General features: G+C 60.1%; 88 protein-coding genes (1 of these 88 running past the window's edge). 11 read left to right on the plus strand and 77 right to left on the minus strand.

Going from position 1 to position 115343, the window contains the following annotated elements; genetic code table 11:
• Nucleotides 1–348 precede the first annotated feature (348 nt).
• The 11 genes from ACFPB1_RS14330 to ACFPB1_RS14380 form a co-directional block, all read right to left on the minus strand.
• Nucleotides 349–1581 carry a benzoate/H(+) symporter BenE family transporter gene (locus ACFPB1_RS14330; RefSeq protein WP_379226553.1) on the minus strand — a complete coding sequence of 411 codons (1233 nt, stop codon included), beginning with the start codon at nucleotides 1579–1581 and terminating at the stop codon, nucleotides 349–351.
• A 342-nt stretch (nucleotides 1582–1923) separates the two neighbouring features.
• Nucleotides 1924–2790 carry an SDR family oxidoreductase gene (locus ACFPB1_RS14335; RefSeq protein ID WP_379226377.1) on the minus strand — a complete coding sequence of 289 codons (867 nt, stop codon included), beginning with the start codon at nucleotides 2788–2790 and terminating at the stop codon, nucleotides 1924–1926.
• Nucleotides 2791–2891: 101 nt separating this feature from the next.
• Complete coding sequence (locus ACFPB1_RS14340) at nucleotides 2892–3074, minus strand: DUF6954 family protein (protein ID WP_379226379.1); 183 nt, start codon at nucleotides 3072–3074, stop codon at nucleotides 2892–2894.
• Between the two features lie 134 nt (nucleotides 3075–3208).
• A complete protein-coding gene (locus tag ACFPB1_RS14345; RefSeq protein ID WP_379226381.1) occupies nucleotides 3209–3541 on the minus strand; it encodes a hypothetical protein in 333 nt (110 codons plus the stop codon).
• Complete coding sequence (locus ACFPB1_RS14350; RefSeq protein WP_379226383.1) at nucleotides 3538–4206, minus strand: phosphotransferase enzyme family protein; 669 nt, start codon at nucleotides 4204–4206, stop codon at nucleotides 3538–3540. The genes ACFPB1_RS14345 and ACFPB1_RS14350 overlap by 4 nt, the downstream gene beginning before the upstream one ends.
• Nucleotides 4207–4253: 47 nt before the next feature.
• Nucleotides 4254–4835, minus strand: a complete 582-nt coding sequence (locus ACFPB1_RS14355; RefSeq protein WP_379226385.1) for a DUF5044 domain-containing protein — start codon at nucleotides 4833–4835, stop codon at nucleotides 4254–4256.
• Complete coding sequence (locus ACFPB1_RS14360; protein ID WP_379226387.1) at nucleotides 4832–5332, minus strand: hypothetical protein; 501 nt, start codon at nucleotides 5330–5332, stop codon at nucleotides 4832–4834. Before ACFPB1_RS14360 ends, ACFPB1_RS14355 begins: the two co-directional genes overlap by 4 nt.
• A 168-nt stretch (nucleotides 5333–5500) precedes the next feature.
• A complete protein-coding gene (locus ACFPB1_RS14365) occupies nucleotides 5501–6097 on the minus strand; it encodes a hypothetical protein (RefSeq protein WP_379226389.1) in 597 nt (198 codons plus the stop codon).
• 49 nt (nucleotides 6098–6146) lie between these two features.
• Nucleotides 6147–7337, minus strand: coding sequence for a GNAT family N-acetyltransferase (locus tag ACFPB1_RS14370; RefSeq protein WP_379226391.1), 1191 nt, complete (start codon nucleotides 7335–7337; stop codon nucleotides 6147–6149).
• A 195-nt stretch (nucleotides 7338–7532) separates the two neighbouring features.
• Nucleotides 7533–8315 (minus strand): alpha/beta fold hydrolase, encoded by a 783-nt coding sequence (locus ACFPB1_RS14375; protein ID WP_379226393.1) that lies wholly within the window; start codon nucleotides 8313–8315, stop codon nucleotides 7533–7535.
• Nucleotides 8316–8452: 137 nt separating this feature from the next.
• Nucleotides 8453–9706 (minus strand): ATP-binding protein, encoded by a 1254-nt coding sequence (locus ACFPB1_RS14380; protein WP_379226395.1) that lies wholly within the window; start codon nucleotides 9704–9706, stop codon nucleotides 8453–8455.
• Nucleotides 9707–9914: 208 nt separating this feature from the next.
• On the opposite strand from ACFPB1_RS14380, the gene ACFPB1_RS14385 reads away from it, so the two are divergent.
• A complete protein-coding gene (locus tag ACFPB1_RS14385) occupies nucleotides 9915–10322 on the plus strand; it encodes a hypothetical protein (RefSeq protein ID WP_379226397.1) in 408 nt (135 codons plus the stop codon).
• 96 nt (nucleotides 10323–10418) lie between these two features.
• On the opposite strand, the gene ACFPB1_RS14390 is transcribed toward ACFPB1_RS14385, so the two are convergent.
• From ACFPB1_RS14390 to ACFPB1_RS14470, 17 genes are all read right to left on the minus strand, one after another.
• Nucleotides 10419–11249: a phytanoyl-CoA dioxygenase family protein gene (locus ACFPB1_RS14390; RefSeq protein ID WP_379226399.1), complete on the minus strand. Its 831-nt coding sequence runs from the start codon at nucleotides 11247–11249 to the stop codon at nucleotides 10419–10421.
• A 67-nt stretch (nucleotides 11250–11316) separates the two neighbouring features.
• Nucleotides 11317–14676, minus strand: a complete 3360-nt coding sequence (locus tag ACFPB1_RS14395) for a GH36-type glycosyl hydrolase domain-containing protein (RefSeq protein WP_379226401.1) — start codon at nucleotides 14674–14676, stop codon at nucleotides 11317–11319.
• Nucleotides 14677–14714: 38 nt separating this feature from the next.
• Nucleotides 14715–15956: a glucoamylase family protein gene (locus ACFPB1_RS14400; protein ID WP_379226403.1), complete on the minus strand. Its 1242-nt coding sequence runs from the start codon at nucleotides 15954–15956 to the stop codon at nucleotides 14715–14717.
• Nucleotides 15957–15988: 32 nt separating this feature from the next.
• Nucleotides 15989–18406 carry a beta-galactosidase gene (locus ACFPB1_RS14405; RefSeq protein ID WP_379226405.1) on the minus strand — a complete coding sequence of 806 codons (2418 nt, stop codon included), beginning with the start codon at nucleotides 18404–18406 and terminating at the stop codon, nucleotides 15989–15991.
• Between the two features lie 54 nt (nucleotides 18407–18460).
• Nucleotides 18461–19447, minus strand: coding sequence for a carbohydrate ABC transporter permease (locus ACFPB1_RS14410; RefSeq protein ID WP_379226407.1), 987 nt, complete (start codon nucleotides 19445–19447; stop codon nucleotides 18461–18463).
• A 60-nt stretch (nucleotides 19448–19507) separates the two neighbouring features.
• Nucleotides 19508–20383 (minus strand): carbohydrate ABC transporter permease, encoded by an 876-nt coding sequence (locus ACFPB1_RS14415; protein WP_379226409.1) that lies wholly within the window; start codon nucleotides 20381–20383, stop codon nucleotides 19508–19510.
• A gap of 2 nt (nucleotides 20384–20385) precedes the next feature.
• Nucleotides 20386–22710 (minus strand): DUF5696 domain-containing protein, encoded by a 2325-nt coding sequence (locus tag ACFPB1_RS14420; RefSeq protein ID WP_379226411.1) that lies wholly within the window; start codon nucleotides 22708–22710, stop codon nucleotides 20386–20388.
• Nucleotides 22703–24775: a YIP1 family protein gene (locus ACFPB1_RS14425; protein WP_379226413.1), complete on the minus strand. Its 2073-nt coding sequence runs from the start codon at nucleotides 24773–24775 to the stop codon at nucleotides 22703–22705. The genes ACFPB1_RS14420 and ACFPB1_RS14425 overlap by 8 nt, the downstream gene beginning before the upstream one ends.
• An 18-nt stretch (nucleotides 24776–24793) precedes the next feature.
• Nucleotides 24794–25669, minus strand: coding sequence for a carbohydrate ABC transporter permease (locus ACFPB1_RS14430; RefSeq protein WP_379226414.1), 876 nt, complete (start codon nucleotides 25667–25669; stop codon nucleotides 24794–24796).
• A 48-nt stretch (nucleotides 25670–25717) separates the two neighbouring features.
• Nucleotides 25718–26611 carry a carbohydrate ABC transporter permease gene (locus tag ACFPB1_RS14435; protein ID WP_379226555.1) on the minus strand — a complete coding sequence of 298 codons (894 nt, stop codon included), beginning with the start codon at nucleotides 26609–26611 and terminating at the stop codon, nucleotides 25718–25720.
• A 62-nt stretch (nucleotides 26612–26673) separates the two neighbouring features.
• Nucleotides 26674–29775, minus strand: coding sequence for an extracellular solute-binding protein (locus tag ACFPB1_RS14440; protein ID WP_379226417.1), 3102 nt, complete (start codon nucleotides 29773–29775; stop codon nucleotides 26674–26676).
• Nucleotides 29776–29852: 77 nt separating this feature from the next.
• A complete protein-coding gene (locus ACFPB1_RS14445; RefSeq protein ID WP_379226419.1) occupies nucleotides 29853–31343 on the minus strand; it encodes an extracellular solute-binding protein in 1491 nt (496 codons plus the stop codon).
• A 157-nt stretch (nucleotides 31344–31500) separates the two neighbouring features.
• The gene (locus ACFPB1_RS14450) at nucleotides 31501–32505 is read right to left on the minus strand and encodes a LacI family DNA-binding transcriptional regulator (RefSeq protein WP_379226421.1); all 1005 of its coding nucleotides are present in this window, start codon (nucleotides 32503–32505) and stop codon (nucleotides 31501–31503) included.
• 413 nt (nucleotides 32506–32918) lie between these two features.
• Nucleotides 32919–34001, minus strand: coding sequence for a Gfo/Idh/MocA family protein (locus tag ACFPB1_RS14455; protein WP_379226424.1), 1083 nt, complete (start codon nucleotides 33999–34001; stop codon nucleotides 32919–32921).
• A gap of 165 nt (nucleotides 34002–34166) precedes the next feature.
• Complete coding sequence (locus tag ACFPB1_RS14460) at nucleotides 34167–35369, minus strand: enolase C-terminal domain-like protein (RefSeq protein WP_379226426.1); 1203 nt, start codon at nucleotides 35367–35369, stop codon at nucleotides 34167–34169.
• A 39-nt stretch (nucleotides 35370–35408) separates the two neighbouring features.
• Nucleotides 35409–36203 carry an SDR family NAD(P)-dependent oxidoreductase gene (locus tag ACFPB1_RS14465; RefSeq protein ID WP_379226428.1) on the minus strand — a complete coding sequence of 265 codons (795 nt, stop codon included), beginning with the start codon at nucleotides 36201–36203 and terminating at the stop codon, nucleotides 35409–35411.
• Between the two features lie 353 nt (nucleotides 36204–36556).
• On the minus strand, nucleotides 36557–37426 hold the full coding sequence (locus ACFPB1_RS14470; protein ID WP_379226430.1) for a hypothetical protein: 870 nt from the start codon (nucleotides 37424–37426) through the stop codon (nucleotides 36557–36559).
• Between the two features lie 242 nt (nucleotides 37427–37668).
• Between ACFPB1_RS14470 and ACFPB1_RS14475 the strand changes: the two genes are divergently transcribed.
• From ACFPB1_RS14475 to ACFPB1_RS14485, 3 genes are all read left to right on the plus strand, one after another.
• Nucleotides 37669–38328, plus strand: a complete 660-nt coding sequence (locus ACFPB1_RS14475; RefSeq protein ID WP_379226432.1) for a response regulator transcription factor — start codon at nucleotides 37669–37671, stop codon at nucleotides 38326–38328.
• Nucleotides 38325–39761: a sensor histidine kinase gene (locus ACFPB1_RS14480; RefSeq protein WP_379226434.1), complete on the plus strand. Its 1437-nt coding sequence runs from the start codon at nucleotides 38325–38327 to the stop codon at nucleotides 39759–39761. The genes ACFPB1_RS14475 and ACFPB1_RS14480 overlap by 4 nt, the downstream gene beginning before the upstream one ends.
• Before the next feature lie 108 nt (nucleotides 39762–39869).
• Complete coding sequence (locus ACFPB1_RS14485) at nucleotides 39870–40676, plus strand: hypothetical protein (protein WP_379226436.1); 807 nt, start codon at nucleotides 39870–39872, stop codon at nucleotides 40674–40676.
• A gap of 201 nt (nucleotides 40677–40877) precedes the next feature.
• Here the strand turns inward: ACFPB1_RS14485 and ACFPB1_RS14490 are convergent, their stop codons facing one another.
• From ACFPB1_RS14490 to ACFPB1_RS14525, 8 genes are all read right to left on the minus strand, one after another.
• On the minus strand, nucleotides 40878–41918 hold the full coding sequence (locus tag ACFPB1_RS14490; RefSeq protein WP_379226439.1) for a Gfo/Idh/MocA family protein: 1041 nt from the start codon (nucleotides 41916–41918) through the stop codon (nucleotides 40878–40880).
• A complete protein-coding gene (locus tag ACFPB1_RS14495) occupies nucleotides 41915–42079 on the minus strand; it encodes a hypothetical protein (RefSeq protein ID WP_379226441.1) in 165 nt (54 codons plus the stop codon). The genes ACFPB1_RS14490 and ACFPB1_RS14495 overlap by 4 nt, the downstream gene beginning before the upstream one ends.
• Nucleotides 42080–42787: 708 nt before the next feature.
• Complete coding sequence (locus tag ACFPB1_RS14500; protein ID WP_379226443.1) at nucleotides 42788–43552, minus strand: SDR family NAD(P)-dependent oxidoreductase; 765 nt, start codon at nucleotides 43550–43552, stop codon at nucleotides 42788–42790.
• Nucleotides 43553–43743: 191 nt separating this feature from the next.
• Nucleotides 43744–44532, minus strand: coding sequence for an enoyl-CoA hydratase-related protein (locus ACFPB1_RS14505; RefSeq protein WP_379226445.1), 789 nt, complete (start codon nucleotides 44530–44532; stop codon nucleotides 43744–43746).
• Nucleotides 44533–44548: 16 nt separating this feature from the next.
• A complete protein-coding gene (locus ACFPB1_RS14510; protein WP_379226447.1) occupies nucleotides 44549–46093 on the minus strand; it encodes an acyl-CoA carboxylase subunit beta in 1545 nt (514 codons plus the stop codon).
• A gap of 16 nt (nucleotides 46094–46109) precedes the next feature.
• Complete coding sequence (locus ACFPB1_RS14515) at nucleotides 46110–47255, minus strand: acyl-CoA dehydrogenase family protein (RefSeq protein WP_379226449.1); 1146 nt, start codon at nucleotides 47253–47255, stop codon at nucleotides 46110–46112.
• Nucleotides 47252–47611 (minus strand): hypothetical protein, encoded by a 360-nt coding sequence (locus ACFPB1_RS14520; protein WP_379226451.1) that lies wholly within the window; start codon nucleotides 47609–47611, stop codon nucleotides 47252–47254. Before ACFPB1_RS14520 ends, ACFPB1_RS14515 begins: the two co-directional genes overlap by 4 nt.
• Nucleotides 47608–48978 (minus strand): acyclic terpene utilization AtuA family protein, encoded by a 1371-nt coding sequence (locus tag ACFPB1_RS14525; protein WP_379226453.1) that lies wholly within the window; start codon nucleotides 48976–48978, stop codon nucleotides 47608–47610. The genes ACFPB1_RS14520 and ACFPB1_RS14525 overlap by 4 nt, the downstream gene beginning before the upstream one ends.
• 377 nt (nucleotides 48979–49355) lie before the next feature.
• On the opposite strand from ACFPB1_RS14525, the gene ACFPB1_RS14530 reads away from it, so the two are divergent.
• Nucleotides 49356–51029, plus strand: a complete 1674-nt coding sequence (locus ACFPB1_RS14530) for a ribonuclease J (protein ID WP_379226455.1) — start codon at nucleotides 49356–49358, stop codon at nucleotides 51027–51029.
• A gap of 100 nt (nucleotides 51030–51129) precedes the next feature.
• Here the strand turns inward: ACFPB1_RS14530 and ACFPB1_RS14535 are convergent, their stop codons facing one another.
• From ACFPB1_RS14535 to hutH, 17 genes are all read right to left on the minus strand, one after another.
• A complete protein-coding gene (locus ACFPB1_RS14535; RefSeq protein ID WP_379226457.1) occupies nucleotides 51130–52212 on the minus strand; it encodes a Gfo/Idh/MocA family protein in 1083 nt (360 codons plus the stop codon).
• A 356-nt stretch (nucleotides 52213–52568) separates the two neighbouring features.
• Nucleotides 52569–54617, minus strand: a complete 2049-nt coding sequence (locus tag ACFPB1_RS14540; protein ID WP_379226557.1) for a glutaminase family protein — start codon at nucleotides 54615–54617, stop codon at nucleotides 52569–52571.
• 562 nt (nucleotides 54618–55179) lie between these two features.
• The gene (locus ACFPB1_RS14545) at nucleotides 55180–56889 is read right to left on the minus strand and encodes an adenine deaminase C-terminal domain-containing protein (protein ID WP_379226459.1); all 1710 of its coding nucleotides are present in this window, start codon (nucleotides 56887–56889) and stop codon (nucleotides 55180–55182) included.
• A gap of 19 nt (nucleotides 56890–56908) precedes the next feature.
• A complete protein-coding gene (locus ACFPB1_RS14550; RefSeq protein WP_379226461.1) occupies nucleotides 56909–57970 on the minus strand; it encodes an ABC transporter ATP-binding protein in 1062 nt (353 codons plus the stop codon).
• A 15-nt stretch (nucleotides 57971–57985) separates the two neighbouring features.
• The gene (locus ACFPB1_RS14555) at nucleotides 57986–58774 is read right to left on the minus strand and encodes an ABC transporter permease (RefSeq protein ID WP_379226463.1); all 789 of its coding nucleotides are present in this window, start codon (nucleotides 58772–58774) and stop codon (nucleotides 57986–57988) included.
• A 4-nt stretch (nucleotides 58775–58778) separates the two neighbouring features.
• Nucleotides 58779–59600 carry an ABC transporter permease gene (locus ACFPB1_RS14560; protein ID WP_379226465.1) on the minus strand — a complete coding sequence of 274 codons (822 nt, stop codon included), beginning with the start codon at nucleotides 59598–59600 and terminating at the stop codon, nucleotides 58779–58781.
• A gap of 27 nt (nucleotides 59601–59627) precedes the next feature.
• A complete protein-coding gene (locus ACFPB1_RS14565) occupies nucleotides 59628–60563 on the minus strand; it encodes a nucleoside hydrolase (protein ID WP_379226467.1) in 936 nt (311 codons plus the stop codon).
• Nucleotides 60564–60667: 104 nt separating this feature from the next.
• Nucleotides 60668–61765 carry an ABC transporter substrate-binding protein gene (locus ACFPB1_RS14570; RefSeq protein WP_379226560.1) on the minus strand — a complete coding sequence of 366 codons (1098 nt, stop codon included), beginning with the start codon at nucleotides 61763–61765 and terminating at the stop codon, nucleotides 60668–60670.
• A 201-nt stretch (nucleotides 61766–61966) separates the two neighbouring features.
• Entirely contained in the window at nucleotides 61967–62314 is a 348-nt protein-coding gene (locus tag ACFPB1_RS14575) for a DUF2294 domain-containing protein (RefSeq protein ID WP_379226469.1), read from the minus strand.
• Nucleotides 62315–62771: 457 nt separating this feature from the next.
• Nucleotides 62772–65060: a 5-methyltetrahydropteroyltriglutamate--homocysteine S-methyltransferase gene (metE, locus tag ACFPB1_RS14580; RefSeq protein ID WP_379226471.1), complete on the minus strand. Its 2289-nt coding sequence runs from the start codon at nucleotides 65058–65060 to the stop codon at nucleotides 62772–62774.
• 140 nt (nucleotides 65061–65200) lie between these two features.
• Nucleotides 65201–66106 carry a LysR family transcriptional regulator gene (locus tag ACFPB1_RS14585; protein WP_379226473.1) on the minus strand — a complete coding sequence of 302 codons (906 nt, stop codon included), beginning with the start codon at nucleotides 66104–66106 and terminating at the stop codon, nucleotides 65201–65203.
• Between the two features lie 195 nt (nucleotides 66107–66301).
• On the minus strand, nucleotides 66302–68440 hold the full coding sequence (locus ACFPB1_RS14590) for a transglycosylase domain-containing protein (RefSeq protein WP_379226475.1): 2139 nt from the start codon (nucleotides 68438–68440) through the stop codon (nucleotides 66302–66304).
• A gap of 376 nt (nucleotides 68441–68816) precedes the next feature.
• Entirely contained in the window at nucleotides 68817–69182 is a 366-nt protein-coding gene (locus ACFPB1_RS14595) for a zf-TFIIB domain-containing protein (protein WP_379226477.1), read from the minus strand.
• Nucleotides 69183–69401: 219 nt separating this feature from the next.
• Nucleotides 69402–70385 (minus strand): formimidoylglutamase, encoded by a 984-nt coding sequence (hutG, locus tag ACFPB1_RS14600; RefSeq protein WP_379226479.1) that lies wholly within the window; start codon nucleotides 70383–70385, stop codon nucleotides 69402–69404.
• Nucleotides 70386–70388: 3 nt separating this feature from the next.
• Nucleotides 70389–71687, minus strand: coding sequence for an imidazolonepropionase (hutI, locus tag ACFPB1_RS14605; RefSeq protein ID WP_379226481.1), 1299 nt, complete (start codon nucleotides 71685–71687; stop codon nucleotides 70389–70391).
• Between the two features lie 55 nt (nucleotides 71688–71742).
• Complete coding sequence (gene hutU, locus ACFPB1_RS14610; protein WP_379226483.1) at nucleotides 71743–73416, minus strand: urocanate hydratase; 1674 nt, start codon at nucleotides 73414–73416, stop codon at nucleotides 71743–71745.
• A gap of 52 nt (nucleotides 73417–73468) precedes the next feature.
• Entirely contained in the window at nucleotides 73469–74998 is a 1530-nt protein-coding gene (gene hutH, locus ACFPB1_RS14615) for a histidine ammonia-lyase (protein ID WP_379226485.1), read from the minus strand.
• Nucleotides 74999–75395: 397 nt separating this feature from the next.
• Here hutH and ACFPB1_RS14620 point away from each other — a divergent pair, with 397 nt between their 5' ends.
• The gene (locus ACFPB1_RS14620) at nucleotides 75396–75845 is read left to right on the plus strand and encodes a GlcG/HbpS family heme-binding protein (RefSeq protein ID WP_379226487.1); all 450 of its coding nucleotides are present in this window, start codon (nucleotides 75396–75398) and stop codon (nucleotides 75843–75845) included.
• A gap of 38 nt (nucleotides 75846–75883) precedes the next feature.
• Here ACFPB1_RS14620 and ACFPB1_RS14625 read toward each other — a convergent pair whose 3' ends face one another.
• From ACFPB1_RS14625 to ACFPB1_RS14645, 5 genes are all read right to left on the minus strand, one after another.
• Nucleotides 75884–76672 carry a GNAT family N-acetyltransferase gene (locus ACFPB1_RS14625; RefSeq protein ID WP_379226489.1) on the minus strand — a complete coding sequence of 263 codons (789 nt, stop codon included), beginning with the start codon at nucleotides 76670–76672 and terminating at the stop codon, nucleotides 75884–75886.
• A 248-nt stretch (nucleotides 76673–76920) separates the two neighbouring features.
• Nucleotides 76921–78009 (minus strand): GerAB/ArcD/ProY family transporter, encoded by a 1089-nt coding sequence (locus ACFPB1_RS14630; protein WP_379226491.1) that lies wholly within the window; start codon nucleotides 78007–78009, stop codon nucleotides 76921–76923.
• Nucleotides 78006–79223: a Ger(x)C family spore germination protein gene (locus ACFPB1_RS14635; RefSeq protein ID WP_379226493.1), complete on the minus strand. Its 1218-nt coding sequence runs from the start codon at nucleotides 79221–79223 to the stop codon at nucleotides 78006–78008. The genes ACFPB1_RS14630 and ACFPB1_RS14635 overlap by 4 nt, the downstream gene beginning before the upstream one ends.
• Nucleotides 79163–80560 (minus strand): spore germination protein, encoded by a 1398-nt coding sequence (locus ACFPB1_RS14640; RefSeq protein WP_379226495.1) that lies wholly within the window; start codon nucleotides 80558–80560, stop codon nucleotides 79163–79165. Before ACFPB1_RS14640 ends, ACFPB1_RS14635 begins: the two co-directional genes overlap by 61 nt.
• 230 nt (nucleotides 80561–80790) lie before the next feature.
• On the minus strand, nucleotides 80791–83229 hold the full coding sequence (locus ACFPB1_RS14645; RefSeq protein ID WP_379226497.1) for a fibronectin type III domain-containing protein: 2439 nt from the start codon (nucleotides 83227–83229) through the stop codon (nucleotides 80791–80793).
• Nucleotides 83230–83383: 154 nt separating this feature from the next.
• Between ACFPB1_RS14645 and ACFPB1_RS14650 the strand changes: the two genes are divergently transcribed.
• On the plus strand, nucleotides 83384–84019 hold the full coding sequence (locus ACFPB1_RS14650; protein WP_379226499.1) for a peptide-methionine (S)-S-oxide reductase MsrA: 636 nt from the start codon (nucleotides 83384–83386) through the stop codon (nucleotides 84017–84019).
• Between the two features lie 17 nt (nucleotides 84020–84036).
• On the opposite strand, the gene ACFPB1_RS14655 is transcribed toward ACFPB1_RS14650, so the two are convergent.
• Nucleotides 84037–84378 carry an MmcQ/YjbR family DNA-binding protein gene (locus ACFPB1_RS14655; RefSeq protein ID WP_379226502.1) on the minus strand — a complete coding sequence of 114 codons (342 nt, stop codon included), beginning with the start codon at nucleotides 84376–84378 and terminating at the stop codon, nucleotides 84037–84039.
• A gap of 40 nt (nucleotides 84379–84418) precedes the next feature.
• Nucleotides 84419–85105, minus strand: a complete 687-nt coding sequence (locus ACFPB1_RS14660; RefSeq protein ID WP_379226504.1) for a Crp/Fnr family transcriptional regulator — start codon at nucleotides 85103–85105, stop codon at nucleotides 84419–84421.
• Nucleotides 85106–85268: 163 nt separating this feature from the next.
• On the opposite strand from ACFPB1_RS14660, the gene ACFPB1_RS14665 reads away from it, so the two are divergent.
• Complete coding sequence (locus ACFPB1_RS14665) at nucleotides 85269–86687, plus strand: PLP-dependent aminotransferase family protein (RefSeq protein WP_379226506.1); 1419 nt, start codon at nucleotides 85269–85271, stop codon at nucleotides 86685–86687.
• Between the two features lie 182 nt (nucleotides 86688–86869).
• Here the strand turns inward: ACFPB1_RS14665 and ACFPB1_RS14670 are convergent, their stop codons facing one another.
• The 8 genes from ACFPB1_RS14670 to ACFPB1_RS14705 all read right to left on the minus strand — a co-directional run bounded on the left by ACFPB1_RS14670 (nucleotide 86870) and on the right by ACFPB1_RS14705 (nucleotide 98304).
• Entirely contained in the window at nucleotides 86870–87532 is a 663-nt protein-coding gene (locus tag ACFPB1_RS14670; RefSeq protein ID WP_379226508.1) for an NAD(P)H-dependent oxidoreductase, read from the minus strand.
• A gap of 41 nt (nucleotides 87533–87573) precedes the next feature.
• Complete coding sequence (locus ACFPB1_RS14675; protein ID WP_379226510.1) at nucleotides 87574–88224, minus strand: peroxiredoxin-like family protein; 651 nt, start codon at nucleotides 88222–88224, stop codon at nucleotides 87574–87576.
• 154 nt (nucleotides 88225–88378) lie between these two features.
• Nucleotides 88379–89269, minus strand: a complete 891-nt coding sequence (locus tag ACFPB1_RS14680; RefSeq protein ID WP_379226512.1) for a carbohydrate ABC transporter permease — start codon at nucleotides 89267–89269, stop codon at nucleotides 88379–88381.
• A 19-nt stretch (nucleotides 89270–89288) separates the two neighbouring features.
• Nucleotides 89289–90188 carry an ABC transporter permease gene (locus tag ACFPB1_RS14685; protein WP_379226514.1) on the minus strand — a complete coding sequence of 300 codons (900 nt, stop codon included), beginning with the start codon at nucleotides 90186–90188 and terminating at the stop codon, nucleotides 89289–89291.
• A gap of 87 nt (nucleotides 90189–90275) precedes the next feature.
• Entirely contained in the window at nucleotides 90276–92024 is a 1749-nt protein-coding gene (locus tag ACFPB1_RS14690) for a hypothetical protein (RefSeq protein WP_379226516.1), read from the minus strand.
• A 158-nt stretch (nucleotides 92025–92182) separates the two neighbouring features.
• A complete protein-coding gene (locus ACFPB1_RS14695; protein ID WP_379226518.1) occupies nucleotides 92183–93559 on the minus strand; it encodes a response regulator in 1377 nt (458 codons plus the stop codon).
• Nucleotides 93556–95310: a cache domain-containing sensor histidine kinase gene (locus ACFPB1_RS14700; RefSeq protein WP_379226520.1), complete on the minus strand. Its 1755-nt coding sequence runs from the start codon at nucleotides 95308–95310 to the stop codon at nucleotides 93556–93558. Before ACFPB1_RS14700 ends, ACFPB1_RS14695 begins: the two co-directional genes overlap by 4 nt.
• A 102-nt stretch (nucleotides 95311–95412) precedes the next feature.
• Nucleotides 95413–98304 (minus strand): S-layer homology domain-containing protein, encoded by a 2892-nt coding sequence (locus ACFPB1_RS14705; protein ID WP_379226522.1) that lies wholly within the window; start codon nucleotides 98302–98304, stop codon nucleotides 95413–95415.
• 260 nt (nucleotides 98305–98564) lie between these two features.
• Here ACFPB1_RS14705 and ACFPB1_RS14710 point away from each other — a divergent pair, with 260 nt between their 5' ends.
• A complete protein-coding gene (locus tag ACFPB1_RS14710) occupies nucleotides 98565–99443 on the plus strand; it encodes an AraC family transcriptional regulator (protein ID WP_379226524.1) in 879 nt (292 codons plus the stop codon).
• Between the two features lie 203 nt (nucleotides 99444–99646).
• On the opposite strand, the gene ACFPB1_RS14715 is transcribed toward ACFPB1_RS14710, so the two are convergent.
• From ACFPB1_RS14715 to ACFPB1_RS14725, 3 genes are all read right to left on the minus strand, one after another.
• Nucleotides 99647–101491: a hypothetical protein gene (locus tag ACFPB1_RS14715; RefSeq protein WP_379226526.1), complete on the minus strand. Its 1845-nt coding sequence runs from the start codon at nucleotides 101489–101491 to the stop codon at nucleotides 99647–99649.
• A gap of 83 nt (nucleotides 101492–101574) precedes the next feature.
• On the minus strand, nucleotides 101575–102453 hold the full coding sequence (locus ACFPB1_RS14720; RefSeq protein ID WP_379226528.1) for a carbohydrate ABC transporter permease: 879 nt from the start codon (nucleotides 102451–102453) through the stop codon (nucleotides 101575–101577).
• 44 nt (nucleotides 102454–102497) lie between these two features.
• Nucleotides 102498–103460: an ABC transporter permease gene (locus tag ACFPB1_RS14725; protein ID WP_379226530.1), complete on the minus strand. Its 963-nt coding sequence runs from the start codon at nucleotides 103458–103460 to the stop codon at nucleotides 102498–102500.
• 399 nt (nucleotides 103461–103859) lie between these two features.
• Here ACFPB1_RS14725 and ACFPB1_RS14730 point away from each other — a divergent pair, with 399 nt between their 5' ends.
• Together ACFPB1_RS14730 and ACFPB1_RS14735 are read left to right on the plus strand one after the other, a co-directional pair.
• Entirely contained in the window at nucleotides 103860–105497 is a 1638-nt protein-coding gene (locus tag ACFPB1_RS14730; RefSeq protein WP_379226532.1) for a response regulator, read from the plus strand.
• A complete protein-coding gene (locus tag ACFPB1_RS14735) occupies nucleotides 105498–107309 on the plus strand; it encodes a sensor histidine kinase (protein ID WP_379226534.1) in 1812 nt (603 codons plus the stop codon).
• 92 nt (nucleotides 107310–107401) lie between these two features.
• On the opposite strand, the gene ACFPB1_RS14740 is transcribed toward ACFPB1_RS14735, so the two are convergent.
• The 6 genes from ACFPB1_RS14740 to ACFPB1_RS14765 form a co-directional block, all read right to left on the minus strand.
• Nucleotides 107402–109021: a glycoside hydrolase family 13 protein gene (locus ACFPB1_RS14740; RefSeq protein WP_379226536.1), complete on the minus strand. Its 1620-nt coding sequence runs from the start codon at nucleotides 109019–109021 to the stop codon at nucleotides 107402–107404.
• Nucleotides 109022–109033: 12 nt separating this feature from the next.
• Nucleotides 109034–111121 (minus strand): glycogen debranching N-terminal domain-containing protein, encoded by a 2088-nt coding sequence (locus ACFPB1_RS14745; protein ID WP_379226538.1) that lies wholly within the window; start codon nucleotides 111119–111121, stop codon nucleotides 109034–109036.
• Nucleotides 111122–111187: 66 nt separating this feature from the next.
• Nucleotides 111188–112012, minus strand: coding sequence for a carbohydrate ABC transporter permease (locus tag ACFPB1_RS14750; protein ID WP_379226540.1), 825 nt, complete (start codon nucleotides 112010–112012; stop codon nucleotides 111188–111190).
• A gap of 4 nt (nucleotides 112013–112016) precedes the next feature.
• On the minus strand, nucleotides 112017–112964 hold the full coding sequence (locus tag ACFPB1_RS14755) for a carbohydrate ABC transporter permease (protein WP_379226542.1): 948 nt from the start codon (nucleotides 112962–112964) through the stop codon (nucleotides 112017–112019).
• A 90-nt stretch (nucleotides 112965–113054) separates the two neighbouring features.
• Nucleotides 113055–114302: an ABC transporter substrate-binding protein gene (locus tag ACFPB1_RS14760; RefSeq protein ID WP_379226545.1), complete on the minus strand. Its 1248-nt coding sequence runs from the start codon at nucleotides 114300–114302 to the stop codon at nucleotides 113055–113057.
• Between the two features lie 174 nt (nucleotides 114303–114476).
• Nucleotides 114477–115343, minus strand: the 3' portion of a protein-coding gene (locus ACFPB1_RS14765; RefSeq protein WP_379226547.1) for a response regulator transcription factor. The gene runs 672 nt beyond the window's last position; the window shows 867 of its 1539 coding nt (coding positions 673–1539); its start codon lies off the right edge, out of view — the gene reads right to left on this strand; its stop codon occupies nucleotides 114477–114479.

Below are 115343 nucleotides of genomic sequence, written 5' to 3' on the forward strand. Positions count from 1 at the left end.
TCCCGCATACCCAAGACCAAGCCCACCAGTTGAACTTCTTACTTTCCTTCAGATTCTCCTGAAGCCAAGGTGATGAAATCCTGCGAATGAGTGAGTATATGTGAGATAAACTCTTAAAACCGAGGGAGGGACGGGAGACGATACTTCAATAACGCAGCCTGCCGGAATGATCCAACAGGCTGTTGAGCTAACTGGGCAAAATATCAATTTGTAGTATTATCAGGAGGCGTAATCGAGTATTAAATAACCGAACCGCCTTATCACTAAGTCGGTTTGCTTATGCGCATAGCGTCGCCATCCAGTTCAATCCAAATGTAAACCAACTCTGCGGAAGTCATGATGAACGACTTAATCGCGGTTCTCGTCGTGATTACGTATTGATTTTCCGGTCCTAATTGGAATCAGGAATGTCCTTAACTTTAATAAAATAAGCCCGCTCCCCAACGCCCATACAGGGGTCGACAAACCGAGACCATCGATATGAAAGGCCGCAATTAAAAATGTGAACAGTGCAGGTATTCTTCCAGCGCTGTTTGAAAATGCGTTTTTCAGTCCCTTCACAAATAAACCTAATAACGCAAATCCAGCGATGATCGTTACAAAAGGAGTCGGCAATACAGCTAGCAGATCGACGATTCTCCATGCAAAACAACCGTAACCTATTACAAGGATGCTCGAAACGACCGCTGCCCAATACCTTTTTTCCTGAGGGCCAGCTTCCGGACTGCTGCATAGGGCGCTCATCATCCCTCCTACATTTGCGGCATTCCCTCCGCATAAGCCGGTAATGATGCTTGCTATGCCTGAACCCATGAATACTTTATTTACAGGAGGTTCAAACTGATGGCTTTTGACTGCTGCTAAAGCTACGGCGAGATCGTTGCTTAGAATCAGGAGGGCCATCGGAACTGAAATCATCCAAAATCCCGACCATGTGAATTGCGGAATAACCGGTAATGGCGCAATGAATGCTGCAGATCCGATTGGCGGTATTCGGATTTCTAGACTTAGTCCAATAACACCCAGTAGCAGTGCCCATAATGAAGGCGGCAATACGCGAATTACCCTAGGAATGATAAAGTAACCAATCAGAGCCATAATGAAGGCTAAAGGTAGTTTCATGCCTGCAGCACCCATATTGTAGACGTAGGGAAGGAGCAGCCCCGCGAGTAAAGCATCGATTAAGCTCTTAGGCAGATGCCCCAACATTTTCGTAAACAAGCCCGTACATCCTGCGAGCAAGAGCAATACTCCGGATAAAACAAACGCTCCCGCTAATTCAGGGAATGAAAAGTGAGCAGATATTGTACATAGAAACCCGGTCGCCGTAATAGAATGTGCTCCGGCAAAAGGTATTTTATATGTTAAGGTTAAGAGCAAGTTCAAAAAACCACCAACCATGTAGGCGGCCGTAAGCCAGGAAACAAGCTCTGCACGCGATAAATCAAAAACATACCCCGCCCGGACAACCATGACAGCCCCGCTGGTACAAGCCAATAAGGCAGACATCATACCCGCTGTTAACGATTTCGTCCCCGTGATGACCCCTCCAAACAGATTAAGCTTAAGAAATTTATGCAGACTCTATAGTAATAAAAAGGCTTCAACAATGAATCCTCCAATTCGAACGAAGTCTACCCATCCAAATCTCTTCGAACCGACGGAGCAGCCGGCGAGGACGCCCGCGCCCAGCGCGGCCGCGAGGGTACAGCCTGCCCATTCTCGCTTTATGAATCCTCCCTTGGAGCGCACGGCGAAATCTTGTGCCATATGGATCTGCCGCTTTAAAAACGAAAAAACGTTCGCGGAGGCGAACGTTTCGTCTTGTCGAGCGGGATAGGACTTTATGGGCGCATGGATGCGCGGAGGGCGATCAGCCGGAAGCATCCGCCGGTCAGCCGGTTCGCCGGAACCGCGCGCCGCTTAGCCGTTCAGCTCGGCGGCCAGCTGCCGAAGCGCTTGATCGATCGGCGTGACCGGACGGCCGAGCACTTTCTCGAAATCGCTGTTCGCGATCTCGAGCGAACCTTCGCGGATGCCGCGCTGAATCTCGACGAGAATGGGCACGACGAAGTCCGGCACGCCGGCGTCCAGCATCGCGGCTTCGTAAGCGGCGTCGTCGACGTGCGTCACGGGCACGTTCTTGCCCAGGGCCGCGCCGACGGCGGATGCCAGCTCATCCTGCGTGAGGAGCGGGCCGGACAGCTCGTAGACCGCGTTCTCGTGCCCTTCGCCCGTCAATACGGCCGCCGCCGCTTCGGCGTAATCCTGCCGCGCCGCCCAGCCCGTCCTGCCGGAGCCCGCGGCCGTCAGCCACGGCGCGCCGGCCTTCGCGGCGCGGATGCTGCCAAGCTCGTTCTCGAGGTACCAATTGTTGCGCAGAATCGCGTACGGAATGCCGGTCGCGAGAATCGCCTTCTCCGCCGCTTGATGCGGCGGCGCGAGGAAGAGCGCGCTGTCCCGCGCGTTCGCCAGGCTGGTGTAGGCGATGAACTTCACGCCCGCGCGCGCGGCTGCTTCGACCGCGTTCGTGTGCTGGCGAATGCGCGTTTCGTTATCCCCGTCGGCGGAAATGATCAAGATGCGGTCGATGCCCGCGAACGCCGCGTCCAACGTCTCCGAACGTTCGAAATCGCCCTGCCGGACGTCGACGCCGCGCGCACGAAAGCGCTCCGCCTTCTCCGGATTCCGCACGCTGACGGCCACGTTCGCCGCCGGTACAGTCTCGAGCAGTGCCTCCACGACTTTCGCGCCCAGCTTGCCGGTCGCACCCGTAACCAATAACTTCATATGAGATACCCTCCAAACGAATGAATTGACCTTATGTAGGCCTTACGTTGTAATCATTATAGTTACAACTCGAATCGGCTGTCAACCCTATCCGGCCGCGCTTATTGCTTTCGGCGAAATACCCCGTACGCGGCAATGGCGAGCAGCGCGTACGCGGCAACGACCGCGCCGAGCGTCAGCAGCCGCTCTTGCCGGGTCCCGTCGGCGAACAGGACAGGCCCGAGACCGAAGAACGTCACGCAGGCGAACAAAACGAACAATACGATGCCGACCACCGTTTTCATGGACATCCCTCCCGATGATAGCGCGCTTCGAGACCGCCGGGCTCGGCGCATCAGCCGCATGACGAGCCGCGCTGCGCTTATGGCCTTCTTCTTCAGACATTAAGACCTCACGCACGGGATACCGGCGGCTCCGTTCAGAGGCCGTCCAATTGCTCCGCGAGCGTATCCCAATTCGCCTCCAGCCAGTGCATCTCCGCGATGAACCGGGCCAGCAGCCTTCGCAGCTCGCCGTCGCGGCGCACCTCCGTACGGAGCCACCAGCCGGACTCGATCACGTACAGCAGGCGCATCGAGCGGCTGAGCATCCCGCGCGGCGCTGCCGCCTGCTCGCGGTACCCCTCCAGGAATGCCCGGGCTTCCTCCGTGCGCATCCGGCCGTCCCGCAGCGCGCCCGACAGGAGCGCGCGGGCGACGTCGATCTCGGGATAGGCGGCGTCCATCCGGTCGAAATCCACGATGCCGGTCACGCCGCCCGCTGCAGCAGCATGTTGTCGACCCACAGGTCCCAGTGCAGCCAGCCCGTCCGGCTCGCCGCGAACAGCCGAAAATCCAGCGCGTCTATGATCTTCCGCGAACGCTCCAGCCAGGACAGCACCGTCGCGTCGTCCGCCGCCTCCGCGGCGTTCCAATTACGCTGCCATTCCCGCAGGTATGCCTCCTTGCCCGGCGTCCAAACGGGTACGGCAGCCGCCGCGCCGCCGTTCAGCCGGCGGTGCATGCTGCCGACCGCCGATCCGAGCGCGTGCAGCTGCGCGGCATTCATCCACCCGGCTGCGGCCGACTCCCCCTCCACCCAATCCAGCACGGCGAAGGGCGAGCCGGATGGCGTATCCTGCAAATAATGCCCGCCATACGCATGGACGCCCGGGCACGGAACGCCCGCGGCGCTCAACTCATGCTGCAGCCGGAGGTTCCGCTCGATCCTCTTGCGCCGTTCCGGGTTCGCGTGGAGCTTGTAGCGCTCCGGATGATAATATTTGACGAACAGCGGCCCTCGGTCCGTGGCCATGCGCCACTTGACGTTAAGCCAGCCCCGGTCGATCGTGCCGGCTTCATGCACGGTCAGCCCGAAGCGGCGCTTGAGCTCTCCGGCGATTTCCTGCGCCAGCCTTTCGTTGTCGTTGGCGCTCATCGGCCGCCCTCCTCCTTTCCATGCGTCCCGCGAACCGGTCGCGGCCGCTACCTCAGCTTCGCCTCGTACACGAGCTTCCCGCTTGCGTCGAGCCCGCGAACGGATTGCCACTCGGCGTTGCTGCCATTATCGGCCTCCCACAGAAACAAAAACATCCGGTCTTCGCCGATCGGCTCGTGCATCGACACCATGCTGCCCGACTTTCGATCGGTCATGACCAGTTCGATCGCGGCAATCCGGGCGTCGGACACGTAGCCGTAAAATTTGAACGTCATGAGGTTATCGTGCGTGCCCGAGCCGCTCCAGCTGTAGGTAAAGGGTTTGGAACGGTCGATTTCGACGCCGCCCACGCCGTCGCCCGGCACCCAGCCGCCGGTTTGGCGCTTCACGGTATCCGCGGAAAACCAGTCCTTGTACGTCCCGAGGAATACGACCTGATCCTTGTCGAAAGGCGCCACGACTTTGCGCGCGACCACGGTCGGCCCATAATGGAAGCTCTTCTCGGAGAGGCGGTGCGCTTCCTCCGGCGTGCGGCTGCCGGCGGCGGCGGGGAGCGTCTGGACGAACAGCCATGCGAGCAGCAGAACGGCCGCCCACTCGGCGGCCGCGATAATCGCGCGCCTGCTCATGCCTCCCCGCCTCCTTCGGCGAGCGGAATCTCCAGCTCAGCGCGGCGGTCGTACTGCTCGTAGACCAGCTTCGCGCGTGTTGCGGGCATCTTCGGAGCGTCGTACCATAAGTAGCCCCGCTCGCCTCCCGGATAGCCGCTCGAGCCGGCATCATGATTCTCCAGCACTTGGCCGTCCGGCAGCCGGAGCTTGAACATCGTCGTCGGCAGCGACCAGCTGTTGCGCGTGATGCTCGAGCGGTACGTATACGTGATCAGAATATGCTCGTCATTAACGTAGACCTCGTCGACGGTAAACGTATCCTCATCGATCGCCATCGGCTTTCCCAGCGGGATTTCGATAAAGGTGCCGTCCGCGCGCACGACTTCGTTCGGGTCATTGATGCCGCGGCTGCGCTCTTGCGTCCAGCGCTCGATATAATACGGCAGCAGCAGCAAGGCCAGGACGACAAGGAGCGTTCGTCGGACGATCGCGAGGATCCGCCGGGTTCGTTTCATTCGGCCCACCGCTTTCCTAATTTTACCTGAATCGACTTATATGACGCGATAAGCCCGGAAAGGTTGCGGCCGAAAACGTTGACGCGCGAAAAAGACAGCCGGTCCCGGCTGTCTTCAAGCATTCCGTGATTAACGCGCTCCTCTTCTGCTTCGTTCCGCTCACGGGCTTCAGATCCGCGAGCGGACCCAGTCCCGGATCAGGCCGGCCGTCTGTTCGGGTGTCCGGTCGGTCGTATCGACCGTCACCAAGGGCGGGTCGAACGCGGTCTCGCCGTTGTCGAGCAGCCAGCGCGCGAACTTCTTATGATCCTCGACAAACGCGTCCGTCGTGCCCCGCCACGCGGGACGTCCACGCAGGCGGGCTTCCCGCGCCGCGTCATCGCAATGCAGATTGAGGTAATTCACCTCCCGGAAGAACCGGTAGTGATCGCAGCGCTCGATGTCCCTAGGCATCTGGGTGCCGCACAGCACCGTGTGCCGGCCGCTCTGGCCGATTTGATACGCGACCTTCAGCCAGTTGGACCGGGCTTGGTCCCAGTCCGCCGCGTGCATCTCGTCGGTATCGAAGACGTCGCAGTCCGGCAGCGCCTTTCGCAGATGCTTCGCGACCGTCGTCTTGCCCGCCCCGCTCGTGCCCGTCACGATGAACAGCGGCACCATGCGGATCGGCTCCGCATAATCGCATTCGGGACAGATGCGCGTTCGCTCGTCCCGATTCACCGTCGTCTCTACATACCCGCCGCATCCGTCGCATACGATCGGCATCCGGCAACGCCCCTTTCGGATGGAAGTCTCACCATTATTGGAAGTCGAATCAGAAGAAATCCAGCAGGAACGTCGTGCGCCGCGGAAGCGCCGCTTCGAGCCGGGCAACCAGCTCCGGCGAGCCTTGGAGCCGGCCGATGCCGGCCATGAAGCTTGGCGTCTGATAGCCGAGGAAGAGCGCCGCCAGCGTTTGGATCGAGCAGCTCAGCAGCCCTTCCTCGTCCGGCGCTTCCAGCCCGGCCAGCCGCGCGGCCTGCGCGCTCGTGCCGCCGCCGGCGAACTGCAGGCGGAAGATGCCCTGGTTCCATTCCGCGTGCGGATCCGTGATCCGCAGGTGCAGCGGCTCGGCGTCCGGCCGCGGCGCGTAGGCATACTGCGCCAGGAACGCCTCGGCGTCCACGATGCGCGCCATGAAGTACGCGAGCTTCTCCTGCTTGATCGTCGGATCGTGCAGCAGGAACGGCAGCTGGTCGTCGCTCGGCGCCTTGACGACGATCTTGGCGATCATCGAGTCGTGGTCCGCGATGAATTTCCACAGGCCCCTTCTCGCTTCCTCGTCGAGGCAGACGAGCTCGTGAATCGTCGCCGTCCGCTCTTTCACCTGGTAATGCACGTATCCCCGCCGCTCGCCCCGCGCGTTCTCGTAGACGGCGACGGTGCCCTTCTTGGATTTGAAGTGGCGCTTCGTCCACCAGTCCTCGTCCCGCACCAGCATGCCGTTATAGCGCTGCGCGTATTCGGCGTACAGCGGATTCAGCTGCTCCCAATCGGGCGCGATGCGGCGGACCGTGCCGCCTGCCGGCGCCTCGAACTTCGGCAGCTTGTCGGCGGGAATCTCGTAGCGCATGTAATCGACGTACGTCTCCCAGCCGTACCTGCGGTAAAACTCGAATTTGAACGGCGCGAGGAACGACAGCGTCTGCCCCTGCTCCCGCATCGTCTGCAGCGTCTGCCCGAGCAGCCGGGCGACCATGCCGTTGCGCCGGTATTCCGGCCACGTCGCCACGCCGGCGATGCCGCCCATCGCGAAGCGGCGTCCGTTCAGCCAGGTATGGAAGTTCAAAAGCTGCAGCTTGGCCGCGAGCCGGCCTTCCTCGAAGAAGCCCCAATGCTCGTCGGGATTCATCCGACCGACCTGCTCTTCTCTCTCCGCGTCGGAGAGCTCGTACTGAAACGCGAACTCGGACAGCGTTACGCTTTCCGAGAGTTCCTCCCGGCGTAATTTGCGAATTTCGCTCATGCGATCACCTCATAATGGCAGAATACCGTCTTACTTCGCCGCCGCTCGCCGAAAGACCTGCACGCCGCCCGTAATCGCTTACGGGCGGTCGCATTGCCGCGCGCGCTTTCGAAGGAAGCGGGGGATTCGAGGCCGGTCGCAGCCCGTACGCGCACGCGAAACAGGCAGCCGGCTTCGCGCCGTCTGCCTGCCGTGTTACCCAACGAATTCCCGCAGCAGCAGGTTGAACTTGTCGCGTTCGTCGTAGAACGAGCCGTGACCGCTGTACATGAACGGCACGAGCTGCGAATGGGGGATTTTCCGGTGCATCTCCTCCGCCTGGGCGTACGGAATGACCTGATCATGGATGCCGTGCACGATCAGCGTCGGCATGTGAATGCGCGACAGATCGGCGCTTAGATTAAAATCCCGCAGCATGACGATGACCGCGGCCGTCGACCAGCCGGCGGCCTGCATACCCATCCGGTTGAACCAATCCGAGAACGGCTTCGTGACGTACCGGAAGAAGAAGATATCCGTCACGCCGAGCATCATATTCGCCCGGTCGTTCAGCGACTGCTTCAGCAGCCGGGCCGCCGTCTCCTGCGTAAATCCCGTCGGGGCTGCCGCGTCGATCAGCACGAGCTTCGACGCGCCGCCGCCATTGTAGCGCGCGACGTACTTGATCGCGATCGCCCCGCCCGTGGAATGTCCGGCGAGCACGAAATCCTTCAGCTGCAGCGCTTCGACGACGGCGCGGATGTCGTCCGCGAGCCGCTCTAGATTGTAGCCGCCATAGGGCCGGTCCGACTTGCCGAAGCCCCGCCAGTCGATGCCGATGCAGCGGTAGCCCATGCCGGGCAGCACGTCGAATTGGTATTCAAACTGGTCATGACTGAGCGGCCAGCCATGCAGAAACACGATCGTCTTGCTTCCTGCCGGGTTGATGTCCTCCACGTAGAGCTTCACGCCCGGCTCCACCGTAACGTAATATCCCACTGCCGATGCCTCCGTGTACTCATATCCGTTCCCGATAGAATACGCGCCCAGCGCCCAAACGTGAATGACGCAAGGCACAGCGGCCGGCGAACGGAGGCGGCGTCACTTACGGCGGCGGCGAAACGACGCCCTCTGCGCTAAATGCTCGGAAGGCTCGCGACGACCTCGGTCCCCTTGTTCTTCTCGCTGAAGACGCGCAGCGTGCCGCCGAACGACCGGATGATCTGGAAGCTGACCATCATCCCGAGCCCCGTCCCGCTCTTCTTGAGCGAATAGTACGGCGAGCCGAGCCGCTCGACCTCCTCCTTCGTCATGCCCACGCCCTCGTCGAGGACGCGGATCTCGATGCGGGACTCGTCGACAGCGATGCAGGACGCCCGCACGGTGCCCCCGTCCGGCATCGCTTCGACCGCGTTCTTCATGATATTGATCAGGAATTGGTTGAGCCGCTGCACGTTGCCGCTGATCACGCAGTCCGGTTCGATCGTCGTCTCGATCGTGACGTTCTTGCCGAGCGCGTAGTTCTCGATCAGGCTCGCGGTTCGCCGCAGCTGCCGGCCGACGTCGACTTCCTCCAAATTGTCCGACACCGGCTTGCCGAGCTGCAGAAATTCGCGGATGATCTCGTTCGCCCGGTCCAATTCCTCGATCGACAGCCGGATGTACTGCGTCTTGGAAGCCGGCGGCAGCTCGGGCGCGTCCAGCAGCTGGAGGAACCCGCGGACGACCTGCATCGGATTGCGGATCTCGTGCGCGAAGACGCCCGTCAGGTCACCGATCAGCCGCAGCCGCTCCGAATCCTGCAGCTCCTTGCGCATCGTGTGGATTTCGGCCATGGTCTCGATGAGCCCGGTCATTGTCCAGACGATGCCGACGACGAGGCAGAGGTGGACGAGCTGCACGACGAGGGACTGCGCCGTAACGCCTTGAATCAAGCAGGAGAAGAAGGACCCCGTGACGCAATAGAAGACCGCGAGCAGGACCGCGATGCGCAGCCGCTTGGCTTTGGCGGCTTGCTCGAACATCCGCTGGGCGTACAATACCAAGGAGAAGCCGACCAGCAGCGCCAGCGCGGACGTCCAGAAGCCGGGTCCGGCGCCGACGGCGTAGAAGCGGTAGAGCAGCACGAACAGGCCCAGGCAAAGGCCCGCCCTGCGGCCGGCGTAGATCGCGCCCATCAGGAGCGGAACGATGCGGAGGTCGATGTGGCTGCCGCCGCCGTAGGCGACGGGAAACGACATGCAAAGCGCGATCGAGCTCCCCCACAGGACGGCGAAGAGCAGCGTTTGTTGTTTGATCGGGCCGATATGGCCGAGCACGAAAGCGAGATAGATGCCGAGAGGGAATCCGACCAGCGAAAGTTGAAGCAGGAAATCTTTTGTGATGTTCAAACGCCGCAGCCGCCTTTCACAATAATCCGATGGGATTCGATCTACTTGAACGTATTCGTCGAATGAACGGAACTCTCCTGCCGCCGCGCGGGGCGTAGGCCGATTCAAAAGATTCGGAGCCGGCCTGGCATAGCTTCCCTATGAACGGGCGATACTAGATCATAGAATGAATCACTTTAATAGACGAAATCCGAGGGGGATGGAAACGATGAACGGACGCGGACCGGTCGATATGCAGGAGCTGTTCAGTTTTCTGGGAAGGGCGGGCGAGCAGGAGCCGCTGGCCGAGCTGGGTACGGCGAGCGAGCGGCTGCGGCGCGCGTTCGCCGAACACGAGGAGCGGCGAGAGGCGCTGGAAGCGGAGCTGCAGGAGGCGTCCGTGAACGCGCTCGTCGCGATCCGGCGGCGGTACAGCGCGCGGGTGCAGGCGCTGCAGGAGGAACGCGACGCGATCTGGCGCGAGATCAAGGACTCGCTCGGGCTGCCGCGCGACATGAAGCTCGCGCTGGATCCGGACACCGGCCGGGTCGCGGGCCGGGTCGCCGGCCAGGACGGACGGCGGACGGGCGTTCCGGCCGAGGTGATCCCGTTCCCGGGCCAGCCCGGGCGGTCTTGACGGACATGCGCAAAGAAGCTGCCGGCGATGCCGGCAGCTTCTTTGCGCATTCTAGAGATCATGAACCGATGGAGCGTGCGGGCGCTCCGCTTGCCATCAACGCGGCCGCGCGGCGGGGAATCCGATCTTCTCCTTGCGCAGCAGACGCTTCGCTTTGCCGGAAAGCCCGACGTACGTCTCCTGCGGAATGGCGATGCTCCCTTCGCTCGGGCCATTGGCCGACGCGGTGTAGATCAGCGCCATATTCGTCCGCGGCCGGTCCGACCGGTTCGGGGTGCCGCGGTGCCACATCCGGTCGTCGCGGATCAGGATGGAGCCAGCAGGCATCGTCGCCTTGAACGAGAGCATATGCTCGGCGAGCCGCGACTTATCGTGCGCGTTCGGGCCGTACCACCGGTCCGGATGCAGGTGCGTGCCGCCCGGCCAGGCCTCCATCGGTCCGTTCTCCTCCGTCACGTCGACGAACGGATAATTGACGACGAGATGGGTGATCGGCAGATTGGCATTGCAGCGGTCGCCGAATCTCGCGCCCATGTCGGCATGTACGTGCTGGGCCTTCGTCCCGCCCGGCATGGACGTGTTCGAGGCGAAATACGTGAGCAGGCAGTCCTCGCCCAAGATGCGGTCGACCACGTCGGTGACGAACGGATGGGCGATCAGCGATTCGTCGCAAAACGGCTGCTCGAAGGGCAGATGCAGGCCGATATGGTTCGTCCCGTCATGGAACCCGTCGCGCAGGCTGAACCCGCGCTCCTCCATGAAGTCCTGCAGCAGCCCCTCCATACGCGCGTACAGCGCGTCCATCCGCGCGCGGGGCAGCACCCCCTCGAACAGCACGAAGCCGTTCACTTCGATGAGCCGCACCGCCAATTCGAGCGTTGCCGGCGACAATCGGCCGGCGGCCAATTCCTCCGCAGTTACTTTCATCCGCTTCCCCGCCTTTTCCGATAGATTTCGATACGATTGCGGCGCAGCGCGGCGATGGCCGGCTGAGCTACATCCAGAGCTCAATGACGTTGCCTTCTGCGTTCAGCGCGCGGGCCAGCAGCTCCCGGGCGACCCGCAGCCCGCCGCGACGATAGCGGTTCGCCGTCGGCGCGGCAGGCACCTCGGTCCCGTTCACGGCGATCTTCCGCTCGCCGGCGTTCCCGAGACGATAGACGAACTCCACCGGCCGGTCCATGAACCGGTACGCGAATCGCAGACCGTTCATGGCGTCCGGCAGGACGGGATCGACGACCAGGTCTCCGTGCTCCTCTCGAATGCCCAGGCAATGCGAGATCAGCTGGTTCAGGTAGATGCCCGGGCCGCTGGAGTAGATGCGCCAGCCGCCCTTGACCGGCACCCGGCCGTCCCGGAGTCCCTCGAATCCTTCCTGCGCCGCGTAGCGGTCGTTGAACTTTCCGTCCGAGCTGCTGAAGTATGCGTTGCGCTGCCGCGGCTCCGCGTTCGGCACGACGCCGGACAGGCCGACCGGGTTGATCATCTGCAGCGCCCGCCAGACTTCGTCGCCGTAGCCGAGCTTGGCCGACGCTTCGATGAAGCGGATATGCGCGTGGACGTACTGCAGCCCGATCTCGCGGCCGAAGTTCGCCGCTTGCTCCGCCCGCTTGAATCGCGTGCTGACGCCGCCCGCGTAGCGCGCCGGACGATCCATCAGCCGGACGCCGTCCGGAAAATACAGCTTCTCCTTGATCAGGGCGTAGTGCGCCTCCGCCTGCTCCTTCGTCAGCAGCTCCCCGATCATGCTGCGCGTCATCGGCAGCAGACGGTACCGGATGCCCGTCGCCGTATCCTCCGGGTGAAGCATAGGTTCCGGCACGCTCGGATCTTCCATGTACAGGAAGCCCGGAATGACGTCTGTAGCGAGCATATACCGGTTAAAGTCCGTCCGGATGCCGTCCGCCAGCGCTTGCAGCTCGGCCGACATGCCGGCGTCATGCGGCTGAAGCGCCGCCGCGAGGCCGCCGATCGCCTGATAGGTGAGGGCGACCGTCCAGCTGCTCACCATGTAGCGCTTCAGCATGGCGTTCGCCGGCTGCAGCGTGTCGTCCCAATCGCCGTCTCCATACGCCGACAGATGTGTGCCGTGCACGAAGTGGCCGCGAATATAGGCGATTTGCTTCCGGACATGCGCGAGCAGGCTCTCGCGCGCCTCCGTGAACGCGAACGGTCCGCGCGCCATATAGGGAACCGGCTCCGCCAATATGCCGAAGTCCCCCGTCGCCCGCAAATAATCGCCCAGCACCTTGAGCGGCCAGACGACGATATCGCCGTGGCTCTCGTCCGCTTGAATGCCGACGTACCGGTCGAACATGAACCATTGCGGCCAATGGCCCGTATACTCGTATTGCTGCGCATATACGCGCAGCAGAATGTCCCGGACCGTGCCGTAGCGGTGCGCCGCCAGGAAATATTCGACCGGCCCCTGGCAGACGTCCCGCGTTCCCCAGGCGGCGCCGCCGTACTGCTCCAGCCCGTGCGGCGCGGAGAAGTGGACCAGCATATTGTGGGCGTACCACCAGGCCAGCGTGTTCATGTGCTCCGCTTCGGCGGAGGCGCCGCCGTCCGCGGACAATCGGAACCCGTTCAGCATCCCGCCGAGAAACGTCCGGTAACGCGCCTTCTCCTCGTCCGCCGACCGTTCCGCGAACGGCAGCGGCTGCCCGTGCAGCATGCCTTGGACGGTCAGGCTCCAGGACGGGCTCGCGGACAGCGCCAGCACGACGAGCGATGCCTCGCCCGGCTGCGCGCCGTCGGCCAGCAGCCGCTCGTCGCCGGCCTGCATGCCGGCGCCTGTCACCCGCAGGCGATAGCGCAGCTCCGGGTACGCGGAAGCGCTGAGCGCGCCCGGCGCGGCCCGGAATGTCAGCGTGTCGCCATCCTGCGCGGCCATCGCGGGCAGCTCGTATTCGTTCGCGTTCATGATGACTTGGTTCGTGACGAGACAACGGTAGGCGATGCCGCGCTCCGATTCGAATTGCAGGCTAACCTCCGGCGCATCCGCGCACGCGAAGCACGTCACGACGATGACGTCGTCCGCCAGCTTGTACCGCCAGCGGGCGTAGTTGAAGCCCATCTCGAACAGCGAAGGCAGCGCGAGCAGCCGGTACCGGCCCTCGAGCTCGACGTAGATGCGCTGCCCCGACGCCTTCATGACGTTCAGGGCGCTGCGGGTATTGGACAGCAGCTTGTGGAACGTCGTGTTCCCGACGGCGAGCTGCGAGTTGAATACGCCGTACATGTACACGGTCGTCGACAGCACCTCTTCGCGCAGCCGGTCGTTGCCGCCGTTCATCAGGATGTGGCCGTGCGGCCGCTCCACGCGCAGCTCCTTGTCCTTCAGCACGACATGCTCGCGTCCCGGCGTGAAGAACGACATGAGCTTATCGCCGTCGTATTCTTCCTGCAGCCGCTCGGGATACAAGCGGCCGAGCTCCGCGTCCGTCAAAGGCAGCGCGCGCAGCGGCGAGGCGATCGACGGCTTCCGCTTCGCCGCCGCCACGTCCTCTCCCGGCCCGAGCGGACGGCCGCCGGCCTCCCGCCACGCCTCGGCCACGTCCGCACCGAACGCCAGCGCGTCCGCCGGCTCCGGATGATCGGCTCTCAGCAAGCCGTAGAAGACGACCCGGGCTTCGCCGTGCAGCCGGATCCGCTCGGATTGCAGGGCAACGTAGGCGAATTCGTATTGGTAAATTTCGTTGGCCAGCGACGGCATCGCCAGCCGGGCGGGCACGTCGGTCTCCTTATACGAGAGGCCGAAGAACTGGAAGCCGTCGGTCGAGAACCCTGCCGCGCCGGTTAGCGCTCCCTGCTGCAAATAAGGAAACTTGCCGCCCTGCGGCTGATTTTGGCGCGAGCAGACGACATAGCCCTTGGCGGGATCGCGGAAGACGGAATGCCCGATGTATTGCGACACGTACGCTTCGTTGGAGCGGACCGCACCGCGGTCGGCCAAGCCGACGTCCTGGCCGTAGATCACGTCAAGCTCGAGGCCGGCGCCGCCGGACAAGGCGACGTCCCAGAACCACGCGCCCTGCTCCGTCAGCCGGAACGTCACGGTGTAGGAGACGCCCCACGCTTCGCCTACCCACGCGAGCGCCCGCGCATGCCGGCGCAGGCGGCTGGCGGAACGAGCGCCGAGCAGCGGCACGGCCTCGATCCCGTCCGCCGCGAACCGGCGGAGGAACAAGTTGTTCAAGGCGCCGTCGATCGGGTTGGCCTGCAGCTGGTTAATGAGCGTATGTTCGCCGTAAGCGGCCTCGAACAGGTCGCCGCTCCGCAGAAACGTAAACCGCAGCGGCCCTTCTTGCAAGTGAAGCTTCGAATCCGTCGTCTGAAGTATGATGCTCACCCTGCTCTCCTTTTTTTACGATCTCTCTCTGTCGCTTCTTACGCGATCGAACCGGCGCCGGCGCCCGCATCCGCTGCCGTTCCCAGGCACAGATCCATGCCGAGGCGGGCCGGCAAAGCTTGCATGAATTGGCGCCACACGAAGCCGGTGCGGTAATTCTCGATCATGAGCAGCGTGATGCCCTTGTCGATGCCGATGACGTCCTCGGCGTACCATGCCGGCGTCTCGTCCAGGTTGAACGCGTCCTGAAAGCCGTAAGGTCCCCACAGCAGCGAGTGGTTCTCGTAATAGTGGCGCAGCGCGGCGATCGATTCCCGCGGCGTGAAGACGATCGAGCCCGCGGCCCCGCAAGGCGGAATCGTGCCGTCCGCGTAGTCCCGCTTCGTCGTGTTCGGATCGGCGCCGTAGCCGCCGCTGTACCCGCGCGGGCCGTCGCAGGCGGTAAGCCCCCATGCGTTCGGGCCGAACGTCTTCGAACGGTCGGCGCGGTCGATGCAGAACTGCCGGTTCGCGAGCGTCGCCCGCACCGAATTCTCGTACCAGTCCACCCCGTAGCGGTCGCGCCGGCCGCGGAAGTCGAACCAGGCATGCGAGAATTGATAGACGAACAGCGCCCCGCCCGTGCTGTGGATGATCGGCCCGTGCCCGCCGTAATAGCCCACGTACCGCACGAAATCGTCGAACATCGACGCCGGCACGGGATGCGTCGGCGACGCCGCGCCGAGGAAGTACATCATGAACTGCTCCGCGTAATGGTCCCATGTGCCGAAGTGCTCGCCCTTCTCGTCGTTGTACCCCATATAGAACTGATTGGTCTCCGGGTTGCGGTACCAATTCCACTCGACGCGCTCATAGATGGCCTGCGCCAGCCGTTTGGCTTCGCCGCCGAAATATTCGCCGGCCGTCAGCGCGCCGCAGACGCAGATGGCCGTATCGATCACGGATACTTCACAGCGGCGGTATTGCTTGGCGGTGTCCATGTCGAGGAAGTGGAAGAAGAAGCCGTGCCGATGCTCGGCGTGGTTCCAGCAGGTCCGAAGGGTACCGACCGCGCGCGCATAGGCGTCCTCGCGCGAGATCCATTCCCGCTCGGCGCCGATCGCAAGCGCGGTCAGGCCGTAGCCGACGGAGGCGATGCTCGCCATCTCCGGCCGGCCGGGCGCCCGGTCGCGGATCAGCCCGTAGCCGGGACTGACGGGATCCGCGTTCGCCTGTTCCCAGAAAAATTGAAAGCTGCGTTTGCTCTCCAGTTCGAGCAAGGTATCGTCCGATAATGCCACGTTCGTCATCTCCCCTCTCGCTTAAGCTCGCGTTATGTCTCGAATCGGACGATCAGCTCGTCTTGGATCTTCGCGTGCCGCAGCGATACGATTCGCTGTACCTCGCCGCTGCGCTCGACCGTGTAGGCCTCGTTCGGCGCGATCCGGCGCGCCGTCTCGAGCGCGATCCAATCCTGCGCCTGCGTCAGCCGGAACGCGAGGTGCGCCTCGCCGATCTCCATGATCTCCGCCGTCGAAGCCAGGATCGTCGCGCCCGCGGCCTTGACGCCGGCCGGCAGCATGACGCCGTCCTTGGCGGCGATCGTCAGCTCGCGGCCTTCGAACAGCGCCTCGCCCCGATCGTACAGGCGCAGCGTCTTGTCGAAGCCGTCCAGGTTCAGCAGATGAATGAACCGCTCGCCGTCCGCCGACCGCGTCGAGGTCAGGAACAAGCCGTGCTGCGGGCAGTCATGCGTCAAGCCCGCCTTCGCCCCCAGCCGCTCGAGCGCGTCCCGGAACAAGCCGATATCGGTCCGGTAGCGCGCCGTCATGACGATCGCGCGCCCGCGGCCGACCGCGCATTCGAACCCGCACGCCTGCCCGCTGCCCCGCAGGCGGAAGAACGGCTCCGCGCCGCGCACGGCCTCGAAGGTCTGGGCGAAGTGCGTGCGCACCTCCGGCCGCGGCGCGGCCCAGCCTTCGGCGATGACGGACGGGTAATACCCCGGCGAATCGCGATGCTCCTCCGCGAAGCGCAGGCCGAGGCAGTCCGACAGAATCGTGCATGGCCGTGCCTCCATGTCATACTGCGGCACCTCACCGTACAGCAGCACATTCCCGCCCTCCATGAGATAGTCCGCCAGCTTGCGCTGCAGCGCCTCGTCCATGTAGCTGGCGGACAGCAGCGCCAGCACGGGCACTTCGGCGGCGCGGAGCGGCTTGTTCTGGATATCCGCGGCGCCGAAGCGGTAGCCCGCGAGCAGCATGGCGCGGGCCATCGTCTCCCAGCCCCAGTGCGCCCGGTTCGCTTCGAGGTTCGCGTACATCCTCCGCATCGCTTCGCTGCCCGCGTACCGGTATTCCGTCATGTAATAATCGGGGATGAACGCGAACGCGACCGCGTCGCGCTCCTCGCGCATGACGGCGACTTTGTCCGCGACCGCCATCATCGCCCGTATGCCGCGCGCCATCCGCGGGAACGTATAATTCGGCTCCCCTTCCGGGCCGATCGGGGCGGCAAAGCCGTGGCGCTCGCCCGTGAAGGCGACCCGGCCGTTGCCGTCGTCGCGCCCATGCTCGAGCAAGCCGTTGCGGCCGCCGCAGAACAAATAATAATTGATGAGCCGGTTGCCTTGAGCCACGCACATGCGCAGTTTGAAATCCGCGGCCGACACGTCGTAGCGCGCGCCGAGCGTCTCGCCGAAATTGCCGTCGCCGCAGTTGAATTCCACCGACGTCAGCGGCTGATGCTCGCCGTGCACCGCGTCCATGAAGCCGTTGATCAGGTACAAGTCCTGGAACGTGTTCATGTCCAGATCGCCGAAATAAATGTCGGAGCCGGACAGGAACCCCGGTTTCCCTTCGTACGACTCGTACAGCTGGCTGATGCCGATAGGGAACGTGAACCCGCGGCCTCCGCCGGTGCCGTGAATGTTGACCACGAACGGCACGCCGCGCGCGCCGAATTCCTCGGCGAATCCGCGCAGCGCGTCCACGTACCGGGCGAATCGGCCGCGCATGTAATGGCCCAGGTCCAGGTGCAGCGCCGGCGCGTACGCCTCTTGAGGCGAGCGGATGGCCGCGGCCCGGACGGACGGATCTCCCAGGTCGAACGGGTATCGCGCCGCCAATGCCTCGGCCGGATAGACGTCCGCCAGCCACCGCGCGAAGTCGTCCAGCACGAGCGGCGTCAGATCCGGGCCGTTGCTCACCCAGGACAGCATGCCGATCTCGTTGTCCAGCTGAATTGCGATGACGTTCCCCCCGCTTGGCTGCAGCCGGGGAACGGCGACCGCCATGACCGCTTCGTACCAGCGGCGGGCCGCCTTCAGGAAGTCCGGCGCCAAGTAATCGACCGTCTTCGTCGTCGCCGGCCGGCCGTCCCAGCCGACCGGCACGATGTGCGGATACCGCTCGTACAGCCAATAAGGCAGCCCCTCGTTCTTCATCTCCGCCATGATGAACGGCCCGGGGCGCAGGAAGAAATAGAGTCCGTTGTCCCGGCACAGGTCGATGAAGCCCGCCAAATCGTATTCGGGACGCTTCGCGCCGAGCAGGTCGATCTCCCCTTCGCGCTCTTCGTGGCAGAGCCACGGCACGTAGGACGCGACCGCGTTGCAGCCGGCCTGCTTCAGCTTGTCGAGGCGGTCCTGCCATTCGTCCCGCCGCAGCCGGTAATAATGAATTTCCCCGCACAGAATCAGCTCCGGCCGGCCGTCGATCCGGATTTCCTTATCGATGATTTCGATCACTCTCGCACACTCCCCCGTCATATCATGGCTCCGCCGCATGCCTCGGCCAAGCCGCTATTCACCGGTCAAGCCCGTCTTGTCGACGACCTGGGTGAAATACTTCTGTGCGAACAGATACAGCGCCAGCAGCGGCAGCACGATCAGCAGCGTGCCGGCCATCCGAATCGCTTCGTTGACGTCCGTCACCTTCGCGCCGCCGGTATACATCGCCTTGAAGGCATCGTTGAACGTCTTCAATTCCTGCGGCAGCGTCGTCATGGCGTTGCCCAGATAGAGCGAAGCCAAGTACGTCTCGTTCCAGTGCCACACCATCGAGAACAGGTACGTCACCACGATCGCCGGCGCCGATATCGGCAGGATGATGCGGACGAACGTCTTGAACGCGCCCGCGCCGTCGATGGCCGCCGCCTCCTCCAGCGCGGCGGGGATCGTGCGGAAGAACTGCACGTAGATCAAGATGAACAAAGCTCCGCGAAGCCCTTGGGCGAACAGGCCCGGCACGATGAACGGCAGCGGCGTCTCGAGCATGTGATACTGCTTGAACAGCAGGAACATCGGAATCATGATGACCTGCTTCGGCACGACGAACGTGATGAGCATAAGCGCGAACAGCACCGGCTTGCCGGGAAATCTATACTTGGCGAAGCCGTAGCCCACGATGGCGCAGGAGACCGTCTGCGCGACGGCCGGCAGCACCGAGTTGAGCAGCGAGACGCCGAGTGCCTTCAGGTAATGCAGCACGTGCCATGCTTGAACGTAGTTGTCCCATTCGAACTGCCGCGGGATCCAGCCGACCGTCGGGTCGAGCAGATCCTCGAGGCTTTTGAAGCTTTGCGAGATCATGAACAGCAGCGGATAGACATAGACGAATCCGACGATGACCAGCAGCGCGTACACGACGGTCTTGAGCAGCAGCCCGTCGTTGCCCTGCCTGCCCCACAGCAGATGCGTCGTCTTGTCCGACCAGCGGCGGAGCGTCGTCCGCCAGTTCGCCGCCCCGCGCGTCTCCCGCGCGAGCGGCTCTGCGGCTGCGTCTCTCATAGTCGTTCTCCCCCTCGCTTGATGGCTTTCGGTGTGCTTAACGTTCCGTTTGCCGCCCTGTTAGCGGGCCGCTCGGCCTTCCCGGTTGCGGAAGAACCACGCGACGATCAGCAGCACGGCCAGAATGACGGCGAAGAAGATCCACGCCAGCGCGCTGGAGTACCCGAAGCCCGTGTCCACTTGGAACATGTTTTGCTGAATGAGCGCAATGACGTCGCCGAACGTATTCGTGAACAGGTCGACCGTCGTATAGATGAGGTTGACCAGAATAAACGGCTTCACCTCCGGCAGCGTCACCTTCCAGAAGCTGACCCACGGCGATGCGCCGTCGATGGCGGCCGCCTCGTACACCTGGGGGTTCACCTTCTGCAGCGCCGCGAGGAAGATCAGAATCTGAACCCCGGAATACCACAGGATCAGGATGAATTTGTCGATGACCGCGATAAGCGGATTGCTCCACGCACCGGGCAGCGACGTCTTCAAGTAGTCGATGACGCCGGACTGGTCCATCAGCGGAATCGTCGCCGCGCCTTGCGAGAACAGCTCCTGGACCACTTCGCCGCTCGTGATGACGACCGGCAGGAAGAAGATCGCGCGGAACAGCTGCCGTCCGCGAATCGGCTGGTTGATCAGCAGCGCCACGAACAGGGAGAACACGATGACGATCGGAATCATCAGTACGGTGGACTTGACGAAGAGCAGCAGCTGCTGGATGAATTCCGGGTCCGTCAGGAACGCTTCCTTGTAGTTGGCCCCGCCCACGTACGTCGTCTTGATGCCGTCCGGGGTGACGGCGACCTTATTGAAGCTCATGAAGAGCGAGAAATAGAGCGGATACGCCATGAACAGCAGGAATCCGGCGATCCACGGCAGCACGAGCGCATAGCCGATCATGGCCTCGCGCCTCGCTTTGGGCATTCTCGATTTCGCTCCCATCCTCATGGCTCGCCTCCTCCCGTCACCGTATATCCGCGCGCCTTGACCGTGACCGCGCCGCTGCGGTAATCCCGCCCGGTATAGTTCACCCAGATCGTTGCGCCACTCGAATAGCTCACTTTCACGATGCCGTACTCGGGCACCTCGCGTCCGGTCATGTACGCGCCCTGTACCGGCTTCAGCGCTTCGTTCGCCAAATCGTACCGGCGCTTGATCTCCGGCGCCCAATCGTCGTACGCGGTGGAGAATTGGTCGCTAGACGGCGTATTCTGCAGCTTCCAGGACGGCTCCTTCGTGATGACGAAGGACGGATACGCCCCGTATTCGATCATCCGGAGCACGTCCTCCTCCGGGTCCGCCTGATGGTTGGCGTCGCTCGCGTAGTAATCGACGACGCCGTGAAGCACCATCTCGACGAACGGCACCGTGTCGGTCGCGTACATGAACTGCGACGATTCCAGCGGCATGCCGAGGTACGCGGACGTTCCTTTCAGCATGTAGTCGTTCGGGCGGTTCACCAGGAGCCGAAGCGACTGCTTGTCCGCTTCTTCCAGCAGCTTGCCGTACGTTCCCATTGCGCCGGTGCGGGTCAGCGGCGTCTTGCCGCCGTAATCCGAGAACAGCGTGGAGCCGGTGCCGTTCAGCGCCAGGCTCGTCAGTCCGTCCCCGCGGAAGGCGCCGAAGTCGTCCTTCGCGAGGCGCAGCGCGGATTGCGGGCGCAAGTAGTAGCCGGTCAAGTCCTTGTACAGGCTGCTGACGAACTTGCTCACGAACGGATACTCCAGCAGCCGGTCGGTGATCATCCGGGTCGCGTCCGAGCGGACGTCGGTCCGCGGGCTGCCCTTCAGCAGGTCGGTATAGTCGGTTTCCAGGCTGAGCGCAATGCCCTGCGCCGCGGCGTAGTCGCGAAGCGCCTCGAAGCCGGAGCGGCCGCCGAGCTCGCTTGCGAACACAGGTTTGGCGGGACGCGCGCCGTTCAGGCCGCCGCTGTTCCACCCTTTCAGCACCGCCGTCACGCGGGTAACCCCCTGCTTGCGCAAGTCCTCGAGAATCGCCTTCGCCTCTTCGAAGGACGTCAGCTTCAGCACATGTCGCCCGATCAGGCCGGGCTCGATGTCGCCGCCGAGAAAATCGATCTCCACCGGCACGTCCCGGCTTTCATCGGAGGCCGCAGGCTTCGGCTGCTCCGGCAGCAGGCCGCCGCGCTGCAGGTAGGCGCGATATGCCGCGGCCATGCCGGCATAATCCGCTTCGCGGCCGCTCAGGAACACGTAGCGCGTCGATTTGTCGCCTTCGGTCCGGGCTTTCGTGAACGTATTGATCCCGCCCATCGATTGGCTCGTCGGCTGGAAATACGCGGACCGGATTTTGAAGCGCGGCGACACCCAGTAATAGTTCGTGTTGACGCCGCTCGGGTACGCGACGATTTCCGCGTTCGCCTTCCCCTGCTCGACGATGCCCATCAGCGCGTTTTGCCCCGCGCCGTGCACGATGCCGAACACCGGATACGAGACGGCGTTCGCGAAGTCGAAGCCGGTCGTCGCGGCGTCGCTGCCGTAGATCTCGCCGACGTACGGTTCGTCGAACCTCGACTGCTGGTCGCGGAACCGGATCAGCGCGCCGCTGCCGTCGGGAATGAACAGATAGCCCGGTACGTCCGCCTGACGGACGGAGCCGAGGAACGGATAGAGCTGAACGGCGGCCAGCCGCCCGCTCCCCTTCTCCGCGATCGCGTCGTCCGGCACGGAGACGACGAGCCCTTGCTCGTCGAGGAGCGTGCGGACGGTAAACGTGATGCCGAGGTCCGGCAGCGCGTAGGTGACGTCCATCCCGCCCTGAACCGGCTTGGCCGACAGGGCCTTGCCGTGCTGGGAACGGTAATTGCTCGATGCCGGCGTTGCGTCGTCCCCCTGAAAGTAATCGAACAGGAACGGCGATTGCATGGCGTTCAGCCAATCCTCATTCAATTCCTCGCCGCCCATCGTCTTCGGATCGGGCAGCGAGGACCACACGTAGCCGGTCGCCTTGTTCTTGACCGCGATGGCGCAGGTGGCCATGTTCATATACAGTTCCAATCCGGCATTCTCGCCGATCCGCGTGTATCCTTGGCCGACGGCCGTCTTCGGCACGTCCGCGCGCGCAGGCTCCGGCATCGTGAACCGGTTGGACCGGAAGAAGGCCTGTTCTTCCCGGTCGCCCAGGGACGCGCCGGGCGCCGGGCCGCCCCCGGTATCCGGGGTCTCTCCGAAGGCGTGCGCGATGGAGCCCGCGAGCGCGATCGCAGCCAGGCCGAGACCGATCCGAACGGCTTGCTTTCGTTTAGCCACGGTATTTCACCTCTTCCGCGATGCTCCGCACAAAGTCCCACACCTGACTGGACAAGCCGAAGAAAATAAAGGCGATGACCGCCATAATGACCATGCCGGACACCGTGATCGCGATGTTTTTGAACGTTTCCTTGAATTCGTAGCCGTGGATTTCCTTCACCATCAAGATGAACAGCACGACGCACCACCCCACGATCAAGATGCGGCCGTAATCGTAGACGACCGACTCCATCAAGGTCAGCCCCTTGGACAGGACGGTCAGCGGCGCGCCGAACAGCAGGTACGGGCTGAGCGCGTAGACCGAGCCCTTGAGGACGTCCCGGAATTTGCCCTCGCCGTCGTTGATGACGCTGACCATGTAATTGCAGACGATCCACGCGAACAGCGGCACGAGCAGCTTGAGCAGCTCGGTCGGGATGCTCACTCGCAGCGGATCGACGCCGCTGAAGATGAAGCTCGTCTGAAACACCTCGTAGAGCCGAACCGCCGCGAACAGCACGAGCAGAATGAAGGCGGATAATACGGACGCCTTCCCGTTCGTCAGCTCCTCGAACCCGTCGATCGGATGCCGCAGCATGCGGAAGACGTGGAGCAGCTGGCCGACGAGCGGGACGCGGCCCGTTCGTCTCGCCGCGTTCACGACGGGCGCCCCGAAGCCGAACCGGCGATGCAGCCGCTTCAGGATCATCCACGCAGCGGCGATTCCGGCGAGCAGCAGCATCACCGTCGACGCGTGCTTCATCAGCCATTCCCGCCGCAGCTCCCAATACGTGTTGGAGTATTCGCCCGCATTCTTGGCGAACTTCAGCTCGTCGAACGCTTCGTCGAAGCGCCCCTGCTTGTAGTAGGCAAGGCCGAGGCCGAGATGGGCCAGGTCGAACAGGCTGTCGAGCCGCAGTACCTCGCGCCACGGCTCCAGGCTGTCGACGTACTTGCCGTCGAGGTAGAGCGACACCGCCTTGTTCACGAGCGTCGCGAACGGCGTCGGCTTGAAGATCTGAACGTTGCCGCGCTCCTTGTCGAGCACGTACAGCAAGCCGCTGCCGCTCACCGCGATGCCCGAAGGCGACGTGAAGTAACCGAGGCTCTGATAGCCCGCGTCCATGCCGCCGAAACCGAAGAGGAGGCTGCCGTCCTTGTCATAGACGTAGATGAAGCCCTCCACGGCGTCCGCGGCGTAAATATTGCCCATGCGGTCGACGGTCACGTCCGCGATATTGCCGCTCATGTACGAAGAAGTGTGCAGCAAATTATCGCCGGCGACGTTCAGCTTCTTGATGCTGGCCCCTTCGAGCCCCACGGTCGCGGTGAAGACGAGGCCGTCCCCGCCGATGGCCACATTGCTCGGCGAAGGCGGCAGCTTCTGCGAGAGCTGGCTCAGCTGCTTGCGCGTGAAGAACAGCTTCTGCAGCGAACGCTCCAGGCTGAAGCCGACGCGGTTCGCCCCGAAGTAGCCGAGGAAGCTGCCGTCCGGACTCAGCTGGGCGAGGCCCTGGACGAGGCCCTCGCCAACGACGTACAGGTTGCCCCGCAGGTCGACGGTGATTTTGCGCGGCTTGAACGCGTTGCTCTTGCCGAAGAGCAGGGACGCCGGCTTGCCGATCTCCGCCTGCTTCCGGCCGTCCGGCCCGTAGACGAACACCCGCTCCGCGCCGTGATCGGCGACGTACAGCTTCCCTGCGGCGTCGACGTAGAGGCCGGTCGGCTCGTCGAGCTCGCCTTCGCCGACGATGCGGATCACGCTTCCCTGCGCGCCTAGTTCCAGCACGCGGCTGTTGCCGGTATCGGCGACGTAGATATGGCCGCGCGCGTCGATGAAGATATCCTGCGGCTGGTCGAGCGCCGCCGTCAGCTCGCCCTTCTTCTCCCGCTCCGCGGCTCCCGCGCCGAACATGCTGTAGCCGTCGATGGCGCCCATCGGCACGTACGCGGTCTGCGTCAGCCGCGGCTGCCCGTTCTGCTTGAACGTGAAGGCGTCGTAGCGCGCGGCGCCGGCGGGGCGGGGAAAGGCGGCCGCCAGCAGCGCGAAGGCGACGGCAGCCGCGATAAGCGATTTCCATTTCACGTTGAGCGTCTCCCTTCCCTACTTCAGCCCCGAGTGCGCCATCGTATCCATGACTCTGCTCTGCATGAAGATGAAGATGATCAAATTCGGGATGAACATGATAAGCGCGGCGGCCGCGGCCACCCCTTGGCCGGCCACGTTGTTGCCGACCGTCGAGCTGAGCGTCGTCATATAGAACGCGAACGTCTTCAGCGTCTCCTTGCTCATGTACAAGCTCGACGTCTCCGCGTTGTTCCACACCGTCTGGAACGCCAAGATCGCCACGGTGGCCATGGCCGGCGCGATCAGCGGCAGGACGATCCGCGCGAACACGTACCGGTCCCGCGCGCCGTCCATCGCCGCCGCCTCGAGCAGCTCGTTCGGAATCTGGTCAACGAACTGCTTGACCAGGAACACGCCGACGGGCAGCGCGAGCAGCGGGAGCAGGTGCCCCCAGTAGGTATTGATCAGCCCGAGCTTCTCGATGATCAAGTACCGGGGAATCGTCACCGCCGCCGGCACGAACATGAGCGCGATCGTGTTGATCTCGAAGATGACCTTGCGCAGCCGGAACCGTTTCTTGGACAGCGCGTAGCCCGCCATCGCGCTCGTCAGCAGCGAGAGGGACACGACGATGCCCGACACGACGATGCTGTTGAACAGGTATTTGGTCACCGGAATGACGCTCATGTCTTTCAGGCTGAGCAGCATGGAGAGATTCTCGAAGGTCGGCTTATGCACGAGAAACGCCGGCGGAAACAAGAACAGCTCGTCCAGCGGTTTCAGCGCTTGCGAAAACATGAAGACGATCGGCAGAACCATGACGAAGCCCAGCGGGACGAGGACCGCGTAAAATTTCAGCTGCCCGAAGCCGAAGCGGCTCGGATTGATTTTATTGCCGTGAAAAGATGCCACCGGACCACCTTCTTACTCGTATTAGTCGATTCGCGGCCATCGCCGCCCTCAATCCTTCTCGCCGAACAGCCGCCAGGCCAGCTTGGAGAAGCCGTAAATGATCAGCAGCAGCACGACCGAGACGGCGGAGGCGTACCCCATGTCGTACCGGATGAAGCCGTAGTCGGCGATATGGTTGATTAGCAGCTGCCCCGAATATTGCGGGGTCGGATTCGTACCCGACAGCTGAACGCCGATCTCGCCGGCCTGGAACGTGCCGACGACCGCCATGACCGCGCCGAACAGCATCTGCGGCTTCATGGACGGAATCGTGATGTACCAGACCTCCTGCAGCCGGTTCCGAATGCCGTCGATATACCCGGCTTCGTACATCTCTTTGTTGATGTTCAGAATGCCGGCCAGCATCGCGAGGAAGCCGACGCCCATGCTGTTCCAGAGCGTGACGATCACCATGATCGGCATCAGGTAATGCGGCGATTGCGTCCATTGGACCGGCTGATGAATGACGCCCAGCTTCAGCAGCGTCGCGTTCAGATAGCCCGCGCTGTCGCCGCTGAACAGCGTGAGCCAGATGACCGTCATCGCCACGCCGGCCGTCATGGACGGCGAATACAATACGAGCGCGAGCACGGTCCGCGGCTTCCTCGAGATCTGCGACAGCAGCCACGCGAGCCAGAAGGACAGGATGTAGCCGCCGGGGCCGACGAGCAGGGCGAACTTGATCGTATTCGGCAGGACGTACATCATGAATTCGCTGTCCTGCGTCAAGAGATTCACGTAGTTTTGCAGGCCGATGAACGACGGCCGCTGCACCGTGTTGAAGTACGTGAAGGAGAGCACGATCGCCGCCCCGACCGGAATGATGATGAAGAGCGCGAACAGAATCAGGAACGGGCTGAGGAACAGATAGGCCGACAGTTCCTCCCGCGCCGAGCGCTTCATCGTTTTCTTCGCGGCCGGCCGGGCGCCGGCGTCGGCGCTTGCCCGCGCAAGGGTCGATTGGCTCACTGGTCATCCCGCCTTTCCGCGCCGGGGAGCTCCGGAACCTGAAGCTTCTTCACCCAGGCGCCGTTCTTCATGAAGCCGAATTCCTCCAGCTTTTTCGCGAGCTCGCGATTGGTCAAGATCGTCGCGTCCTCGATGGCGCGCCGCGGATTGACGCCGTCGAACACGATCTTGTTCCAGGCATCGCTGAGCTGCCGTTCGAGCATATAATCGCCCGGAATATGCGGCGTATCCTTCAGCCACTTCCACTGCTCCCGCACGACCTGGATATCGTCGGCCGGCCAGGCCATCTCCTCGAAGGCGTCCAGGTTCGCCGTGTTCCACATGAAGGTCGGCCCGTAGATCGTCTGCATCCGGTTGCCGAACTGCTCCTGCGTATCGGCGGAGGTCCACCATTTCAACAGCTCCCACGCTTGCTGCTGCTTCTTGCTGTTCTTGAAGATCATCGACGTCTGCGCCGTGCCCGCCGCCCAGCGCTCCACCGTGCCGTCCTCGTTCTTCACGCCGGGCATCGGCGCGATTTTCCACAGGCCGCTGATCTCCGGCGCCGCTGCCGTCAGCTGGACGTACGTCGTGAAATTCGAGATGCCGATCGGCAAGCTGCCGTCGCGGAAGTGATTATAGAAATTCGGCACGTTCAGCGGCATATTGTAGACCGTGAACAGGTCGGTCATTTCCTTGATGCCCGCGATCGCCTGCTCGCTGTCTATCGCCGTCTTCCCGCCGTCTGCCGAGAACAGCTCGCCGCCGTGCTGATAGATGAACGGCGACGTCAGCCAGATCTGCTTGTTGCCGCCGGTCTGCGCGAGCGGATCGTAGAAGTTCAGGCCGTATCGCTGCAGCTCCGGCAGCAGCTTCTTCACGTCGTCCATTGTGTCCGGTATCGGCAGATGGAGCGCGTCCATGATGTCCTTGCGGTAGAACAGCACCCAGAAATCCTGGGTTTCCGGCAGCGCGTACGTGCCCCCGTCGAACTGGTACGGCGGCATCGTCCCGGGCGAGAACCGCTTCATGACTTCCGCGTAATCCGGAAATTGCCGCAGATCGGTCAGTGTGCCGCGCACCGCCAGGTTGAACGGCGTCGTCGTGTTGATCGAGAGCGCGGCGTCCGGCGAATTGCCCGCGGCGTTCGCGAGGATGAGCTTGGTCTCGTCGGGCATGAGGGAGAACGACACCTTGATGCCCGTCCGCTTCGTGAAGTCTTCGTTCGCCAGCTGCTGCATCGCCATCACGTATTGGCGCGGACGGTTGACCCAGACTTGCAGCGCGTCGCTGCCGTTGTCGTTAATTTTGCCGTAGTCCTTCGTGAAGGAACCGAAGAACACGGAGAGGTACGACGCCACCCGGTCGAAGAAGCCCGCTTTCGCGGACGGCAGCTCCTTGTCCGAGTAGACGTAGAACCGGTCGAGCGTCAGCGGCTGGTTCGGCAGCTTCGCCAGCGTCTTGCCGAGCAGCTGCATGACGGAATTCGAGCCCCCGGACAGCTGGTCGGTCTTGTATGGAATCTCGTTCGGGTCCTTGGCGAGCGCGCGCAGGATGCGCGCGGAGATGACGAGCGACTTCGAGGCGTCCGTCGTCCTGCCGACGAGCGACATCAGCTCGTCGTTGCGCTTCTCGAGCAGGTCGGCGTACCGCGACAGCCGCTCGGATGCGTCCGGAATCTGATCCGTCAGGTCCCAGTCCCGGTTCGCATCCTGCGCGCTGCCCGTCGCCATCTTCAGCTCGATGACGAAGTCGTTGACGCCCTGCATCGCCTCCTGAATCGCGCGGATCGTCTCGCGGTACGGCGCATCGTCGGCGGTCAGCGTCAGCGTGTGCTCGCCCTTCGTCAGATGGAACCGGTACGGCTCGCCGTCCTTGCCCGACGCCGCCCGGTTGGTCCAGTCGTCCGCGTACGGAAATGCGAGCTCGAGCGCTTCCCGGAACGGCACGCCGCCGTCGATTCGGAGCGAGCGGTACACGGGCATGTCGGTGCCCGAGTCGCTCGTGATCGGACCCTGCTTGTACTTGAACGCAAGCTTGTAATCGCCGTCCTCCGGCACCTGGAACGTCCACGTCACGCTTTGCCCGCCGACCTGCCAGGAGTCGCCGCCGAGCGCGTTCAGGCGCTGCCGCTTGCTGCTGAACGGCACCGCGGACGGGCTGCCGTCCGCCTGGGCGCGAATGAACGGCTCGTTCTTCATCGCGATGTTCTCTGCCTCCACCGCGCCTAGATACGCCGGCGCCTCGGTCCCGGACGCCCCGCGATAGTCGGCGTAGGCCGGGAGCGGCTGCGCGCTTTCGACGACGACGTTGCCGAGCAGCGCCGGCTCGCTGACGTACGGCAGCGTCACGGCATTGTCGCCCGCGCGAAACCGGAACAGCAGCGGCAGATCGTCCGCCGACGCCGGCGCCTGCACGTCCTGCGAGCGCCAGCCCGGCAGCATGACCTGATCCGGCAGCACGTCGTTGCCGAGCAGGTCCTGCGCGAACGGATAGGCGGCGTTCTTCCAATACTTCGGCAGCTCGAACTGCCGCGCCTGAAAGTACGGGTAATCGCCGTTGACCCGAATGCCGCGCTGAATGGCGATCACCTTATCCGACAACGGATAATAATTCAGCCGCACCCGGTATAGCCCATCCTGCGGCACCCGGACATGAAACGCGACCTCGCGCGTCCCTTCGACCCACCGGAACACCGGCGCGCCATAGCCGCTGCTGTCCGCCGCGGACGTGAGCGGCGCCTTGCTTCCGCCGACGGTGAACGCCTCCGGTGCCACCTCCGCGCGGAATCCGGCGACTTCCGCGACGCCTTCCGCGCGCCAACGCTTCAGGACGTCGGCGTAATCGTCGCCGACGCTCGGCCGGGCGCCCTCGTCCTGCTGCCCGGCCTCGTCCTGCTTGCCGGGCTGCGCGGTCTCGGGGCCGCTCTTCGAGGGCCCGCCGAACAGGGCATCGAGCACGTCCGAATTGTCGGTGTCCGCTTGTCCGCCCGCGCCGCTTCCATTTCCGTTCCCGTCGTCCGCGTAAGCCTTGGACGGGAGCGCCGGAGCGCCGGGCGAGGCGGCGACGCCGGACAGCGTCGCCGCGATCAACATGACGGCTGCAAGCCTTCTTTTCATGTGCGTGCTCCTTTACTGCCAAATGATAGGCTCCTCCCCCACGCGCCGCGCGCGAAGGAAAGGAGCCGGCCCCGCGGTTACTTGGTCGCCGCGTCGATTTGCGTTTTGTTCTTGTCGAAGATCGCCATCGCTTTTTGCTGAATGTCCTTCGCGACGTCTTCCGGCTTCACTTTGAGCGTCACGAGGTCTTTCTTCGTATCGTACGGGTTCAGCACTTTATCGATGATTTCCGCATCGCCCGGCAGCCATTTGTAGCCGTCGACGAAGCCGTCGCCGATCATGGAGATGACGTCCTTGATGCCCGGCGCCGTGAACGTCGTCTTCAGGTACGCGTCCCACACGTCGCGGTCGTTGACCAGCGGCATCGTCTGGATCGGCTTCTCGATTTCGTTGATGCGCTGCATCCAGCCGTCCGTCGAGAACGTCAGCCACTTGATGAATTCGTACGCTTCCTTCGGATGCTTCGTGTTCGCCGCCATGCCGATATAGTCCGTCACGATCGGCACGCGCTGGCCCTTGTCGGCCGGCAGCGGCAGGAAGTTCCACTTGAACTTCGCGTTCTTCGCGAGGTCGGAGAACGCCCAGGTGGCGTCGATCTTCATGCCGACCTTGCCGGCCACGAAGGCGCTCTTGTCCTTGCCGTACCACTTGTCCTGCTCCGCGCGCTCGTACAGGTCCACCGACGTTTTATCGTTGTACACGATGTTGTTGATCCAATGAATCGCGTCGGAGAACGCCGGGTTGTCGAAGTTGAATTTCGTGCCGTCGTAGGTCAGCCAGCCGAGCGACGGGTCGAACTGCGGCACGAACGCTTCGCGGGCGCCGATGATGTTTTCCACGCCGAACTGGTGGTCGCTTACCTTCGTCAGCTTCTTCGCGATGTCTTCGAACTCTTTCGTCGTCCAGTTCTTCTTCGGCAGCGGCACGTTCTCTTTGTTGAACAGGTCCTCGTTGATGAGCACGCCCGTCATGAACATTTGATGCGGCAGCATGTACTGTTTGCCGTTGTACTGCCCCGTCTCGCTCAAGTTGCTGAAAATCTTGTCCGAGCTGTAATCCGGATCCGCGTCCAGGTACGGTTTCATGTCCGCGAGCCATCCGTTCGCCACGTCCGCCGGCCCGTTGAACACGAAGAACACGTCCGGCAGCTTGCCCGCCGCGGCCGCCGCGCCCAGCTTCTCGTCCCACGGCCAGGTGACGGATTTGTCGATTTCGATCTTGATGTTCGGATGGGATTTCATGAAGGCGTCGATCTTCTTCTGCTCGATGACGGGATCGCTCCACGTCGCGAACTTCAGCGTGACCGGCTCGCCCGAAGCGCCGCCGCCCGCAGCCGCGTTCGTACCGGTGTTGCCCGCCGTGCCGGCGTTCGCATTGCCGGCGTCGTCGCCGGCGCCGTTCCCGCTGTTCGCGGCGTTTCCGCCCGCATTCGCAGCGTTCCCTCCCGCGTTCGCGGCATTTCCCCCTGCATTCGCGGCATCGCCGCCGTTCGCGTTGCCGCCGCCGCAGCCGGCCAACAAGCCTGCCAGCAGAACGGTCGTGAGCACCGTGCCAACCGATTTTTTCATCGCCGTTTCCCCCTGTTATTGCGGGCATTCGCTGCCCGATAATGGTTAATTCGCCCGCCGGCGAACCGGCGGCCAAAATGTAAGCGTAATCATTTCTTGGCGATAACGGGCCCTCGCCGTTTGCGCCGGCGCCCGTTAGTCCCTCACGGACCGTGATTTACTGCGAAACCGTCTTCTTCAGCTGCACGCCGCACGACTCCCGAACGACAAGCTCGGTGTCGAGCAGGATCTTCTTGGGCTCGGCCAGCCCGTCATGCAGCGCTTGGAAAATCGTGTGCGTCACGATGGAGCCCCATTCGCGCATCGGATGTTTGATCGTCGTGAGCGCGGGACGGACGTACGACGACAGCCGGAGATCGTCGAAGCCCACGATCGCGACGTCTTCCGGCACCTTGTAGCCAGCCTCCGTCAGCGCTTGTATGCAGCCGATCGCCATCTCGTCGTTGGCGGAGAAGATCGCTTCCGGCACCTTGCCGCTCATGATCAACGACCGGGTCGCCTGGTACCCGCCTTGCTCGGTGAAATGCCCTTGGGCCGTGTACGCGACCTGGAACGGCAGCCCCGCGTCCTCGAGCGCGCTCTTGTAGCCTTCGAACCGCTTCTGGTTGTTGTAGGAATTCACGCCTCCGCTGAGGTAACCGATCGTCCGGTAGCCTAGGCCGGCCAGATGCTTGGTCGCGTTATACGCGCCCTGCACGTTGTCGATCAACACCTGGTGGACGTGATCCGCCTTCAGTTCCCGATCCATCACCGCGATCGGAAAGGAGCTCGACGCCATCTGCACGAGCAGCTCGTCCGGGATGGTCGGACCGAAAATGACGGCGGCGTCGAACAGCTTCTCCTGAAGGAAGCGGCTCGACGAATCGTTGCCGGTGCTGCAAGCGATGAGGTCGTAGCCGTTCGATTCGACGACCTCCTGGAGCCCTTCGATGACCGAACTGAAGAACGGACCGCCGAACCCGGTCACAAACAGCGCGATCGTCTCCGTCTTCCGCCGTTTGAGGTTCCGTGCCGTCGCGTTCGGGCGATAATTGAGCGCGTCGACGACGGACAGCACCTTCTGTCTCGTGAGCTCGCTGACCCGCGGGTCGTTGTTCAGCACGTACGACACCGTCGAGACGGAGACGCCGGCTTGTTTCGCGACATCTTTGATGGTAGCCATGGATGCCCCCTCTCGAGCGTATTTCTGATTCTCTATCATCTTTTTTGAAACGTTTCAAATTACAATATTTACTATAGCCCATTAATAAAGCGATTACAATACCGATTTTGGGTAAATTTTCTTTAAATCTTCGTGGAATTTCAGAGGACATGACAGCGGAAAATGAACCACTATTGAAACGATTCAAAACGCAAGCGGCAGCATTTCGCTTCGTAATGCGATCTAGTAGATGCCGGGGATGGTGCGGTTAGGGGATGGCGTACGCTGCCATAACGCCGGCCCCGTCGCCGGCGTTCCTGCGCAAGCGGCTCTGGACGCGGCAAAGCCGCCGAAGTGGCTTCGGCGGCTTTGGAGGTTGCGTATGGACGGCACGCGCCCGCCTCATTAGCGGCGGACAGGCGGCCGGACGCTGCTTAGTAAGGCAGCTCGATCGACACTTCGCGGCGGGCTTCCGCCGAGCGGAGCACCCCGTCGATGATCGCCTGCTGAATGAGGATCTGCTCGCCCGGGATCGGAGCCGGACGGCCGTCGCGCACCGCTTCGGCGAAGTCGTGCACCTTTTGGTCGAACAGGTTCAATTTATGCTCGATGGTCGGAATCGGCGTCGAGGTGTGCGCGCCGAACTCGTCATGGTAGAGCGTGATGGAGCCGACCGAGCCGTCCCATACGCCCGACCACGGGCCGGCGCCCGCAGGCGTCACCTTCAGGCCGGCGTCCGTGCCGAGGAACATCGTCGCGCCGAGCGTGTCCATGTGCATCGCCCAGGAGATTTTGAACTGCAGCACGAGATCGTTCTCGAAGCGGACCATCGCCACGCCGAAGTCTTCGACCTCGAACTTGCTCGCTTCCGGATGGTACAGCGCGTTGGAGCCGAAATGGTTCGACGTGAGCGCGGAGACCGTCAGCGGACGCGGGTAGCCCAGCGTATTCAGCGCCATGTCGAGCGAGTAGCAGCCGATGTCCGCCATCGCGCCGGCGCCGGCGAGCTTCTTGCTGATGAACGTTCCGCCTGGCATGCCGCGGCGGCGTCCGCCGCCCGTCTCGACGTAGTACACGTTGCCGAGGCGTCCGGATTGCACGATCTTTTGCAGCAGCTTCATGTTCGGGTCGTAGCGCGGCTGGAAGCCCAGCGTCAGCATTTTGCCGCTTTCCTTCGCGGCTTCCGTCATCTCGATGCCTTCCTGGAGCGTGACGGACATCGGCTTCTCGAGCAGCACGTTTTTGCCCGCGCACAGCGAATCAACCGTCGTGATATGGTGGGATACGTTCGGCGTGCAGATGCTGACGCCGTCCAGCTCCATGCGGAGCAGTTCGGTGTGCGTGTCGAACGCCGCCGCTTCCGTCAGTTCGTTCGCTTGGGCGAAGGCCGCCGCCTTGCCCGGAATGACGTCCGCCACGCCGACGATGTCGACGTAAGGCAGCTTTTTGTACGCGGAGACGTGGGCTCTGGCGATGCCCCCGGTTCCGATGATCCCGATACGCAAGTTTTTGCTCATGGTCCGATCCTTCTTTCTAGGAATGAGTAGGATGATCAATAACAGGCCATTTTCGCGATACACCTTGACCATAGCATATCGGCGAAGCGAAGTTTACTTCAAATTGATGTCACCGGCGTGCGAATTTGCGACAGCCGGCGGATGATCGCCCGCGGGGCCGCGGCGTTACGGCCGGACCGAGGTGCCGTCCGGCGTGCGGGCGAGCGTCCATGCCGGCAGACGGTTGTCGCACGGATAAGCGGCTGCCTTTCTCTCGTCGATGTCGACGCCGAAGCCGGGCGCATCGTTCACGTACGCGTAGCCGTAACGCAGCTCCGGACAGCCCGGAAACACTTCGCGGATCCGGTCGGAGAAGCCGTACCATTCCTGGATGCCGAAATTGATCGAGCTGACGTCGAGATGCAAATTGGCCGCATGGCCCACCGGCGAGACGTCGCCCGGGCCGTGCCAAGCAGTGCGCACGCTGAACGCCTCGCACAGCGAAGCGAGCTTCTTCGCGGGCGTCAAGCCGCCGATCGCGCTGATGTGGCAGCGGATGTAGTCGATGAGCCGGTTCGCGATCAGCGGCGTCCATTCGCGCGGATGCGTGAACAGCTCGCCCATGGCGATCGGGGTCGCCGTCTGGGCGCGCAGCGTCTCGAACCAGTCAAGCTGCTCCGGCGCGAGCGGGTCCTCCAGGAAGAAGAGCCGGTAAGGCTCCAGCTCGCGGGCCAGCCGGACCGCATCGATCGGCGCGAGCCTCTCATGGATGTCGTGCAGCAGTTCGACTTCCTCGCCGACCGCGTCGCGGATGTGCGCGAACAGGCGCGGAACGCTCCGCATATACGCCTTCGGATCGAAATACGCGCCGGCCAGCGGCTGCTCCGGCTGATGCAGCTTGTGATCCCGTCCGCCGTAGCCGCCCATCTGGCAGCGAATGTAGCGGATGCCCTGCTCCATGAACTTGCGCACGTTCTCTTCGACTTCGCGCTCGTCGCGGCCGTCCGCGTGGCGGTAGATCGCCGCGCCTTCCCGGCATTTGCCCCCGAGCAGCTGGTACACCGGCAGTCCGGCGAGCTTCCCTTTAATGTCCCACAAGGCCATGTCGACCCCGGACAGCGCATTGTTCAGCACCGGTCCGTTGCGCCAGTACGAGCTGACCATCGCGGTCTGCCAGATGTCCTCGATGCGCTGTACATCCTTGCCGATCAGGAACGGCTTCAAGTATTCCTCGACCGCCGTTGCGACCGCCAAGTACCGCTGCGTAAACGTCGCGCAGCCCAGCCCGTACAGCCCGGGCTCCGACGTCTCGATCTTCACCACGACCAGATTGATGCCCTCCGGCGCCGTCAAAATGGTCTTGACGTCGCGAATCGTCACGTTCGCCATCGTTTATCCCTCTCCCTTATGCGCAAAATGGTGCTGCCCTCACGCGTTCCATCCCGGACTGCCGCTTCGCTCCGGCATCCCGGGCAATATCAGCCCGCCGTCGACGCGGATCGCGGCGCCGGTAACGTAGCCCGCTTCCTCCGACGCGAGCCAGGCGACGGCTTCGGCGATGTCCGCCGGCCGTCCCATCCGGCCGAGCGGGATCTTGCCGCCGAGCTCGGCATAGCCCGGCTCCCAGCGCGGATCGTCGCGCACCGCGGTCGCGCCCGGCGCGACGCAGTTGACGCGGATGCCGCGCGGGGCGAGATCGAGCGCGATCGACTGCGAGGCGCGCGTCAGCGCCGCCTTCAGGCCGCCGTAGACCGCGTCGCCCGGATAGGCGCGTTCGGCCCGCGACGATGTGATGTTGACGATCGCGCCGCGGACGCCCCGCTCCGCCATCCGCTTCGCGACCGCCTGCATCAGCATCATCGGCGCGCGGAAATTAATCGCGTAGACCCGGTCCATCTCCGCGGCGTCGAGCTCGATAATCGGCTTGAACCGCACCAAACCCGCATTGTTCACCAGCGCGTCGACGCCGCCGAGCGCCTCGTCCGCGAACGCGGCGAGCCGCCCCGGCATGTCCGGCTCGGCCAGATCGCCCTGAAACACATAACACGCCCGGCCGTATTCCCGCCGGATGCGCTCGGCCGTCTCTTCCGCTTCCGCCGGCTCGGCGTAATGGCCGATGGCCAGATCATAGCCGCGGGACGCCAGCAGCAGCGCGATGCCTCTGCCGATGCCCATGCTCGCCCCCGTGACCAGCGCCGTCCGGTTTCGTTCCGAATGCCCCATGCCCATCCTCCTGTTCGACGTCGCGCGTGCCGGGCTTGTCCCGCCCGGCCGATGTAAGCCCTTACAGATTTGGATTGCAACCTGCGCCTTCCCGTCGTCTGCTCCCCCGCATGCCCGTTATCGTACGCTGCCGCGGAAGGCCGAAGTTATGACGCTTCCTGTTATTCATTCGCATTCCGTTCTGCTTTTCCTGCTCGCCCGGAGAAAAGAACCGCTGCCCGCGGCAAGCTTCATCCGCTCCATAAACAACGTCCCTTCGCGCATGCGCGAAAGGACGTTTCGAGTGCCGATGTATGGCTGCCGGCGGCGCCCGATGCGCCAAGCCCGCCGCTGGGCAAGCTGCCTTCGATCGGCTAGCCCCAGCCGGGTATGCCGCTGTTGTGCAAGCCGGAGGCCGGGAATCCGCCGCCGAATGGCCCCGTCCCCGCTCCTGGGATGCCGCCGCCGAACGGGCTGCCCGGAAGGCCGGGGAACGTCGACCCAAAACCGCTGCCCGGAAACCCCGTTCCCGGACCGGCGCCGAACGGAGTGCCCGGGAAGCCGGGGAAGCCCCCGCCTCCGAAGCCTTGACCCGGCATGCCGCTTCCGAATGCGCCGCCCGAGGCACCGAAGCCTTGACCGGGAAGCCCTCCGCCGGGGAATCCGCCGCCGAACGCGCCGAAGCCCTGCCCCGGAAATCCGCCGAAGCCTCCTCCTTGGCCGCCGCCCGGGAACCCTCCGCCGGGAAACCCTCCGCCGAACCCGCCAAAGCCTTGACCTTGGAATCCGCCGCCTCCGCCTCCGGGAAAGCCTCCGCCAGGAAACCCGCCGAAGCTGCCAAAGCCCTGACCTTGGAATCCGCCGCCCGGTCCGCCTCCGGGAAAGCCTCCGCCAGGAAACCCGCCGAACTTGCCGAAGCCCTGCCCCGGAAATCCGCCGAAACCGCCTCCTTGGCCGCCGCCCGGGAAGCCTCCCCCGGGAAACCCGCCAAAGCCGCCGGGCATGCCCCCGAACATGCCGCCCTTCGGAAAGCCGCCCCCCAGCATGCTGCCCAGAAGTCCGCCTTTGCCGCCGCCGCCGAGCATGCTCCCGAGCAGTCCTCCGCCCTTGCCGCCTCCCAGCATGCTGCCCAACAAACCGCCGCCTCCCAGCATGCTTCCGAGCGCGCCCCCGCCCGGGAATCCGCCGCCAAGCAAGCCGCGGCGAAGCGCGTGAACATGAGGCGGCAAGGTATTGAATGTCATAGGCCCGTTCCTCCGATGCAAAATGTCTACTCCGATATCCTATGCCCGCCCCTCGAACCGCGACACTCGCCCAGCGAAGACGGCGCCTGGCCGTCCTCCGGGACGGCCAGGCGCCCCAACCTCATCCGCTTTGTCCGTGCGCGTGAAATTACAACTAATTTACAACTCGGAGACAAGTTCCTATACATTATCATCTATCATCTATCAATGAAGAAGACTAAAAAGAGCTGCGAGGGATCGGCATGGAAAAACTCATCATCATCGAAGACGACCCGGCGATATCCGATCTGATCCGATTGAATCTGGAATTGGCCGGTTACGGCTGCCGGCAGGCGTATAGCGGGAAAGAAGCGCAGCTGGCGCTCTCGGATTTCACGCCCGATCTGGCGCTGCTGGATCTCTCGCTCCCCGACATGGAGGGCTACGAGCTGCTCGACCGGTTCAAGCACGGCGAAGTGCCGGTAATCTTCCTGACGGCCCGCAACGCCTTGACCGATAAGGTGAAAGGCTTGAAAATGGGCGCCGACGACTATATCGTCAAGCCGTTCGAAGCGATGGAGCTGCTTGCCAGAATCGAGGCTGTGCTTCGCCGGTATGGCAGGAAGAGCGACCGGACAATCCTCGGAGGGCTCGAGATTCATCTGGAGGAGCGCGCGGTTAAGCGAGGCGGCGTCCCCGTCGAACTGACCATGAAGGAATACGAGCTGCTCCTGCTTCTCCTCAACAACCGCAACAAAGCCCTGTCCCGGGAGAAAATTCTGGAGCTCGTCTGGGGGTACGAGTATATCGGCGAGACGAGGACCGTCGACATACATATCCAAAAGCTCCGCAAAAAGCTGGGCTGGGAAGACCGGATTAAGACCGTCTACAAATTCGGGTACCGGCTCGAGGCCGCCCCGTGAAGCTCTGGCAGAAAGTGTTTTGGTGCACCTTCCTCCTGTTCGAGCTGCTGTATAACGCCTCTTCCCTCTACCTGATCCGGCATGATTTCAACCGGAACCTGGTCCGGGAAGTCGATCGCGGGCTGGCGGACCAGCAGCTGATCGCCGCGCAGATCGAAGCGGATTGGTCGTACATCACCAATCTGAATACGCTGCTGAACGCCGCTAAAGAAGAGCCCGGCGAATTTCTGAACCGCAACGCGCCGAAGTATCTGAAATCCTTCGATCCCGGCATCACGTCCATCGAAATTAAGGATGACCGCGGTCAAACGGTCTTTACCGGTTTCGCCGGCGCGATCGACGGCCCGAGGCCCGAGCTGGACATCAAGCATCCCGACGACCGCAACTATGTCATTCGGAGCATCGGCCCCAAGAGCGTATTGTTCGTCTCCGGCGGACTCGACTTGGGCGGCCGCGCCTTTAAGCTCACGTACATCCTGGATATGACGGACCTGTACGCGGACAAGGACGCGCAGATCCGCAATTTTATCCGGCTCAATCTCGTTGTCGCCGTCGTCCTGGCCGCCGGCCTGTACGGCCTAATCTGGTTCCTCACGCGCTCCGTCCGTCTGCTCGCCGAATCCGCGCGGATGATTGCTTCGGGCGGGTACGCGCATCGCGTCGCCGTGCTGTCGAAGGACGAGATCGGCCTGCTGGCGGAGCAATTCAACGCGATGGCCGAGGCGGTCGAGGAGAACGTCCGCGCGCTGGAGGCCGCCGCCGAGAACAAGCAGCGGTTCATCCACTACTTGACGCATGAATTGAAGACACCGCTGACGTCGATCATCGGCTACGCCGACCTGCTCCGGACGACGTCGTTCAACGAGGACGTATTTTACCGCTCCCTCGACTACATATACAGCGAAGGCAAGCGGCTGGAGAGCCTCGCGTTCAAGCTCATGGATCTGATCCTCGCCGACAATCATCGGCCTCTCCTGAACGCCGGAGACATCCGGCCGCTGTTCGAGGAGACGGCGCAATTAATGAAGCCGCAGCTGGACGCGGCGCAGGTGACCCTGTCCCTGTCCGCGGAAGCCGCAAGACTGCCGATGGAACGGGATTTGCTTCTCATTTTGTGCACCAACATCATCGACAACGCCGCGAAAGCCTCGAAGGCCGGGAGCGGCATCGAATTCCGCGGGTACCGGACGGAAGGCGCCCGCTATGTCATCGAAGTGCGGGACGAGGGAATCGGGATCCCCGAGCCGGATATCCCTAACGTGTTCGAGCCTTTTTATACGGCCGATCAAAGCCGTTCGCGAACGAGCCGGGGCGCCGGGCTGGGGCTGGCGATCTGCGCGGAGATCGTCCGGCTTCACGAAGGCGAGCTGAGCATCCGGAGCAGCCAGGGCGAAGGCACCTTCGTCCGCATCAGCCTGCCCGGGGCATGCTAACTAATTTACAACTTGCCGATCCTGCTGAAATATCTCGCTTCTATACTGAGGTTGCGGGTCGGAACCGCGCGGTCCGATAGCGCAAATCCCCTATATGGAGGTCATCTCATGAAACTTCTCGAAGCAGTTCAAAACAAAAAAATCGCCGGCACGCTCCTGGCGTCGGCGCTGGTCATCGGAAGCTTAGGCACCATTACCGCCTTCGCGGCAAGCGGCAGCGACGCGATTCCGAAAAACACGGTCATGACGGCGGCCGCTCCGGCCGGCGCGCCGGCGGCGGCGGACGTCGCCCAAGGCACGATCCAATACGGGAAGACCGTATATGCGACAACCGACGGCAGTCAGAACTTTACCATGGAGCACTGGTACGATCCGCAAACGAAGGATTACCGGACGGACGTGCAGGAATTTTCCGCCGATCACCGGCTTCTTAGCTATCGCAGCACCTACTTCCTGAACGGCCGCAGCGAGCTGGTCGTCATTCAGCGGAACCAAAACGGCGATCCCGTCAGCGGAAAGCGGCTCCAGCGGGCCGACGATCCGAAGCCGTTCGAGCCTTTGGATCGGAAGAGCCTTGATTTCAGCGCCGTCAAGCAAACGTACCAAGCCAGCTACTGGACGTCAGCCGGTACCGAGCATACATCCGACGGGAAGACGCTGAACAAATTCACGAACAGCTACCGGTCTACGCTCGATGACGGCACGCAAGCCAATATGCAATACATCGCGTACCTCGACCCGCAATCCGGCTTCCCGGTCAAGGAAGAGCTGTACGAGGACTCTACCGGAACGTACAAGCTCTTCAGCACCGATACGGATGAATACCGTTACGTCTCGGACGACGGATCCGTCTTCGCTACCGGCGGCGTGACGCTTGCGCCGGTCAAGTCGTCCGCCGAGGTATTCGCCAAGTAAATCGCGAAGTAATCGCCCTTCGCGTTAAGCGCCGCGTATAGATTCAACAGGGCTATTAAGCCGCATGCGGCAAACGAGAATCGCCCCCACCGGCCGGTGGGGGCGATTCGCCGTTCGCGGCCGGCTTACCGTGACTTCAGGATACGCACCGCCCTCCTTGCCGCGCGCCTCCGCTCGCCCATGGCGGCGAAGCGGTCCGGCCTATCGCTCGCCGACGGCGACCCGCCGGCCGCTCTCGAACGAACGGACCGCGGCGTCCGCGACGAGCAGCGCCCGGTAGCCGGCCATGGCGTCGACCGGCGGCCGCTCGCCGGCGCGGAGCGCCCCGATCACCGCGTCGGCGTGCTTGTCGAACGTCCGGTGGAACTCCCGGTCGGCGTCGTTGAAATACCCGGCTTCCCAGCTTTCCCCGACCTCGCTGCCCGCGGCGTGATACGTGTATTTCTTCACCGTGTCGTGAATGACGGACCGCCCGCGTGTCCCGTCGATCTCAACGCGGTGCGTGTCCGGGTACGCGTAGGACGAATCGTACGTGCCGATCAGGCTGCCAACCGCCCCGCTCCGGAAGCGCAGCGCGAGCGACATCGTGCGGTAGCCGCCGCCCGTCATATCCGTCATCTCCGCCATGACCGATTCGATCGGGCCGCATAAATATTCCAGCATGTCGATGCCGTGGCACTGCGTCTCGATCAGATTGGCGTGCGGGTGGCCTGCGCCGCCCTCGCCGCCGAACCGCCAGGAGGCGAAGGTGACGTCGCCCAGCCGTCCGCCCGCGATCGCGGCTTTGGCCAGCTCCACCGGCTTCGCGTACCGGTGGTTGAAATTGATCGCGAAGAACACGCCCCGCTTGGCGGCTTCGTTCATCAGCTCGTCGGCTTCGCGAAGGTCGAAGACCAGCGGCTTCTCGACGAGCAGCGGGAATCCGGCCCGGATCACCTGCAGCGTCGCGTCGAAGTGTCCCTGGTTCGGCAGGCAGAGGCTGACCAGATCCGGCGTTTCCCGCTCGAGCATATCGGCGATCGACGTGTAGGCCCGCGTGCCGAACAGATCGGCCTTCGCCTGCGTCCGCGCCTCGTCCCGCCCGACGATCGCGCAGAAATCCACGTCCGGCCGCGACGACCAGATCCGCGCGTGCTGCATGCCCCAGCTGCCCGCCGACCGGAAGCCCGCGGGCGATCCGAGCGCCTCGGCGGACCCGCCGGCACCGATCAGCGCGACCTTCAGCTTGTTCGCGGCGCTCATAGTTCGATCGGCACCTTTCCGGTGTCGCCTTGGAAGAACAGCTCGCAGGCTTCATGACCTTGGCCCGGAACCGGCACCGGCCTCTCCCCGTACTCGATTTTCCCTTGCTCGGCGAACAGCGGAATCGTCATCATCCCCGGCGTATTGACGGCTTGGCTCATATTCTTCATCTCCCGTTAGCGGCGGTCTGCGGAGCCGGGACGAACGCGGGTCGCGTTCCGCCCAGTACCCTGCATACAGGCCATGATTCGTTAACATTAACGATACCGACAAGGTAACATTCCTCTTTTTTCCTGTCAATCGTTTGGGAGATTCGTAGATTCACGAGCGGGAAATCGCTTACAAATATCTGGTGCGAGCCAAGATGAAACCCATACCTCTATGTATTCATTCAAATCATTCGGATGATGAAGTTCATACAGTGATTGTTATTCTAAACGCTTTTTTAGGCTACTTATGGCTACTGTTCATCAATAATATCTTAAATCTTGCCGAATCGCTGGATAACGTGATTCTCAAGGCGATTGTTCTTCTGTTAGGGACAATGTTGTTTGGAGAGATTATAAGAAGAATCACCCCATCAAAGTGGTTGGCTTATGCTCATGCTTTATTGTGGTGATTATTGGTGCACTTACTTTTAATTTTGGCTGAGAAGCTGCTCAGCGACCGGGTACGATTCAATACAAGAGGCAGTCTACAAATATGATCTGGCTACGAAGCAGTTGCAGATCATCGAAGGTGAAGTCGCGGCTACACGGGTTCGGACCTCGTTAGAGCTCAATAAAGAGGACGCTCCCGCGCCTTCGCTTGGGCTACGTCCTCCTCATTACATTTCATTCCAATGATGGTGAAATTGCGTATGTTCCCGATCAGATCGACATGCCGCCCGATACCTCGATCCGCTGGGCGTTGACCCAGCGTTGCTCGTCCGAGAGCAGCGAGGCGATCGCGCCGCCAACGTCGTCCGGCTGGCCGACGCGGCCGAGCGCCGTCATGCCCGCCACCTGCTTGTTCAGCTCCGGATTGTCTCGGACCATGCCGCCGCTGAAGTCGGTCGCGATCGCGCCAGGGGCGACGGTGTTGACGGCGATGCGGCGCGGACCGAGCTCCTTCGCCATATAGCGGGTCAGCACTTCGACCGCCCCCTTCATGGAACCGTAAGCGGCGCTGCCCGGTATGACGATGCGCGTGAGCCCTGTCGATACGTTCACGATCCGGCCGCCGTCGTTCAGGAGCGGGAGCAGCTTTTGCGTAAGGAAAAACACACCTTTAAAGTGGACGTTGTACAGCTGGTCCAGCTCTTCTTCCGTGGTCTGCGCCAGCGAATTGTGATGCGACGTGCCGGCATTGTTGACCAAATAATCGAACCGCTCGGCGCCCAGCTCCGCAAGCGCGGCGCTTGCGCGTTCGGCGAAATCGCTGAACGAGGCGGTCTGCGTCGCGTCGAGCTGCAGCGCGACGGCCCGTCGGCCCGCTTCCCGCACCTGGGCGGCGACCTTCTCGGCCTCCGCCTGGTTCGTATAATACGTGAATATGGAATCGACGCCCCGCTTGGCGAGATTGAGCACGACGCTGCGGCCGATGCCGCGGCTGCCGCCCGTAACGATGGCGATTTTGGCGAGGGATGAGGACATTCGGCATACCTGCTTTCGGTGAATTTCCAGTCCGCCAATAAAATTGACTAACTGGTTAGTTATAATATAGGTCTGTACATTCTATTCGTCAAGCCTTCTTTTGCCGGCGAACCGCGATCCAAGCAACCCAAAAGGCCGGAGCAGGTACGCGTGCTCCGGCCTTCGCTTTTCCAGGCGCCTCGCCGCACGCCCTATTCGCCCGTAAATCGCGGCGGCCGTTTCGCCCGAAACGCCTCCAGCGCCTCAAGCCGGTCCTTCGTGCCGATCAGCGCCGCGTAGGCTTCCGCCTCGATCGCCATTCCCGTCCCCAGATCCGCGTTCAGGCCCCGGTCGATCGCGGCCTTCGCCTTCGCCACGGCAAGCGGCGCGACAGCGAGCAGCTCGGCCGTCAGCAGCGCGCATCGTTCCGACAACTCTTCCCCGTCCTCGGCGATCCCGTTCACGATTCCCCACGCATAGGCCTGCTCCGCGGTGATTTTCCGCGCCGTCAGGATCAGCTCCTTCGCCCGCGCCGGTCCGATCAGCCGCGCCAGCCGCTGCGTGCCGCCGGCCCCGGGAATGATGCCGAGGCTCGTCTCGGTCAGTCCCAGCAGGGCGTCCCGTACGGCGAAACGGAAATCGCAGCTGAGCGCCAGCTCGAGGCCGCCGCCGAGCGCGAGCCCGCCCATGGCGGCGATCGTCGGCTGCGGCAGCCGCGCCAGCGCGCCGCAGACGGCTTTGATGCGGCCAACGCCGCGGAGGATCGTCTCGCGGTCCGTCAGCGCGAGCCGCTCTTTCAAGTCCGCGCCGGCGCAGAACGCCCGCCCCGCGCCTTCGACGAGGACGACGCGAATCTCGCGCGGACGCCGGCCGGCCGCCTCGACGATCGCGCCCAGCTCTTCCAGCATGGCCTCACCCAGCGCGTTCAACCGTTCCGGACGGTTCAGGACGATCCTCCCGACATGTCCTTGCTCCTCCCACCGCACCTGTGCCGCCGTCATTAACCCCGCTCCCCGTTCATACCGGATACACCGGATGCTTGCGGTCCGCGAACGCGATGCGCTTCGACGCATAAGCCGCGAACCGCTTGATCAATTCCTTGCGCAGGCCGTGCGGCGGCACGATGCCGTCGATGACCATGTCCGACGCCAGCTGGTAGAGGTCGATATCACGGCTGTATTCTTCGCGCTTTCGATCGACGAAGGCCGCCCGCTCCGCTTCCGGCAGCTCGGCGATTTTACCCGCGTATACCGCGTTCACCGCCGCTTCGGGCCCCATCACGGCGATCTGAGCCGACGGCAGCGCCAGGCAGCAGTCGGGCTCGAACGCCGGGCCCGCCATCGCGTACAGCCCCGCGCCGTATGCCTTGCGGACGATGACGGAGATCTTCGGCACCGTCGCCTCCGAGACGGCGGCGATCATTTTGGCGCCGTGGCGGATGATGCCCGCCTGCTCCACCGCCGTGCCGACCATGAATCCCGGCACATCGGCGAGGAACAGCAGCGGAATCGAGAACGCGTCGCACAGGCTGACGAATTTAGCGGCTTTGTCGGCGGAATCGTGGAACAGGATGCCGCCCTTCGTCCGCGGCTGGTTCGCGACGATGCCGACCGGCTTGCCCCCGAGGCGCGCCAGTCCCGTGATGAGCTCGCGTGCGAACAGCCGCTTGATCTCGAAGAAGGAACCTTCGTCGATCAAGCCGTCGAGGAAATCGTACATATCGAACGGCGTGTATTGGTCGCCGGGGATCAGCTCGCCGAGCGACCGTTCGCTGTCGGCGGGCGGCCGCGCTTCGCGCTCCGGCGGCTGCTCCGTATAATTCGCCGGGAAGTACGCCATGTACGCCCGCGCCAGAGCGATCGCCTCCTCTTCGCTCCTCGCCAGCACGTCCCCGCAGCCGGAGACGGCGCAGTGCATGCGCGCGCCGCCGAGCGCCTCGAGCGTCGCCTTCTCGCCCGTCACCATCTCCACGATGCGCGGAGAGCCGAGGTACATCGACGCGTTGCCCTCCACCATGACGACGATGTCGCAGAACGCCGGAATATACGCGCCGCCCGCGGCGGACGGCCCGAACAGCAGGCACACCTGCGGGATTTTGCCCGACAGCTTCGCTTCGTTGTAGAAGATCCGTCCCGCCCCGCGCCGGCCGGGATACATGAGCGCCTGGTCGGTGATGCGCGCGCCGGCCGAATCGACGAGGTAGAGCAGCGGCACCCGCAGCTTGTCGGCGGTCTCCTGCATGCGGATGATTTTCTCGACGGTCCGCGCGCCCCACGACCCCGCCTTGACGGTGGAATCGTTGGCGACGACGCAGACCGTCCGCCCGTGAATCCGGCCGATGGCCGTCACGACGCCGTCCGCGGGCAGGCCGTCCTCGGCGCCGCTCGCGAACAGCGCGTCCTCCAGCTCGACGTCGTCGTCGAACAGCAGCCGCAGCCGCTCCCGGACGAACAGCTTGCCCTGCTCGGCGTTTTTGGCGTGGTATTTCCCCGCGCCGCCCCGCTTGATCGCGGCGATCTCCTCCCGCAGCCGGCCTAGGCCATTGTCGCGTTCGCGCCCCATCCTCCTCCCCCTTCCGTCAGTCGTTGCAGCCGAGCTGCGCCGCGATGACCAGCCGCTGAATCTCCGAGGTGCCCTCCCCGATCTCGAGCAGCTTCGCGTCGCGCATGTAGCGTTCGACCTCGTATTCCTTCATGTAGCCGTAGCCGCCGTGGATCTGAACCGCCTGATCGCAGGCCCTCATGCACGTCTCCGTCGCGAACAGCTTAGCGATCGCGGCTTCCTTCTTGAAGCTCCTGCCCCGGTCCTTCAGCCACGCGGCCTTATACACCATGTTCCGGGCCACCTCCGCGTGTGCCGCCATGTCCGCGAGCTTGAACTGGATCGCTTGAAACGAAGACAAGGCGCGCCCGAACTGCTTGCGCTGCTTCGCGTAGCGGAGCGACCGGTCGAGCGCCGCCTGGGCGATGCCGACCGCCATGGCCGCGATCCCGATCCGGCCGCCGTCGAGCACGGCGAGAAACTGCTTGTAGCCGCGGCCTTCCACGCCCAGCAGGCGGTCCTCCGGCACGGCCACCCGGTCGAGGATCAGCTCGGTCGTGTTCGACGCGTGCAGCCCCATTTTCTCGTAACCGGCCCGCACGGTGAAGCCGGGCGCGTCCGTCGGGACGATGAACGCGCTGATCCCGCCCGTGCCCTTCACGCGGTCGGTGACCGCCGTCAGCGCGAGATTGCGCGCGTAGGACGCGTTCGTGATAAAGCATTTCGAGCCGCTGATGCGCCATCCGCCGTCCTCGCGCGCGGCCGTCGTCCGCGTGCCGCCGGCATCCGAGCCGGCGTCCGGCTCGGTCAGGCCGAACGCGCCGAGGTATTCGCCCGCGCAGAGCGGGGCCAGGAAGCGCTCCTTCTGCGCCTCGGTGCCGAACATCGCGATCGGCGCGCCGCCCAGCGAGACATGCGCGGAGTACGTAATGCCGGTCGAAGCGCACGCCCGGCTCAGCTCCTCGACCGCGATCGCGAAGCTGACCGTGTCCGCGCCCGCGCCGCCGTAGCGCTCGGGGAACGGCAGCCCCATCATGCCGAGCTTGGCGAGCTTCGCGAACACATCCTCCGGGAACGCCCCCGTCCGGTCCCGCTCGATTGCCCCCGGAGCTACCTCGCCGTCCGCGAAGTCGCGCATCAGCGCTTGGATCATCGCCTGCTCCGCCGTCAATTCGAAGTTCATCCGCGTACCTCCTTCCCGGGGCCCGGCTGCGCGGGATCGCCGCCGAACTCGATCGCCAGCCGCATGAGATTGGACGCGTAGCATTTGCCCAAATTGTCCATCCGCAGCGTCGCGGAGCCGCCCCCGTCCAGCGCCTCCCGGCAGACGAAATTCATCGCTCTTAAGCTCGGGAGCACGTACCGGACGACTTCCCCGCGCACGAGGCCGGCGAAGTGCGCCTTCACGCGCTCCGCGGTCACCTGCTCGGCCAGCGCCTCGAACACCTCGTCGTTCGGCGCGAACAGCGCGATGTTGACGCTGTTGCCCTTGTCGCCGGACCGGGCCTGCGCGAGATAGCGCAGCTGGATAAGGGTCATGGCCGCACCTCCGTCACGGTCACGCGGACCTTGCTTTCGATGAGCTCGCGCGGCACGAGACAGGACCACATGCCGAGCAGCTCGCGCGGCTTCATCATCCCGAGGAAGGCGCCCATGGCCGGCGGGCCGCTCAGCATGAGCGGGGGCACGAGCCGTCCGAGCTTGGCGGCTTCGTCCCGGCTCTTGGTCCGCACGGCCAGGCGGACGTACACCTCGTTCGGCTCCTCGGCGGGCGGCGGCGCAAGCGGCCCGTGCAGGGAATCGAGGCCGAGGAAGTCCGTGCGAATCTCGTCGGCCCGAAGTCCGCTCCGTTCGATCTGCTTGCGCACGATCCGGTCGGCCGCGCGGGCTTTCGCCGGCGCGTCCGGCCACGAATACCCCCAGATCGCCTGCCCCAGCCAGCCGTCCGCGTAGCCCATCACGACCTTGAGCGTCTCGGGCCGCTTCGTGCCGCGGGCGCCGGTCACCCGAACGCGGTTCGGCCCGATGTCCTCGAGCGCGACCTCGCTGACGTTCAGCACGACGTCGGGCGTCGCGTACGCGAACGGGTCGTGAATCTCGTACAGCAGCTGCTCCTTCACGGTGTCGACGGATACGAGGCCGCCGGTCCCCTCCGGCTTCGTCAGGACGAACGTCCCGTCCTCCGCAATCTCCGCGATGGGGAAGCCGATGTCCTCGAGCGCCTCGACGGCCTGCCAATCCCCGCTGAAATTGCCGCCCGACGCCTGCCCGGAGCATTCCAGAAGATGGCCCATCAGCACCCCCTGGGCGAGCCGGTGCCAGTCCTTCGGCCCGATGCCGAACTCATGGATGTACGGCGCGAGGAACAGCGCCGAGTCCGCCGCGCGTCCCGTGATGACGACGTCCGCCCCCTGCCGGAGCGCGTCGGCGATCGGCTTCGCGCCCAAGTAAGCGTTGGCAAAAACGATCCGGTCGCGAATGTCCGCGATGTCGCGGCCGTCCTCGAGATGGTCGAGCGGCACGCCCTGCTCGCGGTACGCGTCGAGCTCCTCGCGCACGTCGTCGCCGGTGACGACGGCGAGCTTGAGGCCCTGCAGCCCCAGCTCCTTCGCGACCCGCTCCGCTTCCCGCAGCGCCCCGGCCGGGTTCATGCCGCCGGCGTTCGTAATGATCCGGATGCCGTTCGCCCTCGCGACCGGAAGCAGCGCCCGGAGCTGCGACGCCAGGTCGGCCGCGAAGCCTTTGGCAGGGTCCCGCTGCCGGTCCTTCTGCAGGATCGCGAGCGTCAGCTCGGCCAGACTGTCCATGCAGAGGTAGTGGATGCCGCCGCGCTTGGCCGTCTCGACTGCCGGCGCGGCCGAATCGCCGTAGAAGCCCTGCCCCGCGCCGATGCGTATCGTTTTCATCCGTTCCTCCTTCCCCCCGCGGCGAACGCGGGGTTTGCGGAACTGCTAGCAGCACATCCCGTGTCATAGTACATTGTATGGCGGGCCGGCAGGGGGTATTCGAGCGCGTTCGCGCAGGCCGTCCACCGTTAGGACGCCATACGCGAAAAAACCCTCCCCTTCGACAGGAAGGAGAGGGCACCGCAATGGATTGGCATTCCGAGCTCGTAGATAGAACGCTCATATGGCAGCCGAATCCGAGGGAAAGCATCCCATCCGTATACCGGACCGCGCCGATCCGGCGATGGATAATTTTAGACGGGATGGGCAATCTTAATCGTATTTCCGCGCGAACGGACCGGTCGGATCCGTATCGCCGCGAAAGGAGTTATCCACTGATGAAACGCTCGGAAGACAGGCTCTCGATCGTCGCCCTGGGCGGCGTGAACGAAATCGGCAAAAACATGTACGTCGTGCAGTACAACGACGACATCATCGTCATCGACTGCGGCTCCAAATTTCCCGACGAGAGCTTGCTCGGCATCGACGTCATCATTCCCGACATTGCCTATCTGCTCGAAAATCGCGACCGGGTGCGCGGGCTGATCGTCACGCACGGCCACGAGGACCATATCGGGGGCATTCCGTTCGTGCTGAAGCAGCTCAACATCCCGATCTACGCGACCCGGCTCACCTTGGGGCTGATCCAGGGCAAGCTGCGCGAATACGGGCTGCTCGGCAAGGCGAAGCTGCAGCAGATCGACGCGAACACGGAGCTCACGCTCGGGGCGATTCCGATCCGCTTCTTCCGCACGAACCACAGCATACCGGACTGCCTCGGCGTCGCCTTCCACACGCCGCAAGGCACGGTCGTCCATACGGGCGACTTCAAATTCGACCTGACGCCGGTCGGCGGGCAGTACGCGGACATCCACAAGATGGCCGAGATCGGCCGAAACGGCGTGCTTGCGCTCCTGTCCGAAAGCACGAACGCCGAGCGGCCGGGCTTCACCCCGTCGGAGCGGCTCGTCGGCGCGCATATCGAGGAGGAATTCGCCAAGGCCGAGGGCAAAATTTTTCTCGCCACCTTCGCCTCCAACGTGCACCGCGTGCAGCAGGTCATCGACGCCGCGGCGAAGGTGAACCGGCGGGTCTGCCTGCTCGGCCGCAGCATGGTCAACGTGGTGGACGTAGCGTCCTCGCTCGGGTATTTGCAGGTGCCGGACGGCATGCTCGTGGAGCCGGCGGAAGCGAACCGGTATTCGCCGCGCGAGCTCGTCGTCCTCTGCACGGGGAGCCAGGGCGAGCCGATGGCGGCGCTTGCCCGCATCGCGAACGGCAGCCACCGGCAGATCGGCGTGTCGCCGGGCGATACGGTCATCCTCGCCGCCACGCCGATTCCCGGCAACGAGCGGAACGTCGCCCGCATCGTCGATAACCTGTACGAGCGGCGCGCCAAGGTCATTTACGGCTCGGGGTCCGCGACGGGCATGCACGTGTCGGGGCACGCGAGCCAAGAAGAGCTGAAGCTCATGCTTACGCTGATGCGGCCCAAATATTTCATCCCGATTCACGGCGAATACCGCATGCTCTACCAGCACCGCATCATGGCCGAAGCGGTCGGCGTGGAAAGCGGCCACACGTTTATTTTAAACAACGGGGACGTGGTCGACATCGCCGGCGGCGTCGCCCGCCAGGACCGGAAAATCCCGAACGGCAACACGCTCGTCGACGGGCTCGGCATCGGGGACGTGGGCAACATCGTCCTGCGGGACCGGAAGGTGCTGTCGGAGGACGGCATCCTCATCCTCGTCATGTCCGTCGCCAAGTCGGGCGGCAAGGTCGTCACCGGGCCGGACGTCATCTCGCGCGGCTTCGTCTACGTGCGGGAATCGGAGGGGCTGCTCGAAGAGGTGCAGCGGATCGCGCTGAACGCCGTCTCGCAGCTGGACGGCTCGAAGCCGAACCAATGGGCGTCGTACAAGCAGGCGGTCAAGGACGAGGTCGCCAAATTCCTGTACATGCATACGAAGCGCAGGCCGATGATTCTGCCGATTATCATTCAGGTGTAGCGGCCGCTGCGCTTCTCAGCGAAGCGCAGCCCGCTATGAAGAACGCCGGAGCCCGTTCGCGGGCGCCGGCGTTTTTCATTTGGCTGGCTTACCGCGGCGTTTATCGCGCTTCCGGATGCCATGCCTGCTTCTCGGACGTCACCGTCGTGCCTTCCGCGATCGCCCACTGGGCGAGCAGGTTCAAGTAATGGTCCTGCGAAGCTTCGGCCAGGCTGTAGAACGACGGCCCGCCCCGGACGTAGTCGCCCATCTTGGCGAGCGACGTCGCGACGGCGACCTCGTCGTCGGTCAGCCGCCCCGGCACGAACGGATTGACGTACAGCCATTCCGCGCCGAGCAGGATGCCGCCGTAGTTGAAGCCGAGCACGTTGCCGTCGAAGCCGTTGTCGATGCGCCGCAGCTTCAGCACGACCGGCGTCCGGAAATCCTGCAGCCACGCCGCTTCGTCGCCGATGATTTCCCCGCGCTGCCCCCGGACGAGCAGCCGCTCCCGCCGGATCCACGAGAAGTATTGGTCGCCCGTAAAATCGAGCACCCCGAGCTTGTCCCCGAAGCGCAGGAAGACGATGTCCTGGCTGGAGTCCTTGATAACCTCTTGCCGGGGCGGGCCTTGCCTGCCGGGTCCCTCCACGATCGGCGACACGAATCGCTGGCCGGTAATCGCGGCTTCCTCGAAGCGCACGCCGAGAAACTGCCGGATCAGGCTGATGCCGTGATAGCCGTGCGCGACCGACACCTGCGCCTGCGAGACGTCGCCGAGCTTGCCGGAGCGCGCCAGCGTGATCCGCGCCGCGTGCATCGGCTGGAACAGGAGCTGCTCTGCCACCTGCACCTTCGCCTCGCCCCCGACCGCTTCGTACAGCGCGGTCAGCCCCGCGAGATCCGGCGCCGGCGGCGTCTCCGCCAGCACCGGCACGCCGCGCGCGGCCAGCTCGCGGATATAGACCGGACACACCTCCCAAGGCACGGACACGACGACGAAGTCCAGGTCCGCGCCCGCGAGGAACGCGTCCAGGTCACGGTAGACGTCCACGCCCCACGCCGCGCGCTGGGCGGCGGCCGTCTCTTCCCGGCGGACCAGCATCCGCGCGGCTTCGAACCGTTCCGGCAGCTCCCGCGCGATGCGCAGGTAGAAATCCGCCCGCCAGCCGTGGCCGATGATGCCGAATTTGATTTTCTCCATCCTTCTTCTCCCCTCTCGATTGGACATGCCGAATGGCTAGCCCCACTATACCATAATTCGGCAGGCCCGCGAGGACGGGCAAGGACACGCGAGCCGAATTGAATCGCATGCGATCACGCGGGACGACGAATATACGCGAATGGGGGAGGACGCGCGCATAAAGGAGACGCGAGCCGGAGCGAATCGCATGCGGCCACGCGGGATGACGAACATGAGCGAATGCGGGATGACGCGCGCATAAGCAGAAAGAAGCCGCGGGTTGCGCGGCTTCTTTCTGCTTGCTGCTATCTGCTTCATTCTTCTCATTTAGCCCGAATCGAGTTGCGGATACCGCGAACCGCTTGCCATCGGCCGCCTTAGCCGGCCGTCCCCTGGCCTTGCTGGACGCGCCCGCCGACGAGCAGCAGCCCCTTGTCCTTCAGCAGCTTCATGAAGATGCCGCCGACGACGCTGCGGTGCTGGAAGTTCAGCTGGCGCGCGGTGAGCGTGTCCGTCCAATCCGAGAACGGCACGCGGTCCGCCGATTCGTGCAGCATCGTCCATACCGGCTCGATGAGCGCGATGAAGTCGGCCCGGTCTTCCGCGAACGACGCCGACCAGACGACCCAGTCGGACTTGGTGTAGGACGCCCGGCTGTCGAGCGGCGTGCCGTACCGGTTGCGGCGCGACAGATACCAGGCCGTTTCCTTGCGGAAGGTGTCCGCCCCGAACAAGTCCGTGCCGAACAGGACGTCCCAGATGAGATTGTACTTCAGGCTCCACGTGCCGTCCTGGCCGAACGCAAGCTTCGTATGGTCCCCGTCGTCCGCGAGAACGCGCCACTGGCCGGCCATCGCCTTCGCCGTCCGCAGATAGTTCTCCTGCGCCTCCGCGTCGCCCGCGATGCCCTTGAGCAGCGCGAAGCTCGCCACGCCCATGACGGCTTTGACGGACAGGTTCGCGTTGCGCGCGAGATGGCCGGCAAAATCGTCCGTGCACAGCTGGTTGGCCGGATCAAGCCCATGCTCGGTCAGGTAGTCCGCCCACTGCGTCCAGAGCGGCAGGTGGCCGAGAATGTAATCCGGGCTGCCGCCGGCCAGGCAGTAAGCCGCCGCCATGATCAGCATGTTGCCGCATTCCTCGACCGGCATCTGGCCCTCGAGCGCGTTGTCGCTGTACACTTGGCCGTTGCCGAGCGGATACTGGCCGATGTCGTGCGGCGCGAAGTCGAACGGCCATGCGTCGCTTTCCGCGTAGCGCAGGATCGGCCGGATCATCGCTTCGACGAGCGACGGATTATACAGCAGAAACAGGGGCACGGACGGATAGCTGACGTCCACCGTCGCCATGCAGCCGTTGCTGTAGCATTCCTTGGACAGGAACAGCAGGCCGCCGTCTTTATCCGTGACCAGCTTATGGGCCGCGATCGCCTGGCGGTATGACAGCGCGAGCAGGTCGGCGTACTTCCCGCCGCCGGCCGCCTCGGCGTCGGCCAGCAGCCGCGCGTCGAAATCGCCGCAGCGCGCCGCGAGCGCGTCGTGCTCCGCGAACGCCGCGGCGAGCAGCGCCGGCATGGTCAGACCGCCGCGTTTCCAGTACGCCTCCAGCCGGTCACCGAAGTACTCGATCGCGTAGACGTCGTCGTACGCGAGCACGAACTTCGTGCCGGCGGGCGCACCGGCGACGCCGCCGAAATCGTGCACGAAGGCCATTACCGGCTGCGCGTCTCCCACGCTGCGCGGCGTCTCGGGATCGCCGTACGGCCGCAGGCTGCGCTCGCCGCGGACGAACGCCTTGCGCATCTCCGCCGAGCCGATGAACGCGGATAAGCGCTCGGACTTCTCGGCCGCCAGGTAGAAATGTCCCCAATCGATCCGGTGATCGTCCCCGGAGCGGTTCAGGTACTCCTGGCGCTCGTGCGACAGCCGCAGCACTTCAAGCCCGCCGTCCGCCGCCTGCCTGCCCGTCACGGCCTGCGTCGGATGATCGACGCACCACTCGCCTGTTACGTCGAAATAGAGCGCGGTCTCGTGGGCGCGGCCGTCCGTCGACTTCGCCTCGAACGAGACGTACGACGCCGGGCGGGACAAGATGTCCAGGTCTTCCAGCAGCAGCGGCGTCGTGAAGCGGACCGTCAAGGCCACGCCGCCGGCTTCGAACGTATAGACGGTGCTGAGCGGAGTGACGGTCAGGCCGGTCTGCTCCATGGCAGGCGGCTCCGTGTAATACCGGTTGGCGTTGGACTGCACCTTGCCGGCGAAGCGCCAGACGGCGCCGTCGATCCGCAGCAGGCCGGTCATAGCCTGGCGCTGGCCCGTCCAATGGCGGGTGAAATCGTCGGTCAGGCGGTCGGCATTCGACCAGACGCTGAAGTAAGGATCCACGGTAACTAACGGCACGGCAGGGGGACGAAGAGTAGTAATGATGGGCACCCGCTTTCTGATATATGATTTTTGTAATACATATATAATATTATCTATATATAAAAGGTGTCAATAACCGTTCTCTCCCGCCCGCCCCGATCCGCCTCCCGCCGCCGGCCTTTGATGAACGAACTTGGGACAAAGCACAAGCACGCTTAAACAGTCTGAAGCAACTACGATCTCGCCAAAATAACCGCGTCCCAACGATACTCGATGGGCTTCTCATCTGCGGCAAATGGGGTAAGCGGATGTTCGGTAAAGAAATAACCGAAATTAAAATTGGTACCCACTTCTTAACTCGATCCCCGTCAATCCCGAGATGTGCCGCCACTTTCTTACGAGACCATTGTTCTTCCACATAAGCCGCATTGCCTCATGCTTTACTTTCTATCACCATAAAAAAGCACCCCCTAAAGTACTCATCGGTTTACACCCGGGGCGTTTTCCAATGTTTACTATAAGGGGGGCACTTCAACTAGCCGAATGAGAATCTATTATCGTCAATGCGGCATTGTTATTCAGCAGAATGAATACTTGAATGCTCGGAACCTGCTTACGAAGCGAATTATGCAATAATCAACGGTACCACTTTGCCTTTATTCACGTCAATCAAACCGAAGTCCGTGATTTTCAAAGCAGGACTTACGGGCAACGAATGCGTACTTATGGACATGATCGGATTATAATGGCAGTAACCTAGTGATTCCATCGCTTTACGCAGCTGTTCGACTTCCTTCGCGACTTGATCAAGCGGCACTTCCGTTAATATACCGCCCACAGGAAGATTTAGACTGGCAATGACCTGACCGTCTTCAACGACGCTGAAGCCGCCTTGATTATGGATAACTTCATTCGCTGCAATCATCATATCGGTTGCATTCTGTCCGACCACCAGCAAATTGTGATTATCGTGGGAGTACGTCGTTGCCACGGCGCCTCGCTTAATCGTATCGCCGCCAATCAATCCATACGCACGATTGCCGTTCTTACCGTAGCGTTCGAAGGTTGCAACCAGGCCGCTGCTACTCGCTTGCCAGCAAAGTATACCTGCGCGAACATCTACGTCAACATGATGCTCCTCCGTAAACGTAGACCCATTCTTCACCATCATCGAGCGGCAAGCATACCGGCCATCGCCTTCTTCAACCTTGACGGTGAAATCCTCTTCCGTTAATGGCGACAGCTTAACGCTGCGATAATAATGCGCAGGAAAAGCAGGCGAATGTACAGCAGGGGCATACGTCTCATGTGCGTCGTACACCTTGCTTCCATGCTTATACACTTGCTCGATCGTCAGCTGTTCCAGATTGGACAGCAGCTGGAAATCAGCGACTTTGCCTGGTGCGATGACGCCCCGGTCATACATGCGCATCCGTTTGGCAGGCGACAGCGTACTGGCATAAATGGCATGTTCAGGCTTCATACCCATCTGCATCGCTTTCCGGACAAGATGGTTCAGATGTCCTCGGCTCTCGAAGGAGTCCGCCATCACATCATCGGTAACGAAGCAGAAATGCTCCGCTACGTCATGCTCGATCAAGTACGCCATCACTTCGGGCGTCATCGATTTCTCTTGAATTTCGATAAACATCCCCGCAGCGATCCGCGCTTCCATCCCCTCAATCGACTGATGCGTATGATCAGAATCCACGCCGCTATAGATCATTCGGTGCAAATCCAAATCCAGTAATTTGGGAACATGTCCTTCAATGATGAGATGCGGATAGTTGCTGCGGATATGTTGCAAGATACGATTCGTTTTGCTGTCGGGATCGGTGATCACATCCACGTAATTCATGATCTCCCCTAAGCAAATGATTCTTTCCGTGCGGAGCAACTCGTCCAAATCCTCAATCTCGATCGCACCGCCTGACGTCTCCATCGACGTAGCGGGAACCGAGCTTGGGAGCGCATAGAACATATCGGCCACGCAATGCTTGCTGGCCTCGATGAATTCCTTCACCCCGTCTAGTCCAAATACATTGGCAATCTCGTGCGGTTCGGGAACAATCGTCGTCACTCCGTTGCGGATGAGCCCGTGGGAGAACGTTTGCGGCGTGACCATCGTGCTTTCGATATGCAAATGGATATCAATGAAGCCGGGAATCATATAGTGCCCTTTACCGTCCAAGTACTCGTCTGCTTGGAAGCTCTCCGCACTCTTCTGCCCGATATAGAGAAACTTCCCATCTAGAATAGCTGCATTTCCTTGGATGAAGGTTTTGAGATAGCTGTTATAGATCTGTATATTTGCAATAAATAAATCGATGCGCATCTGTCTTCCCTCCGCGTTGCTACTCGACTAAAACTAATTTCTCACTTGGGAACAGAAGCCGAACCTCTTGGCCGTTCAGATAAGGAAGTTCCATTTCTTTATTGACCGTAAACTCCCCCAGAAGCGTCTCGACCACATATTGATAGCTTCTTCCTAGGAACGTGCTTACCTTGATCCGGCCTACGATCGAGTTCGGTCCTTCCTCCATTACGCTAGGCAAGCCCATAACGACATCATCCGGACGAATAGCCCCTTGCTTGCCCGACTGCTCGCCTTTGCTGGCGTGTTTCGTCACGCTAAACGTATACTCCTTCACCTTCAGCACGATCTCGTCCTTATGCTCGGCCCTCGTATCGAATGAGATAAAATTCGTAAACCCGATAAAGCGAGCCACGAACTCCGTCTTCGGATAGTTGAAAATCGCCGAAGGTGCGCCCAGCTGTTCGATAATGCCCCTGTTCATAATCGCCACTTGATCCGAGATGGAGAAACACTCCTCCTGATCATGGGATACATATAACGTCGTGATGCCGAGCTCCTGCTGAATTCGTCGGATCTCCGTCCGCATGTTGACACGCAGGTTCGCATCCAAGTTACTTAGCGGCTCGTCGAAGAGCAGCAGCTCCGGTTCAATAACGAGCGCGCGCGCAATGGCTACACGCTGCCTTTGGCCGCCCGAAAGTTCCTTCGGAAAGCGCTTCTCGAAGCCGGATAAGCTAACAATATCGAGAATGTTCCGAACGCGCCGATCGAGCTCTGCCCCGCTCACCTTGCGAAGCCGCAGACCAAACGCCACATTGTCGTAAATCGATAAGTGAGGAAACAACGCATAGCTCTGAAATACGAATCCGAAGTTCCGTTTGTTCACAGGAACGCGCGTATAATCTTTTCCGTTTAATAAGAACTTGCCCGCTTTCGCCTCGATGAACCCCGCAATAAGCCGCAGCGTTGTCGTCTTGCCGCAGCCGCTTGGTCCAAGCAGCGAGATCAGGCTTCCCTTTTCGACACTTAGATTGAAATCCTGCAAAATAAGCTGCTGGTCATAAGCAACCGATATCTGTTCAAGCGTTAATAATGCCATGGATGAAAGCCTCCGTTATCGTTTGGTGAAGTAGGATAACCCCATCAACCGTTCAATAATCAACATCAGTATCGCGGTGAAGATCATAAGCAACACCGAAATTGCGGCAATCGTAGGGTCAAAATAATTTTCCACGTACGTCAGCATCTGAATCGGCAGCGTGCTAATTCCTGGACCTGTCATAAACACCGAGATATCGACGTTATTGAACGACTCCAAGAATGCAATAAGGACGGCAGCGATAATACCGGATTTGATGTTCGGAAGCACCACTTTGAAGAAGGTAGCAAGCTGACTGGAGCCTAGACTTAATGCTGCTTCCTCAATCGCAAAATCAAAGTTCGATAAGCTCGATGCAATCACGCGAATAATAAATGGAAGCATGATCACGGTATGCCCTATAAGCAATGCAGCGTTGATGGGCAGGTGATACATGACAATCAGATACTTCAGCATGGTAAACCCAAGCACAATGCCGGGGATCAGCACCGGGGAGATAAAGATGGCATTTAACGCCGCTTTCCCCTTGAACGAGAATCGGCTTAATGCATACGCAGCAGGGATTCCAAGCAGCAACGCGACTAAATTGCCGAGCAGCGACACCATGATGGAGGTGTTGAAGGTCGTCATGAACATCTTGACTTCAAAGATGTTACGGTACCATTTTAACGAGAACCCTGTCGGAGGAAATTTCAATATACTCCCCGGCTCGAATGATGCAATGACGATAATGACGAGCGGCCCAAGCAAGAATATATAGATCAGAGCCGTAAATAAGGCCAGGCCTCGATTCTTCTCCCGCATAGTCCTACCCCTTCGGATTTAATTTAACAGCCAGCCTGTTCATAAGCGTGATGACCAGAATCGTTACCGCGATCATAATGACGGCAATAACGGAAGCCAGATACCAATCGTTGAGCGTAATCGCGTTTTGATAGAGGAACGTGGAGATAACCCGCTGCTTGCCTCCAAGCAATGCCGGCGTCGTATACGCCGTGAAGCTTCCAACGAAAACAAGAATGCAGCCTACAATCAATCCAGGCACGCTGATCGGCACGATGACCTTGAAGAACGCCGTAAATCGATTGGCTCCGAGGCTCTCTGCTGCCTTGAGCAGATCCGGATCTATATTCTCAAGAGCTCCAACGAGCGTAATAATGATGAGCGGGAGGAATAAGTGAACGAGACCGATCATCATCGCCGTCGGCGTGTACAAGATATCGAGCGGCTCCTTAATCAGGCCGATCGCGATCAGCGCATTGTTGAGCAAGCCTTTCTTCCCTAAAATAATCATCCAGCTGAACGACCGAACAACCGAGCTCGTGAGCAGCGGGAATATGGCCAAGGCAAGCAGGATCGCCTTGTGCCTTGGACTTTGTTTGGAGATGAAGTACGCCACCGGAAATCCCAGCACGATACATACCAGCGTCGTGACTAAGCTTACACGGAGCGTCGTCCACAAAATTTTGAGAAAATATGCATCCTTGAAGAAATTCCAATACCCGGCGAATGTAAATGACCCCTTATCAAAAAAAGTCGAGCCGATCGTAAGCAGGATCGGTACGATCATGAATACCATCAGGAACAGTAATCCAGGCAGAATCAGCAAATATAACGTTGTTTTTTTCATGTGGCTTTACTCCTGTTCCCGGTTTGCTTAGGCACGCAGCGTGCGGATAAACAACTCAAGAAAATCGTCAACCGCTACATCCGTGCACACATGCACGTTAGCCTCTTTGGACAAACGATTCTGGAAATCGCAAACGGTCTGACCGTCGCACAATTCGCTCTTGGTTTCTACATCGACGTAATAATGGCGGGTCGTCACCAACGCTTTATTCAGCGCCACCCCAACGGCCAGAGGGTCATGAAGCGCACAGGCCCGCACGCCATTGCGTTCGTAATAACGCTGCATATAGTCGGACGTACTTTCCTGAACATAACGACCGATTGGCGTGTCTCCAAGCTCCCGAATATGTTCCTCGGTCAATAAAGCTTTACGCGTTACATCGAGTCCAACCAGCGTTAACGCAGGGAATCCTGCCTGAAACACAATCTTTGCCGCTTCCGGATCGACATACATGTTGTACTCCGCAGTAGGCGTCACATTGCCATAGCCTAGGACGACGCCACCCATCACAATCACTTCTTTCACCTGATGAACGAGATCTGGATACTTCCTGACTGCCAAGGCCAGATTCGTAAGCGGCGCGGTCATGACCAATGTCACTTCTCCGTCGTGCTGCCTCACCCGATCGATGATGAAGTCCACCGCATGGCCTTCTGTCACCTGCGCGTTAATCGCCATGTCGTCTAACGCCCCGCCAAGGCCATCCTGACCATGAACGCGGTGCTCAAAATAAGTAGAACGCATCAAAGACTGGTTAGCCCCTTTAATGACGGGGATCTTCTCCTCCATGCTGATTAGTTGAAGGATCTTGCGCGTATTGATTGTCGCTTGGTCGAGAGAAACGTTGCCATTGACTGTCGTGATACCAAGCACATCCATCTCCCCGCTGCGGATGGCCAGCAAGATACCTAGCGCATCATCCACGCCTGTATCTACATCAAGGATGACCTTCTTGTTCAACATTAAAGCCCCCTTTTGTCTTTTTGCAGAAAACAAGGGTATAGAGAATATCCTATACCCCTCGATCCTATTTCATTTTGGCGCGTTTTCGTTATGATGCATCTCTATTATTGCGTAATTTCTTTGTCCCAACGATCGATCCATGCTTTGAGACCCTGATTCACAAAAGTCATATCTAATTTGCGAAGCTTATTCACAACATCGGCACCGTACGTAATGCCTTCAACATCGGCACCCGATAGCTGCAACGTTGTATTTACAGGCGAATCCACTTTCGCTTTCGCGGATTTCTCTTGCACTTCCTTGCTCAGATGCCAATTGATAAAGTCTTCGGCCAGTTCTTTGTTTTTGCTTCCTTTAACAATGTTCACCGTGTTCATAATCGCATAAGCCCCTTCTGTCGGGGATACGAATTTCGCTTCAGGTACGGCCTCTCCCAAGTCCTTCATGTACATCTCCATGATCGGGCCGGCAGCAATTTCACCTTGCGCAAACATGTTGACGAATTCGGACGTCTTGCTGTAGTACTTGACGACACCTTTATTAAGGTCTTTCATCTTGGCAAACGCTTGATCTTCATTGAACGTTTTGCTGCCGGCGACGACCGAAGCTGCATCCAGCATCATCGGACCAGTTGTTGATGTAATGCTAGGCATTGTCAGCTTCCCGGCGAGATCTGGACTCCACAGGTCGCTCCAGGACTTGATTTCTTTGTTCGTTTCTTTGGGGTTATAAGCAATACCCAGACGGCCGATCGTGTACGCGGGACCATAGTCTTCGCCTAGGGGTGCCTTGGCAATATCATAGATATCGTTCAAATTCGGAATACGGGTTCGATCGATCTTCTCGAACAATCCCTCTTCGATGCCTTGTTGGGCGTAGTAATCGGATAAATAAATGAGATCTACTTTGGAGCTGCCTTGTTTTACTTTGTTTAGACGATCTGCGTTGTTGCCAACTTCAAGCACGATCTTAACATTATGTTCCTTCTCAAACGGAGCATACACGTCTTTCTGGAAGAAGTCGTCCGAGAAGCCCCATGTGGAAATAACTAATTCGGTTGGTTTTCCTGTCTGTGCTGGCGTAGACGTACCGGCATTGCTTGCAGCCCCTTGATTATCCGCAGGCGCTGTCCCGCAACCTGTTAATGTCAGTCCTACTACAGATAAAGCAACCAAGCTTTTCATCATTGTTTGTTTCATCATCATTATCATCTCCCTAAAGTAAATACATCCAACATCTGTAATAACTTGCCCTAGATAGAGCAAAAAAATAAAAAAATGCCCTTGATAGAAGAAATCTTCTAACAAGAGCACTTTTCATCGTAAACAATGGAAAGAGACAACTTATGGTATACTGGCGGGTACCCCTTAAGATAAATCAAAAGAAGAACACCTGAGGATAAACTATTCGGTTTGCTTAAGAATAATGTTCGTTATCGCCCATTGCGTTGGAGGATCATAATCTCTTAATACCGCTTCGATGGATAAATCCAGTTCCTGCTCCAGCTTCTCACGGATTTTCTTCTTATAAATCGATGACATATAGAAGTCAACCTCGTGTTTAAGCGTAGGTGCCTCGCCTTCTAAGGCTGAGGAACGTGGTGATCGACGATGCTTGGCATGAAAGGTAATGATGTTCTGATCCACCGATACCCTTAGCAAGGTTGTACCAAAACCGAACAATTCTTTGGAAATCTCATTATACAGATGATTCAGCTTCTTCTTGTACTCATTCGAATCGGATAGGGACATCAGATCACCCTCAAGAACATTTATCGACCTATCTTCATATCTTTTCTTAATAATACATAGGATTTCTGAAATAATCAAGTAATCGTTCGTCTTTTTATACGAATTCAGGCAAGAAACCTAACGATTAATCGAAAAGGTTGTATATTCCCGAATATAGATTCCGGAATTTGGGATTTGAAGCGAGATCGACTGTACGATCCTCACAAGCCGCTATCTGACGAGACCATCGTTCTTCCACATAGAGCCGCATTGCCTCACGCTTTACTGACTCTGGGGAATGATTAAACTTCTGTCCTTTTATCGCCATCGAAAAGCACCCCCTAAAGTATTCATCGGTTTACACCCGGGGCGTTTTCCAATGTTTACTTTAAGGGGTGCACTTCAGTTTACACCTGGCGCGTAGCGGGGGTGATTCGTATAGCCGGGATTCCAATCAATCACCGAATTTGTGCGACGCTCACGCATGCGCCGCGAGGCTTGCCCGCGCCCGTTCCGTCGCCTCCACCATGTTGCGCAGCGAAGCGGCCGTCTCCGGCAGGCCGCGCGTCTTGAGGCCGCAGTCGGGGTTGATCCAGAAAAGGCTCGGGTCCAGCACGCGGAGCGCGCGGCCGATCATCGCCGTCATCTCCTCCGCGGACGGCACCCGCGGGCTGTGGATATCATACACGCCGAGTCCGATGCCGAGCGGGTACGTGTGATGCTCGAAGCTCTCGATCAGCTCGCCGTGGCTGCGCGACGTTTCGATCGAGATGACGTCGGCGTCCATCGCTTCGATCGACGGAATCATGTCGTGGAACTCGCAATAGCACATATGGGTATGAATTTGGGTCGTGTCCGCGACCGTGCACGTCGTCGCCCGGAACGCCTTAACCGCCCAGGCGAGGTAGTCCGCCTGCTCGGCCGGTTTGAGCGGCAGCCCTTCCCGCACCGCCGGCTCGTCGACTTGAATCATGCCGATGCCAGCCGCCTCCAGCGCCTCCACTTCCCGCCGCAGCGCGTACGCGATCTGGTACGCGATCGCCTCGCGCGTCAAGTCCTCCCGCGCGAACGACCAGTTCAGGATCGTGATCGGCCCCGTCAGCATGCCCTTCACGGGCTTGGCCGTCTTCGACTGCGCATAGCGGGTCTCGCGGACCGTCATCGGCGCGACGAAGGCGACGTCCCCGTAGATGACGGGCGGCTTGACGCAGCGGGAGCCGTAGGACTGCACCCAGCCGTTCGCCGTGAACGCGAAGCCCGCCAGCTTCTCGCCGAAAAACTCGACCATGTCCGTCCGTTCGAATTCGCCGTGGACGAGGACGTCCAGGCCGATCTCCTCCTGCAGCCCGATCCACCGGTCGATCTGCGCGTCGATGAACGACTCGTACCGCGCGCCGTCCCATTCGCCCCGCCGCCAGGCTTGGCGCGCCTTGCGCACCTCGGCCGACTGCGGGAAGCTGCCGATCGTCGTCGTCGGCAGAACCGGCAGACGCCAATGATCCTGCTGCCGCGCACGTCGCTCGGCGAACGGCGACGTGCGCGCCGCCGGCTCCCGGGCGATGCGCGCCGCGGCCCGCTGCACGTCCGTCCGGCTGCGATCGGCCGACGCGCGCAGCGCCTCCACGGCCTGCTTGCTCGCGGCGAAGGCGTCCGCGAACGCTTCCGCGCGGCCGCTCAAACCGTAGACGAGCTGCACGACCTCGGCGAGCTTCTCGTCCGCGAAGGCGAGCGCGTCCGTGAGCACCGGCGCGAGCGTCGTCTCGCGCGCCGTCGTCACGGGCACGTGCAGCAGGCTGCAGGACGTCTGCACGATGAGCCGTTCCTGCGGCACGAAGTCCTCGAGCTCCTCCAGCAGCGCAAGCTTATCGCCGAGGACGGCCCGCCAGATGCCGCGCCCGTCGATGACGCCGGCGCCGAGCGTCTTGTCCCGCGGGAAGCCGTGCTCGCGGATGGCCCGCAGATTGCCTTCGCGGCCATGGACGAAGTCGAGGCCGAGCCCGCTCACGGGCAGCGCGGCGAGCAGCTCGTAGTGCTCGGCGGATTCGAAATACGTCTGGAGCATCAGCTTCAGCTTCGGCGCCGCGGAAGCGAGCGTCTCGTAGCTGCGCTTCAGCCGCTGCCGGTCGTCCGCGTCCAGCCCCGCCACGACGACCGGCTCGTCCAGCTGCACCCACTCCGCGGCTTCGGCCTCCAGCTCTTGCAGCACCTGCGCGTAGAGCGGCAGCAGCCGGTCCAGCCAAGCGTCCGTTTCCCCGGGGGCGTAGCCCTTCGACAGCTTCAGGAACGTCAGCGGCCCGACGAGCACCGGCTTGCCTTCGATGCCGAGCGCTTCCTTCGCCTCGCGGTACGCGGCGAGCGGTTTGTTCTCCACGAGCGCCGGTTCCGTCCCGCCGAGCTCCGGCACGATGTAGTGGTAGTTGGTGTTGAACCACTTCGTCATTTCGCAGGCAGTCGCATCCGCCGTGCCCCGCGCCATCCCGTAGTAGACCGCGAGCGGCACCGGGCCGCCCGCGTGGCCGAACCGCGCCGGCACGATGCCGAACATCGCGGCCGTATCCAGCACATGGTCATAATAGCTGAAATCGTTCACGGGGATCAGGTCGATGCCCGCCTCCCGCTGCTTCCGCAGCTGCGCGAGCCGGATGCCGCGCAGCTCCTCGCGCAGCTCCGCCTCCCCGAGCTTGCCGGCCCAATGCGCCTCCAACGCCTTTTTCCACTCCCGGTCGGCTCCGATCCGGGGATACCCCAACACGCTGCTTCTCGCCATCCTAACCTCTCCCTTTCGCGCGTCCGGCGGTACAGTCGACCGCCGCCGCTTTCGTTACAAGAAAGATAGCATGCCGGAGCAGCTATAGCGTAACGCCTAATTGCTATTGCCAGTCATAGCGAAAAGCTATAGCAAATCCTTTAAACGGTCCCGATCGCAGCCTTAAGCGCTTCGACGTAGGCCGCGCCGAGCTTGGACAGCGTCATGCTGCGGTGGCTGATCCAGCCGACGTTGATCGTCTCCTCGCAGTCGAGCGGCACGGGGATGATTTCGTTCCCGTTCAGGTCGGAGCTGAGCACGCCCGTCGAAATCGTGTAGCCGTTCAGGCCGATCAGCAAGTTGAAGAGCGTCGCGCGGTCGTGGACGCGGATGCTTTTCTTATGCGCCAGGGTGCTGAGGATTTCCTCCGCGAAGTGGAACGAGTTGTACTCGCCCTGGTCGAAGGACAAGTACGGGTACTGCTGCAGTTCCTCGATCGTCACGATCGGCTGATTCGCGAGCGGGTTGTGGACGCTGATGAAGATATGCGGCCGCGCCGTGAACAGGCTCGTGAATTGCAGCCCTGCCTCGTGGAGCAGCTTCCGGATCACTTTGCCGTTGAACTCATTCACGTACAGAATGCCGATCTCCGAGCGCAGCGTCTTCACGTCCTCGATGATCTCGTGCGTCCTCGTTTCGCGCAGCGCCAGCTCGTATTCCTCCTGCCCGTGCTCCCGGACAAGGCTGACGAAGGCGTTCACCGCGAACGCGTAATGCTGCGTCGAGACCGAGAAATGCTGCGGCGACGGCTTGGCGTTCCGGTAGCGGCTCTCCATCAATTCCGCCTGCTCAACCACCTGCCGGGCGTAGCCGAGAAACTCCGCGCCTTCCTTGGAGAGCGAGATGCCTTTGTTGGAGCGCTCGAAGATGGAGATGCCCATCTCCTCCTCCAATTCGCGGATCGCGTTCGACAAACTGGGCTGCGAGATGAACAGCCGCTTGGCCGCCTCGTTGATAGAGCCGCGCGCCGCCACCTCGATCACGTATTTCAATTGCTGCAGCGTCATGGCTGCCACCTCCCGGACCGGCTTGATTGTGCAACCATCGTACCATATCCGGGGCAGCCCCGCCCGTCCCGGGAGCGGCGGCATGCCAAAAACCGCGCGGAGCGGTCGCTCGCGCGCGGCGAATTCGGCGCTATGAAGGGGGAGGGGCGATCCCGAACCGGTGCTTGACCGTGCGGACAAACGCCTCGGGCACGGTCAATCGTCTTCCCCGCGATGTCCTTTCCCTTTGTCATGATCCTTGCCGTGCTTCGGGCCGTCCGGTTTGTCGTCCTTCTTGGGCGGCTTCGGTTTGTCGTCCTTGCCGCCCTTCCCGTGCCCCTTGCCCGGCTTATCCGGCTTGTCGTCATCCTCGCGCTTGCCCGGCTCGTCGTGCTTCTTGCCCGGCCCGAGCGCGGCCGCCGCCGGAAAGTCCGCGGCCGGCTCGTCCGCCAGCGCAGCGCTCATGAGCTGCTGGAACACGGCGGCCGCCGCCTTCGAGGTCGTCGTCAAGTAATGGCTCGCGTCCGTATGATCGTACCCGAGCCAAACCGCGCCTACGAGCTGCGGCGTATAGCCGACGAACCAATTGTCCTTGATCCCGTGTCCTCCGGTGCCCGGCATCTCCGTCGTCCCCGTCTTGCCCGCGACCGGCCGGTCCCCGAGCGACGCGAGCTCGCCGGTGCCTTCCCGGACGACGCCCTGCAGCACGGCCGTCATCGTGCGGGCGACCTGCGGATCCGTCACCCGGACCGCGGCGTTCGCGGGCGTCTCGGCGACGAGCGCGCCGTCGGCGGATTCGATGCGGGCGACCGCGTGCGCCGGCATCCGCGTCCCGTCGTTCGCGAAGACGCCGAACGCCTCGGCCATCTGCAGAGGCGACACGCCTTCCTGCAGGCCGCCGAGCGCCAAGCCGAGCGTGCGGTCCGCGTCCGTGAGCGGAATGCCGAACCGCTTCGCCGCGTCCATGCCGGCATCGATGCCCATCTCGTTCAGCAGCTCGACGGCGGGAATGTTGTACGAATTAACAATCGCGTCGTAGATGGACACCTCGCCGTGGTAGCCGCCGCCGGCATTCTTGGGCCGATATCCGCCGAAATCGACCGGTTCGTCCATGAGCCGGTCCTCCGGCGTGTACCCCCGCTCGAACGCCGGCGTATAGACCGCGATCGGCTTCATTGCCGAGCCGGGCTGGCGCTTCAGCTGCACCGCGCGGTTGAAGCCCCGGAACGGCTGCTTGCCGCGGCCGCCGACGAGCGCCTTGATGCCGCCGTCGCGCGGATCGACGAGCGCCGCCCCGCTCTGGATCAGCTGATCCGCCGAGCTCGCGGGAAAGGCCGAATCATCCGCGTACACCCGCTCGGCCGCCTCCTGCATCTTGGTGTCCAGTGTCGTATAGATGCGCAGCCCGCCGTGGAGCACGTCGTTTTCCGACAAGCCGTATTGGGCGGACGCCTCGCGAATGAGCGCGTCGACGTAATACGGGTACTTCATCGCATCGTCGTCGACGGACTGGGACGTCCGAAGCTTGATCGGCGATTGGATCGCCCCGGTATATTCCACCGCGCTGATCTTGCCCTGATCCCTCATGAGCTGCAGCGCCGTGTCGCGCCGCGCTTTGGCGGCCTCGGGATGCTTGACGGGCGACAGCGCCGACGGCGCGCGGATGATGCCCGCGAGCAGCGCCGACTCGGACAGCGTCAGCTCGCGGACCGGCTTGCCGAAGTACACGTCCGCCGCCCGCTTGATGCCCCATGCGCCCTCGCCGAAGTAGATTTGATTCAGATACATGTCCATGATCTGCCGCTTGTCGTAATGCTCCTCGATCTTCTCTGCCAGCAGCACTTCCTTCCATTTGCGCGTCCACGTCCGCTCCTGTGACAGGAAGACGTTTTTGGCCAGCTGCTGCGTGATCGTGCTGCCGCCCTGCACGGTCTTGCCGCTCGTCAGATTGACCGCCAGCGCGCGCCCGACGCCCCAGACGTCCATGCCGCCGTGATCGAAGAACCGTTTATCCTCCACGGCGACCACCGCATCGATCAAATGCTGCGGCAGATCCGCGTCATCCACGGGCTCGATCGTATTGAGCGCGATGCGGGTCGCCTCCTTGCCGCGGTCGTCGTAGATGATCGTCGGCGCCGGCAGCGGCTTCTCCAGCAGGGCGATATCCTGCCCGGCCACGAGCACGCGGAAGGCCGTCCAGCCGCCCGCGGCCAGCAGCACCCCGCCGCCGACGAGGGCGATCACAGCCGTTCGCCACGGAAATTTCCGTTTTCGCCGCGTCTTCTTCGACCGCTTCTTCATGTTCCGCCGTTGATCCGCTTGTCCTTGCGCGTTCGGTTCGTGATCCGATTCCATGCCTCTTCCCCCAAGTTCATACTGCGTTCTCTGCATTCGTCATACACAAACCTTCGCAAGCCGAAGCGGTTTTCGGTACGTTGGCCCTACAGGGCCGCTCCGGCCGCGCGCGCAAAGCCCGGTCTAGCGGGAGCTGCGCCGCCGTCTGGCCGGCTAGTTCGATGAGCTGGCCGCGGCCGGAACGCAAACAAAAACTGCCCGGACCGGCATCGGATTGCCGCGGGCAGCTTTTTTAGCACTATCCGGCTTACGTACGGTAGAGCCTTTTCGCGTCTGTCTGCTCCGTCATCCATCTACGCTGTCAAGACGCCCGGCAAACGAAAGGCATCGCAGGCCAATGCCCGCGATGCCTCGTCTTCGCCGGACGCGGACCCGATCAATCGAACAGGTCGCCGAACATGTCCAGGACGGATTTTTTCTTCTTCTTGCGATGGGTGCCGTAGCCGCCGTGCTTATCGTAGCCTTGGCCGTAATTCGGATTGCCGTAGCCTTGCTGCTGGCCCGAGGCCGGCGGCGGATAGCCGCCCTGCGCCCGGCGCCGGCGATCGTCGTCATCGTCGTCGTCATCGTCGCGATAATGCCATTGATTATATGAATCCCGCACTTCGCGAACGTCGCCCATCAGCTTGTCCAGCTCCCCGCGATCCAGCCATACACCCTTGCAGCTCGGACACACGTCGATCAGAATGCCGTTCTTTTCCACTTCCCGCAACCGGGCGTCGTCGCACACCGGACAATTCATCCGTAAATCGCCTCCTTCGCGTATTACCCCTTCCATACGTTCGGGAGCGCGTATGGTTTCGGTTCGGCTGTAAGCGATTCCGAAAATGGGCGGCGCCGCGCCGGAGACGAACCGCGCCGGACGGCGGGGTTCGTCCTGCGTAGCGCCCGCCGGGGGCGTCCGGGCGGAGCGCCCCTTCGGCGGGGGTCAACCGGGCGGAGCGCACCGCCGGCCGCGCGGTCACACCCGCGGATCAGGCAGCGGACGGACGGCCAAGCCCGCCAGGAAGCTCAACATGAATTGGACCGCGAGCCGGGAGGTGACGTTGCGGACGTCGACCGTCGGGTCCATGCAGACGAAGTCGATGCCCGCCACCTGCGGGCAGGCACCCAGCCGGTGCAGCGCGTCCATCGCATCCCACGGGTCCAGGCCGCCCGTGCCGATGGCCGGGCAGCCGGGCGCGTACGCCTGATCGATGACGTCGACGTCGAAGCTGACGTAGACGGCTTCCGTCCCGTCGGAGGCGAGCGCGAGCGCTTGCTCCAGCACCGGCCCCATGCCCGTTCGCCGCACGTCCCGCGCGGAATAGACGGTCACGCCCCGGGCCAGCACGTAATCGTGGTACGGCTTCGCGTTCATGAACCCGCGGATGCCGATCTGCGCGACGTTGCGGCCGTCGGCAAGACCCGATTCCAGGATGCCGCGGAACGGCGTGCCGTTCGTGACGCCGCCGTCCTCGAAATTGCGCACGTCGTGATGCGCGTCGAAGTGGACGATCCCGACTCGCTTCCCCGGGTAACGGCCGGCGAACGCAGCGACCGAGGGGAGGCTGACGGAATGGTCGCCGCCGATCACGACCGGCACGATACCCGGCTGCGCGGCGTACAGGGCGCGCAGGCTTGCCTCGATCCGCCGGCGGCATTCCGCCAGATCCGTCGCGTGCATCCGGATATCGCCGAGATCGCGGACGGCCATGTCCCGCAGGTCGACGCCGTAATCCAGGGAATACGTCGTGAACGACTTGAAGGCCGCGCGGACCGCCGCCGGCGCGGCCGACGCGCCGGAGACCGACAGCGACGGCTTCGAGAGCGGCACGCCGACGATGCCCGCCCGCAGCGGCTCCCTGCCGTCCCATTGGCGAATCCAGTGCGCGACCTTCGTCTCCATGCGGTCCTTGAACGCCGCCTGCTCGGGCGCGGCCAGATACGGTATGGCTTCCGTCATGCTTTACGTCCCCTCCTTCCCGGCGTGCGGCGCGGCGATCCGCCGGTCCCACACGGCGGCGCGGCCGTTCTTGATGACGCCGAAGGCGTGATTGATCCCGAAGCGGTACGGCAGGTAGGCGAGATTCGGCGCGTCGAACAGCGTCAGGTCCGCGCGCTTGCCGACCTCGATCGAGCCGATGTCGGCTCCGCGGCCGATCGCGTGCGCCGCATTAAGCGTGCAGGCCGTCAATATCTCCTCCGGCGTCATGCGCAGGTTCAGCGAAGCCAGCGCCATGATCAGCTGGATCGAATCGGTCGGGCACGAGCCGGGGTTGAAGTCCGTCGCCAGCGCCACCGGCAGCGCGTAGTCGTCGATCATCGCCCGCGCGCGGGCATGCCGGTTCAGCCCGAGGTTGAACGACGTGCCGGGCAGCAGCACGGGGACGACGCCGCCCGCCGCCAGCGCGCGAAGCCCTTCGTCGGATGCCGCCAGCAGATGGTCCGCGGAGACCGCGCCGACTTCGCCCGCCAATTCGGCCCCGCCCAGCGATTCGATCTCGTCCGCGTGGATCTTGGGCGCCAAGCCGTGCCGCCGGCCTTCGAGCAGGATGCGGCGCGACTGCCCGACGGTGAAGACGCCCTGCTCGCAGAACACGTCGCAAAATTCCGCAAGTCCTTCCTTCGCGGCCTCGGCGATCATGGCGCAGACCAGCTCGACGTACGCGTCCGGCCGGTCCCGGAACTCGGGCGGAACGGCGTGCGCGCCCATAAACGTGGAGACGACGTCGACGGGATGGGCGTCGTTCAGCCGCTTCGCCGCGCGCAGCTGCTTCCGCTCTTCCTCCGCCGACAGACCGTAGCCGCTCTTCGCTTCCGCCGTCGTGACGCCCTGCAGCAGCATGTTGTCGAGGCTGCGGTACGCCTGCCGGAACAGCTCCTCCTCGCTCGCCGCCCGCGTCGCCCGCACCGTGCTCAGTATGCCGCCGCCCTGGGCCAAAATCGTCAAATACGGCACGCCCGCGCGCTTCAGCGCCAGCTCGTGCTCCCGCGAGCCGCCGTGCACGAGATGCGTGTGCGGGTCGACGAGGCCGGGGGCAGCCAATCGGCCCCCGGCGTCCAGCGTATCCGCGACGTCGGCGCCCCGCAGGCGGTCAAGCACTTCCCGTTCGCCGCCGAACAGCGCGATCCGTCCATCCCGGATGGCGACTGCGGCGTCCGGAATCTCGCGCAGCGCCTGCATCTCGCTCCCGCGCCGCGGCGCGCTGCCCGGCGGGGTGACCAGCAGGCCGATCCCCTTCAACAGCAGGTCGATCCGTTCCATGCAGCGTAACCTCCCGTTTCTCGTTGTGCGCTTCATGCTCCGCCTCGGCCCGCGCTTAGTCCCGCATCGGAATCCGGACGCCGTGCTTCTCCGCGCTCTCGACGGCTTCGTCGTAGCCCGCGTCGGCGTGGCGGATGATGCCCATGCCGGGATCCGTCGTCAGCACGCGGCGCAGCCGTTCGGCCGCTTCGTCCGACCCGTCCGCGACGACGACCATGCCCGCGTGGAGCGAGTAGCCCATGCCGACGCCGCCGCCGTGGTGGACGGATACCCAGGAGGCTCCGGCCGAGGCGTTGACGAGCGCGTTCAGGATCGCCCAGTCGCCGACCGCGTCGGAGCCGTCCTTCATCGCCTCCGTCTCCCGGTTCGGCGAAGCCACGGAGCCGCAGTCCAGGTGATCGCGGCCGATGACGACCGGCGCGCGCAGCTCGCCGCGCTTCACCAGGTCGTTCAGCGCGAGGCCAAATCGCTCGCGCTCGCCGTAGCCGAGCCAGCAGATGCGCGCCGGCAGCCCCTGGAACGCGACGCGGTCGCGTGCCATCTCGATCCAGCGCCGAAGCCGGACGTTCTCCGGAAAGAGCGCGACGACGAGCTCGTCGGTCTTGCGGATATCATCCGGATCGCCGGACAGCGCCGCCCAGCGAAACGGGCCCTTGCCTTCGCAGAAGAGCGACCGGATGTACGCCGGCACGAAGCCCGGGATGTCGAACGCGTCCGTCACACCTTCGTCGAACGCGGCTTGGCGGATGTTGTTGCCGTAGTCGAACACGACGCTGCCCGCCTTCCGGAAGCCGAGCATCGCCCGCACCTGGTCCGCCATGCCGGCTTTCGCGAGCCGAACGTACCGGTCCGGCTCGCTTGCCCGCAGCCCGGCCGCTTCCTCGGGCGTCAAGCCGGCCGGAATGTACCCGTTCAGCGGATCGTGCGCGGACGTCTGGTCCGTCACGAAGTCCGGCTTCGCGCCGCGGCGCGCGAGCTCCGGATAGATCTCCGCCGCGTTCCCGAGCAGGCCGACGGCGAGCGGCAGTCCCGTCGCAACCGCTTCGCCCGCCAGCGCCATCGCCTCGTCCAGCGACTCCGCGAGCACGTCGCAGTACCGCGTCTGGATGCGGCGCTCGATGCGGGCGCGGTCGGCTTCGACGGCGATGACGACGCCGTCGTTCATCGTGACCGCGAGCGGCTGCGCGCCGCCCATGCCTCCGAGGCCCGCCGTCAGCGTCAGCGTGCCCCGCAGCGTGCCGCCGCGATGCCGGCGGGCGGCTTCGGCGAACGTTTCGTACGTCCCTTGCAGAATCCCTTGCGTCCCGATGTAGATCCAGCTGCCCGCGGTCATTTGGCCGTACATCATCAGCCCCTTGCGGTCCAGCTCGCGGAAATGCTCCCACGTCGCCCATTTCGGCACGAGCACGGAATTCGCCAGCAGGACGCGCGGCGCGCGCTCGTGCGTCCGGAAGACGCCGACCGGCTTGCCGGATTGGATCAGCAGCGTCTCGTCGTTCTCCAGCCGCCGCAGCTCGCGCACGATGGCGTCGAACGCGGGCCAGCTGCGCGCGGCTTTGCCGGTGCCGCCGTAGACGACCAGCTCCTCCGGCCGCTCGGCGACCTCGGGGTCGAGATTGTTCATCAGCATGCGAAGGGCGGCTTCCTGCCCCCAGCCCTTGCAGGATCTGTCACTTCCGCGCGGGGCGCGGACCAGGCGATGCGAACCGTTGCCGTGAAGCTCCGTCATGGCGGTATCCTCCCCTGAACGTAGTCGGTGACGCGTCGTTATTCGTTACGCATTAATAGAGCGGTCCGGTCACGGCCTCCACCGCGCCCAGCCATTCGCCGGACAATAGCGCGGCCGAGACGCGTTCGATCTCCCCGGTAAGCGAGCGGTCTTCCGTGACCGGCTTCACCGCTTCGCGCAGCCGGTCGTACAGCGCGCGGGTCGCGGGCGCCAAGCCGTCCGGGCCGAGCAGTTCGGCGGCTTCGGCCGCGCAGATCAGCTCCACCGCCAGCACCTTCGCCGCATTGGCGACGACCTGCGCCGCGTGCCGGGCGGACGTCGTGCCCATGGAGACGTGGTCCTCCTGATTCGCCGACGACGGAATGGAATCGACGCTCGCGGGATGCGCGAGCACTTTGTTCTCCGAGACGAGCGAGGCGCTGACGTACTGCGTGATCATAAGCCCTGAGCCAAGACCAGGGTCGCGGCTCAGAAACGCCGGCAGTCCCCCGGACAGCGCCGGGTTGACGAGCCGCTCTGTGCGGCGCTCGGCGATGTTCGCGAGCTCGCTCACGCCGATCTTAAGCAGGTCCATGGCGAAGGCGATCGGCTGCCCGTGAAAATTGCCCCCGGAGATGACCTTGCCGTCCGCGAGGAACAAGAGCGGATTGTCCGTCGCGGCGTTGATCTCGATGCTCAGCTTGCCGCGCGCGTAGTCCAGCGCTTGGCGGGTCGCGCCGTGCACCTGCGGCAGACAGCGAAGCGAGTACGCGTCCTGGACGCGGAGCTCGCCCTGCCGCGTGGTCCAGGCGCTGCCCCGCAGCAGCGCGCGGAGATTGCGCGCCACGCCGATCTGCTCGGGATACGGCCGCGCGAGCTGCACCTCCTCCGCGAACGCGTCCGGGATCCCGCGCAAGCCTTCCACGGTCAGCGCGGCGATGACATCCGCGATCCGCGCGAGGCGCTGCGCCTTGACGTAGGTCAGCGTGCCGATGGCCGTCATGATCTGCGTGCCGTTGATGAGCGCCAGCCCTTCCTTCGCCTGCAGGGCGATCGGCCGCAGCCCTGCCTTCGCCAGCGCCGCCGCCCCCGGCAGCCGCTCGCCCCGGTAGAAGGCTTCGCCTTCGCCCATAAGGACGAGCGCGACGTGCGACAACGGCGCCAGGTCGCCGCTCGCGCCGAGCGAGCCCTGCTCGGGCACGACCGGCAGCACGTCATGGTTGAGGCAGTCGATCAGCAGCTGCAGCGTCTCCGGGCGAATGCCGGAGTACCCCTTCGCCAGCGCGTTCGCACGCAGCAGCATGATCGCCCGCACGGCATCCGCCGGCAGCGGCTGCCCTACGGCGCACGCATGGCTGCGGATCAGATTGATTTGCAGCCGCGCCGTATCTTGACTAGATATATGCACGTCGCTGAATTTGCCGAACCCCGTGCTGACGCCGTACACGATTTCTCCCGCGGCGACGAGATCCTCCACCATCTTCCGGCTGTCGCGCACGCGCGCCTCCGCTTCGCCGCCGAGCGCGAACTTCGCGCCGCCCGCCGCGGCCGCCGCAACCGCCTCCGGGGTCAATCCTTGGCCGTCCACGATCACCGTCTTCATGCTGGCACCCCTCTCATGTTGTTGGACCGTTTGCATTCCCGTTTATCCCCTTTCTTGCTTTAACATAAGAAAGGGACCGCGCGGAAGCTGTTCGCTTCCACGCGGTCCCTTTTTGCAAGGGCTATGCGATTGTCCCGTATCAAGCTTTCGCTCTATGTTCATCGCGCCCCACCCGTTTCGAGTATGGATGTTAATGCTGCTCTTCATTGTCACACGCCGCCCGGATCGCTGTCAATGGGGATTCGCGGAGGGGCTGGCCCGCTCGGCCGGATTCGGACAGGTCCGTTCCAGACGATTCGGCATCCGGGCGGCCCTGCGGCGCGTTCACCAACGGGGGGCCAGATCATACATTGTAGGGTCAATGCCTATCAAACCATAGACAAGGAGCGTGCCACCGGTGAAACTGACGCTGGAAGCGGCGAAGCGCATGCTGAACGAAGCGGAGCGCAAAGCGAAGGAGCTCGGCATTCTCGAAAATATCGCGATCGTGGACGACGGCGGCAATCTGCTCGCGTTCCATCGCATGGACCGGGCGCGAATCGCCGGCATCCAGATCGCCATCGATAAGGCGTGGACGGCACTGGCCATGCAGACGCCGACGGCCGCGCTGAACGAGACGGCCGTGCCGAACGGTCCGCTATACGGCATCAACACGACCAATCAGGGCCGAATCGTCATCCTGAAGGGCGGCGTGCCGCTCGTCATGAACGGCGAGCTGCTGGGCGCGATCGGCGTCAGCGGCAGCTCGGGCGACAACGACGTGCTGGTCGCGCAGGCCGCAGCCGCGCTGCTGCAACAGACGCCGCTCGCGCGGATCGGACGGTCCGCGCTTGCCGGACCCCTCTAAGCGCAGCGCCCGGTCGGCTGTCTATCGACCGCCGCGTCTTAGCCTAAGTACACGCCGATCGCGGCATCGGCGCTGAACCCGATCGCCCGGTACACGCCTTCGCCCATCCGGCTCGATTGGAGCACGGCAAGCTGCGCGCCGGAGGCCTGTGCCTCGCGCAGGGCATGCGCTGTCAACGCGGATCCGAGGCCTCTGCGCCGGTAGTCCGCAAGCGTGGCCACGTTGTAGATGCCGACCGTCTCCCCGTCCCGGACCGCGGTCGCGATCGCGGCGAGCTGGCCGTCCACGAAGCCGGCGTAATGCCGGAAGGCGGGATTCCCGCCGATGGCGGCCGCTTCGTTGATCCGGACAAGCACGTCGGCGGCTTCTCCCTGAAATCCGAATATGGGCGGTACGATCTGCCGAAACCACGCCATCTCCGCTTGCGTGCGGACCGGCCGGACCGTGAAGCCGGGGATCGCCGGCTCCTCGTGTGTCCACCCGGTCAGGGAAAGCGACATGCCCGATACCTCGTCGACCTTGTTCAGCCCGTGCGCCGCCAAAGCCTTCGTCAAACCTGCGGCGCCGGCGTCGTGCTCCCAGGTCAGCCACGTGAACGGAACCTTGCGCGTCCGGTAGCGCTCCGCGATGCATCCGACGTCGCCCTGTACATCTTCGGACGCGGCCGCCGAATAGGCGATGACGCGGTTGTATACGGGATGCGGCAAATCCGATTCGTATCGGATCACCCGCGGCGTCCGCTCGAACACGATTCGAGGGCAGACGCCGCTCATATGTTCCCGCATGACGATCATGTTATGCTTAATGCGTTCTTGGATGCTAGTCATGTTCAACCTCATTCTTTAGAATCGCCGCCGTCGGCGCTTCCTCAGAAGCCTCAATGGCGGCGCAAAGCCGTTAGCCTTCGACGGGCTCGCGGATGCGCGAAACGCGCGTCCGCTTAACTCAGCTATCGTACCATGGGAAGGCGGCGAAATGTACCCCCGTACCGTATGCGCGCACAAGAAAAACCTTGAAGGAGATCCTTCAAGGTTCAGGTTTTGCCCAGGTTTCTTTCAGATTTCCCCAGGTTCTCCTAACCTGCGACCGTCCGCCCTCTTGCGAGACTGACGAGCAATAGCAGCATCGGGAAGGCGACGATGAAGATCGGGAAAATATACGGAATCCAGACCCATTTCGCATAGTCCAACATCCCGAACACATTCGAGGGGATCAAGGAAATGCCGAAAATGACGAGCGCCGCGAAACCGATCATGATTCGCCAATTCTGCACGCCGAACAACTGCGCGGTGCCGTAGCTGTTGATGAACAGATAGATGGCCAGCTTCACGAATACGCTGAAAATCCAGATGAACATGATCCACACGTCCATGTTTTGGACGAATTCCAGGTAGTTGATGAAGCGAACCATGCTGAAGTACGGAAAGACCAAAGTGGACCCGATGTTCGTTCCGAAGGTCATGATCACCATGACGGACGTCACGACGGCGATCAGCGACGGTACGCAGATCGCGAGCAGCGCCGGCTTCAGCATGTTCTTCGCGTCGGCGATAAACGGCGTCAGCATCATGATCATCATGGACTCGCCGAGGAACGACGCGTTCACGAGCGCCCCTTTCAGAATGGACAGCGCCCCGGAATCCGCGTAGACGGGGAACAGCAGCGAGACGTGCAAGTTGGTGAGGTTCAAGCCGAACGTCACGAGAATGCCCGCCAGGAGCAGCGGACCGGCCATCTCGCTGAAGCGGGCAATTGCCTCGACGCTTCCGGCGAAATTGATGTACGTCATGGCGGCGACCATCAGGAACGCGATGAGCCAGATCGGCGTGTCGTGAAAGAGGTACTGCTTGACGAACAAGGAAAAGATGCGCAAAATATCCGCGGACACCGAGAACCACACCGCGATGTAGAGCGCGCCGATCAGCCAGCCGAGCCATCGCCCGACGAGCCGCTGCGCGAATTCCACGAGCGTAAGCGAAGCATGCCTCCGGCTGACGAGGATCAAGATCAGCGTCACGAACAGCCCGATGACGCCGGCGATCAACAGGGATATCCAGGCGTCCTGCCTGGCCGTCTCGATCGTCGGCGCCACGGTCAGCCAGATGCTCATCGAGATTTCCAGCGTCGTGAACATCCAAAACAACTGCCAAGGCGAAATTTTCATGCGCGGTCTCCTATTCCCGGGATGCGCTTGCCGATCCCGCCCGTGTTCTGGATCTTCAGCTTCACCGTGACCGATACCTCGACGGTCGGGAACAGCTGATCCCACTTGTCCCGGAGTTTCTTCCACTGGTACGGGTGCTCGCGGTGGATTTCTTCGCCGATCCCGAACACGTCCTGCCCGTACTGCCGCTGCACCTTCTTGATCGTGGCTTCGACCTGCTTGGCTTTCATGGCGTTCAGCTTGCGTTCGAGCGGAATGCGTTCGGAGGAGGCGGAGATATCGATATTCGTATTGTTTTCGAGCACTCTTCCCGTCCCCTCCAGCTTGACGTAGGCTTTCAGCCGGTTGCCGTCGATTTCGGTGCGAACGGTCTTTTTCAGGTTGGATTCGTACAGCGAGACGGTGCCGCCCCCCGTTTCCTCCGTCAGGAATTGATTTTTCAGCACGCCCTTGACCCAAAACAATTCCAAGGACTCGCGGCCGGTCACTTTCCCGACCATCTGCAGCTGCCGGTTAAAGATCGCGACGGACTTCACTTCGAGGATTTCGTTCTTCTCCCGCTCGTTCTTCGGCGGGATCTCGACCATCGGCATGGAGGGCCGGATGCCGTCCCGGCCCACGTCCAGCAGGACGTCTCTTAAGGCGGTATCGCCCAAGCGGCAAAACCGGTCCTGATCGACGGCCACGATCGCCGAGAACGGGTTGAACGGACTGTTGATCTCGAGTACGTCCCGTCCCTCGCCGTTATTCACGACGAAGATGTCCGTGCGCATTCGCGTATCGGTATTGCGCGTGAATTGATCCATCAGGTCGATGATCCCCTTGCGCGCGAGCCGTTCGCCGATGAAGATGGACCTGCGGTGCCCGAGGAAGATTCTGCGGGGCAGCTTGTCCTGGACCTGCTGCTCCAGGTCGACGATCGACGAGCCCGACGCGGTGATGACGATATTGGCCCGCTGCCCGCCGCCTGCCCCCTCGCCCGTGCTCTTGAACCCGGCGGGCACGGCGATCTGCGCGCTCTTCTTCACTTTCCCGTCCTCCGATAAGTCCAGCCCCGTGCCGATCCAGAATGCGTAATCGTTGATCTCGTTGCGGTCCCAGCAGCCGGAGAGGCAGAGCAGGACGGCCAGGCAGCCTGCCGCGCGCAGGCAGCTCATGGCTTCCTGGGCGCCGGCGCGAACCGTTTGTTCATCCGCACCAGCGAATCCTTCCATATCGTCTTCCCGATGGGCGCGACCGGCTTCAAGTACGGCACGCCGAACGACTTGAGGGTGACCAGATGAATCATGATGAACATGATGCCGATGGCAACGCCGTACAGCCCCAGGGACCCGCCCACGATCAGCAGCGGAAACCGCAGGATGCGAAACGGCAGCGCAAGGCTGTAGCTGGGGAAGGCGAAAGACGCGATGCCGGTGCCGGCCACGATCATGACGATCGGCGCGGAGATGAAGCCCGCTTGAACGGCAGCCTCCCCGATGACCAGCGCGCCGACGATGCTCACGGCCGAACCGATCGCCTTGGGCAAGCGAAGTCCCGCTTCCCGCAGCCCCTCGAACATCAGCTCCATGAGCAGCGTTTCGATGACGGTCGGAAACGGAATTCCTTCCCGGGAGGCCGCGATGCTCAGCATCAGCGCGAGCGGGATCATCTGCGGATGGAACGTCGTCAGCGCGACGTAGATGGAAGGCAGCAAGCAGGACAGCATGGCGAGCAGCAGCCGCAGCAGCCGAACGGCCGAGACGTAGATGAAGCGCTCGTAATGGTCTTCCGCCGCCTGCAGTCCCGCCCAGAAGGTCATGGGCAGCAGCAGCGCATTGGGAGAGCCGTCGACGATAATGGCGACCCGGCCGGCCAATAGGCTGGCGCACACGGTGTCCGGGCGCTCCGTGTTCTGGATCTGGGGAAACAGGGACAGCCTGCGGTCTTCGATGAATTCTTCGATATACCCGGAATCGAGCAGCTGATTCGTGTTCATCGCCTGGAGCCGGCTCCGGACCTCCTGCAGCAGTCCGGGCTTGACCGCATCTTCGACATATGCCACGACAAAGTCCGTGTTGGTCAGCTCGCCCGCCTGATGCTGCTCGAACTTTAAGCGCGGATGGCTGATTTTGCGCCGAATCAGACTGAGGTTCGTCTTGAGATCTTCGGTAAAGCCTTCGCGCGGCCCGCGGATGGCGGCTTCGTTGGAGGGCTCGGCGATGGCGCGCTGCTTGTAGGCGGTCAGCTCCGCCACATAGGCGACCGGCTGGCCGTCCAAAAAAATGGCCGTGCAGCCCTTCAGCACTTTGGCGACGATTTCCGACAGGCGCGTGACACTCTCGTACTGCCGCAGCCGGTCGACATCGCGGCTGATCATGCAGGCCGATATGATCTGCTCCAATTTGGCCGAATCCGTCAGCTCGTCGATGTAGACGAGCAAGAGCTCGGAACGGTCCGCGAGCTTCAGCGGCCGGAACACGATATCCGCGCAATGATGAAATATGCGGCGAAGCGCGTCGTGATTGATCCCGACGCGCTCGTCCACATGCAAGGGAAGGCTCGATTCCATGCGGTTTACCACCTTATGCCAGCATCTCTGTACACAGCTTGTTCGGATTGCCGCGGCTTTATACCAATCCCGCTCCCGGCCGCGGCGTACCCCGGGCGATCATCGAACGAAAAAAAACAGGCCCGTCACGAGGACGGGCGCTGCCTGAGGACAAGCGATGCATGGCCGCGAACGGCCCGAATCGGCTTACGGGTTACGGATGGAGATCCCCGGGTTTCAGGAGGCTTTCCTTAAATTCGAATGCTATACAAGGTGCCGCCGTCAACGCGGTACCATGCGCCGTACCGGTATTGCAGCGCTCCCGGACCGCTGTAGACATGCTCCCGGTAATACAGCTCTCCCGGTCCGCTGAAGGAATACAACTGCTTTCCTTCTAAGGTGGAGTACAGGTACGTGGTGCCGTTCAGCTTATACACGACGGCGCCGTCCGGTATCCCTCTCGTATCGTACTGCGTCTCCCCCTCCCAATGCTGCAGAACCGCGCCGTTCTTCCAATAGTACGTCATGGGCGATCCATCGAGCGACAGGGTATACACGACGCCATCGGCGGATAACATGGCTTTGCCGATCGTGTAGTCCGTCCCGGCAGCGTCGTACACCTTGACCTGGGTTCGGTCCGTACGGTTGTACAGCCAGAGCACGGGATCGCCGGCCGCTTTCCAAACGATACGATGCTGGTCAAAGTCCAGGATCGTTCCGTCGAAGCGGTTAAGCAGCGTTTCCGGCGTCGGAGCAGGATTGTCGGCGGCAGTCGCGACCGTCACATTCTGTTTCGAGCTTACGTTGCCGGCAGCATCGACAGCGGCCAGCGAGAAGAGGTAGGACGACTTCGGCGACAATCCCTTCACTTCGTAGCGGTTCGCGGATCCGCTCAAGGTCGTCAGCAGCTGATTGTTTTGATAGAGCAAGTAGTTGGCTACTCCCGTATTGTCGGCGGCCGGCTGCCAATGCAGCTGTACGCTGCTCGCGGTCACATCGGAATACGTCAGCACGTCGCCCTGAGGCCACGCGGGCGCCTCCGTATCGCTCGGCGACGGAGACTTCACGCCGAAGAGGGTATCGCTGAGCAAATAAACGAGCTGGCCGTTGATCGACTTCAACTTGCCTTGGCTGCTGGCGATCAGCGTCGGCTTGTCCATTCCCTGGCGGTACTGGTACAACTTGCTGTCGTTTTCGATGACCAGGGTACCCGAGCTATCTAAAGAATGAATGCTAGACGCTTTGTTAAAGGAAGTGGCCTGCGTGACCTTGCCTTCAGGGGACCGCAAATACACTTGCCGCACATTGCTTGCGCTCGGCTTCTGGAAGGCTATCCAGCCCTCGTGTACCGTATAGTCGCTTATGCGTCCCGCTGTCGTACCGCGATCGACTTCCGTTACCGTTCCGTCCTGGTATTTCATGAGGCTGCTGCCGTCGTTCACGGTGAACAGAACCGCCTGTCCGTCGGTCACCGGTCTGCTCGGTGCCCCTGGATACTCGAATGCGATTGTCAGGCTTCCCGTAACCGGGTCATAGCGGAAAATCCGGCCGCTCTTCTGCCCGCTCAAATCCGAATCCAGCAAAAGGGTACCGCCCGGTTCCAGCGCAACGGCAAGTTCGTTGTCATTCTCCTTCGGAATCGTGCGGGCGGTCCCGGTCTTGGTATCGATCCACCACGAATCGCCTCCTAATGCATAGTTCCCGCTGAACTGCCAAGTCAGTTCGGGCGGCACATCAGTGGACGTGAGCTTCTCTCCATTCCAGGTATGCAGCATCATTCGTGTATACCCATCCTGACCTTCGTCGACGAGGAAGGCGGCTCCGGCGGGCGTCAGCCTGAACCAAGATCCGTGGTTCGCATACCCGTCATTTGGCAGCTTCGTCTCGGTACCGTCACTACGGTTCTTGATGATCAATTCACCGCTCCCGGCAAGCAGCAGACGAGACTCATCCGCATCCAAGACCGAACCCGATTCGCGCTCCATCTCCACCAATTCGGGACTGGTTTCGACATAGACGGTGCGAAACAAGTTGATCCGATGGTTGTCATCGCCGCCCGGCGATTGTTGTCCATCCGAAATGATATATTCGATGCTCAGCGATCTGCCGTTGAACTTCGTTACATCGAAGACTCGGTCGAACTTGCCTGTGCCCCCATCGCTCTCGATGAAATCCGGATAACGGGGGGACAGTCCGATTTGCACCAAAAAAGAAGGCTTCGCGAGGTCATCCTCGGCTTCGGCGATGACGTGCAGGCTAGTATCGCGAATAATGGCTCCATTAGCCGGTTCCATTCGCGTGATGACGGGAGGTTCGTCATAGGTAAAGGCGCCCGTCCCCGTTCTCGTGCTATCATAGATATCCACAGCTGTTATAATTAAGGTATGTTTGCCTTTCGCCAGACCGCTTAGCGGCAATTCTCCCTTCCAATCGCAGCTCGGGCAGGCGCGTGTCAGCGGCACTTCGCGGCCGCTAGTCGAAGCCGTGACGCTCTTAAGCTCGTACAAGGATGTCACGGCCGCGGCAATTTGCAGCTTAGTGGCTGCGTGATCGGTCGTCAGCTGCTTCAACGTGATTTGGATGTCTTCTTGCGCCGCCGCGAAATCGCTTTCAGAAGCGGTCGCCCGGAAGGGCAGAAGCAGCGTCAGCAGCAGCAGTCCGCACATCCAAAGCATGGATCTTCGGTTCATTTCGTATCACTCCCATGGACGTTTTCATTAAGGGTACCATATTTAGGAAACGATGAAATTGGTCCAAAGAGCCATATCCAGTCATGCTTCGCATATGTACATTCTACGGCCGGACATACTAACCATCAGGAAAAAAGTAACGGAGGCGGATTAGATGAAGGACGATCACCTAAGCACGGTGACGCTTGGCATGGGCTGCTTTTGGAGTCCGGACGCCTTGTTCGGGCAGCTAAGAGGAATCGTACGAACCCGCGTCGGCTATGCCGGAGGAACCCTGGATCATCCGACTTACCGGCAGCTCGGCGATCATACGGAAACGGTCGAAATGGATTACGATCCCCGGATCGTTACGCTAGAGAACCTGTTGGAAGTATTTTGGAACAACCACAATCCGTTCAATATCAACGCGTATAAAGGCCGTCAGTATCAATCCTTGGTGTTGTACCGCGGCCCCAGCCAGCTAGGCGTGATCCAAAACGTCATGAAAGCGCGGGAAGAACAAGGAAAAGGAAAGCCCGACACCGAGATTGCTCCCTATAGCCGGTTCTACCCCGCCGAGGATCGGCATCAGAAATATTATTTGAAACGCTATCCCAGCGCGATCGAAGCGCTGAGCAGGCTCTATCCATCCCCTCAAGAACTGACGAACGCCACCTTGGCGGCCAGGCTGAACGGCGTGGCCAAAGGGTATGCCAATCTGCCAGCCATCCAAGACGATATCCGGACATGGCCGCTCGGCGAGGAGGAGAAAGAAACCATGCTCCGTCTGATCAAAAGAATCAAATGGTGAATGAGCCTTCGGACAACTCAAATAGACGCCCGGATGCGCTTAGGGAGGCTGTGAACGACCAAATCGTAAGATCGGTCGATCATGGCGAAGATATCCGATTCCGGCAAAGACCCCTCGAGAATAATCGTATTCCAGTGCTTTTTGTTCATATGGTACGCCGGCCGAATGTCCTCATGCTGCTCTCTCAAGTTTTCCGCGATCAGCGGGTCGCATTTCAGGTTCAAGAACCCTTTATCCTCATAAAAAAGCGCGAATAATTTCCCTGCGATTTTGATCGCCAATGGACCGCGTTCACCCAAAGGATAATCCTTCGCCGCTCCTTGCTTGCATAGACAGTATTCGATGAGCGTATGGATCAAATCGGATCATCTCCTTCGTAAAAGAGTCCATATCGGCCTGTTAAGACAGTTGTTCTTCAAGTACCGTAACCGCAAGCTGAACGGACAGGCGCGATGTCTTCACGATGCCTTCCTTGGCAAGCTCGCTCATGACGCCGCTGACCGCTTCGCGGCTGGCGCCGAGCATATTGGCAATCTCTTGATGGGACAGCGGCAGGTCGATCAGCGCATACCCGTCTCGAATGATGCCGAATTTCGCGCTCAGCGTGGACAGGATATGGAGCACGCGTTCTCTAAGACCATACAGCGCAAGCTGCTCCAATTGTTCCTCCCGCTCCTTTAACCGCTCGCCGAGCGTTTTGAGGAATTTCAGCGCGAGCTGAGGCCGATTGATCATCAGCCGTTCGAACTGAGGCTCGAACATGGTGCATAGCAGGGACGGTTCCAGCGTTTCGATATACACCCGGCTGGTTCCGAACGAGAACGAATTGAGCGCACCGAAAATATTGCCTTTCGAGAGAATGCCCAGCGTAAACTGCTTGCCGCTCTCGTTCAATTTGTAGAGGCGAAGCTTGCCCTCCTTGACGAAGAAGAGGCCCTCGCGGGAGGACTCCGGGGTTTGGACCAGGGTGTTCTTCGCGATGCGATTGAAATGATGGATGGTATCCAATTGATCGATCTCTCGCATCTCTTCTCGCGACATTTCATCGAAAATGCTGATTTGCGACAAATACCAGAGCTTGTTCATGGATTATCGAGCCTCCTGGTGCAAGCCAACGGGATGACAGCATGCCTTGTTAGGAAAATTTGCATTGCAATATCCATATTAGCATGTACAATTGGATTCCATCAGGTCCACTTTTGGTCAAAAATCAGCATACCACTTATTCGGGATGAGGGAGGCTTGCTTGATGCACCGACGCATGTTGTCTGCTGCCAATGAATCGAAAACCAAAGCCATCTATTCGTTCCTGCGCGAACAGATCTTTCAAGGCGTCTATGCGGCCGGTGTCAAGCTCCCTTCGACGCGGGATTTGGCCAACGAATTCGGCGTATCGCGGGCGCTCATCGTGGATGTGTTCGAACAGCTCATCGCTGAAGGGTACTTGGAAGGCCGGCAAGGCTCCGGCAGCTATGTCGTGGATTTCGGCGGAAGCACGCGACGCATCCCTGCTCAGCTCCAAGGACTCGATGCTCCCGGTGAAGCGGCCGATGCGGAACCGCCGGCTCGCTTCCAAGGGATCGATTTTCGCCCCAGTTTTCCGTCTCTGGCGCATATCCCTATCAAGAGATGGCGAGAAACCGCCATGGCCGCCTATGCGAATACGCCTGCGTCCGAATTCGGCTATGACGACGATCCCGCGGGTCATTGGCAGCTTCGCGCGCAGATTTGCCGGCTGCTGCTGCATACCAAGGGCATTCGGTGCCAGCCTTCGCAGGTGATCATCACCTCCGGCGCGACGCAAGCCATAGCCTTGCTGTCCCGGCTATTCTTGAAACCGGGGGACGAGGCCGTCATCGAAGATCCGAGCGCCGCCTTCGTGCAGCATATTCTCGCCTCGACAGGCGCCGAGCTTATACCGGTTCCCGTGGACGAGCACGGCCTGCGCGTGGACGACATCCCGGCCCATCGGCACCCCGAATGCGTATTCGTCACGCCCTCGCATCAATTTCCGTTAGGCAGCATTCTATCGATCGGGCGGCGCCTGCAGCTGATCGAATACGCCCGGCAAACCGGCTGTTACATTATCGAGGATGACTACGACAGCGAATTCCGGTATACGGGCATGCCGGTACATGCCCTGCGAGAGCTCGACGCGGAGCGGATCGTCTATGTCGGGACGTTCAGTAAAAATTTGTTTCCCGCGCTGCGTATGGGCTATATGGTGGTTCCGCACGAGCTGCTGACGCCGCTGCTTCGCGTAAAGCGGCTGACGGACATGCACAGTCCGGTCTTGCCGCAGCTCACGTTGGCGAGATTTATCGCCGATGGCCACCTGGAGCGCCACATCGCCCGCATGAAGCGCATTTACAGCAGAAGGCGAAAAAGTCTCATCGCCGGTTTGTCCGACATATTCGGCGGCAGCGTGAACATATCCGGGGATGCCGCAGGCCTGCATCTGGTCGCGGAGATGGCCGATCGCGTATGCGACGCCCGCTTCACCGCTCGGCTCGAGGAACGTCATATTAAAGTTTATCCGGCTGACCGATACACCATCGTGAAAGGAACGTACGAGAATCGGCTTATTATGGGATTCGGCAATGTGGAGGACATGAACATTATAAAGGGCATCCAGACGATTGCGAGCGTCCTCAGACATCCGTCGTAAATGGCGAACGAGCCGGCAGACAGGCGGCGCCGATGGAGCATTCAACATAAAATCCCCTCGAGGGGGATTTTTTCGATTCGGGGAGACGAACACGTATTTATCGGTGCGCATCGCCATCTCGGCAATCTCGTTATAGGCGTCGCCGTAATACACAATATTGCGTCATGTCCCGTCTCCTACGTTTAGTTGACCCACTTCACGACGTCGTCGAACGGTCTGCGCGTTTTCGGTTTCGGCTCTTTTTGACGATAACCGAAGGCAATCATGACCGAGATCGTAAAATGCCCGTCCTCCAGCAGCCCTTCCTCCTCCAACAGCCGATTCATGGTCTCGATATCAAAGCCTTCGATCGGACACGAGTCAATGCCGATCAGCGCCGCGGACGTCATCATATTCGCAAGCGGTATATAGGTCTGCTTGATGGCCCAATCGGTAAGGAATCGTTCATGATCCAGCAGCTTGAAATCATCTCGCTGGAATGATTCGAGTATTTCGAGATGCCTCGGCAGATGTTCCGCCGGAACGTCTCTCGCCTGCTGCGCCGTCAGGTAGGCGGAGTCGTATCTCATATCGAGCGGAGTCCGGGCCAGAATAATGACGAAATGACTGGCCTCCGGCAGCTTGCTTGCCGCTCCGTACGAGATGTGTTTGATTTGCTTCAGAAGCCGTTCGTTTCGAACCACGACGAATTTCCACGGCTCCGTGCTGAACGAACTGGGCGAGAGCCGGGCTGTTTCCAGAATAAACTGAAAGTCGTCGTCGGAGACGGTTTTGCTCGGATCGAATGCTTTGGTTGCATGCCGAAAACGATGCGCGTCTAAAATTTCTTTTTTGGTTATCGTCATAATCCATTCTCCTTCTTAAGCACAATGTAATGTTGTAGTCGTTACAGCTTTTTGAGCTCGCGCAAGATGTCCTCCGGGCTTTGGTGCTGCATGAAATTAGGATTGACGTAGGAGGAGCGGATCACGGCATTCTCGTCGATCATGAAGGTAGCCGGAACCGGCAGCACCCATTTCGAAGTATTATTATACTCGGCCAGATCGAGTCCGATTCCTTCCATGAGCGCCTGTACGCCCGCCGGAACGTCGAATAACAGATCGTACTTGGCCGTGACCACGCCGTTCGGATCGCTCAGGACTTGAAATTCCAATCCTTCCTTCTCCTGAAGGGACAACGAATGATCCGGCTGTTGCGGGCTAATCGCGATGAGCTGCGCTCCCATCGCTTGGATCTCCGGCAGGATTTGCTGGTACGCCCTTAATTGCATATTGCAGAAGGGACACCATCCGCCGCGATAGAACACGAGTACGACCGGTCCTTTCGCGAGCTCATCATATAAAATGACCTCCCGGCCCAGGGCGTTCGTTAATCGAAAGTCCGCCGCCTTCTCGCCGGCTTGCTTCCCGGACGCGACCCCGGACTTCTGAAGTTCTTCGATCATTTGTCCGATCTGGATCTGCGCTTCCATCGGCGAATCGGCCTTAAACTGCCGGACGGCCGCTTCCAGCTGCTCGGTTAAATTCGGGTTGCTCATCGTTACGAAACCTCCAATATCACGTGATAACCCGATTATAGCTCCACGTTCGAGCGGCGTTCTGTGAAGTAGATTACAGTTTGTCGTATACATAAAAAGGCATGAGTCCGGTATATGACCGAACCCATGCCGAGCATGCTGCGGCAAGCCATGCTTACTCTTTCACCGATCCGAGCGTAATGCCGTGAATAAAATATCGCTGCAAGAACGGATACACGAATACAATCGGCAGCATCGTCAGCGATATTTTTGCCGCATCGAGCGTCTGGTTCGATATGTCCGACAGCGAGCCGCCCGCCTTCGTGATATCCTCGGGACGGGTCGGGTCGATCGTGACGACGATCTGCTGCAAATACGTTTGCAGCGGCATCAGATGCGGATCGTTAATAAAAACGATCGCCTGGAAATATTCGTTCCACGTGTTGACGATCGTGAAGAGCGATATCGTTGCCAGCACCGGGAGCGACAGCGGAAAGTAGATGTACGCCAGCTTCATCCACGGACCTGCCCCATCGATGTTCGAGCAGTCGTCCAGCTCCTTCGGCAGATTGCGCCAAAAATTGAACACGAGCAAGATGTTGCCGAAGTTAAACAAGTACGGCAGAACCAGGATCCAGAAATTGTCGTACAAGCCGAGATTCTTGGCGTTCATGTACCCCGGAATGATGCCGCCGTTGAAGCTGCTGACGATCAATAGCAGCCAGAGATACACGTTCCGCATCCGGAAATCCCGGGTTTCCCGGGAGAAGGGGAAGGCGGCCAAATAGGTGACGACGGTTCCGAGCGCCAGCGTAATGGCGATCCGCTCTACCGATACCCAGAGCGAGCGGAAGAACTGCTTGTCGTCCATGACGCGCGCGTACGCATTCAGCGACAGCCCCTTGGGAAGCACGGTGATCGTGCCGGAACCGGCGATGGCGGGATTGCTGAACGAGACCGCGACGGTATGCAAGATCGGAAATAGCGTGGCGGCCGAGACGACCGTCAGTATCAATATCAACGCAGCATCGAATGCCCGCGAACCGGACGATTTGGAAGCAAGCATGCGGTGTTCTCCTCCCGGGCTAGAATATGCGGTAGTTGGCAAACCGATAAGCCAGTGTATAGGTGAGCGCAATCAGCGACAGCCCCATCACGCTGTTGACGAGCCCGACCGCGGTGCCCATTTCGTACTGCGCGCCGACCAGGCCGTTGCGAAAGACCCAGGTTTCGATGACGTCGCCGGTATCGTATACGATGACGTTGTACAAATTGTAGATCTGATCGAAGCCCGCATACAGAATGCCGTTCAAGCTGAGCGTCGCCAGCAGCGCGATCACCATGGCGATGCCGGGAATGGACACGTGCCGGATGCGCTGCAACCGGGTCGCGCCGTCGATCTCCGCCGCTTCGTATAAGGCGGGATTGATGCTCGTCAGCGCGGCCAAATAAATGATGGTCGAGAACCCCATCTCCTTCCACATGTTCGAGAGGATGATAATCGGACGAAACCAAAAATTGCTGCCGAGATACATGATCGGCTTCATTCCGAACATCGACTCCAGCATATGGTTGATGATGCCGTGGGTCGACAGAATGTCGCGGAAGATCCCCGCCAATATGACCCATGACAGAAAGTGCGGCAAGTACGTGATCGTCTGCACCGACCGCTTGAACCACTTGACGCGCAATTCGTTCAGCATGAGGGCCAGCACGATCGGGAGAATGAGCAGCGTGATCAGCTTGCCGACCGAGATGAGCAGCGTGTTGCGCAGCACGCGCCAGATTTCCGGGTTTTGGATCAGAAATTCGTAATGCTCCAGCCCCGCCCACGGCGACCCGACGATGCCTTTCGTCGGGACAAAATGCTTGAATGCCAGCAATATCCCGTAGATGGGCAGCACATGGAACTGAATGAACAGGACAAAAACCGGTAGCAGCATGATGTGATAATGGAACTGATCGTTTTTAAAGAGTTTGGTCATTCTCTCGTCCTCGCTCCTGCCGCCGTCTCGAAGCGGATGGCGGCAGGCTTTAGGCTTGCCGCCGTCCGGCTAAGCGGACTATAGTCGTCAGCCGCCTTCTTTGGCGACCGCGTCATTCACTTCCTGCGTGATTTGATCGCCGCCCTGCGCTTTCCACTCCTTGACGAACGTGTCAAAATAGGCGATCGGCTCCTTGCCCATGATGATCTTCGTGAACGCCGTCAGCTGTTTGTCCATGAGCGAGCCCATCTTGGCGTCGTAGGTCGGCGTCGAGCCGTTGAAGGCGTTCCACTGAATATCGAGCTTGGAATGCGCGATCGCGGAGAGCGCCGACATCCAGTTGATGTAATCTTTATACTTGCCCGGGTCCTTGCGCGGGTTGTCGTGGTTCGGCTGCAGCGAGCCTTCGAAGATTTGCCGCTCGCCGACCGTCAGATCGTCCACCGTCGCCTTGCCGGCGAAAATATCCTCGAACAGCTTGACGCTGCGGAGCGTCGTATCGAGGTAGGCGATGCCGAAGTTCGGAATGATCGTTGGCGCATCGACCTTGTCGCGCCCGTACTGAGTGTCCAGTTCATTGCGGCGGTCCACCGTTTCCTGGTAGCCGGAATGGCTGACCTTCGTGCCGAAATTCAATATTTTCACGGCCGCTTCCGGATTCTTGAACCCTTTCTTGACGACCAGGAACTGATTCGTCGGGAAGTCCATGACGGCATGGATCGTATTGTCGGTCGTCAGCGTATACGCCTTCCAGTCCGCCTTCGGATCGTTGTCGATATTGAACGTCAGCGGATAGCTGCCGTTCCACCAGGAACCGATCTGCATCCCGGCCTTTCCCGACGTGATCATCTCGGCTTCCTTGTTCCCGTCCTTCAGCGCGAATTCCGAATCGAGCAGTCCTTCCTTGTACATGTCCGCCAGCACCTGAAGCGGCTTCTTCGTCTCTGCCTGAATGCCGCCCCAGACGACCTTGCCCTCGTCGTCCTTTACCCAATTTTTGGGAAATAACTGATAGGCGTTAAAGATCGAGACGGCGTCCGTGAACGCCGGGTCCATGAACTGGTTCTGCATCGCAAGGCCGATCGTATCCGCTTTGCCGTTGCCGTCCGGGTCCTTCTCCTTGAACGACCTGGCGACGGCGACGAGATCGTCGACGGTCTTGGGCGGCTGCAGGCCCAGCTTATCCAGCCAGTCCTGGCGCACCCACAATATCTGTACGTTCGCATACGTGTCGCCCTGGGATGGCAAACCGTACATTTTGCCGTCGAAGGCGGCGTAATCGAGCGCTTTGTTATCGAACGTCTGATAGTAGTCCTTGACCTCGTCCGACGCATACTTCGCATAGACGTCCGTCAAATCTTCGACCATATCGGCGTCGACGAGGCGCTTCAGCATGCTGCGGGCGGACTGCTTGTTGTCGGTCGATTTCAGGATGAACACGTCCGGCAGGTCGTTGCTCGCGAACATCAGGTTATATTTCTGGTTGAACTGGTCTCCGGACGGAGCGCTCCATTTGACGACCGGCTTGATATTCAGCTTGTCGAGCCAGAAGTCGTTCGTCCAGTTCGATTCGTACGTGCTTCCCGGAATGAACGATTTCTCCGATTCCGGGTTGCGGTCGTAGATGACGCTGAGCTCGAGCGTTTCCGCGTATTTTCCGAACGGATCCGGCGCCGCCTCCGGCTCTTTGTTCGTGCCGGCCTCTTGCGTGTTGCCGCCGGATCCGCCCGCGCCGCCGGCGTTCGTGCCTCCGCTTCCCCCGTTGTTCGCATTCGAGCACGCCGACAGGACGAGCAGCGCCGCCGTCAGCGCAAGGCCCGCGCGCAGCTTTTTCATGGCCTACCCCTTCTTTCTTCTCGGAATGTGGAAGATCTGAGTCCAGCTTACCCGATCGCACGGACCATCGATCAGCGAAGATCGTTTGGAGAGACGGCGAAAACCGTTTCCGCTTCGCTCCGGATATCGGACGCTTTTCGCACGGCCTTCGGACAGCATTAATCGGTTCGATGCTTGCCGTTCGCTTGCCGAATCCGGAATTCGGATGGCAGCTGGCCGGTGCATTCACGAAAAACGCGGCTGAAATACCGTTCGTCCTGAAAGCCCGACCGTTCCGCGATCCAGTAAATCGGATAATCGGTCCCGGCCAACAGCTTGCGGGCCGTGCTGATGCTGCAGGCGCGCGCGTATTCGTTGAACGACATGCCGAAGGTCTCCTTGAACACTTGGCTGAAGTAGCTGCGGCTGAGCCCGACGAGCCGGGCAACCTCGCCTTGAGGGAGACCGTCCTTCAACTGCTCGCGTATGACGTCGAGCGACTTCAGCGCGCACGCATAGACCTCCTTCGAATAATGCAGCGCCGCGAATCTGCGGCCGAGCGCCGACCGCGCCTGCCGCAGCAGCTCCAGCCACTGCTCCCAATAGAGGACAGGCTCGGGAAGAGCGGGCAGTCCCGCGTCCTTCAACCCTTCGACGAGCGACCAGCCGTGCAGCGTTTCCGTTAGAAACGCGCCCAGCGCATGGATCGGCGGCTCGCCTGCCCGCACCTGAGCCGACCATTCCAGAAATTCGCGCTCCGCGAACACCCAAGCATAGGTATGCCAGCGCTTCTCGATGTCCGCCAAGCTGTCGGCACGCTGCTTCGCGCTCCGCCGCTTCACGTCGGCGAGCGAAACCGTCGGCAGGCCCACGCCGGCTTGATAACGGTACGGAAGCATCTGCGCGGCCGCATCCGCAAGCGGCTTTTCCATGCCCCGAATCTCATCGGCGCGGCAGTCCGTCACCTGTACGGCCAACCAGCCGCGATCCGCCGCCTCGGCCGCGATCCGCTCGGCTGCCGCTTCGCCCGGATGCTCGGCGATCAGCCAGGCGAATTCGCCCGCTCGCGCCATGCCGAGCCCGCGTTCGGCGCGCAAGCGAGCCGGCCAGTCCGGCTGCGCGTCCGAGAAGGGCGCGAGCAGCAGCACCGCGTCCCGCTTCCGGCCGGCGGCCCGCAGCTCCGTCATTCTGTCCTTGACTCGGCGGAGCGACCGTTCGATTTCTTGCGGATCGAGCCGGGTCTTCACGATGTAGTCCAGTGCCCCTAACCGGAGCGCCTCCTGAATATAGTCGAAATCGCGATGGCAGGTCAGCACGACGGCCGGCAGCCCGGGGTATCGCGCTTTCGCTTCGCGCAGCAGCTCCAGCCCCGACATGACCGGCATCGTCAAGTCGGTGATCAGCAGATCGACTTCGTGCTCCCGCAGAAAGCGAAGCGCCGCCTCCCCGTTGTCCGCCTCTCCGATAATCCGGATGCCGTAGCTCTCCCAGGGAAGCGAGTGGACGAACCCCTGACGGACAAAATATTCATCTTCCACGAACAGCGTCCTGATCATAGGTGTTCCCCTCCGATCTCGTCCGGCAGCCGCATCGTGATCGTCGTGCCGATACCGGGTTCGCTCTCCACCTGCATGCCGTACTGCTCGCCGTAGAAGGAGCGGATCGCGTTCTGCACGTACGACAGTCCGATGCCGAGCCCGGCTTTCTTCGCCGTATCCGCCGGCTGGTCGAACAGCTGGCTGCGTTTCTCGGCCGACATGCCCTCGCCGTTGTCGGCGATCCGCACGCAGACAAATCCGCCCTTCTCCCGGGCGACCGTCACGCGGATGAAGCCGTCCTTATTGTTGAAGCCGTGGTACAGCGCGTTCTCCACGATCGGCTGCAGCAGAAACCGCGGGAACGGAATATCGAGCGTGCCGTCCTCCGCTTCGAAGTCGACGCGGAACGCATGCTGATACCGGATCCGCTGCAGGCTCACGTAATCGCCGACTGCCTTCAGCTCCTGCCCGATCGTGACGATCTTCCCTTCCTTGCCAAGATTATAGTCCAGGACTTCGACGAAATAGGACACCAGCTCGAAGATATCGCGCTGGCCGTTCAGTTTCGCCAGCCACTGCACCGTATTCAGCGTATTGTGGATGAAATGCGGATTGATCTGATACATCAGCTTCTCCACCTCCAAATCCCGCTTGTTGCGCTCCTTCAGCTCGATTTCCTTCAGCAGGCTGACGATTTCGCCCTTCATGTAACCGAACGTGCCGAGCAGCTCGTCGAATTCGGATACGCCCGTCTTGCGGATCGGCTCGTTGAAGAGGGTCGCGGCGGTATGCTGCAAATACCGGTTAAGCCGAACGAGCGGCCGGTATATCGTCCGCCAGATAAACCAGGCCAGCAGCAGGCTGGCGCCGATCGATAGCAGGCCGACGGCGGCGAATCCGGCGATCCATTCGTTCGTTTCCCGGAAAAATTCCTTGCGCGCGACTACCGTCAACAGCGTCCAGCCGGCGCGGCCCTCGGCGGCGAACACCGCGTAATCCCCGCTCGCGAAATAGGAACGGCCCTTCGCCGGTTCCAGCTCGACCGGGCGGTTCAGCGGGAACACGTCCGGCTGCTCGCTGTACACCGCCTCTCCGTTTGCGTTCAGCAGCACATGCTTGATCGGCAGCCCGTACGGAAGGCGGTTCAGCCGATCACCGAACACTTTGAAATTCGTCTCGATATAGACGGCGATGCGCTTCTCGCCGGCTCCGCCGCCGACCGTCCGCAGCACGGAGAGCACCGTATTGGCGCTGTACGGATAGAGCGTCCGGTGCGGACCGAGAAACTCGAGCCCCGCGTACGGCGTCACAATGCGAGGAAATTGCGGGAGATGCAGATCGGGATTCACATTCATGTTGGAGAACAGGAAGGACTCGTCATCCGGCAGATAATAGCTCATCAAGCCCAGATCGGGATTCGTATAGTTGACGATCGTTGTATATTTATAGACGTCCTTCTCGATCGCGCCCCGCTCCAGCGGGTCCTTACGGTGGATGTAGGCGTTGTAACGGCTGCGTATATCGCCGATCAGCGCCAGCTGCTGCGAGGCGTAATCCAGATTGCTGAGCGTCGCGTCGAGACTGGCCTTCTCTTGGTTCAGCGTGCTCTGGATGCCCTTCTCCAGCTTGCCCGAGAGCAGGTGGTCAATGGTGTAATAGGAGATGCCGCCGATCAAGGAGACCGGTATGACGGCTGCCAGGAGCAGCGCGACGATCAAGCGGAATTTCAGCGATTGCGGAAGCGGTATGTCGAACCGGGCGATGCGCATGATGCCCTTCCTTCCCTTCTATAATTGAAAGCGCATTCATAAAGGTTCGTAAATAACCGCGGAAGGAGAAGGACCCCGCGGGGTCCTCCGTTCAGCTACAGCCTATCGGATATACTCGAGGAGCCTTGCCAGCGCGACCGCCGCCTCGGCCCGGCTGACCGCCGCCTTCGGCCGGAAATTCTCTTGGTCCGCCGTCATCATTCCGGTCGCGATCGCGGCTTCGACCGCCGCCAGAGCCTCGTCCGAAATCTGCTTTCCGTCCTTCAGCTTCACCGCTTCCGGATGCTTGACCGTCCGTCCGGTTTCCGCCTCGTATACGCGCATCAGCCCCATCGCAAGCTGCTCGCGGCTTACGGCCGCGTTGGGCGAGCCGGAACCCTCCGCCGCTTGCTTGGCTGGCCGGGATGAAGCCGCGGCCGCGGCCCCGGTGCCGTTGCGCTCGTCGGCGAAGCTCGAGAGTTTCGCCAGCATGTCGCCCAGCTCGCCGGCTTTCAGGGCTTTGTTCGGCTGGAAGCGGCCGCCTTCACCGTCCGCGATCCCGTTCGCGTACAGCGTCTTCACCGCTTCGGAGGCGAAATGGCCGTCCGGAACGTCGGCGAACGGCTCAACGTTCGTGCCGAGCAGCGATTCGAGCGCACGGTATTTCGGCGTTTGGAGGCCGCCGAAGATATCCTCCGCCGCTCCCCACATGCCGTACCGGCTATAGCCGCTCGTCAACGTGAAATACATGAACATGTCGCCGTCCTTGGCGAGGAAATTGTTGCCGATGTCATACGTCACGAGGTCGCCCATCCGCTCCGAGCGATGGGCGGCGATCCGGTTCGCGACGTTGATCGTGCTGCCGCCGCCGGAATCCGGTCCGCCTTCATACGTGAACGAATGGAGTCCGTATTGCGCCGCGAGATCGATCAGCTTCATTTTGCCGTCCTCCGGCAAACTCCGGCGGGCGCTGTCCGCCTGCATCGCGGTCAGTACCTCCGTCTTCGACGCCGCGTCGCTTGCTTGGGACGAATTGAAGTACGGCGCCGTCGCGATCGCGTAGAAGTAGTTTCGCGGATCGCCGTACGTCTTGTCGACCCAGTTCAGCATATCCTCGTATTGGTCGGGGAACAGCACGAACCAGCTCAGCACCGGACGGATGCGGGTATTCAGCGCATCCTCGCCGAAAACGGACTGGAACGTCCGGCCGATGTCCACGACCCGCTTGGCCACGCGGTGGCGCGCCCATGAGCGCTGCTCCGGCGGATATGATGCGTCGTTCGGGTCGTCGAAATAGGACGTCATGACGTAACGGCTCAGATCGGAACCCGCGCCGCCCTCCGCGATTGCGGCCGCTTTATTGTATTCCTGCTGGCTGAACAGGTCGTTCCACACCTCGTTCGAATACTCCACGTAAATATCGAGCCCCGGGTCGAGCTTTTCTTTCAGCAGCAAGGCCAGCTCCCGCACGTAATCATCGGAGGCGGCGGCCGGCACGTTGATCCAAATATCTTTTTGCGCTTCGTTGGCGAGCGCGATGACGTACTCCCAGGCTACGCCCTTCGTGCCGTTCAGCTCCAGCTGGGTGGCATCCGTCGGCTGCTTCCGGTCCTGCCATTCGGTGACGGCGGGATAGGCCGGATTGTTGTCGTTCGTGCTCAGCCAATCCATGAAGCGAAGCGTGCCGAACGGCTGAAGCGCCTGCAGGAATTCGCGCGTGAACAATTCGCCGCCGGCTGCCGCATAGCCTGGCCGCATCAGCTTCACGTCGCGGACGCCGCCGTCCGTCTGCGTGAAGCGGACATACAGCAGACCGCCGCCCTTGGGGAGCGTAAGATCGGCCGTCGTCGTGCCGCTCGCTTCATCGTAGCGTTGATTGGCGACCGTGAACGGACTGGAGGGGTCCATGTTGCCGATAACGGCCCTTCCTTTGAAGGAAAGCTTGTACGTGCCGCTAATGTCGGGGATCTTCCGCTCGGGATCGTCGATATCGTTCAGCCAGGCAGCCACCGGGCGATGATCGAAGAAGACCGTCGACGCATCCTCGAGCGGCCAGCCGTCGGCGTCCGTCTTCACGCCCGGGGAGCCGTCCGGCTTCGACCAGGCGCGGAGCGTCTTCGCGGCGTCCGCAAATTCGAAGCCGCGGCCGCCGATCCCTTCCAGCCCAACGCCGATTTGACCCGGATAGATCGCCTTCGTCAGCGCCGGCAGCGGCGTATTCGTTTGGACGGTCGCCGTATTCGTCGGGAACGATGTCAGTCCTTCTTGCTCGGCAACGACCTTGAACGCATAGGCTTGTCCGGTCCGCAGCCCATCCGCGGTATAGGTCGTCCCGCTCGTATGCCCGATCGGCGTGCCGTCCCGGTATACCGTATACGTCAGCCCTTCCTTCTCCTGCGGCGCGTCCCACGCCAGGTCGACGCGCGTCTCCGTATTGTCGGTGGAATGGAGGAACGACGGCGATATCGCTTCCTTTCGCAGCTCCTCCGGCGTGGAAACCTTCTGCAGCGCGACGTCGTCCAGATAGAAGTCCGCATTCGCCCATTTGACGAGCTGCAGATTGGAATTGGATAGCTTCGTCAGTTCCTCCGGTGCCGTGAACACGCTTTCCGCGTAATGGTAGCTGCCGTCCGTTTCGTTGAAGTCGAGCTGCCGCGAGAAGCTCTTGCCGAGCGTAAGCTTCAAATTGCCGCCGGCTTCGCCGTTCTCGTACTTGTACCAGGCGCCGAAGCGATACGTGCGGCCCGGCTCCAGCGCGCCGAAGTCAAGCCCCGTTACGCCGAACCCGCCCGCGATCTTCAGCGCCATCTCGCCCTCGTGCTGCCCGCCTTTACCGATCGCGATGTTGGTCCAGTTCGGCCAAGCGAGGTCGCCGTCTTCAAAATCGCCGTTCGGGATCAGGTTGACGCCGTACGTGTCGTTCGCCGGCGCATCGGCGTGCGCGTCGAGCGCCGCGGCGTTCGCCGGCACCAGCAGCAGCGCGGCAAGCGCGGCCATACGAATGCGTTTGTTCATCAAAATCCTCCCTTTCGCCTCAAAGAACTGAATGCGCTTTCATTATTGTGGTTCCCTTTCGCAATTCCGATTGCATGCTTTCTGCGCGCTTTGCTGTCGCTCGTCGGCCGCCATTGTCGCCCCCTTGCCGCTCGGAATAGAAAGCGCTTTTCTTCTGTCTATCCATCATTATAATGAAAGACAGCACGGGACAAGGTTGCCGAACAAGACAAATTCATGGGCCGTTCAAGACAATAATCACCCGCTGGAGGCAGAGTGCAATGAAGCGCGTTACACGAGTGCTGGAATGGAACACGTTGTTCGCGGAATGGCTGCCGATTCATGTTACCCGGACGAAGGAAGGGTTCTACCTCGAGCAGCATGTTCATGATTTCGTCGAGATCGTCTATGTGGAGGAAGGCGAAGGCTTTCATTACATCGAGGACGAACTCGTCCGCGTGCGCAGGGGCGACGTCTTCTATTTGCCCGTCGGCACCTCGCATGTGCTGCGGCCGAGCGGCAAGCCGCCGTCTCCGCAGCTAATTGTCTATAACTGCGTCGTCGAGCCCCTTTATCTGAAGCGGCTTCAAGATATGCACGACCTAGCGCTCCCGTTCGATCCTGCGGGCGGCGTTCCGCGGGACGGCGCGACAGGCAAGGCTTGGTACGCCTTCTCGGACCGCAGCGAACAAATCGGAGACATCTTCCACAGCTTGTTTACGGAATACGCGCTTCGGGGACCGGGGTGCCAAGCCGCGCTGACGGCCTGGCTGATGCTGCTGCACGTCAAGCTGTTCCAGCGGGCACAGACGCCCGATACCGGCCATCGGCCTGCCGGCAGGCATCTCGACGCCGCGCTCGAATGGCTCGACCGCCATTTCGACGGCCCGGTGTCGTTAGCCAAGGCAGCGGCGGCGGTGGATATGAGTCCCCGGCACTTCTACCGCCTGTTCAAGGAACGGACGGGGCAGACGTTTCTCGAGTACGTGCACAATAAGCGGATCGCCAGAAGCTGCCTGCTGCTCGAAACGACGAACCTCGGCGTGTCGGAGATCGCGTATGCCGCGGGCTACAAGGATTTGAAAAGCTTTTACCGGACGTTCCGCAAGCTGGCGGGCTCCACGCCGACCGCCTACAGGCGCAAGAAGGCCGCGCCGTAACCTAGCTTCGCCTCGAATCGAAGGGAGATTGAACCACTCTGCGCTCCCCCATCGATTCCCGGCCTGCTCATGGGTTGTCCTGTCCGCCAGACAACGGAAGCCCTGCAGCGTGCTCAGCCGCCCCAGGCCCGACTGCTTGTAGCGGCGCATGCCTCCAATCCAAATAGGGGTGAAATGGTTCACCCCTATCATGCCTAGTCGGATTATTTACCTATGCTCGCTTGATAATCGGTTATTAACGTTGTCAAATCGGCGATCGCCTTATCGAGTCCCAGATCCTTCAGACGCTTCATGCCTGCTTCGTAATATTTTTCGAAATTGGCATCGTTATCGGCGACAATGGCCTTCGCCCATTCGTTCTTCATACAGCCGATAACGCCGTCTTCACCGGTAAGCTTGCCCCACTCCGGCACTTGGTTAATGAACATGCCGGTCAAATCCATCTTGATCGGACGAACCGTTGCTTGCGTAATCGCGTTCCACTCTTCCCCGTACGGATTGTCCACGTTTTTCGGAGTCTCATAGACGGACTTATAGCCGCGTATCGTCTCATGCGTATAAATCAGTCTGCCCAAATCGATTTGGTTCAAGTTGCCGCCGCTGAGACCGTAGAAGGCCAAGTCTTTATCCGTCTGCGTGCCGAGCAGCGCGTTCTGATCAAGCGCCGGATCCTTGAACTTCCGCTTGCCGTCCTTCTCTTCCCATAGTCCTGCGCTTTCAGGTCCCCAGGCCATCAGGAGCTCGCCTTCTTCCGAGTACTGGAAGTCGATCCAGTTGAGGATCTGCTTCAGTTCGTCCTCGGGCACGCTCTTGGAGATCATAATAAAATTTCCGCCGCGTGGATCCTGGAAATCATATTGCGGAGAATCGGCAATCGGATTCGCAGGCGCTTGGATAAGGCGGTACTGGAACTTCTCCCCGCTCTTCTTCAGCGTATCGTTGAGCGCACTAATATCCTGCCAGAAATGCGTAACGGCATATTGGCCGTTGTTCAGCTTGCTCGTGCGCTGGTCATCGCTCATGGTGAACGTTTCTTGATCCATGAGTTTGTTCTGATAGGCTGTATGCAGCCATTTCAAGTAATTCTTGTAATCCGCTGTGGCCGGAGCCCAGTAAAGCGAGTTCTTCTCGTCGTCCCACACCGGACCGCCGGACCCGCCGGCAAACCCCCACGCCTGCGACCACGGACCGATCCACCAGCCCTGCGTCCACATATCGAGCGGGACGACATCTTTGCCGTTGACGGTCTTCATGTTCATGTCCTTCGATTTCTGCAGGAAATCCATTAGATCGTCCGGCGTCTTCATATTCACCTTCATATCGTCATAGGTGAGTTTGCCGTTCTTCTTCAACGCATCGCCTAGCTCGGCGACCGTCTTGGCGCTAGGATCATACGCCTTCAAAATATCGTCGCGTACGACCAGCTGCCATGCACCGTTCCCGGAGGCGTTCTTCTCGAACATCGATCCTTTCAGCTCTGGCGCATTGGTCGTATTCGCCGGAACGTCGCTTGGAATGCCGTAGATCTTGCCGCCGATCTTCGTCGAATCCCATGCATCCTTCGTTACCCGCTTCAACACATTGGGTGCGTATTTCGCCAAGTAATCATCCAAATTCCATACTTTGTCTGCCTCAACGAGCTTCTTGATAATGTCTTCGGAACTGCTTCTCTGGGCATAAATCACATGCGGCAGATCGCCTGTCGCCAGGTACATATTGAGACGTTCCAAGCCGGTAACGCCGTTATTGACAATAATATCCTTTTGAGTGAAATTGACTTTGGTGATCTTCTTAATTTCGGGAGATACCACATCTTCGGTAGGGCCTTTCGTCGGCGCGGTATCAGCCCAGGTGTACCAAACCTTCAAATTCAAATCCTTCTCAGGCACATAGTTGCCATCTGTCGCCGCTGCATTCGCATTCGTTCCTTGGTTTGCCGACTTATGATTGCCGCTACTGTCATTGCCATTGCCGCTGCAACCGGACAGCAGCGAGACCGCCACCATAAGCGCCGCCCCCGAGCTAACCGCTTTTGCTGAACGCTTCACTTCGATTTCCCCCTGTCTTATTGTTAGTTATGCCATACATCAGTCTCCCCGCCTAGGCCGGTAAACCGATTGTTGCCCGGCGCCTACTCTTTCACCGCGCCGATCATCATGCCCTTAATAAAATACTTTTGAAGAAAGGGATAGATCACGATAATCGGGAACACCGTGACGACCGTCGTCGCATTGCGAATCGACTGTGGCGTAACCTGCCTTAAGTTCGTCATGCCCGGCTTATAGTTCTTCAATTCGTCCAGGAAGTTCGACATGTCCTGCGACTTGACGATCCGCATGAGAATGAATTGAAGCGTATTCAATTTCGCATTCGTGATGTACAGCAGGTTGGTGAAGAAATCATTCCAATGGCCGACGCCGATAAACAAGCCGAGCGCGGCTATCATTGGCATCGCCAGCGGGAGCATGATACGGAAGAAGATCGTCACATCGGAGGCTCCGTCGATCCTCGCGGATTCTTCCAAACTCTCCGGGATCGTGTAGAAGTACGTTCGCATGATGATCATATTGAAGAAACTGAAAGCCCCTGGGATGATATAGACAAAGAAACTATTGAGCAGATGAAGGTCGTGCATGATGATAAAATTGGATACGAGCGTACCGCCGATAAACATCGGTATCGTCATGAAGACGAGTATAGCACTTCTACCGAGCAGCTTCTTCTTCGACAGTGCGTATGCTGCGAGCGAAGTGATTAACAGGCTCAAGAGCGTACCGAGCAGCGTCCTGCTAATCGTGATGACCCCGGCCTGAAGCAAATCTTTGTTTTGGAATACGGTCTTGAAGTTCTCGATGGTTACATCGCGGGGAAAGATTGTGATGCCGCCCAGAGCGGAATCGCTCCCCTCATTGAGCGCAATGGCCAGCACGTTCAGAAATGGATAAAGCGTGATTGCGCAGAGCAGCAGCATGGCGCAGACATTGAAGGCATCAAACACTTTCTCAGACATGGGTCTGCTTATCGCATGATTCACAGGTTGTCCACCCCTTCTCCCTACCAGATCGAAATCTCTGTGAATTTCTTGGATAGCTTATTGGCTACGACGACGAGAATGAAGGAAATAACGCCCTGGAACAGACCGACCGCCGTCGCAAAGGGGAATCTGGCCTTCTCAATACCTTCCGTAAATACGTACGTTTCGAGCACGTCCACTTTATCCTGGATATGGACGTTAATGAGGTTGTACACTTGATCGAAGTTCGTTCCGAAAATATGGCTCAAACTTAGAATGAGTAAAATCATAATGGTCGGCAGAATGCTCGGCAATGTAATATGCAGTACCCGCTTCAGCTTGCCTGCCCCGTCAATCGCCGCCGCTTCATAGAGTTGTTCGTCGATGCCGCTAAGGGCAGCCAGGAAGATAATCGTATTCCAGCCGATCTCTTTCCATATGTTCGAGATGACGACTACGGGAAGAAACCATCCGGCCTTCGCCTGAAACATGACAGGCTCTCCCCCATAAAGATACATCTTGATTTCATTGAACAAGCCCCCGTCAATCGAGGTCATTTCCTTATAAAAGCCCAATATGATGACCCACGAAATAAAATGGGGCAAATACGAAATGGTTTGCACCGTTCGTTTAAATACCATGCTGCGCAGCTCGTTGAGGAGCAAGGCAAGCAGGATGGGCGCCGGAAAGGTAAAGATAAGGTTGCAGGAACTCAAGATGACCGTATTCTTGATCACGAGGAGCGAATGCGGGTCCTGGAAGAGCTCTTTAAAGTGTTTGAAGCCTACGAAAGGGCTTCCAAAAAATCCTTTCACAATGTCATAATCCTGAAACGCAATGATATTTCCAAACATAGGCAAATACGAAAAAACGAAGGTCAGCGCGACCGCGGGCGTTACAAACAATAATAGCCACTTCTGGCTCCTTATCGTGCGCAGAAGCTGTCTTCGCTTCAAACCCGGCACCTGCTTGACATTCGCTTCCGGCTTGGCTGCCAGTTCCATTCCCTTCACCATCCAATACGAATTTGCGGGTTGATTGTTGTGAGATGAGTCTAATTATGGCGGGCAGACGATTACGGTTCAATAAACCATAAATTGAATTATGTTGGTTTGCATCTGAATCACTGTAGCCTAAAGTGTACGATTTGTAAGCCTACAAATTTATACTATAACAAATCGATGAATTCTAATATTGACCCGATCCCTCCATATTCTGTTAGTTTCGAAACCCGGAGAAACACTTGATAACCGCTGTATGCCTATGTCAAAATACATTAAAGGTTTGATCGTACGCATGGCGGTGAGAAAACTCGCAACAAAAGGAAAGCGCTTTCTCGGTGTGAGAGCGCTTCATCGTTGTAACGACATTCTGATCTCAATTAAGTGATAAAGGAGTCCGTCATGGATCATAATGCGCTCAAACTATTGATTGTTGACGACAAGCCAGCAGAACGTGAAGGCATACGGGACATTTTCAACTGGGGCAGCATCGGAATCCGCATTGTCGGCGAGGCGGAGAACGGCAGGGAAGGGATCGAGAAAGCAAGGCAGCTGCTTCCGGATATGATCATCACGGATATCGTGATGCCCCAATTCGATGGCTTCAAAATGATCGAGGAGATCCGCTCCTTCCTCCCCGACATCAAAGTTATCTTTATCAGCTGTTTCGATAACTTTAATTTTGTGAAATCCGCAATCGACCTTGATGCGATGGGATATGTGCTCAAGCCGGTTATCTCCGGAGAGCTGCTGGCTACGGTAAGCAAAGTAACCGGCATCCATATCCGCGAGTTAGAGCGGCGCAAGGAAGAAGAGGATCTGCTAAGGCGTCTGAGGGAGAGCCTCCCTATTTTGCGAGAGCAGTTCTTTAAGGATATTCTGATCGGCAAATTCGAATCGAGCCACGAGGTCTGGGACAAGAACCAGTTCCTAGACGCACGGCTGATGCCGGGTCAGTTCATTGTCATGATAACAGAGCTCGGCGGTGCCGGCGGAAATCTTGGCGAATCGTCCGAAACTTCCAAGCAGCTGCTTTACATGAAGGTCGCCGAGTGTATCGGGGAAATATGCACGGAATCGAGTCACGGTAGCAGCTTCTGCATCACCGCGATGGAGAAAGCGAGATTTGCGCTTATTCTGAATCATTCGGAGGACGGTGCGAAGGACTTCACGACCGAGGCGCTTGCAGACAAGCTGAAAAGCGGCATTGATCACCGGTTCGGACTAGAGCTTACGATCGGCGTAAGCAGCTCGACTATGGACGTTCTACAAATCGGACGCTGCTATCAGGAGGCTTGCGATGCGCTCAAATTCAAGTCCTATCTCGGTGCCAATGAAACGCTCAATTATACCGACATCTACGACGACAGCAGGCCGAACGAACTCAATACGTTTAACGCCGTCGCCGTACAGAACGAATTGAAATATCTGCTCAAAACCGGCGAGCGCTCCGATATCAACAAGTTCGTCGACGAGCTGTTTCGCCATGACCAGGTCGACATGAATCGCCAGTACATTCAGTTCGTTTGTATCAGCGTCATTTCTTCTATTCAGATCCATCTTATCGAACTGAATGAAAGCTTAAGCAGCATTTTTGACCATGAATTCGTCGTCTTCGAGAGGATCTCGCAGATGAATACGATCCCGGAGCTGCAGCAGTGGCTGATATCCCTGATCGAATCCGTCAGCGTTCATCTCAACTCCAAACACCGCAAGAAAAACAAAAAGGTGATCGATACGATTCTAGCCTTTATGGAAGAGCATTATTTCGAAGAGTTATCCGTATCGAGCATTGCCTCGAAGGTTTACTTAAGTCCTTGCTATACGAACTATATCTTCAGGAAGGAAACCGGCGAAACGCTCATGGAGCATCTGGCCGGCATCCGATTCGAGGAAGCCAAGAAGCTGCTAAGAGGCTCCCTGCTGAAGGTATACGAGATTTCCGAGAAGGTCGGTTACAAAAACAATTCCTATTTCAGCGCGGTATTCAAAGAAAGATGCGGCATGACACCGCTCGAATACCGCGACCGAGGCGCCTAAATGATTAACTTTCGGAACGTTCATCGCAATTTTACGTTTAACCTCAAGCTCCGCTATAAATTATCCCTCGTATATATGGCGGTTATCATCGTACCGATCGTCGTTGTCGGCGAATATTCCTATCAAAAGTCGGAAAGCTTTATGATCAAGGAGGCCGAATCCTCGCTAGAGAAGGAACTGAACCAGGTAACGGAGGATATTAATTATAAGCTGGATCTAAGCCGCAAAGAGAGTGATGCCCTCTTTAATAACAAGCAGCTGCGAACCGTGCTGATGACCGATTTCAGTCAGGATATTCAAGGGCTCAACGAGGCCTACATCGATGTGATCGATCCAACCTTCTATGATCTTCGGCTCATTCAGCCGTTAGCCGACATCATGATCTATACGACTAATCAGTCGCTGCTAAGCGGCAACCGAAACATCGCCAGCATTGATGAAATTGCAGATAACCCGAATTACAAGAAGCTGCTGAATAACGAGATCCAGTTCTCCTGGCTCCCTGCCACTTCCATGATAAAAGTCAATCAAAACAGCGAGCTCGGTTATTACACGCTAAGAGATAAAGCCGGGAGCACGGATAAGCAATATGAAAAGATCATTACATTCTCAAGAAGCATTAATAGCTATAACGGTTCAATGCTGGGCATTGCCGATATGTATATCCCCGTCAAAATGCTGGACGATGTATTCAAAAATTTGAAGCTGTCCGAGGAAAGCGCGGGGATCTACCTCGACGAGCGCCGGCAAGTGCTAACGAGCTTTGGACACGGATCCATTGCGGACAGCTCCATCAACACCGTTCTGTCTACCGGCAGCAGGTTCGGCACGATCAAGGACAAGGATCATATTCTCGTATACGGGAAGACACCGCTTAATCATGGCACGATTCTAATCTCGTATCCGAAGAGCTATATTACGGATCAAATTGCTTCCATTCGCAATATCACTCGGCTGACGATTGTGTTGTCGATTGTGCTGGTCGCCATTATTTCGTTTCTCTTGGCGAATCTCATTACGAAGCGGCTCGACAAACTGATGGATAAGATAAAGCATATCCGCGATACCGGTAAGACGGATATTACGTTCAATACGCCGGGTCATGATGAAGTAGCGGATATCGGAAAGCTGCTGAACACGATGATCTCTCGGATCAATAAGCTGACCGAGAAACAGTTGGAAGCAGAAGTAGCGAAGAAAGCGATGGAGATGGAAATTCTCCAGGCACAGATTAACCCCCACTTTCTGTACAACTCCCTGTCCTCCATAAAATGGGCGGTAAACACGCCGAAATACAAAGATCTCGACGGAGTCATCGATTCGCTTGTCCGCTTCTACCGGCTTAGTTTGAATAAGGGAAAAGAAACGATCCGGGTCCGGGATGAACTACAGCTCATCAGGGAGTACGTCCATGTGCAGAAGTTCACCTATGACGCCAATTATAAGGTGGAATGGGATATCGATGAACAAGCAGCCGACTGTACGTGCATGAAGCTTATGTTGCAGCCTTTCGTGGAGAACGCCATCCTGCACGGATTGAACCCGAAGAAGACTGGCGGTCTTCTGCGGATTGCAGCCAATCTCGAAGGAAGCAGCATTTTCTTCATCATTGACGATAACGGCTTAGGCTTCGACGCAAGCACGCAGAATTCCGGTGCCTCCTCCGAGTTGAAACAGTTGTATAAGGGCTTCGGTATCGAAAATTCCCGGAAACGGATTAAGCTTGCTTACGGCGATCGATACGACGTCACCATTAGAAGCCAGCCGTCCGCAGGAACACGCGTCATCATCGAGATTCCTGCATCGCTTTAAGCACAACGTAGACTGAGAGCAATATAGTTCCTCCGCCTCCCGAAAAGCCGCGACAAAAAACCAGACAACCCGCGGGCTGTCTGGTTTTCGCTTTAATGGATCTGATAGATCCGTGCTTCATAAGGCCGAAGAAGAACGCCATCTTCCGTTTCCGCTGCCCATTCCGGATAATTCCGAATGATCGTCTTCCCGATCCTGGCAGCCGCCGCATCCGGGAGACGGCACAGCGTCTCTTCTTCCGAGATGTTAAGCAGCACCAGCCATTTCACATCGCCGAGCGTGCGGTAGTAGGCGTAGATGCGCGCATCATCGTCCAGAATCGGTTCGTAGGTGCCGTATACCATCACGTCGTTTTCTTTTCGCAATCGGATAAGCTTCTGGTAGTAATAGAACACCGAATCCGGATCCGCGAGCGCTTGTTTTACGTTGATGTCCCGATAATTCGGATTCAGCTTCAGCCAAGGCTTACTCTTGCTGAACCCTGCGTTTGCCGTATCGTCCCATTGCATCGGCGTTCGGGAATTGTCTCTGGCGAGATGAAGCAGGCTTTCGAACACCTCCTGCGGCTCTCTTCCCTTGGCCACTTCTTCCCGATACTTATTCTTCATGGCAATGTCGTTATAATCATCGATCGAAGGAAAGCGAACCCCCGTCATTCCGATCTCTTCTCCTTGATACACATACGGCATCCCCGGAAGCGTGTGAAGCAGCGTCGCGAAGCATTTGGCGGACTCCACCCGGTAGGCGGCATCATTGCCGAAGCGAGTCACGAGCCGGGTGTGGTCGTGATTGTTCAGAAACTGCGAATTCCACCCTTTGCCCCACATGCCATCGTACCAGCGCTGTTGGATTTCCTTAAAGCGATGGATGTCCCAGTGCGCCATATAATCGCATACTTCAAAGTGGAATAGCGTATTGAGCTCGCGCCGCTCTTCCCCGACGTAGAGTACGCCGTCTTCCGGCGATACGAACGGAATCTCGCCGACGGTAAACACATCGTAATGCTCCAACACCCGCTCATGCATCTCTTGCAGGTATTCGTGAATGCCGGGATTATTGCCCAAATAGGAAATCACGCCCGGGTTGTCCGCGTCCGGGAACCCTTCCTGCTTGGCGAGCAGGTTGATGACATCCATGCGGAAGCCGTCGATGCCCTTATCGAGCCAGAAGCGCATCATGTCATAGATCTCTTCCCGAACCTCAGGATTGCTCCAGTTCAGATCCGGCTGGTCCGTGGCAAAGGAATGAAAGTAATACTCGTCTGTCCGGTCGTCGAGCTCCCACGCCGAAGGTGTGAAGTAGGAGCGCCAATTGTTCTTTTCGCTTCGCCAGATGTAGTAATCCCGCTTCGGATTGTCCTTCGAGGAACGGGATTCCTGAAACCACGGATGCTGATCAGAGGTATGGTTTACGACCAAATCCATAATCAGCTTCATGCCTCGGGCATGGACCTCCGCGAGCAGCCGGTCGAAGTCTTGCATCGTTCCTGCTTTGGCCATCACGGATCGGTAATCGGAAATGTCGTAGCCGTTGTCCACATCCGGGGATTCGTAACACGGATTCAGCCAGATCACGTCAATCCCCAGGCTGCGGACATAGTCCAGCTTCTCGATGACGCCCTGCAGATCGCCGAAGCCGTCTCCGTTCGTATCGAAGAAGCTGCGCCAATAAATTTGGTAGACGACCGCTTCTTTCCACCATCTTTTGTCCATCTTGGTGCTCCTTTATTCCAAAATCAGCGCATAGCCGGTCGTATTCCCGATGATCTCGCATTGGACATGATCCTCTGCCGACTCGCGAGCCCGGGTAAGCTTCACGGATAAATGTCCCTCGCCGATTGCGATGCGCCGCACCGTCAGCTCGTCGAATCCGTCCGGCAGGAACGGATTCATACGAATTTGTCTCGCCAGCGCATCCGGTGTTATGCCCAGCATGACCTGCAGGAACACGAACGTGGTCGCGCCGGACCATGCTTGGGGAGAGCATGTCGTCGGATAAGGGATGGGCTTGCCGGATACGGCCTTGTCGTAACCGCAGAATAGCTCAGGCAACCGCTGGTATTCGAAGGACTTGGACGCTTGGAGTAACCCGGACAGGAGCTGTTCGGCTTCCCGCTTCATCCCGAGCCGGCTTAAGCCAAGCAGAATCATGCCGTTGTCATGGGGCCATACGCTGCCATTGTGATAGCTCATCGGGTAATAACCGGCTGCTTTCGAGCTCATGGTACGGACACCGTAGCCGTTGAACATATCCTCGGCGATAAGTCTGCTGGCCACAAGCGCTGCGCGAGCCGGATTCGGCAGGCCCGACAGCAGCAGATGCCCGGGATTGGACGTGACGGAGCGCACTTGTCTCTGCTCCTGATCCAAGGCGATCGCGTAGAACTGCTCGTCTTCCATCCAATAGGCTTGTTCGAACCTTGACCGAAGCGACTCCGCCTCATCATCCAGCCTCTTCGCCAGCTCGATGTCACCCAGCTGCCTGAGAATGGGGGCAAGTGCCTTCTTCGCCTGATAGACATAACCTTGAACCTCGGATAGCGCAATGGGAGACGAAGCATAGTCGCCATTATCGTGCATGATGGAATTACTGGAGTCCTTCCAGCCCTGGTTCGGGAATCCTCTCTCGGCTTCTTGATGATACGTGAGGAAGCCCTCTTCTGCGCTGCCGATATGACTGTCGATCCAGGAGAGCGCCCTGATCACATTCGGCTTCAATTCTTCGACGAGCACCGTATCTCCAGTCCAGCGGACGTATTCGCCGAGGACCACCAAGAATAACGGCGTTGCGTCTACAGAGCCGTAATACGGCGAAAACGGAGACTGCTTCGTATTCGCCAGTTCTCCGAAGCGGATCTCATGCATGATTTTCCCCGGCTGTTCATCCCGGGTCGGATCGGTCTTCGTCCCCTGATAGGCGGCCAGCGTTCTCAGCGTTCCTTTCGCCTGATGGGCGTTCAGCGGAAGCATGAACAAGGAAGTGATGAGGCTGTCGCGGCCAAAGGGCACCGCAAACCATGGCAGGCCCGCCACCGGCGTTTGCCCATATCCCACGTCTGTCAACAGCATGCGCATATCCTGGACGCCGCGGTTGTACAGCTCGTCGAACAGCGGAACATTCGATGCGACAGCCGTCGTATCCGCATACCACGTTTCGTATGCTTCATCCAGCAGCCGCAAACCTTGATCAAAGGTGCGGACTTGGGCGCTTTGCCCGTTAAGCACCGGTGCAATCGTAAAGCAGATCTGCTTGGATTCCGCGGGCGCCAACGAAACGGTAAAATGAATGCCGCCGTCTGGAGCCGTCTTCGCAGCCTCAGGCCAGTCCCATGCAATCAGCGTCTCCCGCAGGATGTCATCCTTGCCATGATAACGGATGCTCGCCGTGTGATCGCCGATCTCCCGCCCGACGATTTCGCCAACGTCGCCGGTACGGTATTTGCGGACGATAAACATATCCTGGAAATCCGCATCGAAAGCCGCCGCGAAATCGAAGCTTACCGCCCGGGGAAAGAAATTGGTCAGCGAAACCCGTTCATAGAGAATCCCCTCATAAATGTAGCGCTCCCGAAGCAGCTCGATTGCGCCATCATCTTTGCTGACCTTCATCGATCGAAAGGACGCGTAATAGCTTTTGTCGGCATCGGAATGAAGAAGCACGGGCTTCTCCCCGTCTATATAGAGCTCCATTCGGCTAAGAAAGCGCGTATCCTGCGTATATAATCCATGCCCGGCTTCGTCGTTGCCCGTCACGTCGCCGTGGAGATCGGTAAGCAAAAATACGTTTCCTTCTTTAATGACTCGATAGTCCATGGATGCGGCTTCCTCCTTATTCCTGTTCAAGTGTCATACAAAAAGCAACCGGCGGGAAAAGGCTTGTCAGCCTTTCACGCCGGAGCTCGATATGCCTTCGATATATTGCTTCTGAAAAATAAAGAAGAACATCAAGATCGGCAATGTCGTCAGCACGACCCCAGACATAATAAGCGGCGTATTCTCAAAGAACTGATCCTTCACGCTGTTCAATCCGACCACAAGGACATATTTCGCCGGGTCACTCGTAAAGGTGCTCGGAATAAGGTAACTGTTCCAGGTTCCGGAGAAGGCCAGGATCGACATGGTAATGAGCGACGACTTGGCAAGCGGAAATACGATTCGCCAGAAAGCACCCATTTTCGTAAGCCCGTCTATTCGAGCCGCTTCGATAAATTCATTCGGAATGCTCGTGAAAAACTGTCGCAGCATGAAAATATACAAGCATTGGTATAGGAACGGCACCGTTAATCCCAGAACGGAATTCAGCCAGCCGAGATGGGCCACGTTCACGTAGACCGGAATCAGAATCATATGGTACGGCACCATCATGGAGGCCACCACGATCCAGTAGATCAAGTTCTTGCCAGGGAAGTCCAGCTTCGCAAGGGCAAATCCGACCATGGGATTAATGATGAAGTTCCCGAGGATGACGAGCGCCGTGATCACGATCGTATTGACAAGCCATTTCGGCACATTATAGGCATCGTTGGTAAAGAACAATTGATAATTGGCAAACGTCCATTTCGATATTCTTGCCCATTTATTAACGTCCTCCAGATGGAGCACCGAGGTGTACAGCGTATAGAGAAACGGAAGGGCAAAGAGTAAGCCGAGCACGATCAGGAGCGCATAATTGCCGATCAGAGCGAAGCTCTTTCTGCTAGTCATGTGCTCACCCCTTTTCATCCAGCAGTTTTTTCTGTAGGAACGTAATGATCAGAATGATGAAGAAGAACAGCACCACCGCTGCGCTGCCGTAGCCGATATTCAGATAGCGAATGCCATTCTGATAGAAATAGGTGACGACGGTATTCGTGGCGCCGGCCGGAGATCCAAGGGCACCGTATCTAGAGATGGCGGCAATTTGGTCGAAAATTTGAAAACCGAGAATCGTCGCCACCGAAACGATGAAAAAGGTAATGGGCTTCAAATAGGGCACCGTAATATAGCGGAATTGCGCCCACCTGGATGCGCCGTCGATCTGGCCTGCCTCGTATAAATCCTTGGGCACTTCCTGCAGGCCGGACAAATACACGATCATGCTGAAGCCGCATTGCTGGAAAATAAATAGGATCGCAATGAATACCAGTGCATAATGCGTATCCGCAAACCAGGTCACATTGCCAAAGCCAAACCATCCGATAAAGTCGGTCACGAAGGTGCCTTGTTTGAACAGCGTCATAAACACCGTCGTAATCGCGATTTGGGAAGTGATGTACGGAATGAAAAACAGCGTCCTGAACAGGCCCTTCCCTTTGATCTTTTGATTCACGAGAATCGCCATGATCAAGCCGATGATGGTTTGCAGCGGTACGGCGATGACCACGATTTCCAAAGAATGCAGGACCGCGCGGTAAAATTCATGATCTTGCAGGATCTTCACGTAATTTTGCAATCCGATAAATTTCGCCTGGTCCAATGCAGCGAAGTTTGCGTCCTGAAAGCTTCGAATAAAGGACTGCAGGAACGGGTAGAAGAACCACCATACCCACAGCACCAGAAACGGCAGGCTGAACAACCACCCTACTGATAGATCCGAATCCAAGACTTTACGCAGCCATGATTGGCTTTCTTCGCCAGTTATCCGCCTCTCCGCGGTCGTATCTCCACCAGCTCGCATTCAATTCCCTCCTTGCAGCCAGCCTCTAGGCTGTAAAAATGAAAACCGTTCCCGCTGCGTATGAAACGGGAACGGTCTGCCATGCGCTTCTTACTTGAATTGTTGTTGAATCGCATCCAGGATTTCCTTCGGCGATTTTTTCGCTCCTCCGAGAATCGTGGCTTCGATTTGATTCACAAGCTCGTCCTTGAATTTCTTCGTTTCAGCCGGATAAGCAAAGTCCGTTGCCGTTTTCAAAGCCGGCTCGACGGATTTAAATTCCGGATTTTCTTGGAAATACTGCGGCGTAAGCGTCTTGACCGCGGAGTTGCTGCCGTTCTTCATGAACGCCGTTTGCGTTTGATCGTTTGTCATGTAATAAGCCGCTTGAAGAGCCGCTTGCTTATCTTTTGCATCTTTCAGTACGACGTATCCGTCAGCGATCATCGTGCTGCCCTCTACCGTTCCTTTTGGAATCGGAAGCGCGACGTATTTCAAGTTGGGAGCCGCATCCTTCAAGAAGCCTTTATACCAGTAGCCGCCCGTCGTCATGGCCGCTTTGCCGTTCGCGAATACTTCGCCGTCCCAGCCGTAGCCGAGCGCTTTCGGCGTGACGGCTGAGCCGTCCTTGTACATATCGAAAATCTTTTGCAATCCGTTAATGTTCTCCTGCGAGTTGATCGTTTTGCCGTTGTCCCATCCGCCGCCGTAGCTCTTCACATAGTTGGTGATATGGTACGGATCAAGGTTGATGACGATGCCGTGCACATCCTTGGTCGTCAGCTTCTTCGCCGCCGCTTCCACCTCATCCCACGTGGCGGGGTAGGCGCCGAGACCCGCTTTCTTCCACATCTCTTCATTGATGAAGAACATCCCCGGAATTACGCTGCTTGGCAGCCCGTATTGCTTGCCGTCCACTTTCCAAATGTCATTCGCGGAAGAATCATAACGGTTGAGGTCTACGCCGGCAGGACCAATCAGATCGTCCAGCGGAGCGAACAAGCCTTTCGTGATGTATTCATAAGAGCCTTCGTTCGTCGTTTTAATGAAATCGGGCGCTACGCCTGCTGCGATTTCACCCGGCAGTGTATTCCAGAACTGATCGCTGCTCGGATACTGCTTGATCTTGAGATCGATGTTCGGGTATTGCTTGGAAATCGTGGAGGCCGCATCCTGATAAATTTTCAGATCTTCCGCGGTTCCCCAGAAGCCCATCGTCACCGTCGTCATTTTGCCGGTATCCGGCGAAGCTTGTCCGTTATCGCTCGCGTTGTTGCCTTTGCTTCCGCAGGCAGCCAGCACGGCGACCATACAGATCATCAGCAATATCGCTGTTCCAACCCTCATTTTTTGACGCATTCAAGCATCCCCTTTGTCTGTCGTAATGTTTGCTCTTTAAGCTTAAGGGTTGGTCCTCACGATCAGAATCATTTAAATCGGCTTTCATTTAACAAAATGAACTTGTTAGACGCTTGAGGCAGCAGCCCGCACGCCTTTTTTATAATTAAAATGCGTTTTCTTTAACGATATGATCTAACTAAGCTCCTTGCGGTATTCCGAGGGCGACATCCCTTCATATTTGTGAAACACGATCGCAAAATGCACCTGGCTGTTAAAACCGACTTTTTCCGCAACTTCATAGATTTTGTTCCGATAGTCCTTTAACAGCTCCTTGGCCTTCCGAATTCGCACGACGTTCAGATAATCGAATACGCCTCTGCCCACCTCTTGCTTGAAGAGTCTGCTGATATAGTTCGGGCTGGAATGAAACGTATCGCCAAGCAATTTAAGCGAGATATTCTCGTTATAGCGGGTATCGATAAATTGGACCACGTTCCGGATGAGCGGACTATATTCCTTGTTTTTGCCCATAATGCGGGCCCGCAGCTTCTCGTTAAACACGGCATGATAGTAAGAAGAGCATTCCGTAAAATCGTCAAGCTGCGCGGCTTCTCCGGCTGGCAGGTCCTCGTCCTCTCCGAACGACAACATGAACAGAAGACCCTCGTACACCTTTTTGACGTCTCTTTCATTCATCGCTTCATAGTTCTGGAGCAGCTGTTCCCAGTTTGCGAGTGCAGCAGCGAAAGAATCGTATTTCTCTTCCTTCAAGCAGTCCTTCATCGCCATGATCGCCGCGCCAATCTGCTCTTGGACCGATTCATCGTCGCCTTTGCGGTTCTGGTAATACAATACCGGATCGTTCGGATGGTAAAACTTCATGTCGAGTGCCCTTCTAGCCTGATCAACGGCCTGGGGGAGCTCCGCATACGTATGAAAGGCATTGCTAATGCCGAAAATAGGCTCAATATTGAGAAAACGTTTCAAGGTGTTGTGAATCATAAATACGATTTCATTGACATGCGTGAACGAAGCCTGCGCGCTGTTGGAATTGCCGTG

The organism is Paenibacillus sp. GCM10023250, assembly GCF_042653205.1.
Lineage (GTDB): Bacteria > Bacillota > Bacilli > Paenibacillales > Paenibacillaceae > Paenibacillus_Z.

Excerpts from the sequence above, each read along its gene's own strand:
- ACFPB1_RS14515 (WP_379226449.1), bottom strand. The coding sequence starts at position 47,255 with ATGAACTTCGAATTGACGGCGGAGCAGGCGATGATCCAAGCGCTGATG.
- ACFPB1_RS14675 (WP_379226510.1), bottom strand. The coding sequence starts at position 88,224 with ATGAGCAACCCGAATTTAACCGAGCAGCTGGAAGCGGCCGTCCGGCAG.
- ACFPB1_RS14510 (WP_379226447.1), bottom strand. The coding sequence starts at position 46,093 with ATGGGGCGCGAACGCGACAATGGCCTAGGCCGGCTGCGGGAGGAGATC.
- ACFPB1_RS14575 (WP_379226469.1), bottom strand. The coding sequence starts at position 62,314 with ATGTCCCTATCCGATTCGAATGAGTACAAGAAGAAGCTGAATCATCTG.
- hutI (WP_379226481.1), bottom strand. The coding sequence starts at position 71,687 with ATGGAACGGATCGACCTGCTGTTGAAGGGGATCGGCCTGCTGGTCACC.
- ACFPB1_RS14685 (WP_379226514.1), bottom strand. The coding sequence starts at position 90,188 with ATGACCAAACTCTTTAAAAACGATCAGTTCCATTATCACATCATGCTG.
- ACFPB1_RS14500 (WP_379226443.1), bottom strand. The coding sequence starts at position 43,552 with ATGTCCTCATCCCTCGCCAAAATCGCCATCGTTACGGGCGGCAGCCGC.
- ACFPB1_RS14740 (WP_379226536.1), bottom strand. The coding sequence starts at position 109,021 with ATGGACAAAAGATGGTGGAAAGAAGCGGTCGTCTACCAAATTTATTGG.
- hutG (WP_379226479.1), bottom strand. The coding sequence starts at position 70,385 with ATGACGGAAGCCATACCGTATCTGGCCGCGCCCGAGCAGGCGGCGTTC.
- ACFPB1_RS14570 (WP_379226560.1), bottom strand. The coding sequence starts at position 61,765 with ATGATGAAACAAACAATGATGAAAAGCTTGGTTGCTTTATCTGTAGTA.
- ACFPB1_RS14340 (WP_379226379.1), bottom strand. The coding sequence starts at position 3,074 with ATGAAAACGGTGGTCGGCATCGTATTGTTCGTTTTGTTCGCCTGCGTG.
- ACFPB1_RS14690 (WP_379226516.1), bottom strand. The coding sequence starts at position 92,024 with ATGAAAAAGCTGCGCGCGGGCCTTGCGCTGACGGCGGCGCTGCTCGTC.
- ACFPB1_RS14470 (WP_379226430.1), bottom strand. The coding sequence starts at position 37,426 with ATGACATTCAATACCTTGCCGCCTCATGTTCACGCGCTTCGCCGCGGC.
- ACFPB1_RS14505 (WP_379226445.1), bottom strand. The coding sequence starts at position 44,532 with ATGACGGCGGCACAGGTGCGGTGGGAGGAGCAAGGACATGTCGGGAGG.
- ACFPB1_RS14390 (WP_379226399.1), bottom strand. The coding sequence starts at position 11,249 with ATGAAAGTAACTGCGGAGGAATTGGCCGCCGGCCGATTGTCGCCGGCA.
- ACFPB1_RS14465 (WP_379226428.1), bottom strand. The coding sequence starts at position 36,203 with ATGGGGCATTCGGAACGAAACCGGACGGCGCTGGTCACGGGGGCGAGC.
- ACFPB1_RS14720 (WP_379226528.1), bottom strand. The coding sequence starts at position 102,453 with ATGTCTGAGAAAGTGTTTGATGCCTTCAATGTCTGCGCCATGCTGCTG.
- hutU (WP_379226483.1), bottom strand. The coding sequence starts at position 73,416 with ATGACGGAGCTTCACGGCAACGGTTCGCATCGCCTGGTCCGCGCCCCG.
- ACFPB1_RS14755 (WP_379226542.1), bottom strand. The coding sequence starts at position 112,964 with ATGCGAGCTGGTGGAGATACGACCGCGGAGAGGCGGATAACTGGCGAA.
- ACFPB1_RS14590 (WP_379226475.1), bottom strand. The coding sequence starts at position 68,440 with ATGGAATCGGATCACGAACCGAACGCGCAAGGACAAGCGGATCAACGG.
- ACFPB1_RS14410 (WP_379226407.1), bottom strand. The coding sequence starts at position 19,447 with ATGAGAGACGCAGCCGCAGAGCCGCTCGCGCGGGAGACGCGCGGGGCG.
- ACFPB1_RS14705 (WP_379226522.1), bottom strand. The coding sequence starts at position 98,304 with ATGAACAAACGCATTCGTATGGCCGCGCTTGCCGCGCTGCTGCTGGTG.
- ACFPB1_RS14560 (WP_379226465.1), bottom strand. The coding sequence starts at position 59,600 with ATGAAAAAAACAACGTTATATTTGCTGATTCTGCCTGGATTACTGTTC.
- ACFPB1_RS14730 (WP_379226532.1), top strand. The coding sequence starts at position 103,860 with ATGGATCATAATGCGCTCAAACTATTGATTGTTGACGACAAGCCAGCA.
- ACFPB1_RS14335 (WP_379226377.1), bottom strand. The coding sequence starts at position 2,790 with ATGAAGTTATTGGTTACGGGTGCGACCGGCAAGCTGGGCGCGAAAGTC.
- ACFPB1_RS14355 (WP_379226385.1), bottom strand. The coding sequence starts at position 4,835 with ATGAGCAGGCGCGCGATTATCGCGGCCGCCGAGTGGGCGGCCGTTCTG.
- ACFPB1_RS14660 (WP_379226504.1), bottom strand. The coding sequence starts at position 85,105 with ATGAACAAGCTCTGGTATTTGTCGCAAATCAGCATTTTCGATGAAATG.
- ACFPB1_RS14530 (WP_379226455.1), top strand. The coding sequence starts at position 49,356 with ATGAAACGCTCGGAAGACAGGCTCTCGATCGTCGCCCTGGGCGGCGTG.
- ACFPB1_RS14630 (WP_379226491.1), bottom strand. The coding sequence starts at position 78,009 with ATGAAAATTTCGCCTTGGCAGTTGTTTTGGATGTTCACGACGCTGGAA.
- ACFPB1_RS14370 (WP_379226391.1), bottom strand. The coding sequence starts at position 7,337 with ATGAGCGAAATTCGCAAATTACGCCGGGAGGAACTCTCGGAAAGCGTA.
- ACFPB1_RS14680 (WP_379226512.1), bottom strand. The coding sequence starts at position 89,269 with ATGCTTGCTTCCAAATCGTCCGGTTCGCGGGCATTCGATGCTGCGTTG.
- ACFPB1_RS14450 (WP_379226421.1), bottom strand. The coding sequence starts at position 32,505 with ATGGCTACCATCAAAGATGTCGCGAAACAAGCCGGCGTCTCCGTCTCG.
- ACFPB1_RS14565 (WP_379226467.1), bottom strand. The coding sequence starts at position 60,563 with ATGTTGAACAAGAAGGTCATCCTTGATGTAGATACAGGCGTGGATGAT.
- ACFPB1_RS14455 (WP_379226424.1), bottom strand. The coding sequence starts at position 34,001 with ATGAGCAAAAACTTGCGTATCGGGATCATCGGAACCGGGGGCATCGCC.
- ACFPB1_RS14415 (WP_379226409.1), bottom strand. The coding sequence starts at position 20,383 with ATGGGAGCGAAATCGAGAATGCCCAAAGCGAGGCGCGAGGCCATGATC.
- ACFPB1_RS14670 (WP_379226508.1), bottom strand. The coding sequence starts at position 87,532 with ATGACGATAACCAAAAAAGAAATTTTAGACGCGCATCGTTTTCGGCAT.
- ACFPB1_RS14645 (WP_379226497.1), bottom strand. The coding sequence starts at position 83,229 with ATGAACCGAAGATCCATGCTTTGGATGTGCGGACTGCTGCTGCTGACG.
- ACFPB1_RS14445 (WP_379226419.1), bottom strand. The coding sequence starts at position 31,343 with ATGAAAAAATCGGTTGGCACGGTGCTCACGACCGTTCTGCTGGCAGGC.
- ACFPB1_RS14695 (WP_379226518.1), bottom strand. The coding sequence starts at position 93,559 with ATGATCAGGACGCTGTTCGTGGAAGATGAATATTTTGTCCGTCAGGGG.
- ACFPB1_RS14650 (WP_379226499.1), top strand. The coding sequence starts at position 83,384 with ATGAAGGACGATCACCTAAGCACGGTGACGCTTGGCATGGGCTGCTTT.
- ACFPB1_RS14485 (WP_379226436.1), top strand. The coding sequence starts at position 39,870 with ATGAAACTTCTCGAAGCAGTTCAAAACAAAAAAATCGCCGGCACGCTC.
- ACFPB1_RS14545 (WP_379226459.1), bottom strand. The coding sequence starts at position 56,889 with ATGCGCATCGATTTATTTATTGCAAATATACAGATCTATAACAGCTAT.
- ACFPB1_RS14495 (WP_379226441.1), bottom strand. The coding sequence starts at position 42,079 with ATGAGCCAAGCCGTCAATACGCCGGGGATGATGACGATTCCGCTGTTC.
- ACFPB1_RS14710 (WP_379226524.1), top strand. The coding sequence starts at position 98,565 with ATGAAGCGCGTTACACGAGTGCTGGAATGGAACACGTTGTTCGCGGAA.
- ACFPB1_RS14640 (WP_379226495.1), bottom strand. The coding sequence starts at position 80,560 with ATGGAATCGAGCCTTCCCTTGCATGTGGACGAGCGCGTCGGGATCAAT.
- ACFPB1_RS14440 (WP_379226417.1), bottom strand. The coding sequence starts at position 29,775 with ATGAAAAGAAGGCTTGCAGCCGTCATGTTGATCGCGGCGACGCTGTCC.
- ACFPB1_RS14625 (WP_379226489.1), bottom strand. The coding sequence starts at position 76,672 with ATGACTAGCATCCAAGAACGCATTAAGCATAACATGATCGTCATGCGG.
- ACFPB1_RS14735 (WP_379226534.1), top strand. The coding sequence starts at position 105,498 with ATGATTAACTTTCGGAACGTTCATCGCAATTTTACGTTTAACCTCAAG.
- ACFPB1_RS14760 (WP_379226545.1), bottom strand. The coding sequence starts at position 114,302 with ATGCGTCAAAAAATGAGGGTTGGAACAGCGATATTGCTGATGATCTGT.
- hutH (WP_379226485.1), bottom strand. The coding sequence starts at position 74,998 with ATGAAGACGGTGATCGTGGACGGCCAAGGATTGACCCCGGAGGCGGTT.
- ACFPB1_RS14385 (WP_379226397.1), top strand. The coding sequence starts at position 9,915 with ATGAACGGACGCGGACCGGTCGATATGCAGGAGCTGTTCAGTTTTCTG.
- ACFPB1_RS14475 (WP_379226432.1), top strand. The coding sequence starts at position 37,669 with ATGGAAAAACTCATCATCATCGAAGACGACCCGGCGATATCCGATCTG.
- ACFPB1_RS14665 (WP_379226506.1), top strand. The coding sequence starts at position 85,269 with ATGCACCGACGCATGTTGTCTGCTGCCAATGAATCGAAAACCAAAGCC.
- ACFPB1_RS14460 (WP_379226426.1), bottom strand. The coding sequence starts at position 35,369 with ATGGCGAACGTGACGATTCGCGACGTCAAGACCATTTTGACGGCGCCG.
- ACFPB1_RS14550 (WP_379226461.1), bottom strand. The coding sequence starts at position 57,970 with ATGGCATTATTAACGCTTGAACAGATATCGGTTGCTTATGACCAGCAG.
- ACFPB1_RS14585 (WP_379226473.1), bottom strand. The coding sequence starts at position 66,106 with ATGACGCTGCAGCAATTGAAATACGTGATCGAGGTGGCGGCGCGCGGC.
- ACFPB1_RS14520 (WP_379226451.1), bottom strand. The coding sequence starts at position 47,611 with ATGACCCTTATCCAGCTGCGCTATCTCGCGCAGGCCCGGTCCGGCGAC.
- ACFPB1_RS14595 (WP_379226477.1), bottom strand. The coding sequence starts at position 69,182 with ATGAATTGTCCGGTGTGCGACGACGCCCGGTTGCGGGAAGTGGAAAAG.
- ACFPB1_RS14745 (WP_379226538.1), bottom strand. The coding sequence starts at position 111,121 with ATGGACTATCGAGTCATTAAAGAAGGAAACGTATTTTTGCTTACCGAT.
- ACFPB1_RS14350 (WP_379226383.1), bottom strand. The coding sequence starts at position 4,206 with ATGAGCGCCAACGACAACGAAAGGCTGGCGCAGGAAATCGCCGGAGAG.
- ACFPB1_RS14535 (WP_379226457.1), bottom strand. The coding sequence starts at position 52,212 with ATGGAGAAAATCAAATTCGGCATCATCGGCCACGGCTGGCGGGCGGAT.
- ACFPB1_RS14365 (WP_379226389.1), bottom strand. The coding sequence starts at position 6,097 with ATGCCGATCGTATGCGACGGATGCGGCGGGTATGTAGAGACGACGGTG.
- ACFPB1_RS14635 (WP_379226493.1), bottom strand. The coding sequence starts at position 79,223 with ATGGAAGGATTCGCTGGTGCGGATGAACAAACGGTTCGCGCCGGCGCC.
- ACFPB1_RS14725 (WP_379226530.1), bottom strand. The coding sequence starts at position 103,460 with ATGGAACTGGCAGCCAAGCCGGAAGCGAATGTCAAGCAGGTGCCGGGT.
- ACFPB1_RS14555 (WP_379226463.1), bottom strand. The coding sequence starts at position 58,774 with ATGCGGGAGAAGAATCGAGGCCTGGCCTTATTTACGGCTCTGATCTAT.
- ACFPB1_RS14525 (WP_379226453.1), bottom strand. The coding sequence starts at position 48,978 with ATGAAAACGATACGCATCGGCGCGGGGCAGGGCTTCTACGGCGATTCG.
- ACFPB1_RS14360 (WP_379226387.1), bottom strand. The coding sequence starts at position 5,332 with ATGAAACGAACCCGGCGGATCCTCGCGATCGTCCGACGAACGCTCCTT.
- metE (WP_379226471.1), bottom strand. The coding sequence starts at position 65,060 with ATGGCGAGAAGCAGCGTGTTGGGGTATCCCCGGATCGGAGCCGACCGG.
- ACFPB1_RS14700 (WP_379226520.1), bottom strand. The coding sequence starts at position 95,310 with ATGCGCATCGCCCGGTTCGACATACCGCTTCCGCAATCGCTGAAATTC.
- ACFPB1_RS14750 (WP_379226540.1), bottom strand. The coding sequence starts at position 112,012 with ATGACTAGCAGAAAGAGCTTCGCTCTGATCGGCAATTATGCGCTCCTG.
- ACFPB1_RS14490 (WP_379226439.1), bottom strand. The coding sequence starts at position 41,918 with ATGAGCGCCGCGAACAAGCTGAAGGTCGCGCTGATCGGTGCCGGCGGG.
- ACFPB1_RS14435 (WP_379226555.1), bottom strand. The coding sequence starts at position 26,611 with ATGAAGCGCTCGGCGCGGGAGGAACTGTCGGCCTATCTGTTCCTCAGC.